Here is a 110,530-nt window from a genome sequence, read left to right as displayed (position 1 = left end):
GCGCCACGGCCTGGCCGATGCGGCCGAAGCCGAGAATGCCGAGCGTCTTGCCATGCACGTCGGTGCCGAAGAGTTCTTCGCCGATGTTCTTCGTCCAGCGGCCTTCGCGCACGAGGCTCGAGAGTTCGACCACGCGGCGCTGCGTGGCCATCAGGATCGCGAACACCGTGTCGGCCACCGTCTCGGTCAGCACGTCGGGCGTGTGGCACAGCACGATGCCGCGCTTGTGCAGTTCAGCGAGGGGGTAGTTGTCAACGCCGACCGACACGCTCGAAATCACCTGGAGCTGCGGTGCCGCGTCGAGCAGCGCCGCATCCACGGTATGGCTCGATCCGATCAGGCCGTTCGCGGTGCGCAGCGCGGCGGCAAAGGCCTCAGGCTCCTTGCGCGGATCGGCCACGGTCACATGGTGCGCGGCCTGCAGGCGCGCCAATTGATCCTCGGGCAATGGCCTAAAGACCAGCACGTTCTTTTTTGTCGTCATGGTCAGAGCCCCGCTTCTTCGAGTTGTGCGCGCGTCGGCAAGCCTTCGGTGTCGCCCAGCACCTGCACCGCGCGCGCGCCGATCCAGGCGCCGCGGCGCACGGCCTCGGGCACGCTCCTGCCCTCGAGCAGCGCGCTCACCACGCCGGCCGCAAAGCCGTCGCCCGCGCCCACGGTGTCGATCACCTCCTTCACCGGAAAGCCGTCGACATGCCCGGTGCCGGCCACGTCGCTGTCGTAGTAGGCACCGGCGGCGCCAAGCTTGACGACCACGAGCTTCGCGCCGCGGTCCCGGTAGAACCTGGCCACGTCTTCGGGCCTGTCATGACCGGTGAGCAGCAGGCCTTCCTCGATGCCGGGCAGCACCCAGTCGGCGCGCGAGGCCAGCTCGTTGATCCAGTGGCGCATCGTTTCGGTCGAAGACCACAGCGTGGGCCGCAGGTTGGTGTCGAACGAAATCGTGCGGCCGGCCGCGCGCATCACCTCCATGGACTTGAGCGCGGCCTGCAGGCTGGTCTCGGAGATGGCCGCGAACACGCCCGTGGCATGCAGGTGGCGCGCCGAGCGCAGCCAGGCTTCATCGACATCGGCCGGGCCCATCTGGCTCGCGGCCGAGCCCTTGCGGTGGTATTCGACCGGCGGGTCGCTGCCATCGGTGACGCGGCCCTTGAACTGGAAGCCGGTGCGCTGCGCCGGGTCGCAGATGACGTGCGAACAGTCGATGCCCTCGCCCTTCATCGCCGCGATCAGGTAGCGGCCCATCGAGTCGGTGCCCAGGCGGCTGGCCCAGCCCACCTTGAGGCCGAGGCGCGAGAGGCCGATGGCCACATTGGTCTCGGCGCCGGCCGTGCGCTTGTGGAACGACTGTGCGTTCTCGAGCGGACCGGGCCGGTCGGCCACGAGCAGCAGCATGGCCTCGCCGAACAGGGCGACGTCCAAAGCAGTGGGTTCTGTCATGTGTTTCTCCCTACGCCCGCGCGGCGCGGATGAAGTCGATTTGCGTGCGCGTGACGGCCAGCAGGTCGTCGCCCACCAGAGGATATTCGATGGCGTGCGGCACATCGGCGGGCAGCGCACGCAGCACCGCGCGCCACGGCGCGACGGAGTCGCCCAGCGGCACCGCCACCCACTTGTGCGGCAGCCGCTGCGCGCCCTTGCAGTGCACATAGCGCACGCGGCGGCCGAGCGCCTGTGCGGCCTGCAGCGGGCATTCGCCGAGCCAGTGCCAGTTGCCCATGTCGAAGGTCATGCCGAGTTCGACGCCGGCACGGTCGGCCGCGTCGAAGAAGGCCTGCAGCGCGGGCAGCGTGCCGGCGCGCACGGTCTGGTCGTTTTCGATCAGCAGTTCGACGCGGGTTTCCGCAAGCTGCACCTTCAGGCCCCAGAGCGAGCCGTGCGACGAAGGCTGAAAATCGCCGATGGACATCTTCAGCCGCTTCGCGCCGACGCGCGTTGCAGCGGCGATGCCGCGCTTCAGGGCCGCGCTGTCGAGCCAGCCGCCCTCGGCCCACAACCCCTCGGGGCTGGAGTACACGGAGGCCAGCCCGTTCAGCGCCGGCAGTTCCACATCCGCATCGCGCAGCATCTCGCCGCGCACTTCCACCGAATCGGCGCCAGCGGAACGCGCAAGTTGCGAGCACCAGAGCTGGCCGTGCCGCCCCACCTCGGCCGCACCGAAGGACGACAGAGAAATCAGGACCTCGAAGGACATCAGTGGGCCTGGTGGGAACTGAGGATCTGGCCGAGGAACTGGCGCGTGCGCTCGTCCTTCGGGTTGCCAAAGAATTCCTGCGGCGGTGCCTGCTCGACGATCTTGCCCTCGGCCATGAAGATCACGCGGTCGGCCACGCTGCGGGCAAAACCCATTTCGTGCGTGACACACAGCATGGTCATGCCGTCTTCGGCCAGGCCGATCATGGTGTCGAGCACTTCCTTGACCATCTCGGGATCGAGCGCCGAGGTGGGCTCGTCGAACAGCATGATCTTGGGCGACATGCACAGCGCCCGCGCAATGGCCACGCGCTGCTGCTGGCCACCCGAGAGCTGGCTGGGGTACTTGCCGGCCTGCTCGGGAATGCGCACGCGGGTGAGGTACTTCATCGCCACCTCTTCGGCCTGCGCCTTTGTCATGCCGCGCGAGCGCATTGGCGCGAGCGTGCAGTTCTCCAGGATGGTGAGGTGCGGAAACAGGTTGAACTGCTGGAACACCATGCCCACCTCGGCGCGCACCGCGTCCACGTTCTTGCCGCCGGCCGTGAGGTCGATGCCATCGACCACGATGCGGCCCTTCTGCACCGTCTCGAGCCGGTTGATGCAGCGGATGAGCGTGGACTTGCCCGAGCCCGAAGGCCCGCAGATCACGATGCGCTCGCCCTGGCGCACCGACAGGTCGATGCCGGTCAACACCTGGAATTCACCGTACCACTTGTTGACCGCTTCCATGCGGATGATCGATTCCGTCGTCATGCCAGGATTCCTTCTTCTTCAGCCTTCGAAGTTCACTGCATCTTGGGCAGGTCGGCCTGCAGCCACTTCTGGTAGAGCTTGTTGAGCTCGCCGTTGGCGGTGTTCTTGGCAACGAACTCGTTCACGGCCTTGGCCAGCTCTTCCTGGCCGGGACGCATCGCGATACCCATCGACTGCTGCACCAGCGTGAACTTGTTCTCGTAGGTGCCGGCGGGCACGCGCTTGGCGATCTGCGCCGCCACCGTGACCGAGCAGCCGATCGCATCGACCTGGCCCGACATCAACGCCTGCATGGCCGAGGCGTCGTCGTCGAAGCGGCGGATCTCGGTGCCTTCAGGTGCGGCCTTGGTCACGGCCACGTCCTGCGTGGAGGCACGCGCCACGCCCACGCGCAGGCCCTTCAGGTCGCCGGCCGCCTTGATGGGCGTCTTGGCCGCGCCGTACAGCACGATGGTCGCGGCCGCATAGGGCTGCGAGAACTGCACCTGCTTGGCGCGCTCCGGCGTGATGGCCAGCGAAGCGACCAGCACGTCGACCTTGTTGGTCAACAGGAAGGGAATGCGGTTCGGGCCGGTCACCGGCACGATGTTGGCCTTGACGCCCCAGTCCTTGGCCAGCAGCTTGGCCACATCGGCGTCGTAGCCGTCGGGCTGGTTCTGTGCATTGGTGGTGCCGTAGGGCGGAAAGTCGACCAGCATGCCGATGGTGATCTCGCCCTTCTTCTTGATGTCGGCCACGCTTTGCGCCGAGGCGAAGGGTGCGAACACGGTCAGGGCGGCGCCAAGGCTCAGGGATGCAAGGGCTGCCAGCGCAGCGCGGCGGGTGGTGGTACGGGTCATGGGAATGTGTCTCCTGAATAAAGAAGGAAGCGACGAGAAAGAAAGAAAAAAAGCAGAGCTTCAGCGTGCAAGAGCGCGGGCACGCTTGCGCTCCATGCGGGCCGCGAGCAGCGAGAGCGGCCAGCAGATCGCGAAGTAGATGGCGGCCACCACCGAGAACACGACCAGCGGCTGGAAGGTGGCGTTGTTGACGATCTGCCCGGCGCGCGTGACCTCGACGAAGCCGATGATGGCCGCGAGCGAGGTGCCCTTGATGATCTGCACCACATAGCCCACCGTGGGCGCCAGCGCGATCTTGAAGGCCTGCGGCAGCACCACGTCGCGCATGCGGGCGCTGTACCTGAGGCTCAGCGCCTCGGCCGCTTCCCATTGGCCGCGCGGAATGGCCTCGATGCAGCCGCGCCAGATCTCGCCGAGGAAGGCGGCGCTGTTCAGGATGAGCGCAACGCCGGCCGCCACCCAGGGGTTGATGTCCAGCCCCAGCACCGGCGCGCCGAAGAACACCAGGAACAGCTGCAGCAGCAGCGGCGTGCCCTGGAAGATCTGGATGAAGGTGGTCGACACGCCGCGCGCCCACGCCGATTCCGACGTGCGCATCAGCGCAATGGCAAGCCCCAGGATCGCGCCGCCCACGAAGGCGATGGCCGACAGCGCCAGCGTCCACTTGGCCGCTTCGAGGATGAAGAGGAATTCGGGAAAGCCGAAGGTGCGCATGTTGTTTTCTCCGTCCGTCGACTTCTACCGGCGGTCCGGATAGTTGAGCGTGCGCTTGTAGATCAGCTTGAACATCGCCGAGAAGGCCAGTGCCAGCGCAAGGTAGATGGCAGCCACCACGATGTAGATCTCGAAGCTGCGGAAGGTCTGCGACTGCAGGTTGGCAGCCACCGAGGTCAGGTCGTCGGCCGAGATGACCGACACCACGGCCGAGCTCAGCATCAGCAAAATAAATTGGCTCGTGAGCGCCGGATAGATGGCCTTCAGCGCGGGCTTGATGATCACGAAGCGGAAGATTTCCCAGGGCTTGAGGTTGAGCGCCCGGCCCGCCTCGATCTGCCCCTTGGGAATCGACTCGATGCCCGCGCGGATGATTTCCGTGGCGTAGGCGCCGAGGTTCACCACCATGGCCACCAGCGCGGCCGTCTGCGGCGACCAGCGCAGCCCGATGGCCGGCAGCGCGAAGAAGAAAAAGAACAGCTGCACGAGGAACGGCGTGTTGCGGATCACCTCGATGTACGCATTGACGATGAAGCGCAGCCAGCCCGGCCCCGAGGTCTTGCCCCAGGCACAGAAGATGGCGACCACCAGGCCCAGCAGCGTGGCCACGAGCGAGAGCTGGATCGTGATCCAGGTGCCCTTGAGCAGCAGCGGCCAGGCAGCGAAGACGGCGTCGAATTGAAACTGGTAGTTCATGGTGGGGCGAACACGGCGTGGCCGTGCGCATGCCTCGAAAGCAATGCTTGCAGCTTATATGAAACCGGTTTCAGACCAAGCCAGGGATTTCCCTAGGTCAGCCTTTTGACAGCCCTTCTGCCTACACTCGCGCGATGCCGAATACAACCGAGGCCACCGTGGCCGCAGAGGCCATCGCATCCGCCGCTACCGGCACTTCCGCAGCGCCTGCCGTGCAGCATTTCAGGCAGGCCCTGCTCTGGCCCCTGCGGCTGGTGCCGGCCCCCGATGCCAAGCCCGCGCACCACGCTCCCTGGCATGTGCTGCGCGAGATGGGCGATGCCTCGCCCTGGCGCGAAGAGATCGACGAATACACCGGCGACAGCAGCCGCTTTCACGAGCGGCACTACAACGAGTTCGTGAGCTTCCTGCCGTACGTGCAGCGCTTCCTCTATGGCGAGGGCCGCTCGAAGAACAAGGACGGCGCGGACATCGGCAGCGACGGCGATTCACCGATGCGCATCTTCCGCCGCCACGACGTTGCGGCCGTGCGCGTGGTGCCGCAGGCCGGCGACGCGCCGATCACGCTCGACGTGGTGCATTGCGACCTGTACTTCTTCTTCGACATCGACGTGGTGCTGCTCAACCTCGAGGTCGGTGCGGATCACCTGAGCCTCGCGCAGGCGCAAGACCTGCTCTATCGCTTCGGCCGCGCCTACCCCGCGGGCTGGAACGCCGAGGGCGGCGCGCTGCATTGCATGGCCAGCGTCGAATGGCTGGCCGCCGACGGCAGCGTGCTCGCACGGTCGGATGCGCAGCAGCGCGAAGCCTTCCTCTCGCACGTGGCCCAGCACCGCGCGCCGCGCATCTCGGCCCACTGGGCTTATCTGATGCAGCCGCTGGTGAGCGACCATTCCGAAGACCCCGGCGTGCTGCGCTACCGGCAGATCGAGTACTACCGCATGCCGGTGATGGCCTACCTTTCGCTCGATGATCCGAAGCGCCTCTCGCGCAACGACTTCATCCGGCTCGGGCTCGTCACCGGCGCGGCCGAAGCCGATGCGGCGCAGCATGCCCACCTGCCCTACGCACAGCAGCACCTGGCCGACTTCGAGCACCGCTATTGCTACGACCGCTTCTGGGTCGATGCCGGCGCGGCGCCGAACACGCGCTACCTGTGCAACGGCCATGCGCTGATCGTGGTGGGCGATGCGCGCTCGGAATTCTTCTGCTGCCGCGACCGCGGCGTGCTCGCGCAGTTCCGCCACCAGCACTTCCTGCTGTTCCTGATCGCGCATTTCCAGAAGGCGGCGCTGCTGATGTTCTCGGACCAGCTGGTCGAGGCGCTCAAGCGGCTCGACATCCACAGCACACCGAGCGTGAAGCAGTTCAAGCGCGCGATCCGCGCGAGCTTCGAGCGCTTCCTGCGCTTCACGCACCGTTACTGGTTCCACGAGATCTCGGAGCAGGCGCAGGTGCGCGCGCTCTCGCGCATGTGCACCACGCACCTCGGGCTCGATCCGCTCTACGACGAGGTCAAGGCGCGCATCGCCGACATGAACACGTATCTCGACGCCGACAGCCTGCGCCGGCAGGCCAGCACTGTGGTGCGGCTCACGGTGGTCACGCTGTTCGGCCTGATCGGCACGGTGACGACGGGCTTCCTGGGCATGAACCTGCTGGCCGAGGCCGACGCGCCGCTGTGGCGCAAGGCGCTCTGGTTCGGCGTGGTGTTCGTCTTCACGACCTGGCTCACGATCTACACGATGGTGAAGTCGCAGCGGCTGTCGGACTTCATCGATGCGCTGTCGAACGACCGCCTGAGCTTCAAGGGCAAGCTGGCCGCGCTCGCGCGGGTGTGGCGGCCGGGGGCGGACTGATCAGAACGCGATGTCGGCCGAGGCCACGGCGCGGATCGGCACGCCAAAGCTGGTGATGTCCGACAGCGTGGTGTTGTGGTGGGCGCGAATGAACGCGCCCGTGGCGTGTGGCTTGTCGTGCGAGGTGTGCGCGTCGGCCGCGAGCACGACCTCGTAGCCCAGCGCGGCGGCGCGGCGCGTGGTGGTGTCCACGCAGAACTCCGACGAGTAGCCGCAGATCACCACGCGCTGCACTCCATGCCCGGTCAGCCACGCTTCGAGCGGTGTGCGCAGGAACGAGTCGGGCGTGGTCTTGCGGATCTTGGTGTCGCCCGAATCGACCTCCAGCGCGCTGGAAAGCTGCCATCGCTCGGAATCGAATTCGAGGTCGACGGCGTTCTCGTGCTGGATGAAAGCCACCGTCACGCCCGCGGCACGGGCACGCCCGGCGAGGGCATTGACCCGCTGCGCGACCTCGGCGGCTTCGTGGGGACGCGGCAGGTCGTCATAGAGGCCACGCTGCATGTCGATGACGAGAACGGCAGTTTTCATTGGGAGTGGAAAGCAGGACCCTGGACCACCCCGAGTATGACGCCGTCGCCGCTTCCTTCAACTCCAGGCGCTCACCTCGAGCCGCACCTTGCCGCTGATGCCGGGCGCAGCCGGTGCCGCGCCCAGGCTCGAAAGCGGCACGACGAACTGCAGCTTGCCGTCGGCCAGCTGCTTGGGGCTCATCGGCAGCGAGGCCTGCCCCGCGGTGTCGGTCTGCCAGCCGTACTTCACGTTCCAGTTCTGCGCCGGGTCGCCGGCCGGGGGCGGCGCAATCTCGATCACCAGCGTGTCGCGGAACAGCGAACTGCCTTCGTAGTGGCCGTCGAGCCAGAACTTCTTGTTCACCTGGTAGTCGGGCACGCGCACGCCCAGCGTCATGGCATAGGCCAGCGTCGGCCGGTCCTGCTTCACGCGCGCCTTGTTGGCAAGGAACACGGTCGAGAGATAGATCGAGCGGCGCTCGGGCTTTTCCGGGTCGGTCAGTTCCTTGTGCGTGCGGCAGGCCGGCGAATCCTCTTCGGCCACGCGCCGGCTCAGGTACCAGCGCTTGCCGCGCGGCGCGGCCAGCAGCTCGACCTGGTAGAGCGCGTCGACATCGGCATCCTTGGGCAGATCGGGCGGCAGGGTCACGCCATCGACCTCGAACCAGAGATCGACGCGCACGTCGCCGAACAGGAAGCGCACGAGGTTCTGGTAGGCCTCCTCGGAATTGACGATGCCGAAGTAGCCCGAGTGCGAACGAAAGGCGTAGGCCGTGGCCACCGGCTTGCTGCGCTTCGCATCGTCGATGGACCAGAGCGAGGCGTTCTCGATGCGCACCAGCCCGTCGCTGCCATGGCCCGCGAACATGCGCGAGAGGCCCTTGGCGGCCTCGTAGTCGCCGCGGTTGGAGCCCACCATGCAGAAGAAACGTTCGGCCGGAAACGCGGCGGCCGGCAGGTAGTCCATGCGGCCCTCGACCGGCGCCGTGTCCAGGAACTCCGACATCCGCTCGCGGTTGAAGGTGTTCATCTCGTTGGCCGTGAGCCAGCCCGGCACGTTGACGCCGCCCATGTCGATGCCGTTGTGCGGCGTGGCGTAGGTGAACACCTTGTCGACGCAGGCACGCGCCGCCGCATCGCCGAGCGCCGGGTTCTGCAGGAAGGCCCGCACCACCAGCCCGCCCATCGAATGCGCCACCAGGTAGCAGCGGAAGCCATCCGCCGAGAAAGCAGGCCCCTCGCGCAGCGCCACCAGGTCGCGTACGCGAAGGATCAGCTTGGCGAGGCCCTGCGCGTAGATCTTCACGTCGCGCGACTTGCCGTCGCCGAGCAGTTCCGAGCCGCTGTCGTAGTAGCGGTAGATGACGATCGACGCGGCCGGAATGCCGTCCACGTCCTTGCCGGTTTCGTCGGGCGAAGGCTTCCAGTCGTTGTCGAGGATGTCCAGGCCGTTCTGATAGACGCTCTGGTACTGGTAGTCGGCCAGGAGCCGCACCACCGGGGATTCGAAGACGAACTTCTGCGCCGGCGCATCCTTCTTCACGGTGGCGCGGTAGACGGTGGAGCCCACGTTGAAGCCGCAGAACGGATCGGCGGCGGTGTCGTCGCGCTCGGCTTCGGTCATGGCGTAGCCGCGCACGTAGATGATGGGATAGCGGTTGCTGCTCATGGTGTGGTCGCCTCCTCGAAGCCGCGGGACGCGGGCTTTTCAGTGTGCCGCGCGGTGCCGCCTCAGGCCATAGAACGCATGGCATACGACGAGCGGCTCAGAAATGCCCCTGTGCGCCGAATGTTTCTGCCGCTGAAACCATTGGCGGCGGTGCGCCGGCTAAGCTCGCGCCGCAAAAACACCACGACACCGCAGCCCATGAACGACGCCGCCCGCCTCTCAATTTCTTTTCTGAAGCGCCGCCTTCGCAGTTACGGCAGTTCGCTCTTCGCGGCCAGCTGCGCGCTGGTCGCGGGCTGCGCCAGCAACAGCGGGTGCGAGGCGCGCTACGACGCATCGCCGCAGTTCAAGGGCTGCAACTTCCAGAACATGGCGAACCCGGACGTCCTGCCCTCGGCCAGCGGCTGGCGGATCTGGACGCGCTTCATCGTCGGCGACAAGGTGGGCACCGTGCCGGTCGACCCGATTCCGGTGCGCATGCTGGCCACGGCCGACCTGGAAGCGCTCGACCCCCAGGCCAACCACGTGGTGCGGCTCGGCCATTCGTCGCACCTGCTGAAGCTTCACGGCAAGTACTGGTTGATCGACCCCGTGTTCAGCGAGCGCGCGTCGCCGTTCACCTGGGCGGGCCCCAAGCGCTTTCACAAGCCGCCGCTCACGCTCGAGCAGTTGCCGCCCATCGAAGGTCTGATCCTCTCGCACGACCACTACGACCACCTCGACGTGGCCACCATCGAGTACCTCGCGCAGCGCGTGCAGCACTACTTCGTGCCGCTGGGCGTGCGCGCGCGGCTGGTGGCCATGGGCGTGCCCGCGGAACGCGTGACCGAACTCGACTGGTGGCAGGGCGGCGAACACGACGGCGTGAAGCTCACCGCCACGCCGGCACAGCACTTCTCGGGCCGCACGCTGACCGACCGCGACCGCACGCTGTGGGCTTCATGGGTGGTGCAAAGCGGCGGCCAGCGCATCTTCTACAGCGGCGACTCGGGCTACTTTCCGGGCTTCAAGCAGATCGGCGAGCGCTTCGGCGGCTTCGACCTGGCGCTGATGGAAAACGGCGCCTACGACGCCTACTGGCCTGCCGTTCACATGACGCCCGAGCAGAGCGTGCAGGCCTTCGAAGACCTGCGCGGCAAGGTGCTCTATTCGGTGCACAACACCACCTTCGACCTCGCCTTTCACACCTGGCACGATCCGCTGGACCGCATTGCCGACCTTTCAGAGGCGAAGAAGATCGAACTCGCCACGCCGGTGATCGGCGAAGTGCTGACAGTGGGCAAGGCGCGCACCAACGAGCGCTGGTGGCAGGGCCTGCACTGAGGTGAACGGACCTTAGCCGCGCTCCTTGCGCTCGCGCGCCCGGCGCTGCTGCCGGGTCTCGATGGCCTGCGCCGCGATGCGATCCTTCTCGCGCTGCTTGGCCCCGCGCTGCAGGCGCATGCGCCGGCCGAACCAGAAGCTGGCCAGGCCCGTGACCACCGCAATCACGAGGCCGATGATGCTGATGTCGATGCCGCCCATCACAGCACCCGCACGATGCTCGTCGGCTTGAAGCCCAGGTCGGCCGCCTTGCCCTTGCGCGCACGGCTGCCGCGCGCGTTGTTGAGTGTGCGGATTTCCAGCGTCTCGTCGCGCTCCTTGCCGCCGCGGCCGATGCCTTCGATCTTCACGCTGCGCGTGTAGGCCGCAGCACCCGCCAGGGTGTCCTTCGCTTCCAGGTCGATCAGCGTGAGGCCGCGGCCGCCCTTGGGCAAGCTCTTGAGCTCGGCGATGTCGAAGGTCAGGATGCGCCCGCCGGTCGAGGCGCAGGCCACGTGCGTGGCGGCCGGCATCGGCTCCGCGCCGCTCGCGCCGCCCACCAGCGAAGGGCGGCAGAGCTGCTCGCCCTCGCCCACGTCGATGAAGGCCTTGCCGCCGCGCTGGCGCGACATCATGTTCTCGACGGTGGCGATGAAGCCATAGCCGCCGGTGTTGGCCAGCAGCACGCTCGCGCCCACGGGGCCCGCAAAGAAGTGCGTGACATGCGTGCCGGCATCGAGTTCGATCAGCGTGGTCACGGGCTGGCCGTCGCCGCGCGCACCGGGCAGAGAGGCCACAGGCACGGTGTAGACGCGCACCGACTTGTCCTTCGCGCTACCGAACACCAGCAGCGTGTCGACGCTGCGGCATTCGAAGGCGCCGTAGAGCGCGTCGCCGGACTTGAAGCTGTACTCGGGCACCGCGCCGTTTCCGTTGCCGGCCGCCTTCTCGCTCGCCCAACCCTTCTGCGCCCGCACCCAGCCCTTCTGCGAGACGATCACGGTCACGGGCTCGTCGACCACCTTCACTTCGGCCACGGCGCGCTTCTCGGCCTGGATCAGCGTGCGGCGCGGGTCGTCGAAGGTCTTGGCGTCGGACTCGATTTCCTTCACCAGCAGGCGGCGCAGCGCGGCCGGGCTGCCGAGGATGTCTTCGAGCTTCTTCTGCTCGTCGCGCAGGCCCTTGAGTTCCTGCTCGATCTTGATGGCTTCGAGCCGCGCGAGTTGGCGCAGGCGGATTTCAAGGATGTCCTCGGCCTGGCGTTCGCTGAGATCGAAGCGCGCAATGAGCGCAGCCTTCGGGTCCTCTGCCGCGCGGATGATCGCAATCACCTCGTCGATGTTGAGCAGCACCAGCTGCCGCCCCTCGAGGATGTGGATGCGCTCGAGCACCTTGTTGAGCCGATGCCGCGAGCGCTTCTCGACCGTGACCTCGCGGAACGCGATCCACTCGTTGAGCATCTGGCGCAGCGATTTCTGCGTAGGCTTGCCGTCGATGCCCACCATCGTGAGATTGATCGGCGAGGAGGTTTCGAGCGAAGTCTGCGCGAGCAGCGTGGTGATGAATTCTTCCTGGCTGATGCGCGAGGTCTTGGGCTCGAACACCAGGCGCACGGCCGCGTCCTTGCTGGACTCGTCGCGCACCACGTCGAGCACCGACAGCATCGCGGCCTTGAGCTGGGTCTGGTCGGCGCTCAGGGCCTTCTTGCCGGCCTTCACCTTCGGATTGGTGATTTCCTCGATTTCCTCGAGCACTTTCTGCGTGCTGACGCCGGGCGGAAGCTCGTTGACCACCAGCTGCCACTGGCCGCGCGCGAGGTCTTCGATCTTCCAGCGCGCGCGCACCTTCAATGAACCGCGGCCGGTGCGGTAGGCGTCGGCAATGTCGGCCGGGCCGCTGATGATCTGCGCGCCGCCAGGGTAATCGGGGCCGGGCACCAGCTGCAAGAGCTCTTCTTCGCTGAGCTTGCCGTTCGACTTGATCAGCGCCACGCAGGCATCGGCAATCTCGCGCAGGTTGTGGCTCGGGATTTCGGTGGCCAAGCCGACCGCAATGCCGCTCGCGCCGTTGAGCAGCGTGAAAGGCAGGCGCGCGGGCAAAAGGCGCGGTTCCTGGGTGCTGCCGTCGTAGTTGGGAATGAAGTCGACCGTGCCTTCGTCGATCTCGTCGAGCAGCAGGCTGGTGATGCGGGCCAGGCGCGCTTCGGTGTAGCGCATGGCCGCGGCACCGTCGCCGTCGCGGCTGCCGAAGTTGCCCTGGCCATCGACCAGCGGATAGCGCTGCGAAAAATCTTGCGCCATGCGCACCAGCGCGTCGTAGGCGGCCTGGTCGCTGTGCGGATGGAAGCGGCCGAGCACGTCGCCGACCACGCGCGCGCTCTTGACGGGCTTGGCGCCCACGGTGCCGTTGGTGCCGCCGAAGCCCAGGCCCATGCGCGACATCGAATAGAGGATGCGCCGCTGCACCGGCTTCTGGCCGTCGGACACGTCGGGCAGCGCGCGGCCCTTGACCACGCTGAGCGCGTATTCGAGGTAGGCGGTCTGTGCGTAGTCGGCCAGCGTGAGGGTGGTGTCGCCGTCGGTGGGACCCTGGAGATCGAGCGGAGGTTGGGAATCCATGGAGAAGAGAGAAAGAGAAACGGTTGCGGGCCGTGCGCTTTTTTTGCGCTCAGCCCAAAGTGAAAGCCTCGTGCACCGCGGACTGCACGGCGCCGCCGAGCACCGCGCCGCCGCCGGCCACATAGATCCAGTCGCCGATCACCGCGGCGCCCACCGCATGGCGCGGCGTGGTCATCGGCGCATGGCGCTGCCAGGTGTCGGCCGCGGGATCGTAGCTTTCCATCTGGCCGAACACCTTGGCCTGGCGCGGCACGCCGCCCACCAGGAAACCGCCCTCTCCGCCCATGGCGAAGAAGCGGCCGCGGTACACCACGAGGCCGTGGCCTGAACGCGCGGTGGGCAGCGGCGCACGCAGCTCCCAGGTGTCGCGCGCGGGCAGGTAGACGTGATGCAGGTCGGTGTTGTATTCGAAGGTGTTGAAGCGCCCGCCGATCACGTGGATCTGGCCGCCGTGCGCCACGCAGCCCACGTGGTCGCGCGCGCCGGGCAGCGGCTTGGCGGAGGACCAGCGATCGGCCTTGGGGTCGTAGACCTCGTGCCAGCCCACGCTCGCGCGTTCCGCGGCAGGCTCGGAGGCGCCGCCGATCAAGTGCAGCGCGCCGCCCTGCATCACCGCGGCGGCCGCGCCACGCGGGCGCGGCAGCGGTGCGATGGCGGTCCAGCGGTTGGCCGCGATCTCGTAGACGTAGGCGTTGGTGTCGGAGCGGCGGTTCTGTTCGACGAAGCCGCCCAGGGCGTAGACGCGGTCGCCATCGGCCGCCACCGCCACGTGGTTGGCGCCGCGCGGCAGCGGTGCGCCGTCGAGCCAGCGGTCGGCCTTCGGGTCATAGATGTGGTGGTAGTCGCGGTTGACCGCGCCTTCGCCATAGCCGCCGACCACATGCATGCGCCCCTGCGCCGCGGTGGCCCAGGCCATCTCGCTGCGCGGAATCGGCAGGGCCGCGCGCGGCACCCAGCGCCCCGCGGGACCGGCCGGCGCGGGGCTGTCGGTGACGCGCTGGGCTTCCTGCTCGGGCGTCATGTGGTGCGGAACACCGCCCTGCAGCCGCGCGTAGGGTTCTTTCGACGAAGGCGCCGGCGGCAGCGTGTCGTGCGTGGCCGCGTGCTGCGCGCGCGCAGCGCCGGCCACCGCGCAGGCAGCAGTCGCCAGAACGAAGCTTCGACGGTGCATGAAGGGCTCCTTCATCGGCAAGGAAAGGCGCTTGCGGTCCATCAGGACACCGGTGCGTCCGGGCTGCTGTCCGGCACCGTCGATGGCCCGGGGCCTTCGGGCATGGCCGGCATGCCGCCGGGCGAATCGGGCGGCATGTTGCCACGGCCGATCGCGCCGCCCTTGGGCACCGTGAGCTCCATGCGGATGCGCCCCGGCGTCTTGCCGCCGCGCCCGCCGCCGCCCGCCAAGGCCGCCCCCGCGGCCGACGGCTTGAGGTAGGCGTAGAGCTGCAGCACCGTCTGTACGTAGTTCTGCGTTTCCTTGTAGTTCGGGATCTTGTTGCCCGCGCGCTGCACCGCGCCCTCGCCGGCGTTGTAGGCGGCCAGGGCGAGTTCGATCTGGCCGGGGAACATCGCGATCAGGTCGCGCAGGTAGCGCGAGCCCGCGGCGATGTTGATGCGCGGGTCGAACAGCTTTTTCTCGATGGTGCTGCGCTTGTCGGCCGCGACGCCATAGCGCTGCGCGGTGGCCGGCATGAGCTGCATGAGTCCCATCGCACCCTTGGGCGAAACGGCCTGGGCATCGAAACCCGATTCGGTGGCGATCAGCGCCTGCAGCAGTTCGTAGTCGATCGAATGCTTGCTCGCCGCATCGCGCAGCGCGACCTTCGCGGTCTTGTAGCTTGGCGAGGCCTCGAACAGGGCCAGCAAGGTCTGCGACGCCTGCGGCACCTTGCCGTCGGGCTTGCGCCCGCCGCGCCCGAAGGCCGCGATGCCCTGCGAGGTGTCGAAGCTCTGGCCGCGGCGAAAGAAGACCTGGTAGCGCTCGTCGATCTTTTCCGATGCGAAGTGCGCCACGCCCTTGCTGTCGATGTAGCCGTAGACGTCAGCGGCGTGCGCCAGCCCCTGCTGTGCGCACAGCAGCAGGGCCAGGAGCAAGGGACGCATGAGATCTGGAATTTTCACGAGGGTGGTCAAACATCGATATCGACATCGTCGGCGCGCAGTTCCATCAATTCGCGCCGGGCGGCTGCCTCGCCCTTGCCCATCAGCTTGGTGATCTCGCCCTGGGTGGAGGTGAAGTCGAAGCGTCCCAGTTGCACCTTCATCAGGCGCCGGGTATCCGGATTGAGCGTGGTTTCCCACAATTGTTCCGCGCTCATTTCGCCCAGGCCCTTGAAGCGGCTGATGCTCCAGGCGCCTTCGCGCACGCCATCTTTACGCAATTTGTCGAGCGTGGCGGTCAATTCGCCCTCGTCGAGCGCATAAACCTTGGAGGCCGGCTTCTTGCCGCGCGCGGGCGCGTCGACCCGGAATAGTGGCGGCTTTGCGACATACACATGGCCGGCTTCGATGAGCTTCGGAAAGTGGCGGAAGAACAGCGTGAGCAGCAGCACCTGGATGTGCGAACCATCCACGTCGGCATCGGAGAGGATGCAGATCTTGCCGTAGCGCAGGCCGCTCATGTCGGGGGTGTCGGCGGGGCCGTGCGGATCGACGCCCACGGCCACCGAGATGTCGTGGATTTCGGTGTTGGCAAAGAGCCGGTCGCGCTCCACTTCCCAGGTGTTGAGCACCTTGCCGCGCAGCGGCAGGATGGCCTGGCTTTCCTTGTCGCGGCCCATCTTGGCGCTGCCGCCGGCCGAGTCGCCCTCGACCAGGAAGACTTCGTTGTGGCCGATGTCCTTGCTCTCGCAATCGGTCAGCTTGCCGGGCAGCACGGCCACGCCGGAGCCCTTGCGCTTCTCGACCTTCTGGCCGGCGCGCTGGCGCGTCTGCGCGGCCTTGATGGCCAGTTCGGCGAGCTTCCTGCCGTAGTCGACGTGCTGGTTGAGCCAGAGTTCGAGCGCGGGGCGCACGAAGCTCGACACCAGGCGCACGGCATCGCGCGAATTGAGGCGCTCCTTGATCTGGCCCTGGAACTGCGGATCGAGCACCTTGGCGCTCAGCACGTACGAAGCGCGCGCGAACACGTCTTCAGGCAGCAGCTTCACGCCCTTGGGCAAGAGCGAGTGCAGTTCGATGAAGCCCTTCACCGCGGTGAAGAGGCCGTCGCGCAGGCCGCTCTCGTGCGTGCCGCCGGCGCTGGTGGGAATCAGGTTGACGTAGCTCTCGCGCACCGGCTGGCCGTCTTCGGTGAAGGCCACGCACCAGTCGGCGCCCTCGCCTTCGGCGAAGTTGTCGGCGTTCTTGTCGGCATGGCCGCTGCCTTCGAACAGCGGGATCACCGGGTCGCCGTTGAGCGTCTGCATCAGATAGTCGCTCAGGCCGCCCTTGTAGAGCCACTGCTGCGTTTCCTTGGTCTTCTCGACCGTGAGCGTGACGCTCACGCCGGGCATCAGCACGGCCTTGCTGCGCAGCAGGTGGGTGAGTTCGGCCATGGGCAGCGCCGCGGTCTCGAAGTATTTGGCGTCGGGCCAGGCACGCACGGTGGTGCCCTGCTTGCGCTCGCCAGCCTCGAGCTTGCGGATTTCGAGCGCCTCGATCACGTCGCCGGCGCTGAAGGCCAGCTTGGCGGCCGAGCCTTCGCGGTGGGAGCTGACTTCGAGCCGCTTGGAAAGCGCATTGGTCACCGACACGCCCACGCCGTGCAGGCCGCCCGAGAAGCTGTAGGCGCCGCCCGAGCCCTTGTCGAACTTGCCGCCGGCATGCAGGCGGGTGAACACGAGCTCGACCACGGGCGCCTTTTCCTCGGGGTGCAGGCCGAACGGAATGCCGCGGCCGTCGTCCTCGACGCTGACCGAGCCGTCGGCATGCAGCGTGACCTTGATCTTCTTGCCATAGCCCGCCAGCGCCTCGTCGGCGGCGTTGTCGAGCACTTCCTGGATGATGTGCAGCGGGTTGTCGGTCCGGGTGTACATGCCCGGGCGCTGCTTCACGGGCTCGAGGCCCTTGAGCACGCGGATGGAGCCTTCCGAGTAGCCGGAGGACGCGGACGATGAACTGGGGGGAGTCTTGAGGGGAGTCGCCATGGGGGCGGATTGTAGTCAGTCACCCGGAAATGACTGGATACCCATACAGGCACGCTGTGCGTTCACGGGAGGGCGCGGGCTTTGATGCGTGCCGCGCATCAAAGCCCGCGCCAGAAATCATCAATGGCTCTGGCCGCCGGTCCACCTGCCAAAGTACCCAAGTCGCTACATTCGACGGCATGCAAGCCTCCCCTCCCACTCTCTCGGTCAAGCAGGTGCTGATCTGCGGCGCCATGATCGTCACGCTCTCCATGGGCATCCGCCATGGCTTCGGCCTCTGGCTGCAGCCGATCACGCAAGCCCAGGACTGGAGCCGCCAGACCTTTTCGTTCGCGCTGGCCGTGCAGAACTTGTCGTGGGGCATCTTCGGCGTGTTCGCGGGGATGGTGGCGGATCGCTTCGGGGCCTTCCGGGTGCTGATCGCCGGCACGGCGTTCTATGCGCTGGGCCTGCTGGGCATGGCGTATTCGCCCACGCCGCTGCTGTTCACGCTGAGCGCCGGTGTGCTGATCGGCGCGGCGCAGGCCGGCACCACCTATGCCGTCGTCTACGGCGTGATCGGGCGCCAGATCCCGGCCGAGCGGCGCTCCTGGGCGATGGGCGTGGCGGCCGCGGCGGGCTCGTTCGGCCAGTTCCTGATGGCGCCGATCGAGGGGCTGCTCATCGGGCACCTGGGCTGGCAGAGCGCGCTTGCTGTGGTGGCGATGCTGGCACTGGTGATCGTGCCGCTCGCCTTCGGCCTGCGCGAACCGCAGCGCGGCGCGCTGGCCGGGCGCCGCGAGCAGTCGGTGCTGCACGCGGTGGGCGAGGCCTTCCGCTACCCGAGCTTCGGCCTGCTGATGGCGGGGTATTTCGTCTGCGGCTTCCAGCTCGCCTTCATCGGCATCCATATGCCGACCTACCTGCGCGACCAGCGCCTGCCGGCCGAGGTGGCGGGCTACGCGCTGGCGCTGATCGGGCTCTTCAACGTGTTCGGCACCTACACGGTCGGGCTGCTGGGCCAGAAGCTGGCCAAGCGCAAGATCCTGGCGGCCATCTACCTTGCGCGGGCGGTGTCGATCGCCCTGTTCCTGCTGGCGCCCATTTCGCCGCTCAGCGTGTATGTCTTCTCGGCCGCCATGGGCTTTCTCTGGCTTTCGACGGTGCCCGCCACCAACGCGATCATCGCGGGCATCTTCGGCGTGGCGCACCTGTCGATGCTCAGCGGCTTCGTGTTCCTGAGCCACCAGGTCGGATCGTTCATCGGCGTCTGGCTGGGCGGCTATCTGTACGACACCACGGGCAGCTACGACATCGTCTGGTACATCGCGATCGCCCTGGGCGTGTTCGCGGCGTTGATCAACCTGCCGGTGAAGGAAAACGCCATTGCGCGCGGCGGGCGGACGGCCGCCGCAGCCGGCTGAGCTGACAGTGGACAATGGGCCCATGAACCCGCAGATGCGCCACCATCTCGTGCATGCCGGCTGGCTGGCCGCCGCGCTGGCGGCGCTGGGCGGCGTCTTTGCGCTCTACGTGCACCCGGATTTCCTGGTGGCGCTGGTCGACCAGGTCTGGTCCTGTTTCTGATGGCCATGAAAGATGCAGCGCCTTCGCATGGCGGAACGCAGCCGTCGGAATGGATCGTGCGGTGGTCGCACCTGCTTGCCCCTGGCGCTGCCGTGCTCGACGTGGCGTGCGGCCAGGGACGGCACATGCGGTGGTTCGCGGCGCGCGGGCATGAGGTCACGGGCGTGGACCGCTCGGCCGAAGCCGCCGGGGCCGCGGGCGCCTTCGGCCACGTGCTGACCGCCGACATCGAGTCCGGCCCCTGGCCCTTCGCGGGCCAGGCCTTCGGCGCGGTGGTCGTCACCAATTACCTGTGGCGCCCGCGCATGGCCGACATCGTGGCCGCGGTCGCGCCCGGCGGGGTGCTGCTCTACGAAACCTTCGCCGCGGGCAACGAGATGGTGGGCAAGCCCTCGCGGCCCGACTTCCTGCTGCAGCCCGGCGAGCTGCTGACCGCATGCAAGGAGTTGCGCGTGGTGGCCTACGAAGACGGCTTTCTTGCCGAACCGCCGCGCTTCGTGCAGCGCATTGCGGCCATCCGTGTCGGCCATGCCAACCCGGGCCAGCCCGCACGCCATCTGCTGCAGGCAAACTGACCCCGCCGGGGCGGCCGTTTCCGGGGACGCCGGAGTCAGTAGAATCGGCGCTTTCGTCCACCCGACAGAGAGATTCCCCTTGGAGCAACTGACAGGCAGCATCGTCGCTCTCGTCACGCCGATGCACGACGACGGCAGTGTCGACTACCCCGCCCTGCGCCGGCTGATCGACTGGCACATCGACGAAGGCACCGATTGCCTCGGCGTGGTCGGCACCACCGGCGAATCGCCCACGGTCGACGTGGAAGAGCATTGCGAGATCATCCGCGTGGCGGTCGAGCAGGCCAAGGGCCGCGTGCCCGTGATGGCCGGCTGCGGCGCCAATTCGACCAAGGAAGCCATCGAGCTCGCCAGGTTCGCCAAGGGCGTGGGCGCCGATTCGCAGCTGCAGGTCGTGCCCTACTACAACAAGCCGACGCAGGAAGGCCAGTACCAGCACTTCAAGGCCATTGCCGAAGCCGTGGGCGACCTGCCCACCGTGCTGTACAACGTGCCCGGCCGCACCGTGGCCGATATGGCGCACGACACCGTGCTGCGCCTGGCCCAGGTGCCGGGCATCATCGGCATCAAGGAAGCCACCGGCAACATCGAGCGCGCGCAGTGGCTCATCCGCGATCTGCCCAAGCACTTTGCCGTCTATTCCGGCGACGACCCCACTGCGGTGGCCCTCATGCTCTGCGGCGGCCAGGGCAACATCAGCGTCACGGCCAACATCGCGCCGCGCAAGATGCACGAGCTGTGCGTTGCGGCCATCGCGGGCGATGTGCGGCGCGCCATGCAGATCCAGTTCGAACTGACGCCGCTGCATCGCCACCTGTTCGTGGAACCCAATCCGATCCCGCTCAAGTGGGCCATGTCCAGGCTCGGACTGTGCGGCGGCGCATTGCGGCTGCCGCTCACCGAGCTGGCGGAAATGAACCAGCCCGTGGTCGAGGCCGCCCTGCGCGCCACCGGCCTGCTCAAGGGCTGAAGACCCCTTTTTCTTCTCGACACCCCCATCGCTTTCCCCTGCCGCATCGAGGTTACGCAACCTTTTGCCTGAACCGCGCTCAGAGAGTGCGGGCAATGCGGCCCACAGATTGACCGAACCCATTCCAACAAGGAAGACGACGTTGAAGAACCTTTCGCACATTTCGCGAGCTGCACTGCTGGCCACCCTCGTTGTCAGCCTCGCCGCCTGCTCCGTTCTCGAGAGCGACAAGATCGACTACAAGAGCGCCGGCAAGGCACCGACGCTCGAAGTCCCGCCCGACCTGTCGCAGCTCTCGCGCGAGAACCGCTATGCGGTGCCTGGCGGCGCGGTCACGGCCAACGCCTACCAGGCCGGTGCCGCCAACGCCCCGGGCATTCCGACCGCGGTGGCCAACATCGGCGACGTCCGCATGGAACGCTCGGGTACGCAGCGCTGGATCGTCATCAACCGTTCGCCCGACCAGCTCTGGGATCCGGTGAAGGACTTCTGGCAGGAAAGCGGCTTCCTCCTGACCACCGAGCAGCGCAACCTCGGCATCATGGAAACCGACTGGGCCGAGAACCGCGCCAAGCTGCCGCAGGACATCATCCGCGGCACGCTGGGCAAGCTGGTCGATTCGGTCTACTCGACCGGCGAACTCGACCGCTTCCGCACCCGCCTGGAGCGCACGCCCACGGGCACCGAGATCTTCATCAGCCACCGCGGCATGCAGGAGGTCTACAACAACAGCCGCCAGGACCAGACCGTCTGGCAGCCCCGCCCGAGCGACCCTGAACTCGAGACCGAGTTCCTGCGCCGCCTGATGGTCAAGCTCGGCGTGACGCAAGAGCAGTCGAAGATCCTGGCCGCCACCACCGCGCCGTCCAAGACCGCAACCGTCGCCAACGTGGGCGGCCAGCCGGTCGTGCAGATCAGCGAAGGCTTCGACCGCGCATGGCGCCGGGTGGGCCTGGCACTCGACCGCACCGGCTTCACCGTGGAAGACCGCGACCGCAGCGCCGGCATCTACTACGTGCGCTACGTGACCCCGAACCCCGACAAGAAGGAGCCCGGCTTCTTCGGCAAGCTGTTCGGCAGCTCCGACAAGAACGAAGCACCGATCAAGTTCCGCATCCTCGTGAAGGGCGGTCAGGGCGAGAGCACCACGGTCTCGGTGCTGAACGCAAGCGGCGCACCCGAAAGCTCGGCGAACGCGCAGCGCATCGTCCAGGTCATTGCGGACGACCTGAAGTAGCCCGCATGCTCCGCTTCCGAAGCCTCGGCAGCGGCAGCACGGGCAATGCCGCGCTGGTGGAATCCACCAGCGGCGGCCGTACCTCGCGGCTCCTGGTCGACTGCGGCTTCGGCCTGCGGCAGCTCGATCTGCGGCTCGCCAGGGCCGGCCTCGCGGCCGGCGACATCGACGCGATCTTCGTCACCCACGAGCATGGCGACCACATCGGCTGCGCCCACTCGCTGTCGCGGCGCAACCGCATTCCCGTCTGGATGAGCGAAGGCACCTGGCTGGCCACCGGTGGCCGCGATTTCGAAGGCCGGCTCAACCTGGCGCGGGACGATGCCGAATTTGCGGTCGGCGATATTTCGGTGCAGCCCTTCACGGTGCCGCACGATGCGCGCGAGCCGCTGCAGCTTCGCTGCTCCGATGGCGCCCGCACCCTGGGCGTGCTGACCGACCTGGGCCATGCCACCGCGCATGTGCTGGCCCGCTTGAGCGGCGTGCATGCGCTGCTGCTCGAGTTCAATCACGACAGCGAGCTGCTGGCCAACTCAGCCTATCCGGCATTCCTGAAGCTGCGCGTCGGCGGCAGGCACGGACACCTGTCCAACGAAGCGGCTGCGGAAATCGCGCGCGCGGTGCGCCACGACGGCCTGCGCCACGTGGTCGCGGCGCATCTGAGCGAGCAGAACAACCGCCCCGACATCGTGCGGCGGCTCATGGCCGAAGCCCTGGGCGGGCACGAGGCCGAAATGCTCACGGCCAGCGCGTCGGAAGGCTCGCCCTGGCTGGACGTCTGACCGCGTCGCGCGCGCCGCCCTGATCCGTTTCGGGCACCATGCAAAAAGCCGCCCACGAGGCGGCTTCTTGCCGGGCGGATGAACGCCCTGCCGAGCTTGTTATTTATTGCTTGGGCGCTTGATTCTTCTTGGCCTCTTCCGTCGCGGCATTGGCCGCGTCCAGGGCCGAGGAGGCGCCCGGCGAAGGCGTTGTTGCGGCCGACGGATCGGTGGTCGACGGGGCCGGCGTGACTGCGGGCGGCGGGGGCGCCGGCTCGGTCACCGGAGCGGGCGGGGGTGTCACAACCGCCGGTGCGGCGTCCTCTTTCTTTCCGCAGGCCACGAGTGCGGCAGCGGCAATCAACGAAGCGAGCAGGACGGACGATGACTTCTTCATGGAAACTCCTTTGGCAATGGATGTCTGAATGAAAAAATTCTAGACCCGCATCGCGGCCCGTTTGTGTCTCGCGGCCTCATTCGCGGCATTGGCTTACAAGCCCGATGTCGATGCCGGAAACGCCGGCCGCCCCGCCCGCCACGACTCATCCATGGTTTCGCGCAACTCGCGCCGTGCACGCGGATCGAAGCCGCACAGGCCGCGGCTGCGCTCGGGATCGGTGCGGTGGACGAACCACTCGGGCGTCCAGATGGCACTCGGCACCCCAGCGCTTCCCGCCTCCGCCCGCACCGCGCGACATTCGACGATGTGGTCCCACATGCGCCGCCATGGAACGAAGCGCGCATGGGTACGTTCGACCACATCGAAGCGCTGCGCCAGCAGGATCAAGCGGCGGCCCGTGGCCGACCAGTCCTGGAGCGCCTCGATGCTGGCGCGCTCGCCGAGCGGCCAGTCGGCGAAATCGGGGTCGCAGAAGACCAGCTCCCTCCAGCCCTGCCGGGCCGCGCTCGAAAGCGCGGCCCGCACGATGTCCGCGAAGGCCTCGCGGCCATCGAACCGTCCCTCGGGCAGCGATGGTGCGGCAGCCGCGGGGCGCTCACTCGGCATGAGCCCACCCCGCTTCGCACCACTCGGCCAGCAATGCGAGTGCGCCGTCGCTCGCGCGCGCCAGTTCGCGCGGCCCGAGCGCGCGCCGGTCGGCCAGCCGCCGCATCAGCGTTGCATCGGCCCCGCCCGCGCGAAAGCTCTCGCCATTGATGTAGAGGTGCCGCGTGTCGTAGAGCATGCGCGTGCGGCGGTCGAGCGCCACGGCGTGCAGCACGCCGGGCGACTCGGCGCCCTGATCGAACCAGACGTTGGCCTTGGGTTCGGTCAGCGATTCGCCCAATGCACGGTCGATGGCGTCCGGGTCGCGCAGCGCGGCATCGACCGCTTTGCGCGCAAAGGCCTGCAGCGCGGCCGGCATGGCGGCCGGCGCCTCGACCGCGGGCTGGGTCGGATCGCGATAGCGCGCCAACTCGGCGGGCCCTGCATCTTCCAGCGCCTCCGAATACGCCTGCGCCACGCGCGCCAGCAGGTCGGCGCCAAGCTCGCCCGCCGCGGAAGACCGCAGGCCGATGGAGCAGGTCATGCAGTCGTCGCCGACCGCCACGCCGTCGTGCGCATAGCGCGGCGGCAAATACAGCATGTCGCCCGGCTCGAGCACAAAGCTTTGCTCGGGCTCGAAGTTCTCGAGGATCTTGAGCGGCACGCCCTGCTGCAGGCGCAGGTCGCTCTGCTTGCCGATCGACCAGCGCCGCCTGCCCTGCGCCTGCAGCAGGAACACGTCGTAGCTGTCGAAATGCGCGCCCACGCCGCCCTGGTCGCTCGCGTAGCTGATCATCAGGTCGTCCAGCCGCGCATCGGGCAGGAAGCGGAACTGCTGCAGCAGCGCGTGCACGCCGTCGTGATGCAGGTCGACGCCCTGCACCAGCAGCGTCCATGCCGGCTGCTTGCGCGGCGGCAGTGCGCGGCGCGCGAGCGGCCCGTGCCGCAGCGTCCAGCCGGCCTTGCCGTGGCGGATGAGGCGCGATTCGACGTCCTCGCGCTCGGCCAGGGCAAAGAGCGCGCTGCGCTCGATCGGTGGCACCATGGCGGGAATGGCCTGGCGCACCAGCAGCGGTTTCTTCTGCCAATGCTGCCGCATGAACTGCGCGGCGCTCAGGCCGCCGAGCAACGGCAGCGGTTGTGTAATCTCCATGGGAGAATTCTGCAATGGAAATCTCTGAACAATGCGTGGTCGGCCTGACCTGGACAATGAAAGACACTCTGGGCGAAGTGCTGGACGTGCTCGATGAACCGGTGGAATTCATGGTGGGGGGCGATGACCTCTTCGATGTGATCGAAGCCGCCCTGCAGGGCCACGAGCCCGGCGCCCGGGTGCAATTGCAGCTCGAACCCGAGCAGGGCTTCGGCGACTTCAACGACCAGCTGCTTTTTCTCGAGCCGCGTTCGCTGTTCCCCGAAGGCACCGAGGAAGGCATGACCTTCGACGGCGCCGCACTGCCCCCGGGCGTGAGCGAGGCCATGCCCAAGGACGTGATCTACACCGTGGCCGAGATCTATCCGGAGCACCTGGTGCTCGACGGCAACCATCCGCTCGCCGGCATCGCGATCCGGCTCGACATCACGGTGCGCTCGGTGCGCGAGGCCACCGAAGAAGAAGTCGGCAGTGGCACGGCGGGCACGGCCTTTTTCAAGGTGCCGCCGACCGCACCAGGCAACGATCTGCTGCACTGAGCGGCAGGCGGGCGGGCGGGCAAGCAAAAGCCGGGCACTGCCCGGCTTTTGTGCTTGTTGCGCAGCCTGGCTACATGCGCGAGATCTGGCCGTTGTCGATGCGCACGCGGTCGCCGATGCGCAGATCGCCCGGGTGCTGCACATCGAAGGCACGGTAGGCGCCGCGGTCGGTCTGCACCGAGATGCGATAGCTCTCGTAAGCGCGCGGCCCGCTGGCCTGTCCCTCGATGGTGTTGCCCAGCAGCGCACCGCCCACGATGCCCAGGGCGGTTGCCGCGGCGCGGCCGCTGCCGTGCCCGAACTGGTTGCCCACCACGCCGCCGACGACACCACCCGCCACGGCGCCACCACCGGTGGTGCCGCCGCCCGCGGTTTCGCTGCGCAGCACCTCGATGTTGGCCACGTGGCCGTATTCGACATAGGCCGCTTCCTGGTACGGAACGGCCTGCGGCGGAGCCTGGTAGGGATAGCGCGAGGTGTGATAGACCGGCGCGGGGGCGACGCAGGCCGTGAGCGTGGCAAGCGCCACCACGGAAGCGGCAATGGAAATGAAGCGCGTTGAAATTTTCATGTTGAGAGGCTCCTCGGATAAATCGGCGCATCCCGATGCGCCAAAGCCTGTATCCAACGTCTTTCCCGCAACGGGGATGACGCAAGACACACACCGAAACGTAGGAGCGCGCCGCGAATCGTCAGTTCCGGTCTTTACGGGCCCGACACCCAGCCGGGCGGCGGACCGCAAGCTCAGTGCTTGCCCGTGGAGCCGTAGCCGCCTTCGCCGCGTTGCGAAGCTGCAAATTCCGTGACCACACGAAACTGCGCCTGCACGACCGGCACGATCACGAGTTGCGCAAGCCGCTCCATCGGCTGGAGCACGAAGGGCGTGTCGCTGCGGTTCCAGGCGCTGATCTTGAGTTCGCCCTGGTAGTCGCTGTCGATCAGGCCCACGAGATTGCCGAGCACGATGCCGTGCTTGTGGCCGAGGCCCGAGCGCGGAAGGATCAGCGCCGCATAGGCCGGGTCGGCCAGGTGGATTGCGATGCCGGTGCCCACGAGCTGCCAGCCGTTGGGCTCCAGCGTGACAGGTGCATCGAGGCAGGCCCTGAGATCGAGCCCTGCGCTGCCGGGCGTGGCATAGGCGGGCAATTGGTCCACCATGCGTGGATCGAGGATACGGACGTCTACTTTCACTTCTACTTGCCTTGCTTGTGTTGCTGTTCTCTTTGCTTGCGGGCGGCTTCCTCGAGCAGCTGCTGCCACTTGGCGACGCCGGGTGAGAGCTTCAATCCCTTCAACTTGCTGGCGAGCCAGAAAGCCGCACCCGCCAGGAACACCAGCACGACGAGCGACACGCCGGCCGACCACAGCGCCAGGAGCACCACGGCCCCCACGGCAGCCATGATCCTGAGCGCCGTGGGCGTCAGCGCTCCGGCGCCAGGCGCCGAGGTGTCCCCGTTCGACGATTCGCGCCGCTGCGCTGCGGCCGCCGCGGCACCCTGCGCGCCCGGCGCGGGCGTGATGCCCACGTCGAGCCCATGGTCGCCCTCGTGCGCTGCCCGCTTCGGCAATGCGGCCTGGGCCGACAGCCGCTCGACGTAGCTGGCGAAATCGCCATTGGGCGGTGTGTTCCATTGGGGGTTCATCAGACTCTCCAGTCGGGCAGGCGGGCAGCGATCTCGGTCATGAGTTCGCGCGCCAGGGTGAGCTTGGGCGCACGCGGCAACTCGCGCGTGCTCTTTGCATCCACCAGCAGCAGCGTATTCTCGTCCTGCCCGAAGGTCAGCGGACCGATATTGCCGACCAGGAGCGGAATTCCCTTGCGCTCGCGCTTGGCCTTGGCGTGCTCGACCAGGTTCTCGCTCTCTGCCGCGAAGCCTACGCAGAACAGCTTGCGCGACTGCGCGCGCTCGCTCTTCGCCACCGCCAGCAGGATGTCGGTGTTCTCGACGAAATTCAGCACGGGTGTCTTGCCGCTGCCGTCCTTCTTGATCTTCTGCTCGCTGTGGGTGGCAGGCCGCCAGTCGGCGACAGCGGCCGTCGCTACAAAAATGCTAGCGGACTGCGCAGCCCGCAAGGTGGCCTGGAGCATGTCCTGCGCGGAAAGCACGTCGATGCGGTTCACCCCGCGCGGGGTTGGCAGGTGCACCGGACCGGCCACCAGCGTGACTTCGGCGCCGGCCTCGTGCGCGGCGCGCGCAATGGCAAAACCCATCTTGCCCGACGAATGGTTGGTGATGCCCCGTATCGGATCGAGCGGCTCGAAGGTGGGGCCTGCGGTCACCAGCACTTTCTGGCCCGCCAGCAGCTTCGGCGCGAAGAAGGCCGTGATGTCCTCCAGCAGTTGTGCCGGCTCGAGCATGCGGCCGTCGCCGGTCTCGCCGCAGGCCTGCCAGCCGCTGCCCACGCCCAGCACCACGGCACCGTCGGCCGACACCTGCATCAGGTTGCGCTGGGTGGCGGGATGCGCCCACATCTCGCGGTTCATGGCCGGGGCAATCAGGAGCGGCACGCGGTCCATCGGACGGGCGAGGCACATCAGGCTCAGCAGGTCGTCGGCCCTGCCCTGCACCAGCCGCGCCACGAAATCGGCGCTGCAGGGCGCCAACACGATGGCATCGGCCTCGCGGCTCAGGTTGATGTGCGGCATGTTGTTGGGCTCGCGCGCATCCCACTGCGAGGTGTAGACCGTGCGCCCCGAAAGCGCCTGCATCGTGACCGGCGTGATGAACTGCTCCGCCGCCTCGGTCATCACGACCTGGACGGTGGCGCCCGCCTTCACGAACAGGCGGCACAGCTCCGCCGACTTGTAGCAGGCAATACCACCGGTAAGGCCCAGGACGATGTGTTTGCCGGCGAGATCTTGCATATCGCCGAAGTGTAATGACACCGCCTTTGCGCAGGGCGCCGCGCACGGCCGCCCGAAGCGTCCGGCCCCAGAACAGGGAAGGAGAAGCGCATGCAGCGCGCGGAGCCTGGGGGCGAGCCATATACAATCGCAATTTCCCACTGCCCGGATTCACGCATCCGGAACTGGCATGACCAAATTTGTCTTCGTCACCGGTGGCGTCGTATCTTCCCTTGGCAAGGGAATCGCCTCCGCCTCCCTCGCCGCGATCCTCGAATCGCGCGGCCTCAAGGTCACTCTCATCAAGCTCGATCCGTACATCAATGTCGACCCCGGCACGATGTCACCGTTCCAGCATGGCGAGGTGTTCGTCACCGACGACGGTGCCGAGACCGACCTCGACCTCGGCCACTACGAGCGCTTCATCACCACGCGGATGCGCAAGGCCAACAACTTCACCACCGGCCAGATCTACAAGTCCGTGCTCGAGAAAGAGCGCCGCGGCGATTACCTCGGCAAGACGGTGCAGGTGATCCCGCACATCACCAACGAGATCCAGGAATACATCAAGCGCGGCGCCGGCCTCGGCACCGCGCACGAGGTGGACGTGGCCATCGTGGAGATCGGCGGCACCGTGGGTGACATCGAATCGCTCCCCTTCCTTGAAGCCGTGCGCCAGATGAGCCTGCGCAACGGCCCGAACAACTCGGCCTTCGTGCACCTGAGCTACGTGCCCTGGATCGCCGCCGCCGGCGAGCTCAAGACCAAGCCCACGCAGCACACCGCCAAGGAACTGCGCGCCATCGGCATCCAGGCCGACGTGCTGCTGTGCCGTGCCGACCGCCCGATCCCCGACGACGAGCGCGCCAAGATCTCGCTGTTCTCGAACGTGCCCGAATGGGGCGTGATCTCCATGTGGGACGTCGACACCATCTACAAGGTGCCGCGCATGCTGCACGAGCAGGGCCTGGACGGCCTGATCTGCGACAAGCTGCGCATCAACACGCCGCCGGCCAAGCTGCAGCGCTGGGACGAGCTGGTGTACGAGGTCGAGCACCCGCAACAGGAAGTAAGCATTGCGATGGTCGGCAAGTACGTCGACCTGTCCGACAGCTACAAGTCGCTGAACGAAGCACTGCGCCACGCCGGCATGAAGAACCATGCGCGCGTGAAGATCGACTACATCGATTCTGAGACCATTTCCCCGCAGGACGTCTCGCGGCTTGCCAAGTACGACGCGATCCTGGTGCCCGGCGGTTTCGGCCAGCGCGGCGTCGAAGGCAAGATCTCGGCCGCGCGCTTCGCCCGCGAAGGCAAGGTGCCTTATCTGGGCATCTGCCTGGGCATGCAGGTGGCCACCATCGAATACGCGCGCCACGTGGCGGGCCTCAAGAACGCCAACAGCACCGAGTTCGACCCCGAAACGCCCTGCCCCGTGATCGCGCTGATCACCGAGTGGAAGGACGCCGACGGCACCGTGAAAACGCGCAACGAGAAGTCCGACCTCGGCGGCACCATGCGCCTGGGCGCACAGAGCTCCGACGTCTCGGCCGGCACGCTGGCCCACAGCATCTACGGCGACGTGGTGACCGAACGCCACCGCCACCGCTACGAAGCCAACGTCAACTACCTCGACGAACTGCGCGCCGCCGGCCTCGTGATCTCCGCGCTGACGCAGCGCGAGCACCTGACCGAGATCGTCGAGCTGCCGCAGGACGTGCACCCGTGGTTCATGGGCGTGCAGTTCCACCCTGAATTCAAGTCGACGCCGTGGAGCGGCCATCCGCTCTTCAATGCCTTCATCAAGGCGGCGCTCGAACACAAGGCCCGCAGCGCGGGCGGTGCAAAGAACCTGAAGGCTGTGGCATGAAACTTTGCGGATTCGACATCGGGCTCGACCAGCCCTTCTTCCTGATTGCCGGCCCCTGCGTGGTCGAATCCGAGCAATTGCAGATGGACACAGCCGGCACGCTGAAGGAAATCACTTCCTCGCTCGGCATTCCCTTCATCTTCAAGAGCAGCTTCGACAAGGCCAACCGTTCGTCCGGCACCAGCTTTCGCGGCCCGGGCCGCGAGAAGGGCCTGGAGATCCTGGCCAAGGTGAAGCGCGAACTCGGCCTGCCCCTGCTGACCGACGTTCACACCGAAGAAGACATCACCGAGGCCGCCAAGGTGGTCGACGTGCTGCAGACGCCCGCCTTCCTGTGCCGCCAGACCGACTTCATCCGCGCGGTGGCGCAGTCGGGCAAGCCGGTGAACATCAAGAAGGGCCAGTTCCTCGCGCCGCACGACATGAAGAACGTGATCGACAAGGCGCGTGCGGCGGCCAAGGAAGCCGGCCTGCCCGAAGACAGTTTCATGGCCTGCGAGCGCGGCGCGAGCTTTGGCTACAACAACCTGGTGTCGGACATGCGTTCGCTCGCGATCATGCGCGAGACCGGCGCGCCCGTGGTGTTCGACGCCACCCACTCGGTGCAACTGCCGGGCGGCCAGGGCACGAGCTCGGGGGGCCAGCGCGAGATGGTGCCGGTGCTGGCGCGAGCGGCCATCGCGGTCGGCGTGGCCGGTGTCTTCATGGAGACGCACCCCGACCCCGCCAAGGCCTTGAGCGACGGCCCCAACGCCGTGCCGCTCAAGCACATGAAGGCCCTGTTGGAAACGCTGCTCGAGCTGGACCGCATTACCAAGAAGAACGGCTTCCTCGAAAGCTCCTTCAACTGAGCCCCACAACAAGACAATTGGAGAACACCGTGGCCCCTGCCTACATCATCGTCGACATGAAGATCACCGACCCCGAACAGTACAAGCAGTACATGGCCGAGGCGCCCGCCGCGGTGAAGGCAGCGGGCGGCGAGTACCTGGTGCGCGGCGGCCGCTTCGAGACCATGGAAGGCAGCTGGCAGCCCGCGCGCGTGGCCATGCTGCGCTTCCCCAGCTATGAGAAGGCCAAGGCTTTCTACGACGACGAGCTGTACCGCGCCGCGCGCACCAAACGTGCCGGCGCGACCGAGTTCTTCAACATGGTTCTGGTCGAGGGCGTTTCCGCCCCGGTCTGAGATGAGATTCCGTTCAATCGAAAGGCAATAAGTGAGTGCAATCGTAGACATCGTCGGCCGCGAAATCCTCGACAGCCGCGGCAATCCCACAGTCGAGTGCGACGTGCTGCTCGAATCGGGCACCATGGGCCGTGCGGCCGTGCCCTCGGGCGCATCAACCGGTTCGCGCGAAGCCATCGAGCTGCGAGACGGCGACAAGAAGCGCTATCTCGGCAAGGGCGTGCTCAAGGCGGTGGAGAACATCAACACCGAAATCTCGGAATCCGTGCTCGGCCTGGACGCCAGCGAGCAGGCCTTCCTCGACCGCACGATGATCGACCTGGACGGCACCGACAACAAGGGCCGCCTGGGCGCCAACGCCACCCTCGCCGTCTCGATGGCCGTGGCACGCGCCGCGGCCGAAGAGTCGGGCCTGCCGCTGTACCGCTACTTCGGCGGCATGGGCGGCATGCAGCTGCCGGTGCCGATGATGAACGTCATCAACGGCGGCGCGCACGCCAACAACAGCCTCGACCTGCAGGAGTTCATGATCATCCCCGTGGGGGCGCCGAGCTTCCGCGAGGCCGTGCGCTACGGCGCCGAAGTGTTCCACGCGCTCAAGAAGATCCTGGGCGACCGCGGCATCAGCACGGCGGTCGGCGACGAAGGCGGTTTCGCACCCAGCGTCGAAAGCCATGAAGCGGCAATCCAGCTGATCCTCGAAGCCATCGACAAGGCCGGCTATGTGGCGGGCGAGCAGATTGCGCTTGGCCTCGACTGCGCCGCCAGCGAGTTCTACAAGGACGGCAACTACGTGCTGTCGGGCGAGAACCTCACGCTGTCGGCCGGCAACTGGGCCGACATGCTTGCGACCTGGGTCGACAAGTACCCGATCATCAGCATCGAAGACGGCATGCACGAAGGCGACTGGGACGGCTGGAAGCTGCTCACCGACCGCCTGGGCAAGCGCGTGCAGCTGGTGGGCGACGACCTGTTCGTCACCAACACCAAGATCCTGCAGGAAGGCATCGACAAGGGCATTGCCAACTCGATCCTGATCAAGATCAACCAGATCGGCACGCTGACCGAAACCTTCGCCGCCATCGAGATGGCCAAGCGCGCGGGCTACACGGCCGTGATCTCGCACCGTTCGGGCGAAACCGAGGACAGCACCATCGCCGACATCGCGGTGGGCACCAACGCGGGCCAGATCAAGACCGGCTCGCTCTCGCGCTCGGACCGCATCGCCAAGTACAACCAGCTGCTGCGCATCGAAGAAGACCTCGGCGACATCGCCAGCTATCCCGGCCGCGGCGCGTTCTACAACCTGAAGTAGCGCGCGAAGCCGGCGGCATGCGCTCGCGCCTCGTTCCACCCATCGTGCTGTTGCTGCTGCTGGTCATCCTGCAGTGGCAGCTGTGGAACGGGCGCGGCAGCGTGCGCGACGTGGCGCAGCTGCAGTCCAAGCTGGCCGACCAGAAGGCGTCCAACGCCAAGGCCGTGGTGAACAACGAGCGGCTGGCCTCCGAGGTCAATGACCTCAAGATCGGGCTCGAGATGGTCGAAGAACGTGCACGGCAGGAGCTGGGCATGGTCAAGCCCAACGAAGTGTTCGTTCAGGTCACCCACTGAATATGGCCCCCACGCTCGGCACTGCGTGTCCTCGCTGCCCCCCGAGGGGGCCGCTCGCGCCTTGGGGCGGCCCGGCGGCGTTCGTCCGCTGATGCCCGAGTTCTTCTCGGCCCCCGCATTCGCGCTCTGGGGCTCACCGGTCAGCTGGCTCGAACTCGTGGCCGCGGTGCTGGCGCTTGCCATGGTCGGCTGCAACATGCGCGAGATCCACTGGGGTTGGCCGCTGGCGATCATCAGTTCGCTGCTTTACGTGGCGGTGTTCGCGCAGGCGCGCATCTACGGCGACGCCTCGCTGCAGGTGTTCTTCGCGATCGTCGCCTTCTGGGGCTGGTCGCAATGGCTGCGCGGCCACCGCGCCGATGGCAGCGCCTTGCACATCAGTCGGCTTTCACCGCGCGGCATGGCGCTGGCACTTGCGGCCTGCGCGCTGGCATGGCCCGCGGTCGCACTCTTCCTGCGCCGCTTCACCGACACCGACGTGCCCTGGTGGGACGGATTCTCGACCGGGCTCAGCCTCGTCGGCCAATTCCTGCTTGGGCGCAAGTTCATCGAGAACTGGCTCATCTGGCTCGCGGTGAACCTCGTGAGCGTGGGCCTGTTCATCCACAAGGGCCTGTGGCTCACGGTCGGGCTCTATGCCGTGTTCGCGGTGCTCAGCGTGGCGGGCTTTCTTGCGTGGCGCACGCGCATGCACGACGGGGCCCTGCGCGCATGACGCCCATGCTGCCGGCCGGATGCGTGATTGCGCTGCTCGGTGCCGAGAGCACCGGCAAGACCGAACTCGCCCGCGCGCTGGCGCGGCGCCTGCAGGAACGCGGCATCGCCACCACGCTGGTGGGCGAATACCTGCGCGAATGGTGCGGCCGCGAAGGCCGCACGCCCCGTTCCGACGAGCAGCGGGCCATTGCAGAAGAGCAGACGCGCCGCATCGATGCTGCGGCGGCTTCGGGTGTGGTGGTGGCCGACACCACGGCCCTCATGACCGCGGTCTACAGCGAACTGCTGTTCGGCGACACCTCGCTCCATGCCGACGCGCTGGCAGCGCAGGCGCGCTACGCGATCACCCTGCTGAGCGCACTCGACATCCCGTGGATCGCTGACCCGTTGCGCGATGGCGATCACGCGCGCGAACCGACGGACGCGCTGGTGCGCGCGGCACTTTCGGGCGCAAGGCTTTCTTTCGCCGTGGTGCATGGCACCGGCAGCGAAAGGCTCTCCAATGCGTGGAACGCCATCAATTCCATTGCCGGCAGCGAAGGCCGGGCCCGCGCGCGGGGCCGCGCCGAATCGAAACCCGCCTCCTGGTCATGGCCTTGCGAGAAGTGCTCCGACCCGGAATGCGAGCATCGGCTTTTCAGCGACCTGCTCGGACGCCGCGACACTCCTTCAACTCCCGGTTCGGAGACCTGATGTTCCCGCTTCGTTTCTCTCATCTCTCCGGCATCTTCCTTGCCGCGCTGCTGGCAGCGGCTGCCGCTGCCACGGCCGCGCCCGTAGCGGCCACCGTCGAGAACGCCACCACGGCCACCGCCTGCGCCGAGGAAGACAACGTGTCGATGGTGCTGCGCGGCGAAGGCATCCGGCGCATGCGCATCGAGGCGCTGCAGCCGGCCTACCTCGACAGCGTCGGCAACGACACCACCGCGCCCGACTTCTCGGGCTGCAACTTCGACGGCGGTGCGCATCCCACCGATCCCGCGCACAAGTTCAAGCCGCGCCGCGTGGTGCTGCTCGATGACGCGCAGTGGCGCATCGTCGGCATGACGCTGCCCAGCTTCTGGCGGCCGCAGCAGGTGCCGGTGCGCGTGGGTGCGCGCACGGACCGCGGCTTTCACATGCTGCAGATCTTCCGCAAGGAAGAAGGCAAGGCACTCGAAGCGCTGGTGCTCTACCCGGCCGACGGCTACTGGCGCATCAAGCCGCTGCCGCAGGCACGCTTCGGCGACGGGGTCTATGGCTCCTCGTTCCTGCTCGGCCCGGTCGAACAAGGCAGCCGGCCGGTGGTCGACATTGCGTCGATCCGCATCGTGCCGAAGCCGCTGGCCATCCACCTGCGCTTTGTCGGGGGCGGCAGCGCGGTGGCCAAGGTGTCCGAGATCAGCCGCGAGCGCACCGCGCTCGACGTGACGCTCTCCAAGCCCACGGCCAACGCGCGGCCCTTTGCCGTGCTGCGCTCGATGTACGTGGCACCCGACAACGCCGATGTGAGCGAACTGCGCTGGCAGGAATCGCCCGAAGCCGCGGAACAGGCGCTGCCCCTGCCCGACGTGAAGACGCTGAGCGCCACGCAAGTGCGCTTCGGGCGCAGCCTGCCGTCGCGCCACAACACCAGTGCACCCGATATCGCGTTCAGCGATTTCGACGGCAAGGCGCCGCGCTGAGCGGGGCGCGCCGCCGGCTCGCCCATGCGCCGAACCTCACTCGGCGAAGACGCTACTGCACGACCGGGCTGCCCGGAATCTGGTCGCCCGGCGGCTTGAAGAGCTGCGCCGCATCGACCGCGTCGAAGCGGTACTGCTTGCCGCAGAAGTCGCAGCCCACCTCGATGTCGCCGCGCTCCGCCAGGATCTCTTCGGCCTCCTCGACGCCGAGTCCGCGGATCATCTGCGCCACGCGATCGCGGCCGCAGGTGCAGGCGAAGTGCGGGCCCAGCAGGCCGGCCTGCGGCTCGAAGCGCAGCAGCTTTTCTTCCCAGAACAGGCGGCGAAGAATGGTCTCGATATCAAGCGTGAGCAACTCGTCGCGCGTGAGGCTCGAGGCAAGGATCGAGATGCGGTTGTAGTCCTCGTTGCGGCCGATCTGGTCTTCGTTGGCCTGGTCGTGGTCCCTGTCCGATGTGCCTTCGAGGTTGCCCTCGCCCTTCACCGGCAGGCGCTGGATCAGGAGGCCGGCCGCCACCTGGTCGTCGGCCGCGAGCACCAGCGTGGTGTCGAGCTGTTCGCTCTGCAGCATGTAGTGCTGCAGCACGTCGCTGAGCCTGCCGAGCTTCTCGCCCTCGTCGTCGAACAGCGGCACCACGCCCTGGTAGGGCGTCGTGCCCGGCAGCTTGTCCTTGGGATCGAGCGTGATGGCGCAGCGGCCCTTGTTGTTGACGTTGACCATCTCGGGCAGGCGCGCATCGGCCGGCAGGTCGCCGATCACCTTGGCGGTGGCGCGCAGGCTCAGGTCGGGCTTGGCCTCGGCCACGGCCACCTTGACCGGGCCGTCGCCGAAGATCTGCAGGATCAGCGCGCCGTTGAACTTGATGTTGGCCTGCATCAGCGTGGCCGCGGCCGTCATCTCGCCGAGCAGTTCGGCCACGGGCGGCGCATAGGCGCCGGTGGACGTGTTGGAGGCGCGCCGCGCCAGGATTTCCTGCCACGCATCTGTCAGGCGCACGATCATGCCGCGCACCGGCAGGCCATCGAACAGGAATTTGTGCAGCTCGCTCAAAACGGATTCTTCTTTCTGTTGGGCCTGCGCTGTGTCAGGCAATTTTCTTGAGGCCTTTCGCGTAGCGAATGGCGTTTTGTACGTAATGGTCGGAGCCGTGCCGCAGGCGGGCAGCGTCTTCGTCGCTGATCGTGCGCATCACCTTGGCGGGCGAACCGAAGATCAGGGAATTGTCGGGAAACTCCTTGCCCTCGGTCACGACGCTGCCGGCGCCAACAATCGAATTGCGGCCGATCTTCGCGTTATTCAAGACCACCGCCTGGATGCCGATCAGCGAGTTGTCGCCGATGGTGCAGCCATGCAGCATGACCTGGTGGCCGATGGTGACGTTCTCGCCGATGGTGAGCGGGCTGCCGGGGTCGGAATGCAGCATCGACATGTCCTGCACGTTGCTGTTGCGCCCGATCGTCATCTTCTCGTTGTCGCCGCGCAGCACCGCGCCGAACCAGACGCTCGCGTTGTCGCCCAGCTGCACGTTGCCGATCACCTCCGCGCTGTCGGCGACCCATGCGCCGGTGCCGAGTTGCGGCGCAACGCCGTCGAGTTCATAGAGGGCCATCGTGGAGTCTCCGGGGGCAAAACCTAGAATTGTAGGGATGCACCCCCGATTGAGCGCGCTGGCCGCGCTGCGGCTCACCGATCCAGATCAGAAGGTCGCGGCAACACGCGCCGCCGCTGCCCTGGCCGCTACCGATTCCATAGCAACCGACCCTCTGCGCGTCGTGGGCGATGACATCGGCGTGCCGGGCCGCCCCGAGCGCCCGCTGCGCGTGGCCGCCACCGCGGTACAGAAACGCTCGCCCTTCACACCCGAAGGCCGCGCCGCGCTGATCCATTCGATCTGCCACATCGAGTTCAACGCCATCAACCTCGCGCTCGATGCGGTCTGGCGCTACGACGGCATGCCCGAGGCCTACTACCGCGACTGGCTGCGCGTGGCCGATGAAGAGGCGCAGCATTTCACGCTGCTGCATGCGCACCTGCAGGGCATGGGTTATTGCTACGGCGACTTCCCGGGCCACGACGGGCTCTGGAGCATGTGCGAGAAGACGAAGGACGACGTGCTCGCGCGCATGGCGCTGGTGCCGCGCACGCTCGAAGCACGCGGGCTCGATGCCACGCCGCTCATCCAGGCCAAGCTCAGGCGCGTCAACACGCCCGATGCGCTGCGCGCGGTCGAGATCCTCGACATCATCCTGCGCGACGAGGTGGGCCATGTCGCCATCGGCAACCACTGGTATCGCTGGCTCTGCGAACGCGAGGGCCGCGATCCCGAGGCGACCTACCCCGAACTCGTGGCGCGCTACGAGGCGCCGCGCCTGAAGCCGCCCTTCAACCTCGAAGCCCGCGGGCGTGCGGGCTTCAGCGCCGAAGAGCTGCGCGCGCTCTCGGCCGGCGGCAAGGACTGAATCGCAGCCTACGCGGGCCTGGCGTGCACGACCAGCTTGGGCGTGAAGTTCTGCACCACGTCGCCATCCTGGTTGAGCGTGCGGCAGCGCATCGTCACCATCGCCCGGCCCGGCTTGGAGCGAGAAGGCACGATCTCGACCACTTCGCTCACCACATGCAGCACATCGCCGGGCCGCGTCGGCTTGGGCCACTGCAGCTCGCCGCCCGAGCCGATGACGCCCTCGGCCAGCGGAATACCGCTTTCCACCAGCAGCTTCATCGTGAGCGCCGCCGTGTGCCAGCCGCTGGCTGCAAGGCCGCCGAAGAAGGTGCTTTTCGCGGCCTCTTCGTCGGTGTGGAAGGGCTGCGGATCGAACTGCAACGCAAAGGCCTTGATCTGCGCCACATCCAGCGCATGTTCGCCGCTCTGGAAGCGGTCGCCGACCGACAGGTCTTCGAGGTAGAGCGCGCGCTTGGCGCCGGTGTCGTCAGGGAGTGCCGCCATGGGAGTTCCTTGTAGTGCCTGCGCGCATTCTCGAACAACAATCGCTCAGACGCGCTCGAGGATGGTGGCAATGCCCTGTCCGCCGCCGATGCATTGCGTGGCCAGCGCATAGCGGCCCTTCTCGCGCGCGAGCAGCGAAGCCGCCTTGCCCGTGATGCGCGCACCGGTCGCGCCCAGCGGGTGGCCGATGGCAAGGCCGCCGCCGTCGAGGTTGATCTTTGCCGCGTCGAGGCCGAGATCGCGGATGCAGGCCAGCGCCTGCGACGAGAAGGCTTCGTTGAGCTCGATCACGTCGAGGTCGGCCGCGCTGAGGCCCGCACGCGCCAGCGCCTTGCGGGTCGCGGGGATCGGGCCGATGCCCATGACGGCCGGATCGACGCCCACGGTCGCAAAGGACTTGATGCGTGCAAGCGGCTGCAGATGGTGTTTTGCGGCGAAGGCATCGCTGGTCACGAGCACGACTGCGGCGCCATCGGTCAGCGGGGAAGAGGTGCCGGCCGTCACCACACCATCGGGACGGAACGCCGGCTTGAGGCCCGCCAGCGCCTCGGCCGAGGTGACCGGGCGGATGCAGCCATCGGCATTGACCACCTCGCCCGAGGCCAGGCGCACCGGCACGATCTCGCCCGCCAGGCGGCCTTGCGCGCGCGCGGCAGCGGCCTTGCGGTGCGACTCGACCGCAAAGGCCTCCTGGTCGGCGCGGCTCACGTTCCAGCGCTGCGCGACGTTCTCGGCGGTCTCGCCCATCGAGATGTAGGCATCGGTGCTGTCCTTCAGCTCGGGGTTCGGCGAGAAGTTGAAGCCGCCCTGCGGCACCATCGTCATCGACTCCACGCCCACGCACAGGAAGGCCTCGCCCATGCCCGCCTCGATCTGCGCCGCGGCAATGTGCACGGCCTGCATCGACGAACCGCAGAAGCGGTTCACCGTCATGCCGCCCACTTCATGCGGCAGCCCCGCGAGCAGCCCGACGATGCGCGCGAGGTTGTTGCCCTGCGAGGCCTCGGGGTAGGCGCAGCCCAGGATGATGTCCTCGAGCAGCGCGGGGTCGAGGTCGGTGCGCTGCAGCAGGCCGCGAACCACGCCGGCGGCCAGCGTGTCGGGGCGCACCTCGGCGAGCGCTCCCTTCTTCGCGAAGTGGAAAGGCGAGCGGGCGTAGGCGGAAATGACGGCTTTCATGGGAACACTCCTTGATCAAAAAACCTACCATCCAATCGGTAGGCAACGAGGCCAAAAAATAAGCACGCGCGGCGTGCCTGCGATGTTGTCCGGCGGTCAGCCGGGCAACGAACTCCTGAGCTGCGCGATGGCCTCGTCGAAGTCCTCGACACGGCCCGTCATGCGCGATGCGAGCAGCGCGCCCTGGCACACCGAGAACACATAGGCCGCCTGCGATGCAACCGATGCGCCCTTCTTCTGCCGGGCCGGCGCCAGCGCGCCCAGCACGCCCGTGAGCCACAGCACCTGGGTGTTGCGCAGCTCCTGCACGGCCTGGCGCAGTTCCTCGTCGATGCAGTCCCACCCCGGCGTCAGCGCTCCCGCGGGACACATGCCCGAGCCCGCCTTGAGCGTGTCGCGGTACATGCGGAAATAGGATTCGAGCGCGTCCTTCGGCGTGCGCACCCGCGCCGCGTCCCAGTCCTTGAAGAGCTGGGTGGCCTGGCGGATCACCGCGATGCCCAGCGCTTCCTTGGTCGGAAAGTGGTGGTACAGGCTCGCCTTGCGGATGCCGACCGCATCGGCCACGTCCTGGAAGCTGAAGCCCAGGTACGAGCGCGTTTCGATCAGGCGGCGCGCCACCCCGAGGATCTGCTCCCGGGTGCTGCCGGCGAGGAGTCCGGCGGGTGTGGCGATAGCGCTGCTCATCTACCTACTATAAGGTAGGGAAATCGGAACCTCAAGCCGCAGGGTCAATCGGCCTTGATGTTCGCGGCCTTGACGATGCGCCCGTTGCCTTCGAACTCTGAAGCGATCTCCTTCGCGAAGGCCGCGGGGGTGCCGCCGATGGGTACATTGTCGGTGGCCGTGAGCTTGGCGCGCAGCTCGGGGCTGGCCAGGGCCTTGTTGATCTCGGCGTTGTACTTCGCGATCAATGCCGGCGGCGTGGCCGCGGGCGCGAAGATGCCGAACACCGAATTGATGTTTGCCGCGCTGTAGCCCAGCTCGCCCAGCGTGGGCACCTGCGGCAGGCTTTCGAGCCGAGCCGGCGCACCCACGGCCAGCGGACGCAGCTTGCCCGACTGGATGTGCGAAGTGAGCGTCGGGCTCGCATTGCTCGAGAGAATTTCGAACTGCCCGCCGAGCGCATCGTTGAGCTGCTGGCCACCGCCCTTGTAGGGCACGTGCGTGATGTCGACGCCCGTGGCCGCCCTCACCTGCTCGAGCACGATGTGACCGAGCGATGCCGGCCCCGAGGTGGCCCAGCGCACCGCGCCGGGCTGCGCCTTCGCGTCGGCGATCAGCGCGCGAAAGTCCCGCGCCTTGCTGGCCGGCGTGGCGATCAGCAGCACCGGCGAATACATCACGCTCGCGACCGGCGCGATGTCCTTCAGCGGATCGAAGGGCAGCTTGCCCAAGTGCGGGCTCAACACCAGCGGGCTGATGGCCGAGAAGCCCAGCGTTGCGCCATCGGGCGCGGCCTTGGCCACGGCGTCCATGCCGATGGCACCGCTGGCGCCGGCCCGGTTGTCGACCACCACCGTGGTGCCCAGCTGCGCGGCGAGCTTGTCGCCGAGTGCGCGCGCGACCACGTCGCTGACGCCGCCCGCGGGATACGCCACGATGAGGCGGATGGTCTTGGGAACGGCCTGGGCCTGGACGCCGGCGGCAGCGCAGAGCGCGGCGGCGGCGAAGAGCCACGACGGCTTGAACGGGAATTGCATGGAACTCATTGAAAGTCTGATTAATCGAGTTGCAATTTGCGCTCACGAATGAGCCTGGACCACTTCTCATTGTCGGCCTTGACGAAGGCCGCGAACTCGGCCGGTCCGAGCGGATGCACCTCGGCCCCGGCAGCAGCGAACTTGGCCTTGATCGCAGGTTGCGCCAATGCACGGGCCAGTTCGCCGGAGAGCCGGTCGACCACGTCCTTCGGCATGTTGGCCGGCCCGACCAGCCCCTGGAACCCGACCGACTCCATGCCCCCGAGGCCCAGCTCCTTCACGGTCGGCACATCGGGCAGTTGTGGATCGCGCACCGGCCCGGTCACCGCCAGCGCCTTGAGCTTGCCGCCCTTCACCTGCGGCAGCAGCACGCTGCCCGCGTCGATCAGGATCTGCGTCTGACCACCGAGCAGGTCTTGCACCGCAGGGGCGCTGCCCTTGTACGGCACATGGGTCATGTCGAGACCGGTCACCTGGTTCATCAGTTCGCCGTTCAGGTGCGTCGAGGTGCCGTTGCCGCCCGAGGCGAAGTTGACCTTGCCCGGTTGCCCCTTGGCCCAGGCAACGAACTCCTTCAGGTCCCTGGCCGGATGGTCGGGCCGCGTCACCGCGATGTAGCTGCCCTGGCTGATCTGGCCGATGTAGGTGAACTGCTTGATCGGGTCATAGGGTGGCTTGCTCTGCAGGTACGGCGCGATGGCAAACGGCCCTGTGTTGGCAAGCAGCAGCGTGTAGCCGTCGGCCGGCTGCCGCGTGAGTTCCGTGGCGGCGATCATGCCACTCGCGCCGGGCTTGTAGTCGACCACCAACTGCTGTTTGAGGGCCTCCTGCAGCGGCACTTGCACCGTACGCGCCGCGAAGTCGATGCCGCCGCCGGGCGGGTAGCCGACGATCAGACGGATGGGCTTGGCGGTGGGAAATCCCTGCGCCACGGCAAGGCCGGCAACGGCCGCCAGCGCAATGCCGGCGCAGAGCTTGTTGAAATTCACGATCCTGTCTCCTCGAATGAATCAGCGATTCTGAAGCAGGTGCGCGAGCGTCGCCGCATTGCCAACCGCCTCGCCGCCCGCCGTGTTGTCAAAGATGCACCAGCACTCCGCGCCTTCTTCTCGCGCTTGCATCAAGCGCCGCGCGAGCCGCGCCAGCAGCGCATCGTCGTAGGCCGACCAGTAGCGGCGTGGCGATCCGTGCAGTCGCAGATAAACGAGACCGGGCCATCCGCCGGGCGATCCAGCCTCGTCGAACAGCACCGGATCGGCCAGCACGCGCCCGACTCGCAAGCGCGACAGCAACGACTCGGCCGCGGGCACGAACCAGCTGCGGTGCCGCGGCTCCAGCGCAACCGCCCCGGCACGCCTTCGCCGCACATCGGCAAGAAACCGCCGGACCACGCCTTCGTCGAACGCGAGGCTCGGCGGCAATTGCACGACGAGGCAGCCGAGCCTCTCGCCCAGCCCCGCGACCTGCGCAAGGAATTCATCGAAGGCCGGCATGACACCGACCAGCCGCTGTTCGTGCGTGATCGTCTGCGGCAGTTTGACCGCGAAGCGGAAGGCGCCAGGCGTGCTCGCAGCCCAACGCTCATAGGTCTCGCGCCGGTGCGGCTGGTAGAACGACGTGTCGATCTCGACCGCATCGAAGCGCTGTGCATAGCGCTGCAGGTGCGAGCCTTCGGGTGGGAACTCGGACCACAGGGCACGGGGCAGGCTCCAGCCCGCGCAACCGATACGCAGCGACGCCGGCAGCGGCTCAACCGCGTGGATGATGCGCGGCATGCAATTGCTTGAGGCGCTCGCGCGCCACGTGGGTGTAGATGGTGGTCGTGGAAATATCGGCATGGCCGAGCAGCAATTGCACCGCGCGCAGATCCACGCCGTGGTTCAGCAGGTGCGTGGCGAAGGCATGGCGCAAGGTGTGCGGCGACAGCGGCACGTGGATGCCGGCCGCGGCGGCCTGCTTCTTCACGATGATCCAGAACATCACGCGCGTCATGCCGGCGCCGCGCGCGGTCACGAACAGGTCGGGCGTCTGCTGCCCGTCAAGGATGGCGGGGCGCGACTCCTCCAGGTAGCGCTCGATCCAGCGCCGCGCCTCCCCACCGAACGGCACGAGGCGCTCCTTGCTGCCCTTGCCGAGCACGCGCAGCACGCCGTCGTTCAGGCTCATGTCGATGACCTTGAGCGCCACCAGCTCGCTCACGCGCAGGCCGCTCGCATACATCAGCTCGAGCATCGCGCGGTCGCGCAGGCCGAGCGGGGTCTCGACGTCGGGCGCGGCCAGCAGGTCGTCGACCTGTTTTTCCGACAGCGTCTTGACGGCCCGCGGCATCTGCCGCGCGGGCGCGAGCCGGATGCTCGGGTCGGCCGCGATGCGCCGCTCGCGCAGCGCCCAGCGGTAGTAGCGCTTGAACACCGTGAGCCGCCGGTTGGCCGAAGTGGCCTTGCCCTTGGTCGACAGGCGCGCGCCCATGTAGGCCTGCAGGTCGGACTCCTGCGCCGTGTCGAGCGCGCCGCCGCTGCGCTGCCTGCCCAGCCACTGCGCGAACAGCGCAAGGTCGCGGCGGTAGGCGGCCAGCGTGTTCTTCGACAGTCCGTCTTCGAGCCACAGGGCGTCGATGAAGTCGTCGATCTCGGGAGTTTGTGTGGCGGCGGCCTCGGTCATGGGCTGCAAGATAACAAAAAGAAAAAAGCCGCCCGTGGCGCGGGCGGCTTCGGCAGGGTGGGCGAGGCTCAGTCCAGCTTGAGCTTCTGCTTCACCACCACCTGCTTGTAGACCTCGTACTCGGCCTTGATCTGCGCGGCGAACTGCTCGGGCGTATTGGCCACGATCAGCGAACCCGTGTCCTCGATGCGCTTCTTCACGGCCGGGTCTTCCACCGCCTTCTTGACGCCGGCGCTGATCTTGTCGACCACTTCCTTCGGCAGGCCCTTGGGGCCCAGGATGCCGTAGTACGCCATGCGGTTGACCGGCTCGAGCCCGACTTCCTTGAAGGTCGGCACGTTGGGCAGCGCGGCCAGGCGCTGCGGCGCCGACACCACGATGGGCACCAGCCGTCCACTCTGGATGAAAGGCATGGCCGACGGGATGTTGTCGAACATGATCGGCACCTGGCCGGCCACCACGTCGTTGAGCGCGGGGCCCGCGCCGCGGTAGGGAATGTGCGTGACGAAGGTGTTGGTGAGGCTCTTGTAGAGCTCCATCAGCAGGTGGCCGATGCCGCCCGTGCCCGACGAGGCGTACGAATACTTGCCGGGGTTCTTCTTGAGCTCGGCCACGAACTCCGCGTAGTTCTTGGCCGGGAAGCTCGGGTTGACCGCAATGATGTTGGGCGTGGCCGCGATGTTGATGATCGGCGTGAAGTCGTTGATCGGGTCGTACGGCACCTTGGGATTGATGGCCGGGTTGGCCGCCGTGCTCGAGACCGTGGCAACGCCGAGCTTGTAGCCGTCGGGCGTGGCGCGCGCCGTTTCGGCCGCACCCACGATGCCGCCGCCGCCCGCGCGGTTGATCACCACCACCGGCTGGCCCAGCACCTTGCCCAGCGGATCGGAAATCACACGCGCCACGATGTCGGTGGTGCCACCCGGCGCAAAGGGAACGCTCAGTTCGATCGGCTTGTTGGGATAACCCTGCGCGAAGCTCTGGCCCGCGGCCGCGACCAGCGCGGCGGCCCCCACCATGGCCCCCCATTGACGACGTTGCATCTGCATCTCCTTGATTGAGTAATGTCGAAAAATCAAAGCACCGGATGCTAGCCGCTTCGCGATTTACCCCGTGCTGTGGAATACCCATGGTCGGCCACGGTTTATGCTCGAAGCGGTGAACTTCGCACAGCTGCTCTTCCCGGATTTTTCGCTCATTGCCATCGGCTGGCTGCTTTGCCGCTACACCGCGCTCGACCGCCGCGTGTGGGACCAGGTCGAAAGCCTGGTGTACTACTTTCTATTCCCGGTGCTGCTGTTTCATTCGATCGTGCGCAGCCCGCTCGATTTTGCCGCCACCTCGAGCCTGCTGACCGCGGGCGTGGGCATCGGCCTCTGCGGCATCGCGATGGCCTACGCGCTGCCCCATGTGCCCGGCCTCGCGTCGCACATCGACCGCCGCGACCATGCCGCCAGCGCGCAGATCGCATTCCGCTTCAACTCCTTCATCTGCCTTGCGCTGGCCGAACGGCTGGCCGGTGCGCAGGGCCTGCTGCTGATCGCGGTGCTGATCGGCGTGTGCGTGCCGATGTTCAACATCGCGGCCGTCTGGCCGATGGCGCGGCATGCCGAGAGCGGCTTCGCGCGGCAGCTGGTGCGCAACCCGCTGATCGTCGCCACGCTGGCCGGGCTGCTGGCCAACGTGCTGGGCTTCACCGTTCCGAGCTGGGCCACGCCCACGCTCACGCGCATCGGTGCCGCATCGCTCGCGCTCGGCCTGCTGGCAGCGGGTGCGGGCATGCAGTTCGCCACGCTGGGGTGCGGCAAGGTGCTCGCGGTGTCGGTACTGTCCATCAGGCATCTGTTCCTGCCGCTGGTGGCCTGGGGCCTGTCTCTTGCGCTGCGGCTGGACGCGACCCAGGCCTCGGTGCTGATGGCGTTTTCCGCCGTGCCCACGGCCTCCAGCGCCTATGTGCTGGCGGCACGCATGGGCTACAACGGACCGTACGTGGCGGGCCTCGTGACGCTGTCCACCTTGCTGGGGGTGGCGAGCCTGCCGTTTGCGCTGGCGCTGCCGCGCTAGGGTTCGTTCAGCGTTCGGGCCGCTGCGCCAGCGCCCAGGCCACATGCTCGCGCACCAGCTCGCTGGCATCCGAGGCCCGCGTGGCCAGCGCCTCCGCGGCGCCGCTCTCGCCCGCGCGCAGCGCGTTTCCCAGCGCCACGGCGATGTTGCGCAGCCAGCGTTCATGCCCGATGCGCCGGATCGGGCTGCCTTCGGTGAAGCGCAGAAAATCTTCCTCGCTCCAGGCAAAGAGCGCAGCCAGTGCCTGGCCGGTCAGCCCTTCGCGCGCGTCGAAGTCGGGCAGCGCGCTCTTCTTCGCGAACTTGTTCCAGGGGCAGATCAGCTGGCAGTCGTCGCAGCCGTAGATGCGGTTGCCCATCAGGGGCCGAAGCTCCAGCGGGATCGGTCCGCCGTGCTCGATGGTCAGGTACGAAATGCAGCGCCGCGCATCGAGCCGGTATGGCGCGACGATGGCCTTGGTCGGGCAGATATCGATACAGGCGCTGCAGCTCCCGCAATGCGCGCTGACCGGCTCGCTTTCGGGCAGCGCCATGTCGACGTAGATCTCGCCCAGGAAGAACATCGAGCCCGCGCCGCGGTCCAGCACCAGCGTGTGCTTGCCGCGCCAGCCCTGGCCGCTGCGCGATGCGAGTTCGGCTTCGAGCACCGGGGCCGAATCGGTGAAGGCGCGATGGCCGAACGGCCCCACTTCCTCGGCGATGCGCTCGGCCAGCCTGGCCAGCCGCGCACGCAGCACCTTGTGGTAGTCGCGGCCGCGCGCATAGACCGAGACGATCGCTTCGCCGGGCCGCGCGAGGCGCTCGAATTCCACGGCCTGCCAATCATCGAGCGGCGTGTCGCGCGGCAGGTAGTCCATGCGCGCCGTGATGACGCTCACCGTGCCCGGCACCAGTTCGGCCGGCCGCGCGCGGCGCGTGCCATGCGTTGCCATGTATTTCATCTCGCCATGGAACCCATGGGCCAGCCATTGCATCAGACCTTCCTCGGCGCTCGATAGATCGACGCCCGCGATTCCGATTTGGGAGAATCCGAGTTCCCGGGCCAATGCCTGAATACGAGCAACGAGTGGATGGCTGACGATCACTTGCCGATTGTAGAAATTCCGAAGAACGCCGGCCGCACGCTGCACTGGCGCAGCGAGGACGACACCGCCGCCTTCGCGCGCGCGCTGGCGGCCTCGCCCGCGCTGCGCGATGCCTTCATCGCGCTGCATGGCGATCTCGGCGCCGGCAAGACCACCTTCGTGCGCCACCTGCTGCGCGCGCTCGGCATCGAGGGCCGCATCAAGAGCCCGACCTATGCGGTGGTCGAGCCGCACGAGGCGCCCGACGGCCTTGCCATCTTCCATTTCGACTTCTACCGCTTCAACGATCCGCGCGAGTGGGACGACGCCGGCTTCCGCGACATCTTCGCGGGACCGGGCCTCAAGCTCGCGGAGTGGCCAGAAAACGCTGCCGGCCGCACACCAATTGCCGACCTCGCTATTAAAATAGAAGCAATGACAGACGACACACGCAGCGTGACCCTCTTGGCGAACACTCCTCGCGGCAGCGACCTGCTGACGCACGCCGGCGCATGAAGGCGAGCGGCCTCAAGCGGCGCGTGCTGCTCCAGGGCGGCAGCATCGCGCTGATGCTCGGCGTGCACCAGATCGCGCGCGGCGCCACCATCCTCGCGGTGCGTGTATGGCCTGCGGCCGACTACACGCGCGTGACCATCGAATCCGATGCGCGGCTGCATTCGCAGCAGTTGGTCGTCGGCAGTCCGCCGCGGCTGGCGGTGGACATCGAAGGCATCGATCTCAATCCCGAGCTGCGCGAACTGGTCGGCAAGATCAAGCCCGGCGATCCGTACATCAACGGCCTGCGCGTGGGCCAGAACGCGCCGAAGGTGGTGCGCATCGTGTTCGACCTCAAGCAGGCCGTGGTGCCCCAGGTGTTCTCGCTCGCGCCCATTGCCGCGTACAGGCACCGGCTGGTGCTCGACCTGTACCCCGAAAAAGCCGTCGATCCAATGGAGGCGCTGATCACCGAGCGCCTGCGCGAGGCGCCGCGCAGCGGCGGCGGCGGCAACGACACCGCCGTGGCCACGGCACCCGCGGTGCCGCCGCCCACCGCGCCCTCTTCGCGCCTTGCGCCCGACGGCGGACCGCCGATCCTCGTGCGGCCTTCGCCCAACGTGCCCGCGCCGCGCCCTGCGCCCGACAGCATCGCGCCGCCGCCCGCCCGCCCGCCGGCCGCGGCGGCCGGGCCCGCACCCGATCCGCTGGGCGAACTGATGGCGCAGCAGTCGACACGGCCCGGCCTTGTCGCGCCACCAGCGCCCATTGCGCCCATTGCGCCCGTTCCACCTGCTGCACCTGTTGCGCCCCTGGCCCCCGCGCGCAGCAGCGCCACCGCAAGCCGCACCGACCGCATCATCATCGTGGCGCTCGATCCAGGCCATGGCGGCGAAGACCCGGGCGCCATCGGTCCCAACGGCACGCGGGAGAAAGACATCGTGCTGCAGATTGCGCACCGCCTGCGCGACCGCATCAACGCCAGCAGCGTCAACGGCAACCCGATGCGCGCGTTTCTCACGCGTGACGCCGATTTCTTCGTGCCGCTGGGCGTGCGCGTGCAGAAGGCGCGGCGCGTGCAGGCCGACCTCTTCGTGAGCATCCACGCCGATGCGTTCACCACGCCCGCCGCGCGCGGCGCGAGCGTCTTTGCGCTGAGCCAGAGCGGCGCCTCGAGCAGCGCCGCGCGCTGGCTCGCCAACAAGGAAAACGAAGCCGACAAGGTGGGCGGCGTGAACGTCGGCAACCACGAAGTGCAGGTGCAGCGCGCGCTGCTCGACATGAGCACCACGGCGCAGATCAACGACAGCCTCAAGCTCGGCGGCGCCATGCTCGGCGAGATCCGCGGCATCGGCGCGCGGCTGCACAAGCCGCTCGTCGAGCAGGCCGGCTTCGCGGTGCTCAAGGCACCCGACATCCCGAGCGTGCTGGTCGAAACGGCGTTCATCAGCAACCCTGAAGAAGAAGCGAACCTGCGCAGCGTGAGCTACCAGGAAAGCCTTTCCGATGCGCTGATGCGCGGCATCCAGCGCTACTTTGCGCAGAACCCGCCGCTGGCGCGCAGCCGCCAGCTCTAGGGCTCCGCTCGCCCTGCCGTCCCACGCCGAGCGGCCCGTGGCAGCGCACAGGCAAGCGCGGCAGGCTCCTACACAGGGTGCCGGCGCCTTTTGACCATCATGGTCCCATCACTCTGGAAAGGTGGACATCATGATGAAGACACGAATCTGGATTGCCGCTGCGGCGGCAACCACGGCCATGGCACTGGCAGGCTGCGCATCCGGCCCCAATCAGAATCTGGGCACCGGCATTGGCGCGCTTGGCGGCGCGGCAGTGGGCCACGCCATTGGCGGCAACACCGGCAGTACCCTGGGCGGCGCAGCCATTGGTGGTGTGATCGGCAATCAAGTGGGACGCAGTGTGGACGAACGCAACTACTACGAGAGCCAGCGCGCCTATCCGCCGAGCGGCTACTACCCCAACAACGGGCCGAGATACTGACCCTATTCCACTCTCATTGAAGCGCGCCACGGGCGCGCTTTTTTTTGCCGGCGATCAGGCCTTCGAAGGCAGCTGCGCGCGCGCCTTCTCCGCGCGCGACGCACGCCAGGCGCCGAAGATCGCGATCAGACCCGGCACGAAGATCAGCGCCCAGATGATCTTGTCGAGATGCTCGCGCACGAACGGCAGGTTGCCGAAAAAGTAACCCGCCGTTGCGATGCCGAGCACCCAGATCAGCGCGCCGACCACGTTGAACATGGTGAATTTCGCGCGGCTCATTTCGGCCACGCCGGCCACGAAGGGCGCGAAGGTGCGGATGAAGGGCATGAAGCGCGCAAGGATGATCGTGACGCCGCCGTAGCGCTCATAGAACGCATGGGCCTGGTCGAAGGCCTTGCGGTTGAAGAAGCGCGAGTTCTCCCACTGGAAGACCTTGGGCCCGAAATAGCGGCCGATGCTGTAGTTGCACTGGTCGCCCAGAATGGCCGCGGCAATGAGCACCGCGCAGGCCAGCGGAAAGCTCATGAGCCCCACGCCGCACAGCGCGCCCACGATGAACAGCAGCGAATCGCCGGGCAGGAAGGGCATCACCACCGCGCCGGTCTCCACGAACACGATCAGGAAGAGCAGCGCATAGACCCAGGGGCCATAGGCAACGACGAAGGCCTCGAGATGTTTGTCGACGTGCAGGATGAAGTCGACGAGAAAGCTGATGATTTCCATGGTCGCGGATTATCCTTGCTGCGCGCCGCGTGGCGTCCCATGACGAATTCGGAGACCCTCGATGACAGGTCGATACATCCGGATCGGGCCTGCCGATGCCGGGCTGAAGGGCTGGCGGAGGCTGCACGACGCCGCGGCGGCCGGCTTCTAGAATGCTCGCGTGAGCGCCCTTCCCTCTTCCATTCCGTCCCTCCAACGCCGTCCCATCCGCGAGCTTCCCGACGAACTGATCAGCCAGATCGCCGCGGGCGAAGTGGTCGAACGGCCGGCCTCCGTGGTGCGCGAACTGCTCGACAACGCCCTGGACGCCGGCGCGCGCCAGGTCACGGTGCGGCTGGCCTCGGGCGGCGTGCGGCTGATCTCGGTCGAAGACGACGGCCAGGGCATTCCGCGGGAGGAACTCACGGTGGCGCTGCGCCGCCATGCCACCAGCAAGATCGCGAGCCTGAACGATCTCGAGACCGTGGGCACCATGGGGTTTCGCGGCGAGGCCCTCGCGGCCATCAACGCCATTGCGGAGCTCAGCATTCTTTCGCGCTTTGCGGGCGCCGACGGCGCCTTCGCGCTCGACGGCCGCACCGGCGAACTGCGGCCGGTGGCCCGCGCCGTCGGCACCACGGTCGAGGTGCGCGAGCTGTTCTTCGCGACGCCGGCGCGGCGCAAGTTCCTGAAGACCGATGCCACCGAACTGGCCCATTGCATCGAGGCCGTGCGCCGCCATGCACTGGCGCGGCCCGAAGTCGGCTTCTCGGTGTGGCACGACGGCAAGCTGATGGAGCAGTGGCGCGCCGCCGACCAGCGCGAGCAGCGCCTGGCCGATGCGCTCAGCGACGATTTCGTGGCGCAGAGCGTGGTCGTCGACCATTTGGGCGGTGCGGTGCGCGTCGCCGGCCGTGCCGGCATTCCGGATGCCGCGCGCTCGCGTGCCGACCAGCAGTTCTTCTACGTCAACGGCCGCTTCGTGCGCGACAAGGTGCTCTCGCATGCCGTGCGCAGCGCCTACGAAGACGTGCTGCACGGCCAGCGCCAGCCCGTGTATGCGCTGTACCTCGAAATCGATCCCTCGCGGGTCGACGTGAACGTGCATCCGACCAAGATCGAGGTGCGTTTTCGCGATGGCCGCGAGGTGCACCAGGCGGTGCGCCACGCGATCGAGAACGCGCTTGCCGCGCCGCGCGCTGGCGATGCCGCCGCGTCGGCGGCGCCTCCACAGCCCTTCTTCAAGCCGAACCTGCCCGCCTCGGGCGCCGGCTGGGCCCAGCCCGGCATCAATTTCGTGGCCGCGGAGCGCGGCGCCGGCGATTTCGAAGCCATGTGGCCCCGGCGCACCGGCAACGAATCGGCACCCGAGCCCGGCGCATCCCGCTGGCCGATGGCCGGCGAGGCGCCGCCCGTGCCGTTCCGGGCCCCTGTCGGGCTGCCGGCCGAATCGACTGGCGCAGGCGCCCTCGCCACCCACGAGCAAGCCTGGCCACTGGGCCGCGCCCTGGCGCAGCTGCAGGGCATCTACATCCTGGCCGAGAACAGCCAGGGCCTGATCGTGGTCGACATGCACGCAGCCCACGAACGCATCGTCTACGAGCGGCTCAAGACCCAGCTCGACGGCGCCGCCATCACGAGCCAGCCGCTGCTGATTCCGGCCACCTTCGCGGCCACGCCGCAGGAAGTGGCCACCGCCGAGGCCTGCGCCGCCGTGCTGCCCACGCTGGGCCTGGAAATTACGCCTTTCTCGCCGCGCACCCTTGCGGTGCGCGCGGTGCCGGGCACGCTGGCCGACGGCGATCCGGTGGAACTCGCGCGCAGCGTGCTGGCCGAACTGGCCCAGCACGATGCCAGCACCGTGGTACAGCGGGCACAGAACGAATTGCTCTCGACCATGGCCTGCCATGGTGCGGTGCGCGCCAACCGCAAGCTCACCGTCGACGAAATGAACGCCTTGTTACGCCAAATGGAGGCCACCGAGCGTTCGGACCAGTGCAACCATGGCCGCCCCACTTGGCGGCAGCTGTCGATCCGGGAGCTGGACGCGCTTTTTATGCGCGGCAGATAGCAAATCAGGGCATCTTGAGGGTTTTTCCGGGGTTTTCGGAGGTCATCCGTGAAGCGGGCACGGGCGTTGCATGTGTAGAACAAAGTGCCACTCGAGCACCGTGGGGAGGTGCTGGAGCGCAATGTCGGCGCGTTTCAGCCGAAAGCATGAACTTTCCGCCGGCTTCGCTGTCCCTCTAAGCTCATGAAACGCTGGTCACTCCTTGCCTCCGTTCTTTCGCTGTGCGCCCTTCTGGCCGCCGGCTGCTCCACATTCGACGAACAGCAACGCGAGTGGATCTTTCAGCCCAGCGACCGCAGCTGGGGCAACACCGCCACCATGACCGAGGGCATGCAGGACGTCTGGATCGACTTCCAGTCGTCCATCACCGGCGAATCCGCGCGCCTTCACGGCCTCTGGCTCGGCGGCGAACCCGAGACCACCGACCGGCCGGTCATGCTGTACCTGCACGGCGCCCGCTACAACGTGGCCGGCTCCGCGCCGCGCATCCAGCGCATGCACGAGCTCGGCTTCTCGGTGCTGGCGATCGACTACCGGGGTTTCGGCAAGAGCTCCAAGGGCCTGCCGTCGGAAGAATCGGCCCGCGAGGACGCCCGCGCCGCCTGGACCTGGCTTGCCGCCCGCCACCCACGGCAGCATCGCTACATCTTCGGCCATTCGCTCGGCGGCGCCATCGGCATCGACCTGGCCGCGAACGTCAACGACGAGAGCGGCACCATCGTCGAAAGCACCTTCACCTCCATTGCCGACGTGGTGAGCGGCTTCAAGTGGGGCTGGCTGCCGTTCGGCCCGCTCATCACGCAGCGCTTCGAGGCAATCAACCGGGTCAAGGACATCGGCGCGCCGCTGCTGGTGGTGCACGGCACCGCCGACAGCCTGATCAACCCCACACTGGGCCGCAAGCTCTACAACGCGGCCACGGTGCCCAAGCTCTTTGTGCTGGTGGAGGGTGGATCGCACCACAACACCAATTCGATTGGCGAGGCGCAGTACCGCTCGGCGCTTTCGCAGCTGTTCCGCATGAAGCCCGAGACCACGCTGGCGTCGCGGCAAGGAGAAGGCACGCCTGTGCTGCGAGGCGCGCAATCGCTGCCTGTCTCGCCGACGGCCCCGCATGCGGATGCGCCCGCCCTGCCGCAGGAAGCGCGCGGCAAGGCCAGTGCCAGCGCGCAGGCGATCTGACGCAAGGCCGGGCTTCGTTTTTGTTGTTACCCTCGGGCGCTTATGCCGCCCTCCGCTGCCGCCTCCGGCCTTCCTGAAAACCCGACATACATCGCGCTCGCGGGGCCGACCGCCTCCGGCAAGACAGCGGTGGCGCTCGCGCTGGCGCGGGTGCGCCCGGTCGAGATCGTCAGCGTCGATTCCGCGCTGGTCTATCGCGGCATGGATATCGGCACCGCCAAGCCCAGCCAGGCCGAACAGACCGCCGTGCCGCATCACCTGATCGACATCCTCGACCCGCGCGAAAGCTACAGCGCCGCCGCCTTCGTGTCCGACGCGACGCGGCTCGTCGGCGAGATCCGCGCACGCGGGGCATTGCCGCTGCTGGTGGGCGGCACCATGATGTATTTCAAGGCCTTGTTCGACGGCATCGACGCCATGCCCGCCGCGGATGCCGCCGTGCGCGCACGCCTCGACGCCGAAGCCGCAACGCTGGGCTGGCCCGCCATGCATGCGCGACTCGCCAAGGTCGATCCCGTGACGGCCGCGCGCCTTGCACCGCAGGACAGCCAGCGCATCCAGCGCGCGCTCGAAGTGTGGGAAAGCAGCGGCCAGCCCTTGTCGAGCTTTCATGCCGCCGAAAACAAGGCAGTCAACGGTTTGGCCGGCGGCGCGCTGTTCTCGCTCGAACCCACCGACCGCGCCTGGCTGCATTCGCGCATTGCCGAGCGCTTCGACGCCATGCTGGCCGCCGGCTTCCTCGACGAGGTCAGGGCGCTGCGCGCGCGCGGCGATCTGTCGACCGACCTGCCTTCGATGCGCTGCGTGGGCTACCGGCAGGCGTGGGAAATGCTCGATGCATGCGGCGGCTTCAAGCCCGATGCCAAGGCCATGGACGACCTGCGCGAACGCGGCATCGCGGCCACGCGCCAGCTTGCCAAGCGGCAGATCACGTGGCTGCGCAGCATGCCGGCGCGCACCGTCATCGCCTGCGATGCGCCCGGCGCCGTGGAGACGGCGGTTCAACGCATTGCAGGCACCATCGCATGACGCTGCGCATTTCCGGTCTCGCCAAGCACTACGGCGACGTGCCCGTGTTCGAGAACGTGACGCTCGGCGTCGAGTCCGGCGAGTTCGTCGCCATCGTCGGCGAGTCGGGCGTCGGCAAGTCGACGCTGCTCAACTGCATGGCCGGACTCGACAGCTGGGATGCGGGCACCGTCACGCACGACGGCACCGACATCGGCGCGCTCGACGGCGAAGCCTGCGCGCTCTGGCGCCGGCGGCACGTGGGCTTCGTGTTCCAGGCCTTTCACGTGCTGCCGCACCTGGACGTGGCGCAGAACGTCTCGCTGCCGCTGATGCTGCTGGGCGGCAAACGCGACGAAAGCCGCGTCGCCCACATGCTCGACGCGGTGGGCCTGCCCGGCATGGGCGCGCGGCTGCCGCAGACGCTCTCGGGCGGCCAGCTGCAGCGCGTGGCGATTGCGCGCGCGCTGGTGCACCGGCCCGCCCTGCTGCTGGCCGACGAGCCCACCGGCAACCTGGACCCGGGCACCGCTTCGAAGGTGATGGAACTGCTGATCGGCCAGACGCGCGAGCACGGCGCCTCGCTGGTGCTGGTGACGCATTCCGAGAGTGCGGCAGCCCGTGCGGACCGCCTGCTGCACCTCACGGCCGAGGGAATACGCGCCTGAGCTACGCAAGCAGCGCCGCGTAGCGCGAGAGATCCACGTTGCCGCCGCTGACCACGATGCCGATGCGCTGGCCTGCAATGCGCTTGCCGGCAGCGACCGCGCCAGCGAAGGCGAGGCAGCCGGTCGGCTCGACCACGATCTTCATGCGCTCGGCAAAGAAGCGCATCGCCTCCACGAGCTGCGCGTCCGTCACGGTGAAGATGTCGTCCACGTCGCGGCGGATGATGCCGAAGGTGTATTCGCCCAGGTGCTGCGTCTGCGCACCGTCGGCAATGGTCTTGGGCGTTTCGATGTGCACGATCTTCCCGGTGCGCAATGATTGCTGGCCGTCGTTGCCCGCCTCGGGCTCCACGCCGTAGACCTTGCAGCCGGGCGCCAGCGCGCGTGCCGACAGCGCCGAACCCGACAGCAGCCCGCCGCCGCCCAGGCACACGAACAGCTGGTCGAGCGGGCCGGTTTCCTCGATCAGTTCCTTCACGGCCGTGCCCTGTCCCGCGAGCACGTCGGGATGGTCGTAGGGCGGGATCATCGTCATGCCGCGTTCCTGCGCGAGCCGCTTCGTGAGCGCCTCGCGGTCTTCGGTGAAGCGGTCGTACATCACCACTTCGGCGCCGTAGCCCCGCGTTGCCGCGACCTTGGCGGCCGGCGCGTCCTTGGGCATGACGATCACGGCCGGCATCGACAAGAGCCGTGCCGACAGCGCGATGGCCTGCGCATGGTTGCCCGAAGAGAACGCGATCACGCCGCCCTTGCGCTGCGCGGCGTCGAACTTCGACAGCGCGTTGAACGCACCGCGGAACTTGAATGCGCCCATGCGCTGGAAGTTCTCGCACTTGAAGAAGAACCGGGCGCCCCAGCGTTCATTGGCGGTGGTCGATTGCAGCACCGGCGTGCGGTGGGCATGGCCTTCGAGCCGCGCGGCCGCGGCGATGACGTCGTCGTAGGTAGGGAGTTGCATGGGTCGAGCTTAGCGGCGGGTTACGTTCTTTTGCAGCCCCCATGGGTAAAAACCCGGGATACGCGGCGGCCCCTATTTTCGTATTCTGTATACAGAGTTCAAGGAAAAGACGCCTATGCCCGCCCAGCTCGTCAGCATCGAAGTCGCGCCCGACCTCGTCGACCAGGTCTATCGCTCCCTGCTCGGCGCCATCAGCAGCGGCGCGCTGGCGCCCGGCGAGCGGATCACGCAGGAAGACATCGCGCAGCGCCTGTCGGTGTCGCGCCAGCCCGTGCTGCAGGCGCTGCGCCTGCTCAAGAAAGACGGCTTCGTGCATGACGCGCCCGGCCGCGGCGTGCTGGTGGCGCCGCTCGACGCCGAGTGGATGCGCAAGGTCTACCAGGTGCGCGGCGCGCTCGACGTGCTGGCCGCGCGGCTCGCCGCACAGCAGCGCTTTCGCATCGACCCCAGGCTGATGGAGCGCGGCCGCCGTGCGGCGCGCGGGCGCAATGTCGAAGCCATGATCGATGCCGACATGGCCTTTCACCACGCCATCTATGAAGCCTCGGGCAATCCGCTGATCGGCCAGAGCGCCGACCAGCACTGGCGCCACCTGCGCCGCGCGATGGGCGCGGTGCTGCAGGCCGAGCCGCAGCGCGAGACGCTCTGGGACGAGCACGAAGCCATCGCCGCCGCCATTGCCGCCGGCCATGCGCAGCGCGCCGCGCAGCTGAGCGAGGAACACGTCGCCCGGGCCAGCGAGGCACTGAGCCGGCGGCTCGCGCAGCAGCTCGCGCGCACCGCATCCGCATCCACCCCCACCCGCAAAGGAGACAAGGCATGAAGTTGACCCCCGAGCAGCGCGCGCAATTCGAGCGCGACGGCTACCTGTTCTTTCCCGGCCATTTCTCGCCCGAAGAAACCAGGGCGCTGACCGACGCGGTGCCAGACCTGTACAGCAGGCGCGAAGCCTTCAACGTGCGCGAGAAAGGCTCGGATGCGGTGCGCACCAACTTTGCAGCGCACCTGATCAGCGAGCCCTTCGCGCGGCTCGCGCGCCATCCGCGCATGGTCGGTCCGGTGATGGATCTCTTCGACGAAGAGGTCTACATGCACCAGTTCAAGATCAACGGCAAGATGGCTTTCGAAGGCGAGGTGTGGCAGTGGCACCAGGACTACGGCACCTGGCTCAACGACGACCTGATGCCCACCGAACGCGCGATGAACGTCGCGATCTTTCTCGATGAAGTGACCGAGCACAACGGCCCGCTGATGTTCATTCCGGGCAGCCACCGCAAGGGCGTGGTGGATGCGAAGCACGACCTCACGACCACCAGCTATCCGCTCTGGACGGTCGATAACGAATTGATCGCGCAGCTGGTCGACCGCGCCGGCGGCAAAGGACATTACGACGCGGCGGGCCGCCACGTCGGGGGAGGCATCGTCTCGCCCAAGGGCCCCGCCGGTTCGATGATCCTGTTCCACAGCTGCCTCGTGCACGCCTCGGGCAGCAACCTCTCGCCCTTCAACCGCGTGGCGGTGTACCTGAGCCTGTGTGCCGTCAGCAACCACATCCGCCGCCACAAGCGGCCCGAGTACATCGCACACAGAAACTTCACGCCCATCGAGATGCTGCCCGACGACTGCCTGCTGAAGCCCTACCCGGTCGAGGTGCCGTGGAAGAACGGCCTGCCTGAAGGCGCGCTCAAGACTTCGCTCGAAGTCCTCGACACCGCGGAGGCCTGACGCCATGAGCCTCCACACCCGCCTGCAGCAGCGCGCCGCCGAAGGCCGCCCCATCCGCATCGGCCTGATCGGCGCCGGCAAGTTCGGCTCGATGTACCTCGCGCAGATCCCGCGCACGCCCGGCGTGCAGCTGGTGGCGATTGCCGACCTGTCGCCCGCGGCGGCGCGCGTCAATCTCGAGCGCGTCGGCTGGAACCCGGAGCGCGCCGCGGCGGGCTCGGTGCAGCAGGCCCTTCAGAGTGGCGCCACCTGGATCACTGACGACTGGCAGGCCGTGACGCGCGAGCCCTCGATCGACATCGTGGTCGAGTGCACCGGCAACCCGGTGGCGGCCGTCGAGCATTGCCTGGATGCCTTCGCGCACGGCAAGCACGTGGTCAACGTGACCGTCGAGGCCGATGCCTTCTGCGGCCCGCTGCTCGCGCGCAAGGCGCAGCAGGCCGGCGTGATCTATTCGCTGGCCTTCGGCGACCAGCCCGCGCTGATCTGCGACCTGGTCGACTGGGCGCGCACCTGCGGCTTTCCGGTGGTCGCGGCCGGACGCGGCCACAAGTGGCTGCCGCACTTCACCGAATCGACGCCCGAAACCGTCTGGGGCAACTACGGCCTCACGCCCGAACAGGCGCTGCGCGGCGGCCTCAACCCGAAGATGTTCAACAGTTTTCTCGACGGCTCCAAGCCATCCATCGAAAGCTCGGCGGTGGCCAACGCCACCGGCCTCACCGTGCCTTCGGACGGATTGCTCTACCCGCCCGCGAGCGTGGAGGACATCCCCTTTGTCACGCGGCCGCAAAGCGAAGGCGGCGTGCTCGAGCGCAAGGGCATGGTCGAGGTCATTTCCTCGCTCGAGGCGAATGGCCGGAAGATCCCTTACGACATCCGCATGGGCGTGTGGGTCACGGTCGAGGCCGAGACCGACTACATCAAGAACTGCTTCGAGGAATACAACGCCCACACCGACCCGAGCGGACGCTACTTCACGCTCTACAAGCGCTGGCACCTGATCGGCCTGGAAGTCGGCATGTCGGTGGCCAGTGTCGCCTTGCGCGGCGAAGCGACCGGCGTGGCCACCTGCTGGAACGCCGACGTGGTGGCCACGGCCAAGCGCGACCTGGCCGCTGGCGAAATGCTCGACGGCGAAGGCGGCTACACCGTCTGGGGCAAGCTGCTGCCGGCCGAGCGCTCGCTGCGCCTGGGTGGCCTGCCGCTCGGACTGGCGCACAACGTCAGGCTGGTGCGCCCCGTGAAAAAAGGCCAGAGCCTCTGCTGGGCCGACGTGGCCATGGACACTTCGACCCCCGCCTACCGGCTGCGAAGCGAAATGGAGGCCATGTTCGCGCCCGCCGTCCAGGCCAAGGCGGCCTGAAGCCGTAGGTAGCCCAGCCATTGCGCCAAACGGCAATAGCGTAAAAAATCATCTGCTCGACACGGACGCCGTGTCGAAATGACCGCCGGCGGGCCGTCATTGTGGTGAGCGATCCTGCTCAGCAGCTTTTCCACAATGGAGAAACACCATGCAGTACATGTTGATGTTCTATCAGCCCGCGGCCGAATTCGAACAAAGGGACGACGCTTCCTCGCAGGCCTACCGGGCCAACTGGATGGCGTATGCCGATGCGGTGCGCCAGTCGGGCATTTCGCTCGGGGGCCACGGCCTTTTTCCGCCCATGACCGGCACCACGCTGCGCGTGCGCGGCGACAAGCGCCAGGTGCAGGACGGCCCCTTCGCCGACACCAAGGAGCAGCTCGGCGGCTATTTTGTGGTCGACGTGCCCGACCTCGATGCCGCGCTCGAATGGGCGGCTCGCGCGCCTTGCGCGGCCAGCGGGGGCGTCGAGGTGCGGCCGGTCTTCACGGCCACAGCCATCGCTGCGGCGACACCGTGAACGACCCGGCGGCTCACCAGGCCGCCGAACGTGCGGCGCGCGAGTCGTACGGCCGCCTGCTGGCCATTCTGTGCGCACGCACGCACGACATCGCCGCATCGGAAGATGCGCTCGCCGAGGCCTTCGCGCGTGCGCTCGAGCGCTGGCCGGCCGACGGCATTCCCGCGCAGCCCGACGCCTGGCTGCTGAGCGTGGCGCGGCACCGCAAGCTCGACGCCTGGCGCCACAGCCGCGTGCAGGATGACGCGACACAGACCCTGCTGCTGCTGGCCGGCGAGGTGGACGACGCGGCCGGCACCGAAGGCGCGGCCGTGCCCGACGAGCGGCTGCGCCTGATGTTCGTCTGCGCGCACCCCGCCATCGACGCGGCGGCCCGCGCGCCGCTGATGCTGCAGACCGTGCTCGGGCTCGACGCCGCCCGCATGGCCGGCGCCTTTCTCACCGCGCCTTCCACTCTCGGCCAGCGGCTGGTGCGGGCCAAGGCACGCATCCGCGCCGCGGGCATTCCCTTCGAGTACCCGCAGGCGCGCGAGCTTGCACAGCGGCTGCAGGATGTGCAGGGCGGCATCTACGCCGCCTACGGCACCGGCTGGGACGACGTCGACGGCGCCGACGCCCTGCCGCGCGGCCTCACCGCCGAGGCCATCGACCTCGGCCGCATCCTGTGCAGCCTGATGCCCGATGAGCCCGAGCCGCTGGGCCTGCTCGCGCTGATGCTCTTCTGCGAAAGCCGCGCCGCGGCGCGCCGCAGCGAAACCGGCGCCTACGTGCCGCTCGACCAGCAGGACCCGCTGCGCTGGAACCCCGACCTGCTCGCGGAGGCCGAACGCTGCCTGCGCCGGGCCTCGCAGATGAAATCGCTCGGCCCCTACCAGCTGGAGGCGGCGATCCAGTCGGCCCATTGCGAGCGTCGTGTCGGTGCGCCCGTGCCGCCCGAAGTGCTGGTGTCGCTCTACGAAGGACTGCTGGCGCTGCGGTCCAGCATCGGTGCCCAGGTCAGCCTGGCCTGCGCGCTGGCCAATGCGCGCGGCCCGGAGATCGGCCTGCGCGCGCTGGAGGCCATTCCGGCTGCCGAGGTGGCGAGCTACCAGCCGTTCTGGGCCGCCCGCGCCTACCTGCTCGCAGCCGGCGGCGCGCGCGCCGCGGCGCGCCAGGCCTATGACCGCGCGATCGGCCTCAGCAGCAACGCGGCCGTGCGCGCCTACCTCAACGGGATGTCGGAACGGCTTTGACGCTTCAGCGCCCCGGGGACCGTCAATCCTGCGGAAGCGCCACGGCCTCGCTCACCCTGCGCGCATCCAGCCGGCTGCCGCCCTGCGCCAGCGTTACGCCGACCACCGCATTGCCTTCGCCGCGCCGGAAAGTGACCTCGGCGCCGATCGCCGTGACCGCGAAACGGTCGCTGCCGATGGGCGTGAGCGCGTTGTAGCCCCGGCCCGCCTCGCGCACCAGCAGGCGGCCGCCGCGCACGGCGAAGCCCAGCGTCCTGGCCTTGTTGATGCGGAACTCGCCTTCATAATCCGCCAGGCGCCGCGGATCCATGGGCACCTCCACGGTCGGCACCGGGTAGCGGCTCTTGCCGATGGCCAGCATCACGGACTGCAGCGGCGCGCGCGTATTGCTGCCGAGCACGATCAGCGCTTCTCCGGTGTCGGGCGCCAGCAGCCACAGCGTGCGGTAGCCCTCGGTCACGCCTGCGTGATAGTAGGTGCGCCGGCCGCCTTCGGAGCCGCGCACCATCACCGCATAGCCGATTTCGGCGCCCTCGTAGCGCGCGAGCGGCGTGAGCATGCGCACGGCCGCAGGGCCCAGCGGACCGCTGGCGCCGGCGAGGATCGCGCGGCTCAGCGTGAGCATGTCGGCGGCCGTGGAACGCAGCGCGCTGGCCGGTGCATAGGACGCCGTGTCGAGCAGCCGCTGGCGCCGGTCGCCGGCAAAGGCCGGGGCCATGCGCGAGGCCTTGTCGCCGAGCTGGATGACCGTGTCGTTCATGCCCAGCGGCTCGGTGATGCGCGCGCGCACCAGTTCGCCCCAGGTGCTGCCAAGTCGCTCGGCCAGGATCTGTCCCAGCAGCGCCATCCCGAAATTGCTGTACGCCGCTTCGCAGGGCGGTGCCTGCGCCGTGAGCCTGATGCGCAGCAGCGCATCCCAGAACGCCGCCTTGTCGAAGGCACGGAACTGCGCGGCCAGCGCGGGCCCGCCAGTCACGCCGTCGGCCATCACGGGCAGGCAGCCGGTGTGCGTCACCAATTGGCGCAGTGTCACGGAGCCCACTGCGGGCGGGAGCGGCGACGCCAACTTGCCGGCCAGCAGCTGGCCCACGGTGTCGTCGAGCCCCACCTCGCCTCGCTCCACCGATTGCGCCAGCAGCAGGCCCGTGAACACCTTCGTCACGGAGCCGATCTCGAACATCGGCTGCTCGGCGCTGTTCGGCGCGATGGCGCGCGGCGCCGCAGATGGCTCGGGGTTGTGCGCCGCGCCATAGGCGGCCTTGCCGCCGCGCAGCACGCCGACGACAAGCGTTCCCCTTTCGGCACCGAGCGCCATCTTCGCGATGGCGGCAGGATCGCTGGCCAGGGTGACAGGCAGCGGCTGTGCCAACGCGGCGGCCGCCGGCAGCAACGCAGGAAGCCATGCCGCCATCCATCGGCAGGCCAAGGCGGAGCAAGAAAGCCGCATCGTCGAATTCCCCAGGCATCGAAGAGGCGCCATGGTGCCACGGCCGCGGAACTGTGCGCGCGCCGGCCACAATGACGGCATGCGCGCCTTGCTCACCACCTTCTCATGGCAGGAACTGCGCCACCACCCTTGGCGCAACGCCGCGGCCGTGCTGGCCGTGATGCTGGGCGTGGCGCTTGCGTTCTCGGTGCAGCTGATCAATGCCTCGGCCCTCGACGAGTTTTCGAGCGCCGTGCGCTCGGTCAACGGCCAGCCCGATCTCGAAGTGCGCGCCGTGCAGGGCAGCTTCGACGAAGCGGTGTTCGCGCAACTGGCGCAGCATCCGCAGGTGGCGCTCGCGAGCCCGGTGCTCGAGTTCCAGGGGCTCGCGCTGGCCGGCGAGCGCCAGGTGCCGATGCGCGTGATCGGCGTCGATGCGTTGGCGCTGCCCACGATCGCGCCGGCGCTGATGCCGCAGCCCGGCAGCAACGCCGCGCGCTTCGCGATGCTGGCGCCGGGCCATGTGTTTCTCAACGCCGCGGCGCGCAGCGCGCTCGGGCTCGCAGCCGAATCGGCGGACGGCCGCATCGAGACGGTGCAACTGCGCAGCGGCAGCTCTTGGCAGCGGCTCGAGGTGGCGGGCCACGTCGCCGCCGGCGGCGCGGCACTGGCGGTGCTGGACATCGCGGCTGCGCAAGACCTGTTCGACAAGCTCGGCCAGCTCAGCCGCGTCGACCTGAGGCTCGCTCCCGGCACCGACCGGGCGACCTTCATCGCATCGCTGCAACGGTCGCCGGGCTGGCCAGCCGGCCTGCAGTTCGCCGAACCGGGCGATGCGGCCGAGCGCGTGAGCAATCTCTCGCGCGCCTATCGGGTCAACCTGACGGTGCTGGCGCTGGTGGCGCTTTTCACCGGCGCTTTCCTGGTGTTCTCGGTGCTGGCGCTCAGCGTTGCCAAGCGCGCGCAGCAGTTCGCGCTGCTCGGCGTGCTGGGCCTGACGCCGCGCGAGCGATTGCGCCTGGTGCTGATCGAATCGCTGGTGCTGGGCCTGATCGGAAGCGGCGCCGGCCTCGCGCTGGGCACGGCGCTCGCGGCCTTCGCATTGCGCGTGCTCGGCGGCGACCTGGGCGGCGGGTATTTCGAGGGCGTGGCACCGACGCTGCACTGGAGCAGCGGCTCGGCGCTGCTGTATGGCGGGCTCGGCGTGCTTGCGGCGCTGGTGGGCGGCTGGTGGCCCGCACGCGCGGCGCAGGCGCTGCCCGAGGCACAGACCCTCAAGGGCCTGGGCGCCGCGCCCGTGCAGAGCCACAGCCACTGGCTCGCGCTCGGCCTCATCGCCGCAAGCGCGGCGTTGGCCAACATGCCGGCTGTCGGCGGCATTCCGGTTGCGGCGTATCTCTCGGTGGGCTGCCTGCTGGTGGGCGGCATCACCGCATTGCCCTGGCTGATTGCGCTGCTGTACGACCGCGTCGCGCCTGTGTTCGCGCAGCGCGTGCTGCCGATGCTGGCCATCGAGCGCGCACGGCGCATGCGCGGCACCGCGGCCGTGGCGGTCAGCGGCGTGGTCGCGAGCCTGAGCCTCGCGGTGGCGCTCACCGTGATGGTGGCGAGCTTTCGCGATTCGGTCACGCATTGGCTCGACGTGGTGCTGCCGGCCGATCTCTATGTTCGCGCCACGTCGAGCGGCCGCTCCGGCAATTCGGGCACACAGAGCAGCAGCGACACGGCCACCTTTGCGCCGGCTTTCGTGCAGGCGCTGGCACGGCTGCCTGGCGTGGAGCGCATCGGCACGCTGCGAACCCGATCGCTGCAGCTCGACCCCGCGCAGCCTGCAGTCACGCTGATCGCGCGAAGCCTCGAAGGCGGCGCGTCACAGGCGCTGCCGCTGGTGGGGCCTGCGCTGCCGGTGCCTGCTGGCCAGGTCGGCATCTACGTGAGCGAACCGATGGTCGAGCTGTATGGCGCGAAGCCGGGTTCGCTCTTTGCGCCGCTTTCGCCGGCACTGGCCACCGCGGGGTCTGCTCCGGCTGCATTCTTCGTCGCGGGCGTGTGGCGCGACTATGCGCGGCAGTTCGGCGCCATCACGATGGATGCGCGTGACTTCGAGCGCCTGACGGGGGAACGCAGCGTGAGCGATGTGTCGCTGTGGCTCGCGCCCGGTGCGTCCGAGGGCCCGGTGCAGGCCGCGGTGCGCGAACTGGCGGCACGGCGCGGCGGCGGCGGCGCGAGCGGCGGATCCGATTCGACGAACGTCGAGATCTCGTCGGTCGGACAGATCCGCGCCACCTCGCTGCGCATCTTCGACCGCAGCTTTGCCGTGACCTACTGGCTGCAGGCCGTGGCCATTGCCATCGGCCTGTTCGGCATTGCGGCGAGCTTCAGCGCGCAGGTGCTTGCCCGGCGCAAGGAATTCGGACTGCTCGCGCACCTGGGCTTCACGCGGCGGCAGGTGCTGGCGGTGGTGGCGGGCGAAGGCGCGGCATGGACCGCGATCGGCGCCGTGGCGGGGCTCCTGCTCGGCTTGGCGGTTTCGGTGGTGCTGGTGAAGGTCGTCAATCCGCAGAGCTTTCACTGGACGATGGATCTGCTGGTGCCCTGGGGGCGGCTGCTGGGGCTCTGCGCAGCGGTGGTTGCGGCAGGGACGGTGACTGCGTGGCTGGCGGGGCGGGCTGCTGCGGGGAGGGATGTTGTGCTTGCTGTGAAGGAGGATTGGTAGGGTTTTGGGCTTTGAGTTCCGGGGCCGGGTCTCGCCCCGGCGGGCGACTCACTTTCTTTGCTTCGCCAAAGAAAGTAAGCAAAGAAAGGCGACCCCTACTGTCTGCGACCCCTTCGCTGCGCTACGGGGCAACCTGCGGTGCTCGCGTTTCGCGGGGTCCGCAGAACTCGCTCCGCTCAAACAGCTGCGGCCCTGATCCGCGAAACGCTGCGCTCCTCGGCGCATACAGAAGGGGTGGGAGCGGGCGGCCTTCGCTTCGCTCGGCCCCAAGACCAACAGCCAATACCAACAGCCAATACCAACAGCCAATCCCAACCACCGCGGCGCTGCGCGCCTGCGGTGGCTTGGTGGCCGAGCGAAGCAAAGGCCCGTTCGGTATCCAAGCCCCTCTGGCTGCGCCGAGGAGCGGAAGGTTTCGCGGATCAGGGCTCGCCCTTGTTTGAGCGAAGCGAGTTTGGGCGAGACCCCGCGAAACGTGAGCACCGCAGGTTGCCCGCAGCGAAGCGGAGGGTCGCAGACAGTGGGGTCGCCTTTCTTTTGCCTACGTTTCTTTGGCGAAGCAAAGAAAAGTAGGTCGCCCGCCGGGGCGAGTCCCGGCCCCGGAAAACAAAAAACCTAAGGCCCAACAGGCACCAACCGAATCCTCTCCACAGTCTCCTTCTCCACCGCAGCCCGGCTATAAACCAGCGGCACATACTTCCCCTCGAGCCAGAGCGGCGCCAGGTCCCGATAGTGCGGACTGTCCGGATCCCCCGACTGCCCCGGCGTATTGATCGCCCGCGAGGCATTCCAATTTCCCACGTCCAGCACCATCCGGAACGAAGCCCCCGACGTGAGCCTGTAGTCGTTGGTGCGATAGCTGGCCGCCATGGGCGTGAAGGCCGAACCCGACATCGGCCAGTCGCCGACTTCCAGCTTCTTGCGCGTGGCCGCATCGACCACGCCGCCGAGTGGATGGCGGAACTCCGCGCGGTGCAGCGCGCCCCACTTCCACGCAGACATGTCGGGCCCGAGCTTGGCCGTGAGCTCCTGCATCGCGGGCGGCAGGGTTTCCAGAAGCAGCGCATCGCGCTGCGCATCGCTGACCCAGCCGAAGGGGTTCTCCAGCAGCAGCACCATGCGCGTGTTGTCGCCCGGCGCAGCCAGCGAGGCCGCCGCCTCACCCGCACCGGCCTTGAGCACCGCCGCGCGCAGCGTCTTGGCGCTCCACACTTCGTACAGCGCAGCGGCGGCGCTGTCGCGGTCCATGGTGCCGTCCCAGCCTTGCAGCAGCCGCAGGCCGGCGGCCGTGCGCGCATCGTCGCTGCGCAGGCCCGCCAGGAGCTTGAGCAGGCGCTGGGCGGGCGTGGCAACGATGTCGTTCTGCATGCGCTCCGAATCCTCGAGCGTGAAGCGCGAGCCCGAGGCGGCCTTTTTCTCGAACAGTTCCTTGAGGCGGCGCGCACGCGCACCGTCGCTCCACTCGTAGCCGATGCCTTTCTTCGCGGCCGGATGATCGGGTGGAATGTTGTTCTCGTTCGCGGTCACGACATAGCCGCGCGCGGGGTTGAACTCCGAGGGCAGTTCGTCGCCGTTGCGAAAGCCCGACCACTCGTAGCGGCCGTCGCCCGGCACCGGCATGAGGCCATCCCAGTTGGGGCGGATCGGCGTGAGGCCGCCCGGTATCCAGCCGACGTTGCCATGGCGGTCGGCATAGACCTGGTTCTCGCCGGGTGCGCCCCAGCGGTTCATGGCGGCGCGGAACTGGTCCCAGTTCTGTGCGCGCATGTAGTCCATCGAACCGAAGTACGGCGCCATGCCGGGTTCGAGCCATGCAGCGCGCAGCGCGAAGGCACGCCGCTTGCCAGGTTCGGACAGCAGCACCGGGCCGTGCCGGGTGAAGGTGTTCACCACCTCGCGCGGCGCGCTCTCGCCGCGCACGGCGATGCGCTCGGTGACGCGCGTCATCGGTTCCCATCGGCCCTGGTAGCGGTATTCGTTGGGGTTCCTCGGATTCAGCTGGTAGACGTACAGGTCTTCCTGGTCCATGTAGAAGCGCGTGAGGCCGAAGGCGATGGTGCCGTTGTGGCCGATCGAAAGGCCCGGCAGGAAGGGCTCGCCGGCGCCGATGGCGTCCATGCCGGGCGCGCTGAGATGCGCCATGTAGCGCAGGCTGGGAGCGCCATGGGCGCGATGCGGATCGTTGGCGAGGATCGGGCGTCCGGTGGAGGTGAGCCTCGGCGCGATAACCCAGTTGTTGCTGCCATAGGCGGCCGTCGGGTCGCCCTGCAGTGCCTGCTGCTGCTCGTCTTCTTCTGCGGCTCTTGCCATAGCCTCGGCGCTGCCGGGCTGCAGGATCGCGGACGGGATCGCCGCGCCGGCCAGCCGCGTGTTCTCCTTGGTGAAGCGCGGCGGCTCCGTGGCGCGCAGGTAGGCCGCGCGCAACTCGGCCGCCGGCAGGGAGCAGGGGTCGAGCCCCACGGGCACCTTGGGCGTGACCGGCGGATCGAGCTCGCGGCGCAGCCAGTCGGCCTTGATGCCCTGACCGCCGGCACAGAAGGCGCGCGCGCGGTCGACCTCGGACGTGAAATTGAGCGTGAGGCCGTGATGGCGAATGCGCACCACATCCTCGGCCGACCAGGTCGATGGCTGGTAGCCCAGCAGCGCGAATTCCTTCGGCAGCAGCGCCGGCTGCGCACGCACCTGCGCCACATAGGCGTTGACGCCGGCCGTGAAGGCCTCGGCCACGCGCTTGGCATCGGAGCCGTAGGCCAGCCATTCGCGGTACATGTCGCCGCGGTAGAGCACGGCGCGCGCGGCGCGGTCGCTCTCGACCCAGGCAGGGCCGAAGTCCTGCGCCATTTCGCCCAGGCCGCGCTTGCGCCAGAGATCCATCTGCCAGAGCCGGTCGCGCGCGGCAATGAAGCCCTGCGCAACGAAGGCGTCGTAGAGCGTGCCGGCATAGAGATGCGGCACGCCCCAGCGGTCGACCAGCACCTCCGCCGGCTTCTCCAGGCCGGGCACCGCGAAGGACGAGGGCGCGCGCGGTGGCGTCTGCACAACCGGAGGCCCCGATGCGCAGCCCGCGAGCGCGAGGGCCGCGAGCGCTGTGGCGCCAATGGAATGCCTTTGACCTAACGAGCGCCGCGACGTGGGGCGCAGCTGTCTTGTTCTCATGCGTCTTGTCTCCTGCCGGGTGGAATTTGGCAGCGCACAGTATCCCGATTTGCACGCTCGCTGGGTGCTGCGAGGGATGACTTGTAGACTTCTTCCTACATGCAGCAAACACCCTCCACTTCCTCCTGCAGCGGCTGGCTCGGCGGCGCGATCCGCCGCATCGAGGCCGACTACCAGCGCAGCGCCGACACGCACCTGATCCCGCTGCCGCTGCCCGCGCTCGCCGCGGCCGGCATCGACCTGTACCTGAAGGATGAATCGACCCACCCCACCGGCAGCCTCAAGCACCGGCTCGCGCGTTCGCTCTTTCTCTATGCGCTGTGCAACGGCTGGGTGCGCGAAGGCACCACCATCGTCGAGGCCTCCAGCGGCTCAACGGCGGTCAGCGAAGCCTATTTCGCGCGGCTGCTGGGGCTGCCCTTCATCGCCGTGATGCCGCGCAGCACCTCGCCCGAGAAGGTGGCGCAGATCGCCTTCTACGGCGCGCGCTGCCACTTCGTCGACCATGCGGCGCAGGTCTACGAGGAAGCGCACGCCCTCGCCGAGCAGACCGGCGGCCACTACATGGACCAGTTCACCTACGCCGAGCGCGCCACCGACTGGCGCGGCAACAACAACATTGCCGAAAGCATGTTCCAGCAGATGGCGCGCGAGCGGCATCCGGTGCCGGCGTGGATCGTGGTGGGCGCGGGCACCGGCGGCACCAGCGCCACCATCGGGCGCTATGTGCGCTTTCGCTGCCACGACACGCAGGTGTGCGTGCCCGATCCCGAAGGCTCGGTGTTCTCGGCCTATCACCGCACCGGCGACGCCACGCTGACGGCGGCGGGCTCGCGCATCGAAGGCATCGGCCGCCCGCGCGTGGAGCCGAGCTTCATCCGCACGCTGGTCGACCGGATGATCGAGGTGCCCAACCTCGATTCGGTGGCGGCCATGCATGCGCTCTCGGCGCTGCTCGGCCGCAAGGTGGGCCCGTCGACCGGCACCAACTTCGTCGGCATGCTGGCCATTGCCGGCGAGATGCGCGCGGCCGGCCGGCAGGGCTCCATCCTTTCGCTGCTGTGCGACGCGGGCGAGCGCTACCTGCCGAGCTATCACGATGCGGCCTGGGTGCAGAACGCGTTCGGCGACATCGGGCCGGCGCAGCAGCGCATCGACGCACTGGTTGCGGGGTGATGCCGCCTGCCTTCTTTCACAAGCTCTCGCGCCGCAGCCTGCTGCTCGCGGCGCTGGCCGCCGCGTCCGCCGGCTGGGCGCTGCCCGCGCGCACACTGCAGTTCCCGCGCGACTTCGGCAGCCACCCCGATCTGCAAACCGAGTGGTGGTACATCACGGGCCACGCGAAGACCACGGCGGGACGCGAGTTCGGCTTCCAGGTGACCTTCTTCCGCTCGCGCATCGATGCGGCACAGGGGCTGCGCTCGGCCTTCGCGGCAAAGAACCTCGTATTCGCGCATGCAGCCATCACCGACCTCGAAGGCCGCGTGCTGCTGCACGACCAGCGCATTGCGCGCGCGGGCTTCGGCGTCGCATCGGCCAGCGAAGCCGACACCGACGTGCGCCTGCGCGACTGGTCGCTGGTGCGCAAGGACGGCAGTTATTCGGCGCGCGTGCAAGCCGGCGAGTTCACGCTCGACCTGCGCTTCACGCCCACGCAGCCGGTGCTGCTGCAAGGCAAGGCCGGGCTCTCGCGCAAGGGACCGGAGGAAGCACAGGCGAGCTACTACTACAGCGAGCCCCAGCTGCGCACGCAAGGCAGGCTCACGCTCAAGGGCCAGGCCTTCGGCGTCGATGGCACTGCCTGGCTCGACCACGAATGGAGCGAAGCGCTGATGCATCCCGAGGCCGTGGGCTGGGACTGGATCGGCATGAACCTGGACGACGGCGGCGCCCTCACCGCTTTTCGCCTGCGGCGCCGCGACGGCAGCGCGCTGTGGGCCGGCGGATCGTTTCGCACGCGCGACGGCACGCTGCGCGTGTTCGGCAACGACGAGGTGCGCTTCGACGGTGCGAATACCTGGACCAGCCCGCGCACGCAGGCCAAGTACCCGACCCGGTGGCGCGTGCAGACCCCATCGGGCAGCTTCGAGGTGCGCGCCCTGCTCGACGACCAGGAGCTCGACAGCCGCGGCACGGGCGGGGTGTACTGGGAAGGCGTGAGCGATCTGCTCGATGCGCAAGGCCGCCGTGTCGGCCGCGGCTACCTCGAGATGACCGGCTACGCCGCACCGCTGCGGCTCTGAGGCCGTGCAGCCCTGTCTGTCATCACGCCGTCATGCCGGGCCCCTGAACTCGGCTTCCGACATTGCACGATGAACGTGCGCCAAGGCTTGAATGAACAGAAGACTCCGGATCATCGCGCTGCTGATGGTGCTGCTGGCCGCTGCGGGCGCCGCGTGGGTGTTCGCCGCCGCGCGGCCCGCGCCAGCGGCAATGAACGCAGCGCTTGAAATCCGCTGGCACGGCAACGGCATCATCCTGCAGGGCGCGGTAAGGGATGCGGCCACGCAGCAAGCGCTGGTGGACGGCGCGACCGCGCGGCTCGGCGGCGAAGCCGACCAGGTGGTCGACTGGCTCGACATCGTGCCCACGGCGCTGCCCATCGCTGACGCCGCGGCGCTCGCCAGCCTGATCCGCATCGGGCAGGAGGGCTGGCACCTGCAGCGGCGGGCCACCGAGGGATGGCTGGCCGTGCAGTCGCCCGGCGATGCGCGGAACATCCAGGCCGCCGGACTGCTGCAGCACGCCTTCGGCCCCGGCGTGGCCATCCGACTGGTTCCGCTGCCCTGATCACCCTCCCTGCGCGGGAGGCGGTCATGGCGACGTCATCTGCCATGTCCAGCATGCGCTGCATTCCATCAAAGAGGAGAGGCTCGCTCATGCACGCATCGTTGAAACATCTCGCCATGGCGGGGGTGGTCCTGGCCACCTTGTCTGCCTGCGGCGGAAGCAGCAGCAATTCGAACGGGTTCGTTCCGTTCCTCCCGCCGCCTGCACCGGCGCCGGCGCCATCCCCGGCTCCGGCCCCCGCCGCGCCCGGCAGCATGGACGTGAAGCTCATCGCCTTCAACGACCTGCACGGCAACCTCGAGCCGCCCCGGCTCTCCATCACCGCGCCGGCCAGGGAAGGCGGCACGGTGCCGGTGCCCGCCGGCGGCGCCGCGTATCTCGCTTCGGCAATTGCGTCGCTCAAAGCGAAGAACGAGAACAACGCCGTGGTCTCGGCCGGCGACATGATCGGCGCGTCGCCGCTGGTCTCGGCGCTGTTCCTCGACGAGCCCACCATCGAGGCCGTGAACGCGATGAAGATCGACTTCAACGCGGTCGGCAACCACGAGTTCGACAAGGGCCAGACCGAACTGCTGCGCATGAAGAACGGCGGCTGCGCCAAGAACACGCCGCTGGAGCCCTGCCGCGTGAACAAGGCCTTTCCGGGCGCGAACTTCGGATTCCTGGCGGCCAACACGGTGAAGACCGACGGCACCACGCTGTTTCCCGCCACGGGCATGAAGAGCTTCACCAAGGACGGCGCCACAGTGAAGGTGGCGTTCATCGGCATGACGCTCAAGGGCACGCCCAGCATCGTGACGCCAGCGGGCGTCGCGGGCCTGAGCTTCAAGGACGAGGCCGACACGGCCAACGCGCTGATCCCGCAGCTCAAGGCCCAGGGCGCCGACGCCATCGTGGTGGTGGTGCATGAAGGCGGCACCACCACCGTGGGCTACAACGACAAGAGCTGCGGCGGCCTGAGCGGCGACATCCTGCCGATCCTCGACAAGCTCGACGCCTCCGTCGACGTGGTGATCTCAGGCCACACGCACCGCTCCTACATCTGCGACTATGGCAAGACCAACCCGGCCAAGCCCTTCCTGCTGACCAGCGCCGGCCAGTACGGCACCCTGCTGACCGACATCAACCTGACGATCGACACGCGCACCCGCAAGGTCACGGCCAAGTCGGCCGGCAACGTGATCGTCCAGGGCGAGGCCTACACCAGCGGCGCCAGCACGGTCGCGCTGACCGACCAGTACCCCGTGTTCGGCAAGAACCAGGAAGTGGCCGCGCTCGTCAGCCAATACCTGTCCGTCGCGGCGCCGCTGGTGCAGCGGGTGGTGGGCACGCTCTCCGGCCCGGCCACGCGCACGCAGACAGCTTCCCGCGAAAACGTGCTGGGCAATCTGATCGCCGATGCGCAGCTCGCCGCGACCAGCGCCAGCAACAAGGGCGGCGCGCAGATCGCCTTCATGAATCCGGGCGGCGTGCGCGCCGACCTCGTGCCGGCCGGCGACGGCAGCGTGACCTACGGCCAGATCTTCAGCGTGCAGCCCTTCGGCAACAGCCTGGTGGTGAAGACGATGACCGGCGCGCAGATCAAGGCCGTGCTCGAACAGCAGTTCAACAGCGGCAGCAACACAGTCGCCTCGCCGAGGGTGCTGCTGCCTTCGCGCAGCCTGAGCTACAGCTACAGCCTCTCGGCGCCCGCGGGCTCGCGCATCGGCAACATGGCACTCAACGGAACCGCGATGACCGACGGCGCGAGCTACCGCGTGACGATGAACAGCTTCCTGGCCACCGGCGGCGACAACTTCACGGTCTTCAATCAGGGCACGGACACGCTCGGCGGCGACCAGGACGTGGACGCCCTCGAGGCCTACATCAAGGCGAACAGCCCGCTCGCGCCGCCCGCGGCCAACCGCATCACCACGCTGCCCTGAGCGGGCTTGCGCCAGAAGCGAAGAAGGCGGACAGCATCCGCCTTCTTTCGTTTCAGGCTTTCTTGCCTCGGCGGCGGTCGAGGAAAGCGATGACCTCGCCCATGATGCCCCTGCGGAACGCAAGCACGCAGATCACGAAGATCAGGCCCGTGACCATGGTGACCGACTCGCCCAGCGTATTGAACCAGTCGACACCTGTGAGGCGCGCCATGAAGGTGCCGAAGTCGCCCACCTTGTTCTCCAGCAGCACCACCACCGCCGAGCCCACCAGCGGGCCCGACAGCGTGCCGAGGCCGCCGACCAGCGTCATCAGGATCACGTGGCCCGATGCCGTCCAGTGCACGTCGCTGAGCGAAGCGAAGCCGAGCACCAGCGTCTTGAGCGAGCCGGCCAGGCCCGACAGCGCGGCCGAGATCACGAAGGCCAGCAGCTTGAAGCGGTTGACGTCGTAGCCGAGCGAGATGGCGCGCGGCTCGTTCTCCTTGATGCCCTTGAGCACCTGCCCGAAAGGCGAATGCACGGTGCGCGCAATGAGCAGGAAGGCCGCGACCACGATCACCAGCGCGACGTAGTACATCGTGAGGTCGTCGCGCAGGTCGATGAGGCCGAAGAGCTTGCCGCGCGGCACGCTCTGCAGCCCGTCTTCGCCGCCGGTGAAAGGCGCCTGCAGCACGACGAAGTACATCATCTGCGCCAGCGCCAGCGTGATCATCGAGAAGTAGATGCCCTGGCGGCGAATGGCCAGCCAGCCGAACACCAGCCCCAGCAGCGCGCCGGCCAGCGTGCCCGCGATCAGGCCGAGCTCGGGCGTGAGGTGCCAGACCTTGAGCGCGTGGCCCGTGAGGTAGGCCGAGCCGCCCAGGAACGCGGCATGGCCGAAGGACAGCATGCCGGTGTAGCCCAGCAGCAGGTTGAAGGCGCAGGCGAAGAGCGCGAAGCACAGCACCTTCATCACGAACACGGGATAGAAGCCGATGAAGGGTGCGGCGATCAGTGCCAGCAGCAGCACTGCGTAGACGACGAGCGATATTTTCTTCATGGACTTCATTTTTCGCTGCCGAACAGGCCGGCGGGGCGGATCAGCAGCACCACGACCATGATCACGAACACCACGGTGGCCGAAGCCTCCGGATAGAACACCTTGGTCAGCCCCTCGACCACGCCGAGCCCCAGGCCCGTGAGGATGGCGCCCATGATCGAGCCCATGCCGCCGATCACCACCACCGCGAACACGATGATGATCAGGTTCTGCCCCATCAGCGGCGAGATCTGGATCACCGGCGCCGCAAGCACGCCGGCGAAGGCCGCCAGCGCCACGCCGAAGCCGTAGGTCAGCGTCACCATCAGCGGCACGTTGACGCCGAAGGCTTCCACCAGCCGCGGGTTCTCGGTGCCGGCGCGCAGGTAGGCGCCGAGCCGCGTCTTCTCGATCGCATACCAGGTGGCAAAGCACACGACCAGCGAGGCCACCACCACCCACGCGCGGTAGTTGGGCAGGAACATGAAGCCCAGGTTGGTGCCGCCGCTCAGCGCCTCGGGCGTGCTGTAGGCCAGGCCGGAGACGCCATACACCGAGCGGAAGCCGCCCTCGATCAGCAGCGTGAGGCCCAGCGTGAGCAAGAGGCCGTAGAGGTGGTCGAGCTTGTAGATCCAGCGCAGCAGCAGCCGCTCGATCAGCACGCCGAACAGGCCGACGATCAGCGGCGCCACCGCCAGCATGACCCAGTAGTTGACGTTGAAGTAGTTCATCGCCATCCACGACAGCACCGCCCCCATCATGAACAGCGCGCCGTGCGCAAAGTTGATGACGTTGAGCAGCCCGAAGATCACCGCCAGCCCCAGGCTCAGGATCGCGTAGAACGACCCGTTGACTAGCCCCAGAAGGAGCTGGCTCAACAGGGCAGGCATAGAGATATTCATTGGATGCGCAAGCGTTTTAGATGGCGTTTCTTGTCAGTTCGGAAGGGCCGCCCGCCCGGCTGGGTGAAGCGGCACGAAGCACGCACGGCCCGGAGGCCGAGCTTCACTTCCAGAGTGCGCAGGTGCTTTCTTCCTTGGTCGTGTAGACCTGGTCGCCCGGCACCTTCTTGACGATCTTCAGCAGGTCCCACGGGCCCTTGGATTCCGATGGCTTCTTGACCTCCGCCAGCAGCATGTCGTGCACCATGCGGCCGTCGGCGCGGATCACGCCCTTGGCGTAGAAGTCGTTGATCGGCGTCTTCTTGAGGTAGGCCATGACCTTGTCGGCATCGGTGCTCTTCACCGCCTCCACGGCCTTGAGGTAGGCCATGGTGGCCGAGTAGTCGGCGGCCTGGATGTCGGTCGGCTTGTTCTTGGTCTTGGCTTCGTAGCGCGCGGCCCACTTGCGCGACTCGTCGTCGGCGTCCCAGTACCAGCTGGTGGTGTGCAGCAGGCCCTGCGTGGCCGGCAGGCCCAGGCTCTTCACGTCGGTGAGAAACACCAAGAGGCCCGCGACCTTCATCGACTTGTCGATGCCGAATTCCTTCGATGCCTTCATCGAGTTGATGAAGTCGCCGCCGGCGTTGGCCAGGCCCAGCACCTGGGCCTTGGAGTTCTGCGCCTGCAGCAGGAAGGACGAGAAGTCCGACGCATTGAGCGGTGCCCGCACCGTGCCCACCACCGTGCCGCCCTTGGCCTTGACGACCTTGGCGGTGTCGCCCTCGAGTGCGTGGCCGAAGGCATAGTCGGCCGTCAGGAAGAACCAGCTCTTGCCGCCAGTGTCGACCACCGCGCCGCCGGTGCTCTTGGCCAGCGCGACGGTGTCATAGGCGTAGTGCACGGTGTAGGGGCTGCACTGCGCGTTGGTCAGCGCCGAGGTGGCCGCGCCATTGGTGAAGAACACGCGCTTCTTTTCCTGCGCCACCTTGGCGGTGGCCAGCGCGACGCCCGAATTGGTGCCCGCGAAGATCATCGTGGCGCCGGCAGTGTCGATCCATTCGCGCGCCTTGGAGGCGGCGATGTCGGGCTTGTTCTGGTGGTCCACGCTCAGCACTTCCACCGGCTGGCCGAGCACCTTGCCGCCCATGTCGTCGATGGCCATCTGGATGGCCGTTGCGCCGCCCTTGCCTTCCAGGTCGGCGTACAGGCCCGACAGGTCGCTGATGTAGCCGATGACGACCTTCTCCTGCGCCTGCACGGCATGGCTCGCAAGACCCGCGGCCCCGAGCATGAGAGCAATGATTTTGAGCTTGGTTTGCATGGTGTCTCCTGGATGGTTGAGAGAGTCAACGGAAAGAAAAACGGTGGGCGCGGCCGCGGCTAGACGCCCAGCAGCTCGCTGAGCACGGGCATCTTGGCCTCGAGCTCCCTGGCGCCGAAGGCCTCGACCATGCGGCCGTGCTCCATCACGTAGAAGCGGTCGGCCAGCGGCGCGGCGAAGCGGAAGTTCTGCTCCACCATCACGATGGTGTAGCCCTTGCCGCGCAGGGTGTGGATCATCCGCGCGAGCGCCTGCACGATCACCGGCGCCAGGCCTTCGGAGATCTCGTCGAGCAGCAGCAGCTTGGCGCCGGTGCGCAGGATGCGCGCCACCGCCAGCATCTGCTGCTCGCCGCCCGACAGCCGCGTGCCGGGGCTGTGGCGGCGCTCGGCCAGGTTCGGGAACATCTCGTAGATCTCGGCCACCGACATGCCCGGCCCCGCACCCTTGAGCGCCGGCGGCAGCAGCAGGTTTTCCTCGGCCGAGAGGCTGGCGAAGATGCCGCGCTCTTCCGGGCAATAGCCGATGCCCAGGTGCGCGATGCGGTGCGTGGCCATGCCGATGGTCTGCACGCCGTTGACTTCGATGCTGCCCTTGCGCGAGCCGGTCAGGCCCATGATGGCGCGCAGCGTGCTCGTGCGCCCGGCGCCGTTGCGCCCGAGCAGGGTGACGACCTCGCCGGGCTGCACCACCATGTCGACGCCGTGCAGCACATGCGATTCGCCGTACCAGGCGTGGAGATCCTTGATTTCTAGGGCCGCGGTCATGTCAATGGGCCCCTTGCAGTTGGCCGTCCGTGGTGCCCATGTAGGCCTCCATCACCTGCGGATTCTTCGAGACTTCGGCGTACGGCCCTTCGGCCAGCACGGCGCCGCGCTGCAATACCGTGATGGTGTCGGCAATGGTCGAGACCACGCTCATGTTGTGCTCGACCATCAGGATGGTGCGTCCGGCCGACACGCGCTTGATGAGCTCGGCCACGCGGGCCACGTCTTCATGTCCCATGCCCTGCGTGGGTTCGTCGAGCAGCATCAGCTCGGGGTCCATCGCGAGCGTGGTGGCGATCTCGAGCGCGCGCTTGTGGCCGTAGGGCAGGTTCACCGTGAGTTCGTCGGCCTCGTGCGCCAGGCCGACCTCGGCGAGCAGTTCGCGGGCGCGCGCATCGAGCGGCTTGAGCGTCTTCTCGCTCTTCCAGAAATGGTACGAGGTGCCGAGCGCGCGCTGCAGCCCGAGGCGCACGTTCTCCAGCAGCGTGAGGTGCGGAAACACCGCCGAGATCTGGAACGAGCGGATGATGCCGCGCCGCGCGATCTGCGCCGGCCGCTCGCCCGTGATGTCCTGTCCGTTGAACAGGATCGTGCCGCTGGTGGGCTCGAGGAACTTGGTGAGCAGGTTGAAGCAGGTGGTCTTGCCGGCACCGTTCGGGCCGATCAGCGCATGGATCGAGCCGCGCACCACCGAGAGATCGACCTTGCTGACCGCAGTGAACCCCTTGAATTCCTTGGTGAGCTGGCGTGTTTCGAGGATGACGTCGCTCATCTCGCGAAGTCGCCCGGGTTCAGGAAAGATTTGTCGGTCATGCGGTCCATCTCATTGCGCCACTGTCGAGCGCGGACCGATTGTTCGTGGCCGCCTCCTGCTTGCATACTGGGGCAAATGCCTATGCTGCAGTGCAACCTGCCGCCCGCGGCCGCTCACCGCAGCGTGCGACTGTCGTCACAATGACAATGCCCCATCGGTTCGAACCCCTACCTCCATGCCGAACTTCCGCTCGCCCGAATTCCTGACCGGCCACATCCGGCAGACGCTGGCCTTCTATGAGCCGGTCTGCCGCGATCCGTCCGGCGGCTTCTTCCACTTCTTCAAGGACGACGGCACGGTGTACGACCGGCGCACGCGGCACCTCGTCAGCAGCACGCGCTTCGTCTTCAACCATGCGATGGCGTATCGGCGCTTCGGCGATCCGAAGCACCTCGACGGTGCGCGCCACGGCCTGGCTTTCGTGCAGCACGCGCATGTGCAGCCGGGCGGCGGCTACGCATGGCAGATCGACTGGCACGACGGCCGCGCCACCGTGCAGGACGGTACGCAGCATTGCTACGGCCTGGCCTTCGTGCTGCTCGCGCATGCGCATGCGCTCATGGCCGGCATCGAGGAGGCGCGCGTGGGGCTCGAAGACACCTGGCAATTGATGGAACGGCGTTTCTGGGAGCCGCAGCATGCGCTCTATGCCGACGAAGCCACCACCGATTGGCATGTGGGTGCTTATCGGGGCCAGAACGCCAACATGCATGCCTGCGAGGCGATGCTTGCCGCCTTCGAGGCCACGCAGGACGCGCGCTACCTCGATCGCGCGCTCGCGCTTGCAGAGTCGGTCACCGGGCGGCAGGCCGCGCTGGCCGGCGGGCTGGTCTGGGAGCACTACCGCGAGGACTGGTCGGTCGACTGGGACTACAACCGCGGCGACAAGAGCAACATCTTCCGGCCCTGGGGCTTCCAGACCGGCCATCTCACCGAATGGGCCAAGCTGCTGCTGCAGCTGGAGCGAGCGCTCGTCGCCGCGGGCCGCGAAGCAGGCTGGGCCGTGCCGCGCGCCAGGCACTTCTTCGACACCGCCATGCTTCGAGGCTGGGACGCCGGCAACGGCGGCCTCGTCTATGGATTCGGCCCCGACGGCGCGGTGTGCGATGGCGACAAGTACTTCTGGGTGCAGGCCGAGAGTTTGGCCGCCGCGGCCCTGCTGGCGGTGCACACCGGCGATGCCGCCTACTGGAACTGGTACGACCGCCTCTGGGCCTACAGCTGGGAGCACTTCGTCGACCACCGCCATGGCGCGTGGTACCGCATCCTCACGCCTGACAACCGCAAGATCAGCGACGAAAAGAGCCCGGCCGGCAAGACCGACTATCACACCATGGGCGCGTGCTACGACGTCTTGCGGGCACTCGGCGATTGAAGAAGAACGCGGGCCCTTCGTGAAACACCGCGGAACCGGCTCTGCCGGGCCGCTGGTGTTGCCCCCGGTGAGGGGGAAGGAGAAGCGACACGAAGTGCGCGTAGCCTGGGGGAGAGCTTAGTGTGCCCCGGCTGCCGCGTCGCCGCCCGCACCACCGCGCTGCGGCTTGGCCAGCCACACCAGCGGAATCAGCAGCAGGAACAGGATCGCCGACGCATAGAAGATGTCGTTGGTGGCCAGCATGAAGGACTGCTGGTCGACGATGCGGTTGATCTGCCCCAGCACCTGCTCGGTGCTCAAGCCGCTGCTTGCCAGCCCTGACATCGCGCTGGTCGCCGCGTTGTTGCCCTGGGTCACCGATTCGGCGAGCTGCGAGTGGTGCAGCGCCGCGCGGTTCTCCCACAGCGTGGTGGTGATCGACGTACCCATGGCGCCCGCGGTGATGCGCAGGAAGTTCGACAGCCCCGACGCGGCCGGTATGCGGTCGGGCGTGAGGCCCGAGAGCGTGATGGTCACGAGGGGAATGAAGAAGAACGCCATCGCAATGCCCTGGATGACCGTCGGGATGATGATCGTCACGAAGTCGGCCTGCGTGTTGAAGTTCGAGCGCATCCACAGCACCAGCGCGAACACCAGGAACGAGAACGTGGCGTAGCGCCTGGGGTCGATCTTGGCCACCGTGAGCCCGACCACCGGCGAGAAGAAGATCGCCAGCAGCCCCACCGGCGCCATGATCATGCCCGCCTGCGTGGCGGTGTAGCCCATCCACTGCTGCAGCCACAGCGGCAGCAGCACCACGTTGCCGAAGAACAGGCCGTAGGCCACGGCCGTGGCCACGGCACCCGACCAGAAGTTGCGGCGCTTGAAGAGCGACAGGTCGACCACCGGATGCTTGTCGGTCAGCTCCCAGATCAGGAAGAACGCGAAGCCGACCACGGCGATCACCGCCATCGTGATGATCTCGGGCGAGTGGAACCAGTCGAGTTCCTTGCCCTTGTCGAGCATGAGCTGCATCGAGCCGACCCACAGCACCAGAAGCGCCAGGCCGATGGCGTCGATCGGCACCTTGTGCGTGCTGCTCTCGCGCTTGCGGTAGAGCGTCCAGGTGATCGCGGCGGCCACGATGCCGACCGGGATGTTGATGTAGAAGATCCACGGCCACGAGATGTTGTCGGTGATCCAGCCGCCCAGGAGCGGCCCCATCACCGGCGCGACCAGCGTGGTCATCGACCACATCGCCATCGCGAGGCCCGCCTTGGCGCGCGGATAGCTCGACAGCAAGAGCGTCTGCGACAGCGGAATCATCGGCCCCGCGACGAAGCCCTGCAGCGCGCGGAACAGGATGAGCGTGGTCATGTTCGGCGCCAGGCCGCACAGCAGCGAGGCGATCATGAACAGGATCACGCTGGCCATGAAGAGCCGCACCTGTCCGAAGCGCTGTGTCATGAAGCCCGTGAGCGGCACCGCGATGGCGTTGGCCACCGCGAAGCTGGTGATGACCCAGGTGCCTTGCGTGGTGCTCACGCCCAGGTCGCCTGAAATGGCCGGCAGCGACACGTTCGCGATCGACGAGTCGAGCACGTTCATGAAGGTGGCGGCCGACAGCGCAACAGTGCCCCAGACGCGGGCGGCGCCCTCGAGCGGCGGATGCGCAACGTAAGCGGGAGCAGCAGTGGCCATTGGCTTTGCCTCGGAAACCGTGAGCGGCGATCAGCCGGGATGGGACTGCGAAGCAACCTGTGCCGCGGTGCCGGCGGCGGCCGGCGTGGCGGGGCGGCCCGCGGCCGGCGCGGCGGCAGCCGCAGGCGCGCCGCGGCCGAGATTCGCGGCCACGATGCGGTCGACCTCTGCATCGGCGCCGTGGTCGAGCTTGCTGTAGACCTGCGTCTGCGAAATGGCGGTGGCGCGCGGCGCGTCGGCCAGCATCTTGCCGGTCTTCTGCGAGATGTCGATCTGGGCGTCCATCGAGAGGCCGATGCGCAGCGGGTTGGCCTTGAGCTGCTCGGCATCGAGCGCAATGCGCACGGGCACGCGCTGCACCACCTTGATCCAGTTGCCGGTGGCGTTCTGCGCCGGCAGCAGCGCAAAGGCGCTGCCGGTGCCCACGCCCAGGCCCGCGACCTTGCCGGTGTATTCCACCTTCTTGCCGTAGACGTCGGCCCTGAGCTTCACGGGCTGGTCGATGCGGATGTTGCGCAGCTGCACTTCCTTGAAGTTGGCGTCGACCCACAGCTGGTTCAGCGGCACGATCGACATCATCGGCGTGCCGGCTGCCACGCGCTGGCCGAGCTGCACCGTGCGCTTAGCGACATAGCCGTCGACCGGCGCCGGCATGGCGACGCGCTGCGTGGCCAGGTAGGCCTCGCGCACCTTGGCGGCGGCGGCCTGCACGCTCGGGTGCTGGGCCACGCTGGTGCCTTCGGTCAGCGACTGGTTGCTGGCCAGTGCTTCGCGCGCGGCCACCACGCCGGCCTGCGCCGCCGCGAGCTGGCTCTTGGCATTGTCGAGTGCCGTCTCGGCGTGGTTGAGCTCTTCCTTCGAGACCGCGCCATTGCCCGAGAGCGCGCGGCGGCGCTGCAGGTCGTCCTGCGCCTTGGCGATATCGCTCTGCGCCTTGACGATGTCGGCCTGGCGCAGCGTGACCTGCGCGGCCAGCGAACCGTTGTTGGCATAGAGCGTGCGCACCTGGCGCACGGCCTGGGCGAGCGCGGCCTCGGCCTGCTCGAGCGCCACCTTCGCATCGGCGGGGTCCAGCTGCACCAGCGGCTGGCCGGCCTTCACGAAGTCGGTGTCGTCGGCGTTGATGGCCATGACGGTGCCGCCGATCTGCGGCGTGATCTGGATCACGTTGCCCTGCACATAGGCGTTGTCGGTGTCCTCATAGTGGCTGGCCACCAGCCATTCGTAGAGGCCCCAGCCGCCGCCGGCCACGATCACCACGGCCGCCAGCGCGATCAGTGCGCGGCGGCGCTTGCCGTTGCCGGCGGGTGCTTCGGTTGCGGCGAAGGCTGCCGGTGCAGCGGGCGTCGGAGTGTTGTTGTCGCTCATGATGAAGTTCTTTCCGAAGAAGAAAAAGTCGGTTCAGTTCAGTGCCGATGAAGCGGGCGCCGTGGCGGTGGCGGTTGCCGGCGGCTGCCAGCCGCCGCCGAGCGCGCGCGCCAGGCCCACCTGCGTGTCGAGTGCGCGCGCGGCAAGGTCGACCGCCAGCCGGCGCTGCGCGAGCACGGCGGTTTCGGCAGTCAGCACGTTGAGGTAGTTGCCCAGGCCCGCGCGGTAGCGCTGCACGGCGATGTCGTAGGCCCCTTCGGCGGCGGTCTGCGCGGCGCGCTGCTCGGCCTGCTGCCGCGTGATCGACTGGGCGCTCGCGACCTGGTCGGACGCATCGCGCACGGCATCGATGACGGCAGCGTTGTAGCTTTCGATGGCCACGTCGAGGTCCGCCGACTTGCCGCGCAGGTTGGCGCGCAGCTTGCCGCCTTCGAAGATCGGCAGGCTGATGGCAGGGCCCACGCCCCACTGCTCGCTGCCCGACTTGAGCAGCTTGCCGAAACCCAGGCTCTGAAAGCCCGCGAAGGCCGTGAGGTTCACGTTCGGATAGAAAAGCGTTTTGGCGTTTTTCACGTCGCTGGTGGCGGCCTCGACGCGCCAGCGCGCGGCGGCGATGTCGGCGCGGCGGCCCAGCAGGTCGGCCGGAATGTTGGCCTCAAGCGCCATCGGCTTCACGGCCTCCAGCATCGGCGGCTTGAGCGATTGCGACACATTGGGCTGGCCCACGAGCGCGTCGAGCGCGTGCTGCTGCAGCGCGATCTGTTCGTTGAGTGCTTCGATCTGCTGGCGCGCTTCAGGCAGGCCGCCTTCGCTCTGCCGCAGCTCCAGCCGGGTGTCGAGGCCAGCGGACACCCGGTCGCGCACCAGCTTGAGCGTTTCGTCGCGCTGCGCCAGCGTGCGCTGGGCCACGCCGAGCTGCTCATTCAGCCGCGCCCACTGGAAGTAGCTGCGCGCCACATTGCTGGCCAGCAGCACGCGCGCGGCATCGGCATCGGCCGCGGCAGCGTTGGCCGCGCCAATGGCGGTATCGAGCGCGCTGCGGTTCTTGCCGAAGAAGTCGAGCTCCCAGCTCGCGCCAAGCTGCAGCAGGCCGATGTTCTGCGTGGAGCCGCCGAGCGGCTCGGGATAGATGTAGTTGCTGTTGAACTTCTGGCGTTTCAGGTCGAGCTCGCCATTGACCTTGGGCTTCAGGGCCGACTCGGCGATGTCCGCGGAAGCCTGCGCGCGCACGAGCCGCGCACGCGCGACCTGCAGGTTCGGGTTGCCGGCCACGGCCTGGTCGATCAACGTGTTGAGTTGCGCGTCGCCAAAGGCCAGCCACCATTGGCGCTCGACGCTCGGCACGGCGGCAGCGCTGCTGTCCGCGGCAATGCCGAGCGACGAGGCATCGCGCAGCCTGGCCTCTGAGCCGATGCCGGCCATGTCGGCACAGCCGGCCAGTGCAGCCATCAGCAGCACGGCGGCAACAATGGGGGTGCGGCGCAATGCGCGCGCGGCAAGGGATTCAGTCATTTTTATCTCCACGGGCCGCAAGGGCTTGTGCGTTGTCGAGGATGCGGCGCAGGTAGCCCTTGAGTTGCTCCCACTCTTCCTTGCTGAAACCCGCCAGGTGCTCGTTCTGCACGCGGCTCAGCACGTACGGCACTTCCTGGGCGGCGGCACGGCCTTCTTCGGTGAGCTCGATGTTGACCACGCGGCGGTCTTCGAGCGAGCGCACGCGGCGGCACAGGCCCTTGGCTTCGAGGCGGTCGAGCAGGCGCGTCATGGCACCGGCGTCGAGCTCGCAGGCACGGGCGAGTTCGGCCACCGTGGTGGCTGCGCCGACGTGCAGCTTGTACAGCGGCAGCCATTGAGGAAAGGTCGGACCGCCGGGCTCGCACATGCGGGTTTCTACCGCCTGGGCCACCGCACCCAGGATGCGGCGCATCAAATACCCGATGCTTTCCTCGGCCTGGTAGGTCTCGGCACGGTAGAAGTCCGCCGGCCGGCGCTCGGCATCGCCGGAGGCCGTCGGGACTTGCGGGGTATCTGCATCGCTCATGGCCTAAATATTAATTGCCCGGGCAATTATTGTCAAGGCCGCCTTTGCGGAGGCAAGGGTCGGTAGAATCCGCGCCATGGCTTCTTCCCCTCTGTCTTCACCGGCCAAGGGCTCGCCCCGATCGCTGTCGGGCCTGAGCCCTTTTCTTCGGCCCTACCGTGTCCAGATCGTTCTGGCAGGCATCTTCCTGGTGATGGCCGCCGTCACCACGCTGGTGTTTCCGCTGGCGCTGCGCAGCCTGATCGACGGCGGATTGGTCAGCGCCGACAAGGGCGCGCAGACGATGGCGCTGCGCGAGCACTTCGGCGCCCTCTTTGCGGTGGCCGTGGCGCTCGGCCTCTTTTCGGCGGCACGCTTCTATACGGTGAGCTGGCTCGGCGAACGCGTCACGGCCGACCTGCGCAACGCGGTCTACGGCCATGTGCTGCGCCAGAGCCCGGCGTTCTTCGAAACCACGCAGACCGGCGAAGTGCTGTCACGCCTCACGGCCGACACCACGCTGGTACAGACCGTGGTCGGCTCGTCGCTGAGCATGGGCCTGCGCAATGCGGTCATGGGCGTGGGCGCGCTGGCGGTGCTGGTCTGGACCAATCCTTATGTGATGGTCCAGGTGCTGGGCATCCTGGTGCTGGTGGTGCTGCCGAGCATGTGGTTCGGCCGCCGCGTGCGCAAGCTCTCTCGCGCGAGCCAGGACCGGGTGGCCGATTCGAGCGCCATCGCGGCCGAGGTGCTCAACGCGATCCCGGTGGTGCAGAGCTACACGGCCGAATCGCGCGAGGCCGGCCGCTTCAATGCCTCGACCGAAAACGCCTTTCGAACCGCCGTGCGCCGCACCAAGGCACGTTCGGTGCTGGTGGCCTTCATCATCATCGCCACCTCGGCGGCGCTGCTCTGGGGCCTCTACCAGGGCACGCAGGCGGTGCTGCGCGGCGACATCACGGCCGGCCACCTGGGCCAGACCGTGGTCTACGTGGCCATCCTTGCCAGCGCGACCGCCGTGCTCGGCGAGGTCTATGGCGACCTGCTGCGGGCCGCGGGCGCCACCGAGCGCCTGATGGAACTGCTGCATGCGCCGGCGGCAATCGTTTCCCCGTCGAGCCCGATTGCGGCACAGATTCCGGCGGCGGGAAGTGCCATCACGTTCAACGCCGTGACTTTTCACTACCCTTCGCGGCCCGGCACACCGGCGCTGAAGAACTTCAGCCTCGACATCGCTCCGGGCGAAACAGTGGCGCTGGTGGGTTCGAGCGGCGCGGGCAAGAGCACGGTGTTCCAGTTGCTGCTGCGCTACTACGATCCGCAATCAGGCCAACTGCTGCTCGACGGCACCCCGCTGGCCTCGCTCGCGCTGCCCGACCTGCGCACCCGCATCGGCCTGGTGCCGCAGGACGCCGTGATCTTCTCGGCCAGCGCTTTCGAGAACATCCGCTACGGCCGCCCCGACGCGACGGCCGACGAAGTGCATGCCGCCGCCCGCGCGGCCTTTGCGCACGATTTCCTGCAGGCGCTGCCCGAGGGCTACGACACCTTCCTGGGCGAGCGGGGGGTGCGCCTGTCGGGCGGACAGCGCCAGCGCATCGCAATTGCACGCGCCATTCTCAAGAACCCGCCGCTGCTGCTGCTCGACGAGGCCACGAGCGCGCTCGACGCGGAGAGCGAGCGCATGGTGCAGGCGGCGCTCGAATCGGCCATGGAAGGCCGCACCACGCTCGTGATCGCGCACCGCCTGGCCACTGTGCAAAAGGCCGACCGCATCGTGGTGCTGGACCACGGCGGCATCGTCGAACAGGGAACGCATGCCACGCTGGTGGCGCAAGGCGGGGTCTATGCCCGCCTGGCCGCACTGCAGTTCACGGCTTGAATCGGCAGGCGGTTACTGCAGCGTTTCCTTGAGCGCCGCGGGAATGGCCAGCGGCAGCACCGGAATGCCCTCGTCGAGCAGCGCTTCGGTCTGCTCGCGGGTCGCCTGGCCGCGGATCCCACGCTCTTCGGTTTCGCCGTAGTGCATCCGGCGCGCCTCGTCGGCAAAACGGTCGCCCACGTCCTCGGTCTTTGCGAGAACCTCGCGCACGGCGCGCATCCAGCGTGCCTCCGGAGACGACAGTTCGGCGGGCAGCTGGGCCTTGGCCGGCTCCGCAGACGATGATGCAGCGGTCTCCGTCGGCGCCTTTGCGTTGCCCAGGTTCAGGCGCGGCGCGCTCAACAGCTTGACGATGCGCGTGTCGGCACACACCGGACATTCCACCAGTCCGGCAGCGAGCTGGGTTTCGAAGGCTTCATTGGACGCAAACCAGCCTTCGAAGCCGTGGCCATGCGAGCAGCGTAGATCGAGAACCTTCATGCGCGGATTATCCCGCGCCGCCTTGTGAAGCGGTGGCTTGCCAGTCGAGTGCCCACGCGCCCGAAAGGACGTTCTGCAGCCAGAGCGTGCAAGTGAGCGACTTGGCGTCGGTGAGCGTGCCGTCGCGGCACCAGAGCGCAACTTCTGCCGGCGTGGCCGTGAACACGTCGAGAAACTCGCCGTGGTCGAGCTGGCGCGTGCCGAGCGAGAGGCCGCGCGCAAAGTAGATGTGGATGATCTCGGTGGAATACGCCACGGCCAGGTGCATGGCGCCGGCATACGCCCATTCGCGCGCGGTGTAGCCGGTTTCCTCGAGCAGTTCACGCTGGCCGCAGACCAGCGGGTCTTCGCCCGCGTCGAGCTTGCCGGCCGGAAATTCGACCATCACATGCCCGACCGGATAGCGGTACTGGCGCTCCAGCACCACGCGGCCGTCGTCGAGCAGCGGAATCACCACCACCGCGCCCGGGTGGATCACGTACTCGCGCGTGGCGCTGTGGCCGTCGGGCAGGCGCACGGTGTCGCGGCAGACCTGGAGAAAATTGCCCTTGACCAGAACCTCGCTGGCCGTGCGTTCTTCCTTCAGGTGCGAATCGGCGATGGGAGAAGAAGTCATGTCGGTCATCCGTGCCTGTGCTTCATGAGGTAGCGCCAGGTAAACCCTGGAAAGGCCAGCACGATGAAAAGCGCGCCGGTCACCGCATAGAACTCCCAGCCCTGCGGAGCGATCTGCCCTGCCCGGCTTTCGAACAGCAAACCCACGCCGCCCGCGGCGAAATACAGCACCACCAGTTCGGCCAGCCGCACGGGCAGTGGCTTGGGACGCGTGGCCAGCGGCACGACGCCGAACAGCCGGTCGTTGAAAAACGGCAGGTTGGCCGCCAGCAGCGCCACCGCAAGAACGACCCAGACCGATGCGGTTTGCGACACCGTGGCGCGCCGCGGTCAGTTCGCCAGCGTGGCCACGATGGCCTTGGCGCAGAGCGTCATGAGGCCGCCGGGAACAATGCCCAGCACGAGAATCAGCAAGCCGTTGATCGACAGCACGGTGCGCACGTCGCGCGGCGCCGACACGGTACTGGCCGTGACGGGAGCGTCGAAGTACATGACCTTGACCACGCGCAGATAGTAGAACGCGCCGATCAGCGACGTGATCACCGCGAACACCGCCAGCCCGATGTAGAGCGCCTGCCCCGACGCGATCAGCGCCTGCAGCACCGCCAGCTTGGCGTAGAACCCGACCAGCGGCGGCAGGCCCGCGAGCGAGAACATCGCGATGGCCATCACGCCGGCGTACAGCGGGCTGCGCTGGTTCAGGCCGGCCAGGTCCGTGATCTCTTCGCTTTCGAAGCCCTCGCGCGCCAGCAGCAGGATGATGCCGAAGCTCGCCAGCGTGGTCAGCACATAGGTCACGATGTAGAACATCGAGGCGCTGTAGGCGAACTGTGCGTTGTAGGTGTTGCCGTTGACCACGCCCGCCACCAGGCCGAGCAGCATGAAGCCCATCTGCGCAATGGTCGAGTAGGCCAGCATGCGCTTGAGGTTGGTCTGTGCGATGGCGGCCAGGTTGCCCACCAGCAGCGAGGCGATGGCCAGCAGCGCCAGCATCTGCTGCCAGTCGATGGCCAGCGGCAGCAGCCCTTCCACCAGCAGGCGGATGATGATGGCAAAGGCGGCCAGTTCGGGCGCCGCGCCGATCAGCAGCGTGACCGCCGTCGGAGCGCCCTGGTACACGTCGGGCACCCACATGTGGAAAGGCGCCGCCCCCACCTTGAAGGCCAGGCCCGCCACGATGAACACGAGGCCGAACACCAGCACCTGGTGGTTCACCTTGCCGCTGGCAATGATCTTGAACACTTCATTGGTGTCGAGCGAGCCGGTCGCGCCGTACAGCATCGACAGGCCGTAAAGCAGGAAGCCGCTGGCCATGGCGCCGAGCACGAAGTACTTCATGGCCGCCTCGCTGGCCACCGCGTTGTCGCGGCGCAGCGCCACCAGCGCATAGCTCGACAGCGTGAGCAGTTCGAGCCCCAGGTAGATCAGCAGGAAGTTGCTGCCCGAGATCATCACGAACATGCCCAGCAGCGCGAACATGCTGATGGTGAACATCTCGCCGCCGCGCAGCATCTCGCGGTCCGCCGCATAGGGCCGGCCGTAGACCAGCGTGACCATCAGGGCCACCGTGGCAAAGCACTTGAGCCAGTTGCCCATGGGGTCGCTCACGACCATGCCGCCGAAGCCGTAGACCGTCTTGCCATCGTTGGCGGCAATGCCGGTCAGCACGGCCACCATGGCCAGCGTGAGCAGCGTCAGGATGTAGGTGCGCGTGCGGCGGGCGTCGGTGGTCGACAGGTCGACCAGCGCAATGATGCAGGCCATGACCAGCAGCACGATTTCGGGGTAGATCGCGACCCAGCTGAGTTTGTCAATCATCTCGTTCTCTTCTTCAGCGTGGAATCAGGGCAAGGGCAGTTTCGACGTTGCCACATGGCGCAGGAGCTCCGTCACGGAAGCGTCCATCACGTCGGTGAACGGCTTCGGATGGATGCCCATCCACAGCACGGCAATGGCCAGCAGCGACAGCATCAGGAACTCGCGGGCATTGATGTCGGCGAGTTCCTTGACGTGGTCGTTGCCGACCGGGCCGAGGTACACGCGCTTGTACATCCAGAGGGTGTAGGCCGCGCCGAAGATCAGCGCGGTGGCCGCCCCCATGCCGATCCAGAAGTTGGCCTTGACCGCACCCAGGATGACCATCCACTCGCCCACGAAACCGGCGGTGCCCGGCAGGCCGCAATTGGCCATGGCGAACAGCAGCGCGAACGCGGCGAACTTGGGCATGGTGTTGACCACGCCACCGTAGTCGGCGATCTGGCGCGAATGCACGCGGTCGTACAGCACGCCGATGCCGAGGAACATCGCGCCCGAGACGAAGCCGTGCGCAATCATCTGCACGATGCCGCCGGACACGCCCAGCTCGTTGAAGATGAAGAAGCCCAGCGTCACGAAGCCCATGTGGGCGACCGACGAGTAAGCCACGAGCTTCTTCATGTCTTCCTGCACCAGTGCCACCAGGCCGACGTAGATCACCGCGATCAGCGACAGCGCGATCATGAGCCAGGCCCATTCGTGCGAGGCGTCGGGCGCGATCGGCATCGAGAAGCGCAGGAAGCCGTAGGCTCCGAGCTTCAGCATGATCGCGGCCAGCACGGCCGAGCCGCCGGTCGGCGCCTCGACGTGCACGTCCGGCAGCCAGGTGTGGACCGGCCACATCGGCACCTTGACGGCAAAGGCGGCAAAGAACGCGAAGAACAGGAAGGTCTGTGCCGTCGAACCCAGCGGCAGCTTGTGCCAGCTCAGGATGTCGAAGCTGCCGCCCGACTTGTTGTACAGGTAGATCAGCGCCACCAGCATCAACAGCGAGCCGAGCAGGGTGTAGATGAAGAACTTGAACGCCGCGTAGATCTTGTTCGGGCCGCCCCAGATGCCGATGATCAGGTACATCGGGATCAGCGTGGCCTCGAAGAACACGTAGAACAGGATGCCGTCGAGCGCGGCGAACACGCCGATCATGAAGCCCGAAAGAATCAGGAACGCGGCCATGTACTGGTTGACGCGCTCGGTGATCACTTCCCAGGCCGAGATCACGACCACCACGGTGGTGAACGAGGTCAGCAGCACCAGCCAGAGCGACAGGCCGTCAATGCCGACGTGGTAGTTGACATTGAAGCGCGCGATCCAGCTGCCCTTTTCGACGAACTGCATCGCGGCGGTGCCGTTCTGAAAGCCCGTGTAAAGCGGCACGGTCACCAGGAAGCTCACGATCGCGCCGACCAGCGCGACCCAGCGCACGCCCCTGGCATGCTCGTCACGGCCGAACGCCAGCAACGCGACACCGAATGCGATCGGCACCCAGATGGCAAGGCTCAACAAACCCATTTTTATTTTTCTCCGGCGCTTGGCTCAGCGCTTGAACCAGACGAAGTACGTCATCAGGATGAAGATCCCGAGCAGCATCGCGAAGGCGTAGTGATAGATGTAGCCCGACTGCAGCCAGCGCACCGCACCCGAGATGCGGCCGACGACCTTCCAGGAGCCGTTGACCAGAGCGCCGTCGATCAGCGCCTGGTCGCCGCCCTTCCAGAGGCCCGTGCCGAAGGCACGCGTACCGCGGGCGACGATGTTCTCGTTGAACCAGTCGAGGTAGTACTTGTTCTCGAGCAGGCGGTAGACCGGGCCGAAGGCGCGCTTGATGGCGGCCGGCAGCGCGGGATTCACCATGTACATGTAGAACGAGAGCACCACCCCTGCCAGCGCCAGCCAGAACGGCGCAGCCTGCAGGCCGTGGATCGCCATGGCCACGGGGCCGTGGAAGGCTTCCTCGAGTTCCTTCATGGCATGGTGCTTGTTCGCGTCGACCGCGATGGCGCCCTTGAAGAACTCGCCGAAGAGCATCGGCTCGATTGTCATGAAGCCGATCACCACGGACGGAATCGCCAGCAGCACCAGCGGCAGCCACACCACCCAAGGCGATTCGTGCGGCTTGGCGTGGTCGGCGTGGTGGCCATGGTCGGGCTCCTCGTCCGACGCATGGTGGTGCGCGTCGGGATTCTGGTCGTAGCGCTCCTTGCCGTGGAACACCAGGAAGTACATGCGGAACGAATAGAACGCCGTGACGAACACGCCGGCCAGCACCGCGTAGTAGGCGAACTGCGCGCCCCACAGGTGGCTCTCGTGCACCGCTTCGATGATGCTGTCCTTCGAGTAGAAGCCGGCGAAGAACGGCGTGCCGATCAGCGCGAGCGAACCCACGAGCGAAGTGATCCAGGTGATCGGCATGTACTTGCGCACGCCGCCCATCCAGCGGATGTCCTGGTTGTGGTGCATGCCGATGATCACCGAACCCGCGCCAAGGAACAGCAGCGCCTTGAAGAACGCGTGCGTCATCAGGTGGAACACCGCGACCGAATAGGCCGAGGCGCCGAGCGCCACCGTCATGTAGCCCAGCTGCGAGAGCGTCGAGTACGCGACCACGCGCTTGATGTCGTTCTGGATGATGCCCAGGAAGCCCATGAACAGCGCCGTGATGGCACCGATCACCAGGATGAACGACAGCGCCGTGTCGCTGAGCTCGAACAGCGGCGACATGCGCGCCACCATGAAGATGCCGGCTGTGACCATCGTTGCCGCGTGGATCAGCGCGGAGATGGGTGTCGGGCCTTCCATTGAGTCGGGCAGCCACACGTGCAGCGGGAACTGCGCGCTCTTGCCCATCGCGCCGATGAACAGGCAGATGCAGATCACGGTGATCAGCATCCACTCGGTGCCCGGGAAGGTGATGCCGGCCAGCGTATTGGCCTTGGCGAAGGCTTCGCCGTAGTTCAGCGTGCCGGCGTAGGCGGCGATCAGGCCGATGCCGAGGATGAAGCCGAAGTCGCCCACGCGGTTGACCAGGAAGGCCTTCATGTTCGCGAAGATCGCGGTCGGCCGGTTGAACCAGAAGCCGATCAGCAGGTACGACACCAGGCCCACCGCCTCCCAGCCGAAGAACAGCTGGAGCATGTTGTTGCTCATGACGAGCATCAGCATCGAGAAGGTGAAGAGCGAGATGTAGGCGAAGAAGCGGTTGTAGCCCTCGTCTTCTTCCATGTAGCCGATGGTGTAGATGTGCACCATCAGCGAGACGAAGCTCACCACGCACATCATCATGGCCGTGAGGCCGTCGACCAGGAAGCCGATTTCCATCTTCAGGCCGCCCACCACCATCCATTCGTAGAGGGTGGCGTTGAAGCGGGCACCGTCGGCCACCACGCTCTTGAGCGTCATGGCCGAGATGATGAAGGCGACCAGCACGCCGAGGATGGTCAGCGAATGCGTGACTTTGCGGCCGATGTGATTGCCGCCGAACTTGGTGCCGAACAGGCCGGCGACGACGGCGCCGACCAGGGGTGCCAGCGGCACGGCCAGCAGGGTGGATGCGGAAAGGGTTGCGCTCATACTGCTTTCAACCCTTGAGTGAGTTGAGTTCGTCCACGTTGATGTTGGATTTGTTGCGGAACAACAGGACCAGCAGCGCGAGACCGATGGCCGACTCGGCCGCAGCCACCGTCAGGATGAAGAACACGAAGATCTGGCCGTGCATGTCGCCCAGGTAGTACGAGAACGCCACGAAGTTCATGTTCACCGCGAGCAGCATCAGTTCGATGGCCATCAGCAGCACGATGAGGTTCTTGCGGTTCAGGAAGATGCCGATCACCGACAGCGCAAAAAGCATGGCGCCGAGCGATAGAAAGTGTCCGAGCGTGAGCGTCATGCCTTGTTTTCCTTTGCCGCTGCTGCATCTGCATCTGCGGGTGCTTGCACCACGGGCTCGGCGGCGCGCGTGACCGGCATCTGCACGATGCGCACGCGGTCCCGGGCCTTCACGCGCACCTGGTCGGACGGGTTGACGTACTTGCTGTCCTTGCGGGTGCGCAGCGTCAGCGCAATGGCGGCCACGATCGCCACCAGCAGGATGACGGCCGCGATTTCGAGGGGATACAGGTACTCGGAATACAGCAGCTTGCCGAGTTCGAGCGTGTTCGAACTGTTGGCTGCCATGGCACCCGTGCCGCGCGGCGCTTCCGCCAGGCGGAAGCCGCCCATCAGCACAGCGGCCATTTCGAGCGCGATGAGCGCACCCACGCCGGCTGCCAGCGGAAAGTGCTTCCAGAAACCCTCCCGCAGCCCGTCGACGTTGATGTCCAGCATCATCACGACGAACAGGAACAGCACCATCACTGCCCCGACGTAGACGAGCACGAGCGCGATCGCCAGGAACTCGGCGCGCAGCAAGAGCCAGATCGCCGAAGCCTGGAAGAAGGCCAGCACCAGGTACAGCGCGGCGTACACGGGATTGCGGGCGGTGATGACGCGGAAGGCTGCGAACAGCAGCACCACGGCAAACAGATAGAACAGACCGGTCTTGACGTCCATGGAATTCGAATGGGTACGGGGTTCGGGCCGGGCTGGCTCAGCGGTACTTGGCGTCGGCCGCCTTGTTCGCTGCAATTTCTTTTTCGTAGCGGTCGCCCACGGCCAGCAGCATGTCCTTGGTGAAGTACAGGTCGCCGCGCTTTTCGCCGTGGTATTCGAAGATGTGGGTCTCGACGATCGAGTCGACCGGGCAGCTCTCTTCGCAGAAGCCGCAGAAGATGCACTTGGTCAGGTCGATGTCGTAGCGCGTGGTGCGGCGCGAGCCGTCGTCGCGCACATCGGATTCGATGGTGATGGCCAGCGCGGGGCACACGGCTTCGCAGAGCTTGCAGGCGATGCAGCGCTCTTCGCCGTTCTCATAACGGCGCAGCGCGTGCAGGCCGCGAAAGCGCGGCGAGAGCGGCGTCTTCTCTTCGGGGAACTGCACCGTGATCTTGCGGGCGAAGGCGTACTTGCCGGTGATGGCCAGGCCCTTGAACAGCTCGAACAGCATGAAGCTGCCCAGGAAGTCCTTGAGCGAGAACGGCGCGGACGCAAGCTTGGAAGGGCGCGCGAGCGCGCCGGCGGTATGCGCAGCAGTCATGATGTTGGCGCTTCCAGTTATTTCCAGATATTGAACGGGGTCTGCATCCACGCACCGACCACCACCAGCCACACGAGCGTGACCGGAATGAAGATCTTCCAGCCGAGCCGCATGATCTGGTCATAGCGGAAGCGCGGGAACGTCGAGCGGACCCACAGGAACATGGTGACCACGCAGAAGGTCTTGGCACCGAGCCAGATCCAGCCCGGAATGAAGCTCAGGAACTCGAACGGCGGCAGCCATCCGCCGAGGAACAGCACGACGCACAGGATCGAGACCAGCCACATGTTGGCGTACTCGGCCAGGAAGAACATTGCGAAGCTCATGCCCGAGTACTCGATCATGTGGCCCGCAACGATTTCGGACTCGCCTTCGACCACGTCGAACGGGTGGCGGTTGGTTTCTGCCAGGCCCGAGATGAAGTAGACGACGAAGATCGGCAGCAGCGACAGCCAGTTCCACGACAGGAACCCGATGCCCATCGATGCGAAGGTACCCTTGCCCTGCCCTGTCACGATGTCGGTCATGTTCAGGCTGGCCGACACCATCAGCACCACGACGAAGCAGAAGCCCATCGCGATTTCGTAGCTCACCATCTGCGCCGAGGCGCGCAGCGCGCCCAGGAAGGCGTACTTGGAGTTGGACGCCCAGCCCGCGATGATCACGCCGTAGACCTCGAGCGAGGTGATGGCCATCACGAACAGCAGGCCGGCATTGATGTTGGCCAGCGCCACGTCGGGACCAAAGGGAATCACGACCCATGCGACGAGCGCCGGCATGATGGTCATGATCGGGCCCAGCAGGAACAGGCCCTTGTTGGCGACCGTCGGAAGAATGATTTCCTTGGTCATCAGCTTGAGCGCGTCGGCAATGGGCTGCAGCAGCCCCAGCGGTCCGATGCGGTTCGGGCCGATGCGGATCTGCGTGAAGCCGATCGCCTTGCGCTCCCACAGCGTGAGGTAGGCCACGGCCCCCATCAGCGGAAGCACGACCACCATGATCTTGATCAGCGTCCAGATCACCGGCCAGGCCGCGGCCGTCCACCAGCCCGCGTGGACCAGCCCCTGGCCGTATGCATGCACTGCGTCGATCATGCCAATGCCTCCTCGGCACGGGCCGGTGCTGCCGGCGCGTTGCGCGCATCGGCGGTGAGTTGCAGCGACGGAGCGCGGCGCACGATCGAGTCGAGTTGATAGATGCTTGCGACCACGGGCGCGGCAACGGCGCCAGTGGAAGCAACAGCCTTCGCGGCGGTGGCATTGCTCAGGGCATTGGCCGGCACGGCACCGTTGTCGCCGATGGTGCGCAGCACGTCGGCGGTCGATTCGAACGCGAAGCCCGGCAGGCCCAGCAGGTTGGCCAGCACGCGCAGCACCTTCCAGGCCGGACGCGCCTCGCCCTGCGGCTTCACGACGGCATGGAAACCTTGCATGCGGCCTTCGGCATTGACGAAAGTGCCCGGCGTTTCGGTGAACGGCGCAATGGGCAGCAGCACGTCGCTGAATTCGAGGTTGGCCTTGAAGGGGCTCAGCGTGACGACCATCTGCGCATTGCCGATGACATCGGCGGCTGCGGCGCCCGCGGCCGAGTCGAACACCGGTTCGGTATTGAGCAGCAGCACGGCCTTGAGGCCCGAGCCCGCAGCCAGCATGCGGCCGGCATCGAGGCCGCCGTTCTTCGGGAACGCGCCGACGAGCTGCGCGCCCACGGTATTGGCGGCTTCGGTCAGGTAGCCGACGGTCGCGCCGGTCTGCGCGCCGATCCAGTTCGCGAGGGCCAGCAGGCTGCCGGCTTGCGCGTGGTGGGCGGCGGCATTGCCGAGCAGGATGGCCTTGCGCTCGCCGCTCAGCAGCGAGGCTGCGATGGCTTGGGCGGCGGCATCGGGTTCGTTCTTCGGTGCCAGCGGCGCGGCTGCACCGTTGGTCTGGCCGATGGCGGCAGCGACGGCAGCCAGTGCCTCGACCCACTGATCGGCTTCGACGATGGACGATTGCGCCACGCTGATGGCCCATGCATCGCGGTCGGCCATCAGGCTGGCCGAGGTGATCACCGACAGCGCGGCGCCCTTGCGCACGGCCTGGCGGATGCGCTGCGCGAACAGCGGGTGGTCCTTGCGCAGGTTCGAACCAATGATCAGTGCGCGCTGCAGCTGCGTGAGCGATGCAATCGAGGTGCCGAGCCAGCGCACGCCTTCGAAGGCCGTGAATTCGGCGTTGCGCAGGCGGTAGTCGATGTTGTCGCTGCCGAGCTCACGCGTGAGCATGGCGGCCAACTGCAGTTCTTCGAGCGTGCTGTGCGGGCTCGCGAGCGTGCCGATGCTCTGCGCGCCGTGGTCGGCCTTGATCTGCTTGAGGCCATTGGCCACGTATTCGAGCGCGGTCTGCCAGTCGACCTGCCGCCACTGGCCGCCCTGCTTGAGCATGGGCTGCGTGAGGCGTTCCGGGCCGTGGAGGGCTTCGTACGAGAAGCGGTCGCGGTCGGCGATCCAGCACTCGTTGACTTCTTCGTTCTCGAGCGGCACCACGCGCATCACGCGGTTGTTCTTGACCTGGACGATCAGGTTGGCGCCGGTGGAATCGTGCGGGCTCACCGACTTGCGGCGCGACAGCTCCCAGGTGCGGGCGCTGTAGCGGAAGGGCTTGCTCGTGAGCGCGCCGACCGGGCAGATGTCGATCATGTTGCCCGACAGTTCGGAGTCGACCGAATCGCCGAGGAAGGTTTCGATTTCGGAGTGCTCGCCGCGCTGGGTCATGCCGAGCTCCATCACGCCGGCCACTTCCTGGCCGAAGCGGACGCAGCGCGTGCAATGGATGCAGCGGCTCATTTCTTCCATGCTGATCAGCGGGCCGACGTCCTTGTGGAAGACGACGCGCTTTTCTTCTTCGTAGCGCGAAGAAGAACCGCCGTAGCCCACGGCCAGGTCCTGCAGCTGGCACTCGCCGCCCTGATCGCAGATCGGGCAATCGAGCGGGTGGTTGATCAGCAGGAATTCCATGACGGACTGCTGGGCCTTGATGGCCTTTTCGCTCTTGGTGCGGACGATCATGCCCTGCGTGACGGGCGTGGCGCAGGCCGGCATCGGCTTGGGCGCCTTTTCCACGTCGACCAGGCACATGCGGCAGTTGGCCGCGATGCTGAGCTTCTTGTGATAGCAGAAGTGCGGGATGTACGTGCCCGCCTTGTCGGCCGCATGCATCACCATGCTGCCTTCGGTCACTTCGACCTTCTTGCCGTCGAGTTCGATTTCGATCATGAGTATGTTTCTTCTCGCGCTCAGGCTTGGACGGGCGCTTTCGGGACGTAACCCGGAATCAGGGCCTCGAACTCGCGACGGAAGTGCTTGATCATGGCGCGCACCGGCATGGCCGCCGCGTCGCCGAGCGCGCAGATCGTGCGGCCCTGGATGTTGTCTGCCACGGAGTTGAGCAGGTCCATGTCCGACGCCTTGCCCTGTCCGTTGTGGATGCGGTCCACCACGCGGTAGAGCCAGCCCGTGCCTTCGCGGCACGGCGTGCACTGGCCGCAGGACTCGTGCATGTAGAAGTACGAGAGGCGCCGCAGCGACTCGACCATCGAACGGCTGTCATCCATGACGATGACGGCGCCCGAGCCCAGCATGGAGCCGGCCTTGGCGATGGAGTCGTAGTCCATCGTGCATTCCATCATGATGGAAGCGGGCAGCACCGGCGACGACGATCCACCGGGGATCACCGCCTTGAGCGTGCGGCCCTTGCGGACACCGCCGCACAGCTCGAGCAGCCTGGAGAACGGCGTGCCCATGGGCACTTCGTAGTTGCCGGGCAGCTCGACGTCGCCGCTCACCGAGTAGATCTTGGTGCCGCCGTTGTTCGGCTTGCCGCATTCGAGATACGCCGGACCGCCGTTGTTGATGATCCAGGGCACCGCCGCGAAGGTCTCGGTGTTGTTGATGGTGGTGGGCTTGCCGTAGAGGCCGAAGCTCGCCGGGAACGGCGGCTTGAAGCGCGGCTGGCCCTTCTTGCCTTCGAGCGATTCGAGCAGCGCGGTTTCCTCGCCGCAGATGTAGGCGCCGAAGCCGTGGGCCGCGTGCAACTGGAAGTTGTACGTGCTGCCCATGATCTTGTCGCCGAGGTAGCCGGCGGCGCGTGCTTCTTCGAGGGCTTCCTCGAAGCGGTCGTAGCTCTGGAAGATCTCGCCGTGGATGTAGTTGTAGCCCACGCTGATGCCCATTGCATACGCGGCGATGGCCATGCCTTCGATCACGATGTGCGGGTTGAACTGCAGGATGTCGCGGTCCTTGCACGTGCCCGGCTCGCCTTCGTCCGAATTGCAGACGAGGTACTTCTGGCCCGGAAACTGGCGCGGCATGAAGCTCCACTTCAGGCCCGTGGGGAAGCCCGCGCCGCCGCGGCCGCGCAGGCCCGAGGCCTTGACTTCGGCGATCACCTGGTCGGGCGTGAGACCTTCGGTGAGGATCTTGCGCAGCGCCTTGTAGCCGCCGCGCGCCTCGTAGTCGGCCAGGCGCCAGTTGGTGCCGTCGAGGCCGGCATAGATCTGCGGCTCGATGTGGCGGCCATGGAAACAGGTCTGGACGCCCGTGGCCTGGAATTGCTGGAGCACTTGTTCGGGCGACATCATGCGGCCTCCCCTTTGGCGGTGCCGGTGGACGAGCGCAGCCCGTCGATGAGCTGGTCGAGCTTCTCGTTGCTCATGAAGCTGCACATGGTGCGGTCGTTGACCAGCATCACAGGCGAATCGGCGCAGGCGCCCAGGCATTCGCTCTGCTGCAGCGTGAACAGGCCGTCGGCCGTGGTCTCGCCCATCTTGATGCCCAGCTTCTTCTCGAGGTGGACCAGCGCGGTGACGCCGTCGCGCAGCTGGCACGGCAGGTTGGTGCACACGTTGAGCTTGAACTTGCCCACCGGATGCTGGTTGTACATGTTGTAGAAGGTCGTCACCTCGTGCACGGCGATGGGCGCCATGCCGAGGTACTCGGCGATCTCGCGCTCGCGCTGCATGCTGATGAAGCCTTCGTCCTGCTGGACGATCGCCAGGCAGGCCATCACGGCCGACTGCTTGCCCGCTTCGGGGTACTTGGCGACCTCGCGCGCAAAGCGCTCGAGAATCGCAGGCTTCAGAGGAGCAGAAGGCGCCGAGGGCGCCGTGTCATGGTGGGTCGAGGAAGTCGTCATTCGCTCTTTCTCACCTGTCGATTTCGCCGAACACGATGTCCATCGTGCCGATCACCGCGACAGCGTCGGCGATCATGTGGCCGCGCGACATTTCGTCGAGGGCGGCGAGGTGCGGGAAGCCGGGCGCGCGGATCTTCAGGCGATACGGCTTGTTGGCGCCGTCGCTCACCAGGTAGATGCCGAACTCGCCCTTCGGATGCTCGACGGCGGCATAGGCCTCGCCTTCGGGCACGTGGAAGCCTTCGGTGAAGAGCTTGAAATGGTGGATCAGCTCCTCCATGTTCGCCTTCATCGATTCGCGCGCGGGCGCGGCGACCTTGTGGTTGCTGGTGATCACCGGGCCGGGGTTGGCACGCAGCCAGGCCGAGCACTGCTGGATGATCTTGTTGGCCTGGCGCATTTCTTCCACGCGCACGAGGTAGCGGTCGTAGCAGTCGCCCGTCTTGCCGACCGGCACGTCGAACTGCATCTGGTCGTAGACGTCGTAGGGCTGCTTCTTGCGCAGGTCCCATTCGACGCCCGAGCCGCGCAGCATGGGGCCGGTGAAGCCGAGGTTCAGCGCGCGCTCCGGCGTGACCACGCCGATGCCCACGGTGCGCTGCTTCCAGATGCGGTTGTCGGTGAGCAGCGTTTCGTACTCGTCGACCATCCCGGGGAAGCGCTTGCAGAAATCGTCGATGAAGTCGAGCAGCGAGCCCTGGCGGTTCTCGTTGAGACGCTCGATCGCCTTCGCATTCTTGATCTTGCTGACCTTGTACTGCGGCATCGTATCGGGCAGGTCGCGATAGACGCCGCCCGGGCGGAAGTACGCCGCATGCATGCGCGCGCCTGACACGGCTTCGTACATGTCGAACAGGTCTTCACGTTCGCGGAAGCAGTAGATGAGCATGTTCATCGCGCCGCAGTCGAGGCCGTGCGCGCCGAGCCACAGCAGGTGGTTCAGCAGGCGGGTGATCTCGGAGAACATCACGCGGATGTACTGCGCGCGGATCGGCACATCGAGGCCCATCATCCGCTCGATGGCAAGGCAGTAGGCGTGCTCGTTGGACATCATCGACACGTAGTCGAGGCGGTCCATGTAGGGCAGCGACTGGATGAAAGTGCGCGATTCGGCAAGCTTCTCGGTCGCGCGGTGCAAGAGGCCGATGTGCGGATCGGCGCGCTGGATCACTTCGCCGTCGAGCTCGAGCACCAGGCGCAGCACGCCGTGTGCTGCCGGATGCTGGGGACCGAAGTTGAGGGTGTAGTTCTTGATTTCGGCCATATGTGTCAATGCAGACCGCTGCCGTAGTTGTCTTCGCGAATCACGCGCGGCGTGATTTCCCGCGGCTCGATCGATACCGGCTGGTAGACCACGCGCTTCTGCTCTTCGTCGTAGCGCATTTCGACGTGGCCCGACACCGGGAAGTCCTTGCGGAACGGATGGCCGATGAAGCCGTAGTCGGTCAGCAGGCGGCGCAGGTCGTCGTGGCCTTCGAACACGATGCCGTAGAGGTCGAAGGCTTCGCGCTCGAACCAGGTGGCGGCGCTCCACACGGGCTGGAGCGAATCGACCACGGGCAGGTCTTCGTTCGGCGCGAACACTTTGAGGCGCACGCGCTGGTTGAGGCTCACCGACAGCAGGTGCGTGACGACGCCATAGCGCTCGCCCTGCCACTCGCCTTCGCGGTAGTCGGAATAGTCCATGCCGCAGAGGTCGATCAACTGCTCGAAACGGCAGCCTGGCGCATCGCGCAGCAGCGTGGCCGCCTCGATGTAGTCGGCTGCACCCACCACCACGGTCACCTCGCCCAGCGCGAGCGTCACGCTCCTGGCCCTGGCGCCGAGCGTCTCGGCGATGGTGGCGCGCAGCACCTCCGGCGAAATTGCAAAGTCAGTCATCGTCGGCAATCCCTCAGGCGCGGGCAATGGTGTTGGTGCGGCGGATCTTCTGCTGCAGCTGGATGATGCCGTAAAGCAGCGCTTCGGCGGTGGGCGGGCAACCCGGCACGTAAACGTCGACCGGCACGATACGGTCGCAGCCGCGCACCACCGAATAGCTGTAGTGGTAGTAGCCACCGCCGTTGGCGCATGAGCCCATCGAGAGCACCCAGCGCGGCTCGGGCATCTGGTCGTAGACCTTGCGCAGTGCCGGCGCCATCTTGTTGCACAGCGTGCCGGCCACGATCATCAGATCGGACTGGCGCGGACTGGGCCGAAACAGCATGCCGAAACGGTCGATGTCGTAGCGGGCCGCGCCTGCGTGCATCATTTCGACGGCACAGCAGGCCAGACCGAAAGTCATCGGCCAAAGTGATCCGGTCTTCGCCCAGTTCACCACCGAGTCGTAGGTGGTGGTGACGAAGCCTTCCTTCATGACGCCTTCAATGGCCATTTTGTCGATTCCTTGTCATTCCCAGTCGAGCGCGCCTTTTTTCCACTCGTAGGCAAAGCCCACGACGAGGATGGCCAGAAAGATCATCATGGCCCAGAAGCCGACGGCGCCGATTTCCTTGAGCGCAATGGCCCATGGAAAGAGAAAGGCAATCTCGAGATCGAACAGGATGAAGAGAATGGCGACGAGGTAATAGCGCACGTCGAATTTCATGCGCGCATCCTCGAAGGCCTCGAAGCCACACTCGTACGGAGCGTTCTTCGCTGCGTCGGGCCGGTTGGGCCCCAGGATGTAGCCGATGACTTGCGGTGCGACGCCTACACCGACACCGACCAAAATGAACAAGAGGACGGGAAGATAGGAATCGAGGTTCATCGGGAGATTTTTCACCGCTTGCCACCGGCAGGAAAACACTCTGGATGAGGTTTTCTGCCGATGAGATTTGGTGCGGTCGGCGAGACTCGAACTCGCACAGCTTTCGCCACTACCCCCTCAAGATAGCGTGTCTACCAATTTCACCACGACCGCGGTTTTTTGTTCGGATGGCATGAGGTACCTGGAAAGGTGTTTGGCTTTCCGAACAGCTTTAGAGTTTACCCTGAAATGAAAGCAGTTTCTCACTGGCGGCTTCACGAAAACAACCTGATTATTTGTTCGGAATCTGACCCGCGCCCGAAACAGGTGCGGCAGGCGCCGAAGCAGGTGCACCGGCAGGCGCCGCGCCCGAGGTACCGCCAGGAATCTGCCCCGCCGCGCCAGAGGCGGGCGTTGCCGGCGTGCCGATGGCTGCGCGCTCGAGCAGGCTGCCGCCGCCCGCAGGCCGCGCATGGCTGAAGTAGGCCAGCAGCAGGGTGCATGCAAAGAAGACGGCCGCCAGCACGGCCGTGGTGCGCGAAAGAAAATTCGCGCTGCCGCTGGCGCCGAACAGGCTGCCCGCGCTGCCGCTACCGAAGGCCGCGCCCATGTCGGCGCCCTTGCCGTGCTGGATCAGGATCAGCCCGATCATTGCAAGCGCCGACAGCATTTGCACGCCGACCAGAAGATTGAGGACCACATTCATTCGTTCTTACTCCTAATTGATGTCGGCCACTGCCCGCGTTCAGCGGGAAGCGGCGGAAATGATCTGCAAAAAGTCGGGGGCCTTGAGCGAAGCGCCGCCGATCAGGCCGCCGTCGATGTCGGGCTGTGACAGCAGCTGCGCCGCATTGGCCGCGTTCATGCTGCCGCCGTAAAGAATGCAGATGCCGGCGGCATGTTCGCTCGCGGCATGGTGCAGCTGCGCGCGCAGCACGGCATGCACCGCCTGCGCCTGCTCCGGCGTGGCCGTCTTGCCGGTGCCGATGGCCCAGACCGGCTCGTAGGCCACGACGATCTCGCTGATGCAATGGCCATTGAGGTGGATCACCGCGGCCAGCTGGCGCTTGACGATTTCTTCGGTGCGCCCTGCTTCGCGCTCGGCCAGCGTCTCGCCCACGCAGACGATCGGCGTGATGCCGTTCGCGAGCGCAGCCGCCGTCTTGGCCGCCACCGCATCGTCGGTTTCGCCGTGGTATTGGCGGCGCTCCGAATGGCCGACGATGGCATAGCGCACGCCGAAATCCTTCAGCATGGCCGCCGATTGCTCGCCCGTGAACGCGCCTTGCGGGTGCGCCGAAATGTCCTGCGCGCCCAGCGCCATGGCGCCGGAGCCGGCCAGCAGCAATTGCAGCTGGGCGAAATAGGGGGCCGGTGCGCAAAGCGCAATGTCGCAGCTGGCCGGCGCCGCGGCCAGGCCCTGCTGCAGGGCCTTCACCAGCGCCTCGTTGGCAGCCAGGCTGCCGTTCATCTTCCAGTTGCCGGCGATCAGCTTCTTTTTGGTCGTCATCGTGTTGTTATCCGTCACCATGTCAGCACGATCTTGCCGATGTGCTGGTTGGATTCCATCAGCGCATGCGCCTGTGCCGCGCCGCTGGGTTCGCCGCCCGCCGCGAAGGTGCTGTGGATCACAGGCTTGACCGCGCCGCTTTCGAGCAGCGGCCAGACCTTTTTCCGCAGCGCCTTGGCGATGGCACCCTTGAATGCCACCGGCCGCGGCCGCAGCGTGGAGCCGGTGATCACCAGCCGCTTGCGCAGCACCAGGCCCGCATTGAAGTCGCTCTTGACGCCGCCCTGCACCGCGATGATCACGAGCCGGCCGTCTTCGGCCATGCACTCGATCTCGCGCGCCACGTAGTCGCCCGCGACCATGTCCAGGATCACGTCCACGCCCTTGCCGCCGGTGAGCTTCTTCGCCTCTTCGGCGAAGTCGCTCGTGCGGTAGTTGATGGCGTGGTCGGCGCCCAACTTTTTGCAGGCCTCGCACTTGTCGTCGCTGCCGGCCGTGACGATCACGGTGGCGCCCAGCGCCTTGGCGATCTGGATGGCCGTCACGCCGATGCCGCTGGAGCCACCCTGGATCAAGAGCGTCTCGCCTTTTTGCAGGCGGCCGCGCTCGAACACGTTGCTCCAGACGGTGAAGAAGGTCTCGGGCAGCGAGGCTGCCTCGATGTCGCTCCAGCCCTTGGGCACCGGCAGGCATTGCGCCACGGGCGCCACGCACAGCTGCGCATAGCCGCCGCCCGCAATCAGCGCGCAGACGCGGTCGCCGATCTTGAAACCCGCCTCGGCCAAGGCCGCGGCATCGCCCGAGACTATCTCGCCGGCCACTTCGAGGCCCGGCAGGTCGGAGGCGCCCGGCGGAACCGGGTAGTGGCCCTTGCGCTGCAGCACGTCCGGACGGTTCACGCCGCTGGCCGCGACGCGGATCAGCAGTTCGCCCACGCCGGCCACCGGATCGGGGCGCTCCACGGCGCGCAGCACCTCGGGGGCGCCGTACGAAGTGATTTCAATGGCTTTCATGGTCCTTGGCCTGCAACGCCCGTCGCCGGGCGTGGTTAGCGAATCCAGAAGATGGCAACGGCATGGCTGCCGTTGCGCCCTTCCTTCTTACTCTTGCGGTTCGCGCGGTGCGTACGGCTGCTCGCCGACGGGCGCCTGCGGCTGCTCGTGGCGCGGCTGCTGTTGCTGCTCGTTGCCGAAACGCGGAGCACGGTCGCCGCGATCGCCACCACGGTCACCACGGTCCGAGCGCTCGCGGCGGTCGCCGCCGCGGTCGCCACGGTCTTCGCGCGGCGGGCGCTCGCTGTATTCCATGCCGGCCGGACGCTCGGTCAGGGCCTTCATGGACAGCTTGACGCGGCCCTTTTCGTCGGTTTCCAGAACCTTGACCTTGACGATCTGGCCTTCGCTCAGATAGTCGGTCACCTTCTCGACGCGCTCGTGCGCGATCTGGCTGATGTGCAGCAGGCCGTCCTTGCCGGGCAGCAGGTTGATGAGCGCGCCGAAGTCCAGGATCTTGGTGACCGGGCCTTCGTAGACCTTGCCGATTTCGACTTCGGCCGTGATCTGCTCGATGCGCCGCTTGGCGAACTCGGCCTTTTCCGGATCGGTCGAGGCGATGGTGATGGTGCCGTCTTCGTCGATGTTGATCGTCGTGCCGGTTTCTTCCTGCAGGCCGCGGATGACCGCGCCGCCCTTGCCGATCACGTCGCGGATCTTCTCGGGGTTGATCTTCAGCGTGGTCAGGCGCGGAGCGAACTGCGACACCTCGGTCTTGGCTTCGCCCATGGCTTCCTGCATCTTGCCGAGGATGTGCATGCGCGCTTCCTTGGCCTGGGCCAGGGCGACCTGCATGATTTCCTTGGTGATGCCCTGGATCTTGATGTCCATCTGCAGCGCGGTGATGCCGTTGGTCGTGCCGGCCACCTTGAAGTCCATGTCGCCCAGGTGATCTTCGTCGCCCAGGATGTCGGTCAGCACCGCGAAGCGGTTGTCTTCCTTGATCAGGCCCATGGCGATGCCGGCCACGTGGGCCTTCATGGGCACGCCGGCGTCCATCATCGAGAGGCAGCCGCCGCACACCGATGCCATCGACGAGGAGCCGTTGGATTCGGTGATTTCCGACACCACGCGAATGGTGTACGGAAATTCTTCCTTGGTCGGCAGCACGGCGACGAGCGCGCGCTTGGCCAGGCGGCCGTGGCCGATTTCGCGGCGCTTGGTCGAGCCCATACGGCCCACTTCGCCGGTGGCGAAGGGAGGCATGTTGTAGTGGAACAGGAAGCGGTCTTCGTACTCGCCCATCAGCGCGTCGATGCGCTGCGCGTCGCGTTCGGTGCCGAGCGTGGTGATGACCAGGCCCTGCGTCTCGCCGCGCGTGAACAGCGCCGAGCCGTGGGTGCGCGGCAGCACGGAGTTGCGGATCTCGATGGGACGCACGGTGCGCGTGTCGCGGCCGTCGATGCGGGGTTCGCCCGAGAGGATCTGGCTGCGCACGATCTTGGCTTCGATCGAGAACAGCAGGTCGTTGACCTTGCCGGCGTCGAAGGGCTCGCCGCTTTCCTTCAGCGCGTTCATCACGCTGGCGTTGGCTTCGCGCAGGGCCTGCGTGCGGGCCTGCTTGCTGCGGATTTGATACACGGCGCGCAGCTTTTCCTCGGCCAGGCTCTTGACCTTGGCAACGAAGGCTTCGTCTTCGGCCGGCGGCTGCCAGTCCCACACCGGCTTGCCGGCGTCGCGCACGAGTTCATGGATCGCGTTGATCGCGACGTTGGCTTGCTCGTGGCCGAACACCACGCCGCCCAGCATGATTTCCTCGCTGAGCTGCAGGGCTTCGGACTCGACCATCAGCACGGCGGCTTCGGTACCGGCCACGATGAGGTCCATCTGCGAATCCTTGCGGGCGGTCTGGCCCGGATTCAGCACGTACTGGCCGTTGATGTAGCCCACGCGCGCGGCACCGATCGGGCCGCTGAACGGAATGCCGGAGATCGACAGGGCGGCGCTCACGCCGATCATGGCGGCGATGTCGGCGTCGACTTCGGGGTTGAGCGACAGCGTGTGGATGACCACGTGCACTTCGTTCAGGAAGCCTTCGGGGAACAGCGGACGGATCGGGCGGTCGATCAGGCGGCTGGTCAGGGTTTCGTGTTCGCTGGGCTTGGCTTCGCGCTTGAAGAAGCTGCCGGGGATCTTGCCCGCGGCGTAGGTCTTCTCGATGTAGTCGACGGTCAGGGGGAAGAAGTCCTGGCCCGGCTTGGCGGTCTTGGAGGCGACCACGGTCGCGAGGATCACGGTGCCGTCGATGTCGACCACCACGGCGCCGCCGGCCTGGCGGGCGATTTCACCCGTTTCCATGACGACGGTCTTGTCGCCCCATTGGAAGGACTTGGTGACTTTGTTGAAGAGGCTCATGTTTTGCTCCTGTTTTGAGAGCGGATGACCTGCATTCGGCACAGGTTCCGCAGGGACGGAGGCTTCTCAGAACACGATGCCATTCCAGCGAAGCTCGGCGGGAACTTCATTGGAATGACACAGCTTCGCTCTGTTTTGGCACTCCGAAAGTGGATCGCGAAGTAAAAAACGCCTGAGCTAGCGGACTAACCCAGGCGTTTTTTCATGCGATTCGATTTACTTGCGCAGACCCAGCTTGGCGATCAGCGCGGTGTAGCGGTCGGCGTCCTTGGACTTGAGGTAGTCCAGGAGCTTGCGGCGGCGGCTCACCATGCGCAGCAGGCCGCGACGGCCGTGGTGGTCCTTGGCGTGCGTCTTGAAGTGGGGGGTGAGCTCGTTGATACGGGCGGTCAACAGTGCAACTTGCACTTCCGGGCTGCCGGTGTCGTTGGCGGCGCGGGCGTTGTCCTTGACGACTTCGGCCTTGATGGAGGCTGCGATCATTGAATTTCCTTTGTTCCGGGATGTTTGACTTGCGGTGAGCGCTGGAACTGCCCTCACCGTGCGCCTTGCGGCATGCAAAGCTCCGGGATTATACATCGGCCCGCCTGGCCGCCCCCTCACGCTGCCGCCCGTCGAGCGAGACCAGGCCCACCGCCCCCAGCACGCAGGCGGCGCCGGCCACCTGGGCCCCGCCCACCGCCTCCCCCAGCCACCACGCGGCCAGCACCAGCGCCGACACCGGCATCAGCGCGGTGAACAGCGCCGCCTCGGCACCGCGCAGCCGGGCGGCGCCCGCGTACCAGAGCAGGAAGCCCGCAACCGTCGGCACCAGCGCGTAGTAGGCCACGCCCGCCAGCGCCGCAGCCGGCACCGGCTGGAGCCACGCCCGCTCCAGCAGGGCCGGGACCGCGGACAGCAGCAGTCCCAGCGCGACCATCGCCGTCGATTGAACGAGCGGCGCCAGCGGCACCCGCAGCCGCTTGTTGAGCAGGATGAACAGCGACTCGAGCGCCACCGCGCCGAGCACCAGCAGATTGCCGATCAGCGCGGCCGGCGTGCGATGGCCGGCCTCGCCGCCCGGGCGCAGCGTGATCGCCAGCACCCCGAGGCTCGCGAGCACGATCCCGCCGACCAGGTAGCGCCCCGGCCGCTCGCGCAGCGCCAGCACGGCCACCAGCGCGGCCATGGCCGGCAGGGTGCCGGCCACCACGCCGGCATCGGCGGCCGGCGCCCAGCGCACCCCCAGGATCAGCAGCACCGTGTAGCCGACGCTGCCCGCCGCCGCCTGGCACAGCAGCAGCACGGCGTCGTGGCGGCCGGGACGCGGCCACGGGACGCGCATGAACCCCATGAGCGCCGCGAACACGGGCAGCGCCAGCGCGAAGCGCAGCGCGGTCGCGGTGAACGGCGGCAGCCCGCTCGCAATGAGCTTGCTTGCGACCACCGTGCTGCCGACCGTGACCATGGCGAGCGCGCACAGCCACATTCCCTTGCTTCGTTCCGACATTCCTGTTGCCTTCGCTTTCGTGTGGAGAAGGCGCGAGCGTCGCCCGCCGCAGCCCCTGCGGTCTTGAACGAAATTGCAGGCGAAGGAAAAGAGGGGCTCAGCCGCTGCGCGCCGCGGCATACGCCCCGGGCGTGAAACCCAGGAAACGCACGAAGGCCCGCGTCATGTGGCTCTGGTCGGCAAAGCCCGCGCCGGCCGCGGCATCTGCCAGCGTCCTGCCCTGCGCGATCAGCCGGCGGGCGCGCGACAGCCGGCACTGCTGCAGCCAGGCGTGCGGCGGCAGTCCGAAGGCGGCCGCGAAGCCGCGCAGCAGCTGGTAGCGGCTCAGGCCGGCCTCGCGCGCCAGTTCGGCGAGCGTCGGGGCATGGATGCAGTCGTCGGCAATGCGCGTACGTGCACGCTCCATCGCCGTGGGCGCGAAGCGCCGCGGCGGCTCCAGGGTCCGCATGCCGGGCGCATTGCGCAGCAGCTGCAGCACGCCCTGCTCCAAGGCCAGCGCCTCGTCGCCCTGCGCAACGGCGGCGAACAGCCGGTCCACGCCCAGGCGCAGCGCCGGGTCGCTGACCACCGGCTGCGTCAGTTCGAAACCCGCAGCGCCATCGGCCAGCAGCGCGGGCGCCAGATGCAGCATGCGCCAGGCCCGCGCCTCGCCGAGCATCGCAACGCCGTCATGCACTTCGCCCGGATTGACCGTGATCACATCGCCGCGCACCGCCTCGACGGCGCCGCGACCGCTTGCCGAGCGCTGCCCGCCGCGATCGATCACGCCGATGCCGAACACGTCGTGCATGTGGCGCGGAAAGCTGCGGTTCGACTCGGCCGCGATGGTCTGCAGGCCCGCCAGCGCCGAGCCGCGGACACGCACGGCATCGACCGGCGCAGGCTTCGGCGGCATGCGGCCTCCTTCAGGCCTTCTGCTTCAGCAGCCAGCCGCGCAGCCGCTCCACGCCCTGCACCAGCCGCTGCGGATCTTTCGAGGCAAAGCACCAGCGCAGCCAGCCCTGGGCCTCGGGCGCGAAGGCGTTGCCGGGCGCGAGGCCGAGGCCGGCTTCGACGACCAGGCGCTTGGCCAGGTCGAGGGAGTCGCCGAAGCCTTCGAGGCGGAAGAAGGCGTACATGCCGCCCTTGGCGGGGGCCACCTGCACGCCGGGCAGCGCGGCCAGCAGGGGCACGAGGGTGTCGCGGCATTGCTTCAGGTGCGCCACCACGCGCGGCGTGATGTCCGCGGTGTGCTCGATGGCGGCGACCGCGGCGCGCTGGGTGAAGACGCTGGCGCAGGAGGTGTTGAACTCGATCAGCTTGCCGATGCCGTCGACCAGCGCGGGCGGCAGCACGAGCCAGCCGAGGCGCCAGCCGGTCATGAGGAAGCTCTTCGAGAAGCTGTGCGTCACCACCAGCCGGTCGTCGGGCCGGGAAATATCGAGAAAGCTCGGCGCGCAGCCGTTGGGCGTGGACTCGAAATACAGCCGCTCGTACACCTCGTCGGCCAGGATCCAGGTGCCGGTTTCGCGGCAGTGGTCGAGCACGGCCTGCTGCTCTTCGCGCGTCATGGTCCAGCCGGTCGGATTGTTGGGCGCATTGACGATCAGCAGCCGGGTCCCTGGCGTGACCGCCTGGCGCAGCGCGGCCAGGTCGAGCGTCCATTCGCCATCGGCGGGCACCAGCGGCACCGTGCGCACCCGGGCGCCGAGGATCGCAGGCTGCGCCGTGAGGTTGGGCCACACGGGCGTGACCGCGACCACTTCGTCGCCCGCGTCGACCAGTGCCTGCACCGCGAGCATCAGCGCGCTGACACCGCCGGACGTGACGGCGATGCGCGACGCATCGACCGCGGGATGCAGCGCGCTGGTGTAGCGCGCAATGGCTTCGCGCAGTTCGGGCAGCCCGAGGTTGTGCGCGTAGAAGGTTTCGCCGCGCTGCAGCGAGTCGATGGCCGCCTGGCGGATCACCTCGGGCGTGACCTCGTCGCTTTCGCCGAACCAGAACGCAAGCACGTCGTCGCGGCCGAGCCCGGCATTGGCAACCTCGCGGATCTTGGAGGCTTCGAGGTTGTGGATGGCTTCACGCATATGTGGGTTTCCTAGATTCTTTTCATCTTGCAGGTGGTCGGCAGTTCGGCGCGTTCGGCCGCGATGGTCTTGATCACGCGAAAGCCGTAGCCCGATCCTTCGACATCGAACTGCACGCCCGGCCTGCCCTGCTTGTCCATCACGCCGACCACCAGCTGCTGCTGGAACTGATGGTCCGCCGCGCGCATGCGGCCGCGCTGTCCGTAGAGGCTCACGTCGGCCTGCTCGAGCGCGCGCGCCACGGCCACCGCGTCGACGTTTCCTGCGCGTGCTATCGATTGCGCGAGCGACTCCACGAGCAGCTGCATGCGCATGTGCACATAGTCGTCGGCGGGTTTGGGAAAGCGCGTGCGGAAGGCGCGGTAGAAGGCCTCGGACTGCGCGGTCTGCACGTTGGGCAGCCAGTCGGCCACCGCGATCACGCGGCCGATGCCGGCGTCGCCGATGGCCGCGGGCGCGCCCAGCGCGTTGCCGTAGA

109 protein-coding genes and 1 tRNA gene (2 of these 110 cut by a window edge) are annotated in these 110,530 nt (G+C 67.3%); 38 read left to right on the top strand and 72 right to left on the bottom strand.

Translation table 11 applies throughout. From position 1 onward, the window contains the following. The 7 genes in view from QFZ47_RS22495 to QFZ47_RS22465 are tightly spaced (at most 60 nt apart) and all read right to left on the bottom strand, a layout consistent with a single transcriptional unit that may run on beyond the window. Positions 1-484: the beginning of a 2-hydroxyacid dehydrogenase gene (locus QFZ47_RS22495; protein ID WP_307657740.1), read on the bottom strand. Its footprint begins 500 nt before the window's first position; the window shows 484 of its 984 coding nt (coding positions 1-484); it begins with the start codon at positions 482-484; its stop codon lies beyond the left edge, outside the window. 2 nt (positions 485-486) lie between these two features. Further along, positions 487-1,440 carry a sugar kinase gene (locus tag QFZ47_RS22490; protein ID WP_307657739.1) on the bottom strand — a complete coding sequence of 318 codons (954 nt, stop codon included), beginning with the start codon at positions 1,438-1,440 and terminating at the stop codon, positions 487-489. Positions 1,441-1,450: 10 nt separating this feature from the next. Then, complete coding sequence (locus tag QFZ47_RS22485; RefSeq protein ID WP_307657738.1) at positions 1,451-2,194, bottom strand: sugar phosphate isomerase/epimerase family protein; 744 nt, start codon at positions 2,192-2,194, stop codon at positions 1,451-1,453. Beyond that, positions 2,194-2,949: an amino acid ABC transporter ATP-binding protein gene (locus QFZ47_RS22480; RefSeq protein WP_307657737.1), complete on the bottom strand. Its 756-nt coding sequence runs from the start codon at positions 2,947-2,949 to the stop codon at positions 2,194-2,196. The genes QFZ47_RS22485 and QFZ47_RS22480 overlap by 1 nt, the downstream gene beginning before the upstream one ends. Positions 2,950-2,981: 32 nt before the next feature. Next, the gene (locus tag QFZ47_RS22475; protein ID WP_307657736.1) at positions 2,982-3,788 is read right to left on the bottom strand and encodes a transporter substrate-binding domain-containing protein; all 807 of its coding nucleotides are present in this window, start codon (positions 3,786-3,788) and stop codon (positions 2,982-2,984) included. A gap of 60 nt (positions 3,789-3,848) precedes the next feature. Beyond that, positions 3,849-4,502 carry an amino acid ABC transporter permease gene (locus QFZ47_RS22470; RefSeq protein WP_307657735.1) on the bottom strand — a complete coding sequence of 218 codons (654 nt, stop codon included), beginning with the start codon at positions 4,500-4,502 and terminating at the stop codon, positions 3,849-3,851. A 24-nt stretch (positions 4,503-4,526) separates the two neighbouring features. Continuing rightward, a complete protein-coding gene (locus QFZ47_RS22465) occupies positions 4,527-5,198 on the bottom strand; it encodes an amino acid ABC transporter permease (protein WP_145747275.1) in 672 nt (223 codons plus the stop codon). 134 nt (positions 5,199-5,332) lie between these two features. On the opposite strand from QFZ47_RS22465, the gene QFZ47_RS22460 reads away from it, so the two are divergent. After that, positions 5,333-7,057, top strand: coding sequence for a hypothetical protein (locus tag QFZ47_RS22460; RefSeq protein ID WP_307657734.1), 1,725 nt, complete (start codon positions 5,333-5,335; stop codon positions 7,055-7,057). Here QFZ47_RS22460 and QFZ47_RS22455 read toward each other — a convergent pair whose 3' ends face one another. Together QFZ47_RS22455 and QFZ47_RS22450 are read right to left on the bottom strand one after the other, a co-directional pair. Then, the gene (locus tag QFZ47_RS22455; protein ID WP_307657733.1) at positions 7,058-7,588 is read right to left on the bottom strand and encodes an isochorismatase family protein; all 531 of its coding nucleotides are present in this window, start codon (positions 7,586-7,588) and stop codon (positions 7,058-7,060) included. Positions 7,589-7,645: 57 nt separating this feature from the next. After that, entirely contained in the window at positions 7,646-9,238 is a 1,593-nt protein-coding gene (locus QFZ47_RS22450) for an esterase/lipase family protein (RefSeq protein ID WP_307657732.1), read from the bottom strand. A gap of 198 nt (positions 9,239-9,436) precedes the next feature. Between QFZ47_RS22450 and QFZ47_RS22445 the strand changes: the two genes are divergently transcribed. Beyond that, on the top strand, positions 9,437-10,561 hold the full coding sequence (locus QFZ47_RS22445) for an MBL fold metallo-hydrolase (protein ID WP_307657731.1): 1,125 nt from the start codon (positions 9,437-9,439) through the stop codon (positions 10,559-10,561). Between the two features lie 12 nt (positions 10,562-10,573). On the opposite strand, the gene QFZ47_RS22440 is transcribed toward QFZ47_RS22445, so the two are convergent. From QFZ47_RS22440 to QFZ47_RS22420, 5 genes are read right to left on the bottom strand one after another with little or no spacing between them, the layout of a single operon-like run. Further along, positions 10,574-10,762: a hypothetical protein gene (locus tag QFZ47_RS22440; RefSeq protein WP_307657730.1), complete on the bottom strand. Its 189-nt coding sequence runs from the start codon at positions 10,760-10,762 to the stop codon at positions 10,574-10,576. Continuing rightward, positions 10,762-13,158, bottom strand: a complete 2,397-nt coding sequence (gene parC, locus QFZ47_RS22435; RefSeq protein ID WP_307657729.1) for a DNA topoisomerase IV subunit A — start codon at positions 13,156-13,158, stop codon at positions 10,762-10,764. Before parC ends, QFZ47_RS22440 begins: the two co-directional genes overlap by 1 nt. 49 nt (positions 13,159-13,207) lie before the next feature. Beyond that, positions 13,208-14,329 carry a Kelch repeat-containing protein gene (locus tag QFZ47_RS22430; RefSeq protein ID WP_307657728.1) on the bottom strand — a complete coding sequence of 374 codons (1,122 nt, stop codon included), beginning with the start codon at positions 14,327-14,329 and terminating at the stop codon, positions 13,208-13,210. Between the two features lie 41 nt (positions 14,330-14,370). After that, the gene (locus QFZ47_RS22425; RefSeq protein ID WP_307657727.1) at positions 14,371-15,258 is read right to left on the bottom strand and encodes a lytic transglycosylase domain-containing protein; all 888 of its coding nucleotides are present in this window, start codon (positions 15,256-15,258) and stop codon (positions 14,371-14,373) included. A gap of 26 nt (positions 15,259-15,284) precedes the next feature. Next, positions 15,285-17,282: a DNA topoisomerase IV subunit B gene (locus QFZ47_RS22420; protein WP_307657726.1), complete on the bottom strand. Its 1,998-nt coding sequence runs from the start codon at positions 17,280-17,282 to the stop codon at positions 15,285-15,287. Between the two features lie 179 nt (positions 17,283-17,461). On the opposite strand from QFZ47_RS22420, the gene QFZ47_RS22415 reads away from it, so the two are divergent. The 6 genes from QFZ47_RS22415 to QFZ47_RS22390 all read left to right on the top strand — a co-directional run bounded on the left by QFZ47_RS22415 (position 17,462) and on the right by QFZ47_RS22390 (position 22,412). After that, a complete protein-coding gene (locus QFZ47_RS22415) occupies positions 17,462-18,685 on the top strand; it encodes an MFS transporter (RefSeq protein WP_307657725.1) in 1,224 nt (407 codons plus the stop codon). Positions 18,686-18,707: 22 nt separating this feature from the next. Next, complete coding sequence (locus QFZ47_RS22410) at positions 18,708-18,848, top strand: hypothetical protein (protein ID WP_307657724.1); 141 nt, start codon at positions 18,708-18,710, stop codon at positions 18,846-18,848. A 5-nt stretch (positions 18,849-18,853) separates the two neighbouring features. Next, on the top strand, positions 18,854-19,423 hold the full coding sequence (locus tag QFZ47_RS22405) for a class I SAM-dependent methyltransferase (protein ID WP_307658993.1): 570 nt from the start codon (positions 18,854-18,856) through the stop codon (positions 19,421-19,423). Between the two features lie 43 nt (positions 19,424-19,466). Next, complete coding sequence (dapA, locus tag QFZ47_RS22400) at positions 19,467-20,393, top strand: 4-hydroxy-tetrahydrodipicolinate synthase (protein WP_370880645.1); 927 nt, start codon at positions 19,467-19,469, stop codon at positions 20,391-20,393. A gap of 142 nt (positions 20,394-20,535) precedes the next feature. Continuing rightward, positions 20,536-21,630 (top strand): NlpB/DapX family lipoprotein, encoded by a 1,095-nt coding sequence (gene bamC, locus QFZ47_RS22395; RefSeq protein WP_307657722.1) that lies wholly within the window; start codon positions 20,536-20,538, stop codon positions 21,628-21,630. A gap of 5 nt (positions 21,631-21,635) precedes the next feature. Beyond that, positions 21,636-22,412 (top strand): MBL fold metallo-hydrolase, encoded by a 777-nt coding sequence (locus QFZ47_RS22390; RefSeq protein WP_307657721.1) that lies wholly within the window; start codon positions 21,636-21,638, stop codon positions 22,410-22,412. A gap of 103 nt (positions 22,413-22,515) precedes the next feature. Here the strand turns inward: QFZ47_RS22390 and QFZ47_RS22385 are convergent, their stop codons facing one another. The 3 genes from QFZ47_RS22385 to QFZ47_RS22375 form a co-directional block, all read right to left on the bottom strand. Then, positions 22,516-22,788, bottom strand: a complete 273-nt coding sequence (locus QFZ47_RS22385; RefSeq protein ID WP_307657720.1) for a hypothetical protein — start codon at positions 22,786-22,788, stop codon at positions 22,516-22,518. Between the two features lie 93 nt (positions 22,789-22,881). Then, positions 22,882-23,397, bottom strand: coding sequence for a hypothetical protein (locus tag QFZ47_RS22380; protein ID WP_307657719.1), 516 nt, complete (start codon positions 23,395-23,397; stop codon positions 22,882-22,884). Continuing rightward, positions 23,387-24,529, bottom strand: a complete 1,143-nt coding sequence (locus tag QFZ47_RS22375) for a JmjC domain-containing protein (RefSeq protein WP_307657718.1) — start codon at positions 24,527-24,529, stop codon at positions 23,387-23,389. Before QFZ47_RS22375 ends, QFZ47_RS22380 begins: the two co-directional genes overlap by 11 nt. A gap of 14 nt (positions 24,530-24,543) precedes the next feature. Here QFZ47_RS22375 and QFZ47_RS22370 point away from each other — a divergent pair, with 14 nt between their 5' ends. Next, positions 24,544-25,068: an FKBP-type peptidyl-prolyl cis-trans isomerase gene (locus QFZ47_RS22370; RefSeq protein ID WP_307657717.1), complete on the top strand. Its 525-nt coding sequence runs from the start codon at positions 24,544-24,546 to the stop codon at positions 25,066-25,068. A gap of 70 nt (positions 25,069-25,138) precedes the next feature. On the opposite strand, the gene QFZ47_RS22365 is transcribed toward QFZ47_RS22370, so the two are convergent. The 4 genes from QFZ47_RS22365 to coaBC all read right to left on the bottom strand — a co-directional run bounded on the left by QFZ47_RS22365 (position 25,139) and on the right by coaBC (position 27,934). Next, positions 25,139-25,639, bottom strand: coding sequence for a glycine zipper 2TM domain-containing protein (locus QFZ47_RS22365; protein WP_307657716.1), 501 nt, complete (start codon positions 25,637-25,639; stop codon positions 25,139-25,141). 173 nt (positions 25,640-25,812) lie between these two features. Then, the gene (dut, locus tag QFZ47_RS22360; protein WP_307657715.1) at positions 25,813-26,259 is read right to left on the bottom strand and encodes a dUTP diphosphatase; all 447 of its coding nucleotides are present in this window, start codon (positions 26,257-26,259) and stop codon (positions 25,813-25,815) included. Between the two features lie 2 nt (positions 26,260-26,261). Then, positions 26,262-26,711, bottom strand: a complete 450-nt coding sequence (locus tag QFZ47_RS22355) for a hypothetical protein (protein ID WP_307657714.1) — start codon at positions 26,709-26,711, stop codon at positions 26,262-26,264. Continuing rightward, positions 26,711-27,934 (bottom strand): bifunctional phosphopantothenoylcysteine decarboxylase/phosphopantothenate--cysteine ligase CoaBC, encoded by a 1,224-nt coding sequence (gene coaBC / locus QFZ47_RS22350; RefSeq protein WP_307657713.1) that lies wholly within the window; start codon positions 27,932-27,934, stop codon positions 26,711-26,713. The genes QFZ47_RS22355 and coaBC overlap by 1 nt, the downstream gene beginning before the upstream one ends. Positions 27,935-28,103: 169 nt before the next feature. Here coaBC and pyrG point away from each other — a divergent pair, with 169 nt between their 5' ends. From pyrG to QFZ47_RS22310, 8 genes are all read left to right on the top strand, one after another. Beyond that, the gene (gene pyrG, locus QFZ47_RS22345) at positions 28,104-29,783 is read left to right on the top strand and encodes a CTP synthase (RefSeq protein WP_307657712.1); all 1,680 of its coding nucleotides are present in this window, start codon (positions 28,104-28,106) and stop codon (positions 29,781-29,783) included. Beyond that, positions 29,780-30,634: a 3-deoxy-8-phosphooctulonate synthase gene (kdsA, locus tag QFZ47_RS22340; RefSeq protein ID WP_307657711.1), complete on the top strand. Its 855-nt coding sequence runs from the start codon at positions 29,780-29,782 to the stop codon at positions 30,632-30,634. Before pyrG ends, kdsA begins: the two co-directional genes overlap by 4 nt. A gap of 29 nt (positions 30,635-30,663) precedes the next feature. Further along, a complete protein-coding gene (locus QFZ47_RS22335; RefSeq protein ID WP_307657710.1) occupies positions 30,664-30,969 on the top strand; it encodes a DUF1330 domain-containing protein in 306 nt (101 codons plus the stop codon). Positions 30,970-31,000: 31 nt separating this feature from the next. Further along, positions 31,001-32,284: a phosphopyruvate hydratase gene (gene eno / locus QFZ47_RS22330; protein WP_055805298.1), complete on the top strand. Its 1,284-nt coding sequence runs from the start codon at positions 31,001-31,003 to the stop codon at positions 32,282-32,284. Positions 32,285-32,301: 17 nt separating this feature from the next. Next, positions 32,302-32,580 (top strand): cell division protein FtsB, encoded by a 279-nt coding sequence (gene ftsB / locus QFZ47_RS22325; protein ID WP_021008104.1) that lies wholly within the window; start codon positions 32,302-32,304, stop codon positions 32,578-32,580. A 91-nt stretch (positions 32,581-32,671) separates the two neighbouring features. Next, positions 32,672-33,295 (top strand): nicotinamide riboside transporter PnuC, encoded by a 624-nt coding sequence (pnuC, locus tag QFZ47_RS22320; RefSeq protein ID WP_307658992.1) that lies wholly within the window; start codon positions 32,672-32,674, stop codon positions 33,293-33,295. Continuing rightward, positions 33,292-33,990, top strand: coding sequence for an AAA family ATPase (locus QFZ47_RS22315; RefSeq protein ID WP_307657709.1), 699 nt, complete (start codon positions 33,292-33,294; stop codon positions 33,988-33,990). Before pnuC ends, QFZ47_RS22315 begins: the two co-directional genes overlap by 4 nt. After that, entirely contained in the window at positions 33,990-34,961 is a 972-nt protein-coding gene (locus tag QFZ47_RS22310) for a hypothetical protein (RefSeq protein ID WP_307657708.1), read from the top strand. Before QFZ47_RS22315 ends, QFZ47_RS22310 begins: the two co-directional genes overlap by 1 nt. A gap of 52 nt (positions 34,962-35,013) precedes the next feature. On the opposite strand, the gene hslO is transcribed toward QFZ47_RS22310, so the two are convergent. Together hslO and QFZ47_RS22300 are read right to left on the bottom strand one after the other, a co-directional pair. Further along, the gene (gene hslO, locus QFZ47_RS22305; RefSeq protein ID WP_307657707.1) at positions 35,014-36,012 is read right to left on the bottom strand and encodes an Hsp33 family molecular chaperone HslO; all 999 of its coding nucleotides are present in this window, start codon (positions 36,010-36,012) and stop codon (positions 35,014-35,016) included. 34 nt (positions 36,013-36,046) lie between these two features. Then, a complete protein-coding gene (locus QFZ47_RS22300; RefSeq protein WP_307657706.1) occupies positions 36,047-36,571 on the bottom strand; it encodes a gamma carbonic anhydrase family protein in 525 nt (174 codons plus the stop codon). A gap of 37 nt (positions 36,572-36,608) precedes the next feature. Between QFZ47_RS22300 and QFZ47_RS22295 the strand changes: the two genes are divergently transcribed. Beyond that, positions 36,609-37,421 carry a ferritin-like domain-containing protein gene (locus QFZ47_RS22295; RefSeq protein ID WP_307657705.1) on the top strand — a complete coding sequence of 271 codons (813 nt, stop codon included), beginning with the start codon at positions 36,609-36,611 and terminating at the stop codon, positions 37,419-37,421. A gap of 8 nt (positions 37,422-37,429) precedes the next feature. Here QFZ47_RS22295 and QFZ47_RS22290 read toward each other — a convergent pair whose 3' ends face one another. The 8 genes from QFZ47_RS22290 to QFZ47_RS22255 all read right to left on the bottom strand — a co-directional run bounded on the left by QFZ47_RS22290 (position 37,430) and on the right by QFZ47_RS22255 (position 44,492). Beyond that, positions 37,430-37,906 (bottom strand): MaoC family dehydratase, encoded by a 477-nt coding sequence (locus tag QFZ47_RS22290; RefSeq protein WP_307657704.1) that lies wholly within the window; start codon positions 37,904-37,906, stop codon positions 37,430-37,432. Positions 37,907-37,951: 45 nt separating this feature from the next. Continuing rightward, positions 37,952-39,085, bottom strand: a complete 1,134-nt coding sequence (locus QFZ47_RS22285) for a thiolase family protein (RefSeq protein ID WP_307657703.1) — start codon at positions 39,083-39,085, stop codon at positions 37,952-37,954. 96 nt (positions 39,086-39,181) lie between these two features. Next, entirely contained in the window at positions 39,182-39,772 is a 591-nt protein-coding gene (locus QFZ47_RS22280; protein ID WP_307657702.1) for a TetR/AcrR family transcriptional regulator, read from the bottom strand. Between the two features lie 44 nt (positions 39,773-39,816). Next, complete coding sequence (locus QFZ47_RS22275; RefSeq protein ID WP_307657701.1) at positions 39,817-40,797, bottom strand: Bug family tripartite tricarboxylate transporter substrate binding protein; 981 nt, start codon at positions 40,795-40,797, stop codon at positions 39,817-39,819. Between the two features lie 11 nt (positions 40,798-40,808). Further along, positions 40,809-41,777: a Bug family tripartite tricarboxylate transporter substrate binding protein gene (locus QFZ47_RS22270; RefSeq protein ID WP_307657700.1), complete on the bottom strand. Its 969-nt coding sequence runs from the start codon at positions 41,775-41,777 to the stop codon at positions 40,809-40,811. A 21-nt stretch (positions 41,778-41,798) separates the two neighbouring features. Continuing rightward, the gene (locus QFZ47_RS22265; protein WP_307657699.1) at positions 41,799-42,563 is read right to left on the bottom strand and encodes a DUF72 domain-containing protein; all 765 of its coding nucleotides are present in this window, start codon (positions 42,561-42,563) and stop codon (positions 41,799-41,801) included. Beyond that, complete coding sequence (xerD, locus tag QFZ47_RS22260) at positions 42,538-43,449, bottom strand: site-specific tyrosine recombinase XerD (RefSeq protein ID WP_307657698.1); 912 nt, start codon at positions 43,447-43,449, stop codon at positions 42,538-42,540. The genes QFZ47_RS22265 and xerD overlap by 26 nt, the downstream gene beginning before the upstream one ends. Before the next feature lie 68 nt (positions 43,450-43,517). Continuing rightward, entirely contained in the window at positions 43,518-44,492 is a 975-nt protein-coding gene (locus QFZ47_RS22255; RefSeq protein ID WP_307657697.1) for a tripartite tricarboxylate transporter substrate binding protein BugE, read from the bottom strand. 103 nt (positions 44,493-44,595) lie between these two features. Between QFZ47_RS22255 and QFZ47_RS22250 the strand changes: the two genes are divergently transcribed. Further along, positions 44,596-45,513 carry an AEC family transporter gene (locus tag QFZ47_RS22250; protein ID WP_307657696.1) on the top strand — a complete coding sequence of 306 codons (918 nt, stop codon included), beginning with the start codon at positions 44,596-44,598 and terminating at the stop codon, positions 45,511-45,513. A 7-nt stretch (positions 45,514-45,520) separates the two neighbouring features. Here the strand turns inward: QFZ47_RS22250 and queG are convergent, their stop codons facing one another. Then, positions 45,521-46,597, bottom strand: a complete 1,077-nt coding sequence (gene queG / locus QFZ47_RS22245) for a tRNA epoxyqueuosine(34) reductase QueG (RefSeq protein ID WP_307657695.1) — start codon at positions 46,595-46,597, stop codon at positions 45,521-45,523. On the opposite strand from queG, the gene tsaE reads away from it, so the two are divergent. The 3 genes from tsaE to QFZ47_RS22230 all read left to right on the top strand — a co-directional run bounded on the left by tsaE (position 46,583) and on the right by QFZ47_RS22230 (position 49,069). Further along, positions 46,583-47,092 carry a tRNA (adenosine(37)-N6)-threonylcarbamoyltransferase complex ATPase subunit type 1 TsaE gene (tsaE, locus tag QFZ47_RS22240; protein WP_307657693.1) on the top strand — a complete coding sequence of 170 codons (510 nt, stop codon included), beginning with the start codon at positions 46,583-46,585 and terminating at the stop codon, positions 47,090-47,092. The two genes, queG and tsaE, sit on opposite strands and share 15 nt — an antisense overlap. Continuing rightward, positions 47,089-48,648: an N-acetylmuramoyl-L-alanine amidase gene (locus tag QFZ47_RS22235; RefSeq protein WP_307657692.1), complete on the top strand. Its 1,560-nt coding sequence runs from the start codon at positions 47,089-47,091 to the stop codon at positions 48,646-48,648. Before tsaE ends, QFZ47_RS22235 begins: the two co-directional genes overlap by 4 nt. Positions 48,649-48,778: 130 nt before the next feature. Continuing rightward, a complete protein-coding gene (locus QFZ47_RS22230) occupies positions 48,779-49,069 on the top strand; it encodes a YMGG-like glycine zipper-containing protein (RefSeq protein ID WP_307657691.1) in 291 nt (96 codons plus the stop codon). A 54-nt stretch (positions 49,070-49,123) separates the two neighbouring features. Here the strand turns inward: QFZ47_RS22230 and QFZ47_RS22225 are convergent, their stop codons facing one another. Next, positions 49,124-49,792 carry a DedA family protein gene (locus tag QFZ47_RS22225; protein WP_307657690.1) on the bottom strand — a complete coding sequence of 223 codons (669 nt, stop codon included), beginning with the start codon at positions 49,790-49,792 and terminating at the stop codon, positions 49,124-49,126. Positions 49,793-49,952: 160 nt separating this feature from the next. Here QFZ47_RS22225 and mutL point away from each other — a divergent pair, with 160 nt between their 5' ends. From mutL to QFZ47_RS22205, 4 genes are all read left to right on the top strand, one after another. After that, complete coding sequence (gene mutL, locus QFZ47_RS22220; RefSeq protein ID WP_307657689.1) at positions 49,953-51,842, top strand: DNA mismatch repair endonuclease MutL; 1,890 nt, start codon at positions 49,953-49,955, stop codon at positions 51,840-51,842. 183 nt (positions 51,843-52,025) lie between these two features. Next, complete coding sequence (locus QFZ47_RS22215; RefSeq protein ID WP_307657688.1) at positions 52,026-53,024, top strand: alpha/beta hydrolase; 999 nt, start codon at positions 52,026-52,028, stop codon at positions 53,022-53,024. A gap of 42 nt (positions 53,025-53,066) precedes the next feature. Then, positions 53,067-54,053, top strand: coding sequence for a tRNA (adenosine(37)-N6)-dimethylallyltransferase MiaA (gene miaA / locus QFZ47_RS22210; protein ID WP_307657687.1), 987 nt, complete (start codon positions 53,067-53,069; stop codon positions 54,051-54,053). Beyond that, a complete protein-coding gene (locus QFZ47_RS22205; protein WP_307657686.1) occupies positions 54,050-54,700 on the top strand; it encodes an ABC transporter ATP-binding protein in 651 nt (216 codons plus the stop codon). The genes miaA and QFZ47_RS22205 overlap by 4 nt, the downstream gene beginning before the upstream one ends. A 1-nt stretch (position 54,701) precedes the next feature. Here QFZ47_RS22205 and QFZ47_RS22200 read toward each other — a convergent pair whose 3' ends face one another. Further along, positions 54,702-55,658, bottom strand: a complete 957-nt coding sequence (locus tag QFZ47_RS22200) for a threo-3-hydroxy-L-aspartate ammonia-lyase (protein ID WP_307657685.1) — start codon at positions 55,656-55,658, stop codon at positions 54,702-54,704. 115 nt (positions 55,659-55,773) lie between these two features. Between QFZ47_RS22200 and QFZ47_RS22195 the strand changes: the two genes are divergently transcribed. The 5 genes from QFZ47_RS22195 (at position 55,774) to QFZ47_RS22175 (ending at position 60,501) form a co-directional block, all read left to right on the top strand. Continuing rightward, on the top strand, positions 55,774-56,481 hold the full coding sequence (locus QFZ47_RS22195) for a GntR family transcriptional regulator (protein ID WP_307657684.1): 708 nt from the start codon (positions 55,774-55,776) through the stop codon (positions 56,479-56,481). Next, positions 56,478-57,383, top strand: a complete 906-nt coding sequence (locus QFZ47_RS22190; RefSeq protein ID WP_307657683.1) for a phytanoyl-CoA dioxygenase family protein — start codon at positions 56,478-56,480, stop codon at positions 57,381-57,383. The genes QFZ47_RS22195 and QFZ47_RS22190 overlap by 4 nt, the downstream gene beginning before the upstream one ends. 4 nt (positions 57,384-57,387) lie before the next feature. Then, positions 57,388-58,749 carry an NAD(P)H-dependent oxidoreductase gene (locus QFZ47_RS22185; RefSeq protein WP_307657682.1) on the top strand — a complete coding sequence of 454 codons (1,362 nt, stop codon included), beginning with the start codon at positions 57,388-57,390 and terminating at the stop codon, positions 58,747-58,749. Between the two features lie 148 nt (positions 58,750-58,897). Further along, the gene (locus tag QFZ47_RS22180; RefSeq protein WP_307657681.1) at positions 58,898-59,269 is read left to right on the top strand and encodes a YciI family protein; all 372 of its coding nucleotides are present in this window, start codon (positions 58,898-58,900) and stop codon (positions 59,267-59,269) included. Beyond that, the gene (locus QFZ47_RS22175; protein ID WP_307657680.1) at positions 59,266-60,501 is read left to right on the top strand and encodes an RNA polymerase sigma factor; all 1,236 of its coding nucleotides are present in this window, start codon (positions 59,266-59,268) and stop codon (positions 60,499-60,501) included. Before QFZ47_RS22180 ends, QFZ47_RS22175 begins: the two co-directional genes overlap by 4 nt. A gap of 22 nt (positions 60,502-60,523) precedes the next feature. Here QFZ47_RS22175 and QFZ47_RS22170 read toward each other — a convergent pair whose 3' ends face one another. Next, entirely contained in the window at positions 60,524-61,912 is a 1,389-nt protein-coding gene (locus QFZ47_RS22170; RefSeq protein ID WP_307657679.1) for a serine hydrolase domain-containing protein, read from the bottom strand. A 115-nt stretch (positions 61,913-62,027) separates the two neighbouring features. Between QFZ47_RS22170 and QFZ47_RS22165 the strand changes: the two genes are divergently transcribed. Next, positions 62,028-64,643: an FtsX-like permease family protein gene (locus tag QFZ47_RS22165; protein ID WP_307657678.1), complete on the top strand. Its 2,616-nt coding sequence runs from the start codon at positions 62,028-62,030 to the stop codon at positions 64,641-64,643. A gap of 615 nt (positions 64,644-65,258) precedes the next feature. Here the strand turns inward: QFZ47_RS22165 and QFZ47_RS22160 are convergent. Continuing rightward, positions 65,259-67,799 carry a penicillin acylase family protein gene (locus tag QFZ47_RS22160; protein WP_307657677.1) on the bottom strand — a complete coding sequence of 847 codons (2,541 nt, stop codon included), beginning with the start codon at positions 67,797-67,799 and terminating at the stop codon, positions 65,259-65,261. Positions 67,800-67,898: 99 nt separating this feature from the next. On the opposite strand from QFZ47_RS22160, the gene QFZ47_RS22155 reads away from it, so the two are divergent. The 4 genes from QFZ47_RS22155 to QFZ47_RS22140 all read left to right on the top strand — a co-directional run bounded on the left by QFZ47_RS22155 (position 67,899) and on the right by QFZ47_RS22140 (position 72,514). Then, positions 67,899-68,975 (top strand): PLP-dependent cysteine synthase family protein, encoded by a 1,077-nt coding sequence (locus tag QFZ47_RS22155; protein WP_307657676.1) that lies wholly within the window; start codon positions 67,899-67,901, stop codon positions 68,973-68,975. Then, positions 68,975-70,042 carry a lipocalin-like domain-containing protein gene (locus QFZ47_RS22150; RefSeq protein ID WP_307657675.1) on the top strand — a complete coding sequence of 356 codons (1,068 nt, stop codon included), beginning with the start codon at positions 68,975-68,977 and terminating at the stop codon, positions 70,040-70,042. The genes QFZ47_RS22155 and QFZ47_RS22150 overlap by 1 nt, the downstream gene beginning before the upstream one ends. Before the next feature lie 91 nt (positions 70,043-70,133). Continuing rightward, the gene (locus QFZ47_RS22145) at positions 70,134-70,589 is read left to right on the top strand and encodes a hypothetical protein (protein ID WP_307657674.1); all 456 of its coding nucleotides are present in this window, start codon (positions 70,134-70,136) and stop codon (positions 70,587-70,589) included. An 89-nt stretch (positions 70,590-70,678) separates the two neighbouring features. Beyond that, entirely contained in the window at positions 70,679-72,514 is a 1,836-nt protein-coding gene (locus QFZ47_RS22140; protein ID WP_307657673.1) for a bifunctional metallophosphatase/5'-nucleotidase, read from the top strand. 52 nt (positions 72,515-72,566) lie between these two features. Here QFZ47_RS22140 and QFZ47_RS22135 read toward each other — a convergent pair whose 3' ends face one another. From QFZ47_RS22135 to QFZ47_RS22115, 5 genes are all read right to left on the bottom strand, one after another. After that, positions 72,567-73,553 (bottom strand): branched-chain amino acid ABC transporter permease, encoded by a 987-nt coding sequence (locus QFZ47_RS22135; protein ID WP_307657672.1) that lies wholly within the window; start codon positions 73,551-73,553, stop codon positions 72,567-72,569. A 5-nt stretch (positions 73,554-73,558) separates the two neighbouring features. After that, positions 73,559-74,434 (bottom strand): branched-chain amino acid ABC transporter permease, encoded by an 876-nt coding sequence (locus QFZ47_RS22130; protein ID WP_307657671.1) that lies wholly within the window; start codon positions 74,432-74,434, stop codon positions 73,559-73,561. 103 nt (positions 74,435-74,537) lie between these two features. Next, positions 74,538-75,734, bottom strand: coding sequence for an ABC transporter substrate-binding protein (locus QFZ47_RS22125; protein ID WP_307657670.1), 1,197 nt, complete (start codon positions 75,732-75,734; stop codon positions 74,538-74,540). Positions 75,735-75,793: 59 nt separating this feature from the next. Next, positions 75,794-76,501: an ABC transporter ATP-binding protein gene (locus QFZ47_RS22120; protein ID WP_307657669.1), complete on the bottom strand. Its 708-nt coding sequence runs from the start codon at positions 76,499-76,501 to the stop codon at positions 75,794-75,796. Position 76,502: 1 nt separating this feature from the next. Beyond that, positions 76,503-77,273: an ABC transporter ATP-binding protein gene (locus QFZ47_RS22115; RefSeq protein WP_307657668.1), complete on the bottom strand. Its 771-nt coding sequence runs from the start codon at positions 77,271-77,273 to the stop codon at positions 76,503-76,505. A 217-nt stretch (positions 77,274-77,490) separates the two neighbouring features. On the opposite strand from QFZ47_RS22115, the gene QFZ47_RS22110 reads away from it, so the two are divergent. Next, on the top strand, positions 77,491-78,690 hold the full coding sequence (locus QFZ47_RS22110; RefSeq protein WP_307657667.1) for an AGE family epimerase/isomerase: 1,200 nt from the start codon (positions 77,491-77,493) through the stop codon (positions 78,688-78,690). Between the two features lie 117 nt (positions 78,691-78,807). On the opposite strand, the gene QFZ47_RS22105 is transcribed toward QFZ47_RS22110, so the two are convergent. The 4 genes from QFZ47_RS22105 to QFZ47_RS22090 are packed head-to-tail and all read right to left on the bottom strand — an operon-like array spanning position 78,808 to position 83,779. Further along, positions 78,808-80,370 (bottom strand): DHA2 family efflux MFS transporter permease subunit, encoded by a 1,563-nt coding sequence (locus QFZ47_RS22105; protein WP_307657666.1) that lies wholly within the window; start codon positions 80,368-80,370, stop codon positions 78,808-78,810. 30 nt (positions 80,371-80,400) lie between these two features. Next, on the bottom strand, positions 80,401-81,738 hold the full coding sequence (locus tag QFZ47_RS22100; protein ID WP_307657665.1) for an HlyD family secretion protein: 1,338 nt from the start codon (positions 81,736-81,738) through the stop codon (positions 80,401-80,403). 33 nt (positions 81,739-81,771) lie between these two features. After that, entirely contained in the window at positions 81,772-83,250 is a 1,479-nt protein-coding gene (locus QFZ47_RS22095) for an efflux transporter outer membrane subunit (protein ID WP_307657664.1), read from the bottom strand. Further along, positions 83,243-83,779, bottom strand: coding sequence for a MarR family winged helix-turn-helix transcriptional regulator (locus QFZ47_RS22090; RefSeq protein WP_307657663.1), 537 nt, complete (start codon positions 83,777-83,779; stop codon positions 83,243-83,245). The genes QFZ47_RS22095 and QFZ47_RS22090 overlap by 8 nt, the downstream gene beginning before the upstream one ends. Before the next feature lie 76 nt (positions 83,780-83,855). Here QFZ47_RS22090 and QFZ47_RS22085 point away from each other — a divergent pair, with 76 nt between their 5' ends. Continuing rightward, complete coding sequence (locus tag QFZ47_RS22085; RefSeq protein ID WP_307657662.1) at positions 83,856-85,640, top strand: ABC transporter transmembrane domain-containing protein; 1,785 nt, start codon at positions 83,856-83,858, stop codon at positions 85,638-85,640. A 12-nt stretch (positions 85,641-85,652) separates the two neighbouring features. Here QFZ47_RS22085 and QFZ47_RS22080 read toward each other — a convergent pair whose 3' ends face one another. The 27 genes from QFZ47_RS22080 to QFZ47_RS21950 all read right to left on the bottom strand — a co-directional run. Beyond that, complete coding sequence (locus QFZ47_RS22080; RefSeq protein WP_307657661.1) at positions 85,653-86,120, bottom strand: DUF1178 family protein; 468 nt, start codon at positions 86,118-86,120, stop codon at positions 85,653-85,655. A 7-nt stretch (positions 86,121-86,127) separates the two neighbouring features. After that, positions 86,128-86,745 (bottom strand): NUDIX domain-containing protein, encoded by a 618-nt coding sequence (locus QFZ47_RS22075; RefSeq protein WP_307657660.1) that lies wholly within the window; start codon positions 86,743-86,745, stop codon positions 86,128-86,130. Further along, entirely contained in the window at positions 86,742-87,050 is a 309-nt protein-coding gene (locus tag QFZ47_RS22070) for a DUF2818 family protein (RefSeq protein WP_307657659.1), read from the bottom strand. Before QFZ47_RS22070 ends, QFZ47_RS22075 begins: the two co-directional genes overlap by 4 nt. Before the next feature lie 15 nt (positions 87,051-87,065). Further along, positions 87,066-88,553 carry an NADH-quinone oxidoreductase subunit NuoN gene (gene nuoN / locus QFZ47_RS22065; protein ID WP_307657658.1) on the bottom strand — a complete coding sequence of 496 codons (1,488 nt, stop codon included), beginning with the start codon at positions 88,551-88,553 and terminating at the stop codon, positions 87,066-87,068. A gap of 24 nt (positions 88,554-88,577) precedes the next feature. Next, positions 88,578-90,059, bottom strand: coding sequence for an NADH-quinone oxidoreductase subunit M (locus tag QFZ47_RS22060; protein ID WP_307657657.1), 1,482 nt, complete (start codon positions 90,057-90,059; stop codon positions 88,578-88,580). Between the two features lie 24 nt (positions 90,060-90,083). Further along, the gene (gene nuoL, locus QFZ47_RS22055; RefSeq protein ID WP_307657656.1) at positions 90,084-92,117 is read right to left on the bottom strand and encodes an NADH-quinone oxidoreductase subunit L; all 2,034 of its coding nucleotides are present in this window, start codon (positions 92,115-92,117) and stop codon (positions 90,084-90,086) included. Between the two features lie 7 nt (positions 92,118-92,124). Further along, the gene (gene nuoK, locus QFZ47_RS22050) at positions 92,125-92,433 is read right to left on the bottom strand and encodes an NADH-quinone oxidoreductase subunit NuoK (protein ID WP_012748597.1); all 309 of its coding nucleotides are present in this window, start codon (positions 92,431-92,433) and stop codon (positions 92,125-92,127) included. Beyond that, positions 92,430-93,095: an NADH-quinone oxidoreductase subunit J gene (locus QFZ47_RS22045; protein ID WP_307657655.1), complete on the bottom strand. Its 666-nt coding sequence runs from the start codon at positions 93,093-93,095 to the stop codon at positions 92,430-92,432. Before QFZ47_RS22045 ends, nuoK begins: the two co-directional genes overlap by 4 nt. Positions 93,096-93,132: 37 nt before the next feature. Continuing rightward, complete coding sequence (nuoI, locus tag QFZ47_RS22040) at positions 93,133-93,678, bottom strand: NADH-quinone oxidoreductase subunit NuoI (RefSeq protein WP_012748599.1); 546 nt, start codon at positions 93,676-93,678, stop codon at positions 93,133-93,135. A 17-nt stretch (positions 93,679-93,695) separates the two neighbouring features. Beyond that, a complete protein-coding gene (gene nuoH, locus QFZ47_RS22035; protein WP_307657654.1) occupies positions 93,696-94,772 on the bottom strand; it encodes an NADH-quinone oxidoreductase subunit NuoH in 1,077 nt (358 codons plus the stop codon). Then, the gene (gene nuoG / locus QFZ47_RS22030) at positions 94,769-96,931 is read right to left on the bottom strand and encodes an NADH-quinone oxidoreductase subunit NuoG (RefSeq protein WP_307657653.1); all 2,163 of its coding nucleotides are present in this window, start codon (positions 96,929-96,931) and stop codon (positions 94,769-94,771) included. The genes nuoH and nuoG overlap by 4 nt, the downstream gene beginning before the upstream one ends. Before the next feature lie 20 nt (positions 96,932-96,951). Beyond that, complete coding sequence (gene nuoF, locus QFZ47_RS22025; RefSeq protein ID WP_307657652.1) at positions 96,952-98,292, bottom strand: NADH-quinone oxidoreductase subunit NuoF; 1,341 nt, start codon at positions 98,290-98,292, stop codon at positions 96,952-96,954. Beyond that, positions 98,292-98,849 (bottom strand): NADH-quinone oxidoreductase subunit NuoE family protein, encoded by a 558-nt coding sequence (locus tag QFZ47_RS22020; protein WP_307657651.1) that lies wholly within the window; start codon positions 98,847-98,849, stop codon positions 98,292-98,294. Before QFZ47_RS22020 ends, nuoF begins: the two co-directional genes overlap by 1 nt. A gap of 10 nt (positions 98,850-98,859) precedes the next feature. After that, positions 98,860-100,113 (bottom strand): NADH-quinone oxidoreductase subunit D, encoded by a 1,254-nt coding sequence (locus tag QFZ47_RS22015; protein WP_307657650.1) that lies wholly within the window; start codon positions 100,111-100,113, stop codon positions 98,860-98,862. 5 nt (positions 100,114-100,118) lie between these two features. After that, positions 100,119-100,730, bottom strand: a complete 612-nt coding sequence (locus QFZ47_RS22010; RefSeq protein WP_307657649.1) for an NADH-quinone oxidoreductase subunit C — start codon at positions 100,728-100,730, stop codon at positions 100,119-100,121. A gap of 13 nt (positions 100,731-100,743) precedes the next feature. Beyond that, entirely contained in the window at positions 100,744-101,223 is a 480-nt protein-coding gene (locus tag QFZ47_RS22005; RefSeq protein ID WP_021008163.1) for a NuoB/complex I 20 kDa subunit family protein, read from the bottom strand. Positions 101,224-101,238: 15 nt separating this feature from the next. Further along, positions 101,239-101,598 carry an NADH-quinone oxidoreductase subunit A gene (locus tag QFZ47_RS22000; protein WP_012748607.1) on the bottom strand — a complete coding sequence of 120 codons (360 nt, stop codon included), beginning with the start codon at positions 101,596-101,598 and terminating at the stop codon, positions 101,239-101,241. Positions 101,599-101,666: 68 nt separating this feature from the next. After that, positions 101,667-101,751: transfer RNA gene (locus QFZ47_RS21995), tRNA-Leu, on the bottom strand. Between the two features lie 118 nt (positions 101,752-101,869). Next, entirely contained in the window at positions 101,870-102,283 is a 414-nt protein-coding gene (secG, locus tag QFZ47_RS21990) for a preprotein translocase subunit SecG (RefSeq protein WP_124961640.1), read from the bottom strand. Between the two features lie 39 nt (positions 102,284-102,322). Beyond that, entirely contained in the window at positions 102,323-103,108 is a 786-nt protein-coding gene (gene tpiA, locus QFZ47_RS21985; protein ID WP_307657648.1) for a triose-phosphate isomerase, read from the bottom strand. After that, on the bottom strand, positions 103,102-104,100 hold the full coding sequence (locus tag QFZ47_RS21980; RefSeq protein ID WP_307657647.1) for an NAD(P)H-quinone oxidoreductase: 999 nt from the start codon (positions 104,098-104,100) through the stop codon (positions 103,102-103,104). The genes tpiA and QFZ47_RS21980 overlap by 7 nt, the downstream gene beginning before the upstream one ends. A gap of 87 nt (positions 104,101-104,187) precedes the next feature. After that, positions 104,188-106,494: a polyribonucleotide nucleotidyltransferase gene (pnp, locus tag QFZ47_RS21975; protein WP_307657646.1), complete on the bottom strand. Its 2,307-nt coding sequence runs from the start codon at positions 106,492-106,494 to the stop codon at positions 104,188-104,190. A gap of 216 nt (positions 106,495-106,710) precedes the next feature. Continuing rightward, entirely contained in the window at positions 106,711-106,977 is a 267-nt protein-coding gene (gene rpsO / locus QFZ47_RS21970; RefSeq protein WP_007837783.1) for a 30S ribosomal protein S15, read from the bottom strand. Positions 106,978-107,065: 88 nt separating this feature from the next. Continuing rightward, positions 107,066-107,983, bottom strand: coding sequence for a DMT family transporter (locus QFZ47_RS21965; RefSeq protein ID WP_307657645.1), 918 nt, complete (start codon positions 107,981-107,983; stop codon positions 107,066-107,068). 97 nt (positions 107,984-108,080) lie between these two features. Beyond that, a complete protein-coding gene (locus QFZ47_RS21960; RefSeq protein ID WP_307657644.1) occupies positions 108,081-108,878 on the bottom strand; it encodes an AraC family transcriptional regulator in 798 nt (265 codons plus the stop codon). 10 nt (positions 108,879-108,888) lie between these two features. Next, positions 108,889-110,052 (bottom strand): pyridoxal phosphate-dependent aminotransferase, encoded by a 1,164-nt coding sequence (locus QFZ47_RS21955; RefSeq protein WP_307657643.1) that lies wholly within the window; start codon positions 110,050-110,052, stop codon positions 108,889-108,891. 11 nt (positions 110,053-110,063) lie between these two features. Beyond that, a protein-coding gene (locus tag QFZ47_RS21950) for a branched-chain amino acid ABC transporter substrate-binding protein (RefSeq protein WP_307657642.1) crosses the window boundary here: on the bottom strand, positions 110,064-110,530 show its 3' portion. It continues 814 nt past the right edge of the window; only the last 467 of its 1,281 coding nucleotides appear in the window; its start codon lies off the right edge, out of view; it ends in the stop codon at positions 110,064-110,066.

This window comes from Variovorax paradoxus (genome assembly GCF_030815975.1).
In the GTDB taxonomy this organism is placed as follows: domain Bacteria; phylum Pseudomonadota; class Gammaproteobacteria; order Burkholderiales; family Burkholderiaceae_C; genus Variovorax; species Variovorax paradoxus_N.
Note: the sequence above shows the minus strand (reverse complement) of the source record. Positions and strands in the feature narration are given on the sequence as shown.

Excerpts from the sequence above, each read along its gene's own strand:
- QFZ47_RS22490 (WP_307657739.1), bottom strand. The coding sequence starts at position 1,440 with ATGACAGAACCCACTGCTTTGGACGTCGCCCTGTTCGGCGAGGCCATG.
- QFZ47_RS22485 (WP_307657738.1), bottom strand. The coding sequence starts at position 2,194 with ATGTCCTTCGAGGTCCTGATTTCTCTGTCGTCCTTCGGTGCGGCCGAG.
- QFZ47_RS22480 (WP_307657737.1), bottom strand. The coding sequence starts at position 2,949 with ATGACGACGGAATCGATCATCCGCATGGAAGCGGTCAACAAGTGGTAC.
- QFZ47_RS22475 (WP_307657736.1), bottom strand. The coding sequence starts at position 3,788 with ATGACCCGTACCACCACCCGCCGCGCTGCGCTGGCAGCCCTTGCATCC.
- QFZ47_RS22470 (WP_307657735.1), bottom strand. The coding sequence starts at position 4,502 with ATGCGCACCTTCGGCTTTCCCGAATTCCTCTTCATCCTCGAAGCGGCC.
- QFZ47_RS22465 (WP_145747275.1), bottom strand. The coding sequence starts at position 5,198 with ATGAACTACCAGTTTCAATTCGACGCCGTCTTCGCTGCCTGGCCGCTG.
- QFZ47_RS22460 (WP_307657734.1), top strand. The coding sequence starts at position 5,333 with ATGCCGAATACAACCGAGGCCACCGTGGCCGCAGAGGCCATCGCATCC.
- QFZ47_RS22455 (WP_307657733.1), bottom strand. The coding sequence starts at position 7,588 with ATGAAAACTGCCGTTCTCGTCATCGACATGCAGCGTGGCCTCTATGAC.
- QFZ47_RS22450 (WP_307657732.1), bottom strand. The coding sequence starts at position 9,238 with ATGAGCAGCAACCGCTATCCCATCATCTACGTGCGCGGCTACGCCATG.
- QFZ47_RS22445 (WP_307657731.1), top strand. The coding sequence starts at position 9,437 with ATGAACGACGCCGCCCGCCTCTCAATTTCTTTTCTGAAGCGCCGCCTT.
- QFZ47_RS22440 (WP_307657730.1), bottom strand. The coding sequence starts at position 10,762 with ATGGGCGGCATCGACATCAGCATCATCGGCCTCGTGATTGCGGTGGTC.
- parC (WP_307657729.1), bottom strand. The coding sequence starts at position 13,158 with ATGGATTCCCAACCTCCGCTCGATCTCCAGGGTCCCACCGACGGCGAC.
- QFZ47_RS22430 (WP_307657728.1), bottom strand. The coding sequence starts at position 14,329 with ATGCACCGTCGAAGCTTCGTTCTGGCGACTGCTGCCTGCGCGGTGGCC.
- QFZ47_RS22425 (WP_307657727.1), bottom strand. The coding sequence starts at position 15,258 with ATGCGTCCCTTGCTCCTGGCCCTGCTGCTGTGCGCACAGCAGGGGCTG.
- QFZ47_RS22420 (WP_307657726.1), bottom strand. The coding sequence starts at position 17,282 with ATGGCGACTCCCCTCAAGACTCCCCCCAGTTCATCGTCCGCGTCCTCC.
- QFZ47_RS22415 (WP_307657725.1), top strand. The coding sequence starts at position 17,462 with ATGCAAGCCTCCCCTCCCACTCTCTCGGTCAAGCAGGTGCTGATCTGC.
- QFZ47_RS22410 (WP_307657724.1), top strand. The coding sequence starts at position 18,708 with ATGAACCCGCAGATGCGCCACCATCTCGTGCATGCCGGCTGGCTGGCC.
- QFZ47_RS22405 (WP_307658993.1), top strand. The coding sequence starts at position 18,854 with ATGAAAGATGCAGCGCCTTCGCATGGCGGAACGCAGCCGTCGGAATGG.
- QFZ47_RS22390 (WP_307657721.1), top strand. The coding sequence starts at position 21,636 with ATGCTCCGCTTCCGAAGCCTCGGCAGCGGCAGCACGGGCAATGCCGCG.
- QFZ47_RS22385 (WP_307657720.1), bottom strand. The coding sequence starts at position 22,788 with ATGAAGAAGTCATCGTCCGTCCTGCTCGCTTCGTTGATTGCCGCTGCC.
- QFZ47_RS22380 (WP_307657719.1), bottom strand. The coding sequence starts at position 23,397 with ATGCCGAGTGAGCGCCCCGCGGCTGCCGCACCATCGCTGCCCGAGGGA.
- QFZ47_RS22375 (WP_307657718.1), bottom strand. The coding sequence starts at position 24,529 with ATGGAGATTACACAACCGCTGCCGTTGCTCGGCGGCCTGAGCGCCGCG.
- QFZ47_RS22370 (WP_307657717.1), top strand. The coding sequence starts at position 24,544 with ATGGAAATCTCTGAACAATGCGTGGTCGGCCTGACCTGGACAATGAAA.
- QFZ47_RS22365 (WP_307657716.1), bottom strand. The coding sequence starts at position 25,639 with ATGAAAATTTCAACGCGCTTCATTTCCATTGCCGCTTCCGTGGTGGCG.
- QFZ47_RS22355 (WP_307657714.1), bottom strand. The coding sequence starts at position 26,711 with ATGAACCCCCAATGGAACACACCGCCCAATGGCGATTTCGCCAGCTAC.
- coaBC (WP_307657713.1), bottom strand. The coding sequence starts at position 27,934 with ATGCAAGATCTCGCCGGCAAACACATCGTCCTGGGCCTTACCGGTGGT.
- pyrG (WP_307657712.1), top strand. The coding sequence starts at position 28,104 with ATGACCAAATTTGTCTTCGTCACCGGTGGCGTCGTATCTTCCCTTGGC.
- kdsA (WP_307657711.1), top strand. The coding sequence starts at position 29,780 with ATGAAACTTTGCGGATTCGACATCGGGCTCGACCAGCCCTTCTTCCTG.
- ftsB (WP_021008104.1), top strand. The coding sequence starts at position 32,302 with ATGCGCTCGCGCCTCGTTCCACCCATCGTGCTGTTGCTGCTGCTGGTC.
- pnuC (WP_307658992.1), top strand. The coding sequence starts at position 32,672 with ATGCCCGAGTTCTTCTCGGCCCCCGCATTCGCGCTCTGGGGCTCACCG.
- QFZ47_RS22315 (WP_307657709.1), top strand. The coding sequence starts at position 33,292 with ATGACGCCCATGCTGCCGGCCGGATGCGTGATTGCGCTGCTCGGTGCC.
- QFZ47_RS22310 (WP_307657708.1), top strand. The coding sequence starts at position 33,990 with ATGTTCCCGCTTCGTTTCTCTCATCTCTCCGGCATCTTCCTTGCCGCG.
- QFZ47_RS22300 (WP_307657706.1), bottom strand. The coding sequence starts at position 36,571 with ATGGCCCTCTATGAACTCGACGGCGTTGCGCCGCAACTCGGCACCGGC.
- QFZ47_RS22295 (WP_307657705.1), top strand. The coding sequence starts at position 36,609 with ATGCACCCCCGATTGAGCGCGCTGGCCGCGCTGCGGCTCACCGATCCA.
- QFZ47_RS22290 (WP_307657704.1), bottom strand. The coding sequence starts at position 37,906 with ATGGCGGCACTCCCTGACGACACCGGCGCCAAGCGCGCGCTCTACCTC.
- QFZ47_RS22285 (WP_307657703.1), bottom strand. The coding sequence starts at position 39,085 with ATGAAAGCCGTCATTTCCGCCTACGCCCGCTCGCCTTTCCACTTCGCG.
- QFZ47_RS22280 (WP_307657702.1), bottom strand. The coding sequence starts at position 39,772 with ATGAGCAGCGCTATCGCCACACCCGCCGGACTCCTCGCCGGCAGCACC.
- QFZ47_RS22275 (WP_307657701.1), bottom strand. The coding sequence starts at position 40,797 with ATGAGTTCCATGCAATTCCCGTTCAAGCCGTCGTGGCTCTTCGCCGCC.
- QFZ47_RS22265 (WP_307657699.1), bottom strand. The coding sequence starts at position 42,563 with ATGCCGCGCATCATCCACGCGGTTGAGCCGCTGCCGGCGTCGCTGCGT.
- xerD (WP_307657698.1), bottom strand. The coding sequence starts at position 43,449 with ATGACCGAGGCCGCCGCCACACAAACTCCCGAGATCGACGACTTCATC.
- QFZ47_RS22255 (WP_307657697.1), bottom strand. The coding sequence starts at position 44,492 with ATGCAACGTCGTCAATGGGGGGCCATGGTGGGGGCCGCCGCGCTGGTC.
- QFZ47_RS22250 (WP_307657696.1), top strand. The coding sequence starts at position 44,596 with ATGCTCGAAGCGGTGAACTTCGCACAGCTGCTCTTCCCGGATTTTTCG.
- tsaE (WP_307657693.1), top strand. The coding sequence starts at position 46,583 with ATGGCTGACGATCACTTGCCGATTGTAGAAATTCCGAAGAACGCCGGC.
- QFZ47_RS22235 (WP_307657692.1), top strand. The coding sequence starts at position 47,089 with ATGAAGGCGAGCGGCCTCAAGCGGCGCGTGCTGCTCCAGGGCGGCAGC.
- QFZ47_RS22230 (WP_307657691.1), top strand. The coding sequence starts at position 48,779 with ATGATGAAGACACGAATCTGGATTGCCGCTGCGGCGGCAACCACGGCC.
- QFZ47_RS22225 (WP_307657690.1), bottom strand. The coding sequence starts at position 49,792 with ATGGAAATCATCAGCTTTCTCGTCGACTTCATCCTGCACGTCGACAAA.
- QFZ47_RS22215 (WP_307657688.1), top strand. The coding sequence starts at position 52,026 with ATGAAACGCTGGTCACTCCTTGCCTCCGTTCTTTCGCTGTGCGCCCTT.
- miaA (WP_307657687.1), top strand. The coding sequence starts at position 53,067 with ATGCCGCCCTCCGCTGCCGCCTCCGGCCTTCCTGAAAACCCGACATAC.
- QFZ47_RS22205 (WP_307657686.1), top strand. The coding sequence starts at position 54,050 with ATGACGCTGCGCATTTCCGGTCTCGCCAAGCACTACGGCGACGTGCCC.
- QFZ47_RS22200 (WP_307657685.1), bottom strand. The coding sequence starts at position 55,658 with ATGCAACTCCCTACCTACGACGACGTCATCGCCGCGGCCGCGCGGCTC.
- QFZ47_RS22195 (WP_307657684.1), top strand. The coding sequence starts at position 55,774 with ATGCCCGCCCAGCTCGTCAGCATCGAAGTCGCGCCCGACCTCGTCGAC.
- QFZ47_RS22190 (WP_307657683.1), top strand. The coding sequence starts at position 56,478 with ATGAAGTTGACCCCCGAGCAGCGCGCGCAATTCGAGCGCGACGGCTAC.
- QFZ47_RS22185 (WP_307657682.1), top strand. The coding sequence starts at position 57,388 with ATGAGCCTCCACACCCGCCTGCAGCAGCGCGCCGCCGAAGGCCGCCCC.
- QFZ47_RS22180 (WP_307657681.1), top strand. The coding sequence starts at position 58,898 with ATGCAGTACATGTTGATGTTCTATCAGCCCGCGGCCGAATTCGAACAA.
- QFZ47_RS22170 (WP_307657679.1), bottom strand. The coding sequence starts at position 61,912 with ATGGCGGCATGGCTTCCTGCGTTGCTGCCGGCGGCCGCCGCGTTGGCA.
- QFZ47_RS22165 (WP_307657678.1), top strand. The coding sequence starts at position 62,028 with ATGCGCGCCTTGCTCACCACCTTCTCATGGCAGGAACTGCGCCACCAC.
- QFZ47_RS22160 (WP_307657677.1), bottom strand. The coding sequence starts at position 67,799 with ATGAGAACAAGACAGCTGCGCCCCACGTCGCGGCGCTCGTTAGGTCAA.
- QFZ47_RS22155 (WP_307657676.1), top strand. The coding sequence starts at position 67,899 with ATGCAGCAAACACCCTCCACTTCCTCCTGCAGCGGCTGGCTCGGCGGC.
- QFZ47_RS22150 (WP_307657675.1), top strand. The coding sequence starts at position 68,975 with ATGCCGCCTGCCTTCTTTCACAAGCTCTCGCGCCGCAGCCTGCTGCTC.
- QFZ47_RS22145 (WP_307657674.1), top strand. The coding sequence starts at position 70,134 with ATGAACAGAAGACTCCGGATCATCGCGCTGCTGATGGTGCTGCTGGCC.
- QFZ47_RS22140 (WP_307657673.1), top strand. The coding sequence starts at position 70,679 with ATGCACGCATCGTTGAAACATCTCGCCATGGCGGGGGTGGTCCTGGCC.
- QFZ47_RS22135 (WP_307657672.1), bottom strand. The coding sequence starts at position 73,553 with ATGAAGAAAATATCGCTCGTCGTCTACGCAGTGCTGCTGCTGGCACTG.
- QFZ47_RS22130 (WP_307657671.1), bottom strand. The coding sequence starts at position 74,434 with ATGAATATCTCTATGCCTGCCCTGTTGAGCCAGCTCCTTCTGGGGCTA.
- QFZ47_RS22125 (WP_307657670.1), bottom strand. The coding sequence starts at position 75,734 with ATGCAAACCAAGCTCAAAATCATTGCTCTCATGCTCGGGGCCGCGGGT.
- QFZ47_RS22120 (WP_307657669.1), bottom strand. The coding sequence starts at position 76,501 with ATGACCGCGGCCCTAGAAATCAAGGATCTCCACGCCTGGTACGGCGAA.
- QFZ47_RS22115 (WP_307657668.1), bottom strand. The coding sequence starts at position 77,273 with ATGAGCGACGTCATCCTCGAAACACGCCAGCTCACCAAGGAATTCAAG.
- QFZ47_RS22110 (WP_307657667.1), top strand. The coding sequence starts at position 77,491 with ATGCCGAACTTCCGCTCGCCCGAATTCCTGACCGGCCACATCCGGCAG.
- QFZ47_RS22105 (WP_307657666.1), bottom strand. The coding sequence starts at position 80,370 with ATGGCCACTGCTGCTCCCGCTTACGTTGCGCATCCGCCGCTCGAGGGC.
- QFZ47_RS22100 (WP_307657665.1), bottom strand. The coding sequence starts at position 81,738 with ATGAGCGACAACAACACTCCGACGCCCGCTGCACCGGCAGCCTTCGCC.
- QFZ47_RS22095 (WP_307657664.1), bottom strand. The coding sequence starts at position 83,250 with ATGACTGAATCCCTTGCCGCGCGCGCATTGCGCCGCACCCCCATTGTT.
- QFZ47_RS22090 (WP_307657663.1), bottom strand. The coding sequence starts at position 83,779 with ATGAGCGATGCAGATACCCCGCAAGTCCCGACGGCCTCCGGCGATGCC.
- QFZ47_RS22085 (WP_307657662.1), top strand. The coding sequence starts at position 83,856 with ATGGCTTCTTCCCCTCTGTCTTCACCGGCCAAGGGCTCGCCCCGATCG.
- QFZ47_RS22080 (WP_307657661.1), bottom strand. The coding sequence starts at position 86,120 with ATGAAGGTTCTCGATCTACGCTGCTCGCATGGCCACGGCTTCGAAGGC.
- QFZ47_RS22075 (WP_307657660.1), bottom strand. The coding sequence starts at position 86,745 with ATGACCGACATGACTTCTTCTCCCATCGCCGATTCGCACCTGAAGGAA.
- nuoN (WP_307657658.1), bottom strand. The coding sequence starts at position 88,553 with ATGATTGACAAACTCAGCTGGGTCGCGATCTACCCCGAAATCGTGCTG.
- QFZ47_RS22060 (WP_307657657.1), bottom strand. The coding sequence starts at position 90,059 with ATGGGTTTGTTGAGCCTTGCCATCTGGGTGCCGATCGCATTCGGTGTC.
- nuoL (WP_307657656.1), bottom strand. The coding sequence starts at position 92,117 with ATGAGCGCAACCCTTTCCGCATCCACCCTGCTGGCCGTGCCGCTGGCA.
- nuoK (WP_012748597.1), bottom strand. The coding sequence starts at position 92,433 with ATGACGCTCACGCTCGGACACTTTCTATCGCTCGGCGCCATGCTTTTT.
- QFZ47_RS22045 (WP_307657655.1), bottom strand. The coding sequence starts at position 93,095 with ATGGACGTCAAGACCGGTCTGTTCTATCTGTTTGCCGTGGTGCTGCTG.
- nuoI (WP_012748599.1), bottom strand. The coding sequence starts at position 93,678 with ATGACTGCTGCGCATACCGCCGGCGCGCTCGCGCGCCCTTCCAAGCTT.
- nuoH (WP_307657654.1), bottom strand. The coding sequence starts at position 94,772 with ATGATCGACGCAGTGCATGCATACGGCCAGGGGCTGGTCCACGCGGGC.
- nuoG (WP_307657653.1), bottom strand. The coding sequence starts at position 96,931 with ATGATCGAAATCGAACTCGACGGCAAGAAGGTCGAAGTGACCGAAGGC.
- nuoF (WP_307657652.1), bottom strand. The coding sequence starts at position 98,292 with ATGTCGCCCGAACAAGTGCTCCAGCAATTCCAGGCCACGGGCGTCCAG.
- QFZ47_RS22020 (WP_307657651.1), bottom strand. The coding sequence starts at position 98,849 with ATGACGACTTCCTCGACCCACCATGACACGGCGCCCTCGGCGCCTTCT.
- QFZ47_RS22015 (WP_307657650.1), bottom strand. The coding sequence starts at position 100,113 with ATGGCCGAAATCAAGAACTACACCCTCAACTTCGGTCCCCAGCATCCG.
- QFZ47_RS22010 (WP_307657649.1), bottom strand. The coding sequence starts at position 100,730 with ATGACTGACTTTGCAATTTCGCCGGAGGTGCTGCGCGCCACCATCGCC.
- QFZ47_RS22005 (WP_021008163.1), bottom strand. The coding sequence starts at position 101,223 with ATGGCCATTGAAGGCGTCATGAAGGAAGGCTTCGTCACCACCACCTAC.
- QFZ47_RS22000 (WP_012748607.1), bottom strand. The coding sequence starts at position 101,598 with ATGAACCTCGATTCCTATCTTCCCGTCCTCTTGTTCATTTTGGTCGGT.
- secG (WP_124961640.1), bottom strand. The coding sequence starts at position 102,283 with ATGAATGTGGTCCTCAATCTTCTGGTCGGCGTGCAAATGCTGTCGGCG.
- tpiA (WP_307657648.1), bottom strand. The coding sequence starts at position 103,108 with ATGGTGACGGATAACAACACGATGACGACCAAAAAGAAGCTGATCGCC.
- QFZ47_RS21980 (WP_307657647.1), bottom strand. The coding sequence starts at position 104,100 with ATGAAAGCCATTGAAATCACTTCGTACGGCGCCCCCGAGGTGCTGCGC.
- pnp (WP_307657646.1), bottom strand. The coding sequence starts at position 106,494 with ATGAGCCTCTTCAACAAAGTCACCAAGTCCTTCCAATGGGGCGACAAG.
- rpsO (WP_007837783.1), bottom strand. The coding sequence starts at position 106,977 with ATGATCGCAGCCTCCATCAAGGCCGAAGTCGTCAAGGACAACGCCCGC.
- QFZ47_RS21965 (WP_307657645.1), bottom strand. The coding sequence starts at position 107,983 with ATGTCGGAACGAAGCAAGGGAATGTGGCTGTGCGCGCTCGCCATGGTC.
- QFZ47_RS21960 (WP_307657644.1), bottom strand. The coding sequence starts at position 108,878 with ATGCCGCCGAAGCCTGCGCCGGTCGATGCCGTGCGTGTCCGCGGCTCG.
- QFZ47_RS21955 (WP_307657643.1), bottom strand. The coding sequence starts at position 110,052 with ATGCGTGAAGCCATCCACAACCTCGAAGCCTCCAAGATCCGCGAGGTT.